At 67.2% G+C, this 111,540-nt stretch carries 108 protein-coding genes and 3 pseudogenes; 46 read left to right on the plus strand and 65 right to left on the minus strand.

The annotated features are described in order from the left end of the window. The 6 genes and pseudogenes from EVS83_RS01755 to EVS83_RS01780 all read right to left on the minus strand — a co-directional run. Positions 1 to 1,891 (minus strand): annotated as a pseudogene (locus EVS83_RS01755) (PD40 domain-containing protein); the annotation flags it as partial. A 92-nt stretch (positions 1,892 to 1,983) separates the two neighbouring features. Beyond that, the gene (locus tag EVS83_RS01760; RefSeq protein WP_133498986.1) at positions 1,984 to 2,928 is read right to left on the minus strand and encodes a DegV family protein; all 945 of its coding nucleotides are present in this window, start codon (positions 2,926 to 2,928) and stop codon (positions 1,984 to 1,986) included. A gap of 90 nt (positions 2,929 to 3,018) precedes the next feature. Beyond that, complete coding sequence (locus tag EVS83_RS01765; RefSeq protein ID WP_133498988.1) at positions 3,019 to 3,678, minus strand: hypothetical protein; 660 nt, start codon at positions 3,676 to 3,678, stop codon at positions 3,019 to 3,021. Continuing rightward, on the minus strand, positions 3,669 to 4,070 hold the full coding sequence (locus EVS83_RS01770) for a DUF1761 domain-containing protein (RefSeq protein ID WP_133498990.1): 402 nt from the start codon (positions 4,068 to 4,070) through the stop codon (positions 3,669 to 3,671). The genes EVS83_RS01765 and EVS83_RS01770 overlap by 10 nt, the downstream gene beginning before the upstream one ends. A gap of 144 nt (positions 4,071 to 4,214) precedes the next feature. Continuing rightward, positions 4,215 to 5,510, minus strand: coding sequence for an amidohydrolase family protein (locus EVS83_RS01775; RefSeq protein WP_133498992.1), 1,296 nt, complete (start codon positions 5,508 to 5,510; stop codon positions 4,215 to 4,217). After that, positions 5,507 to 6,934, minus strand: a complete 1,428-nt coding sequence (locus EVS83_RS01780; RefSeq protein WP_166636754.1) for an amidohydrolase — start codon at positions 6,932 to 6,934, stop codon at positions 5,507 to 5,509. Before EVS83_RS01780 ends, EVS83_RS01775 begins: the two co-directional genes overlap by 4 nt. A 177-nt stretch (positions 6,935 to 7,111) precedes the next feature. On the opposite strand from EVS83_RS01780, the gene EVS83_RS01785 reads away from it, so the two are divergent. The 3 genes from EVS83_RS01785 to EVS83_RS01795 all read left to right on the plus strand — a co-directional run bounded on the left by EVS83_RS01785 (position 7,112) and on the right by EVS83_RS01795 (position 9,189). After that, positions 7,112 to 7,888 carry an AMP nucleosidase gene (locus EVS83_RS01785; RefSeq protein ID WP_133498996.1) on the plus strand — a complete coding sequence of 259 codons (777 nt, stop codon included), beginning with the start codon at positions 7,112 to 7,114 and terminating at the stop codon, positions 7,886 to 7,888. Between the two features lie 88 nt (positions 7,889 to 7,976). Then, positions 7,977 to 8,558: a lysozyme inhibitor LprI family protein gene (locus EVS83_RS01790; RefSeq protein WP_133498998.1), complete on the plus strand. Its 582-nt coding sequence runs from the start codon at positions 7,977 to 7,979 to the stop codon at positions 8,556 to 8,558. Positions 8,559 to 8,637: 79 nt separating this feature from the next. Then, the gene (locus tag EVS83_RS01795) at positions 8,638 to 9,189 is read left to right on the plus strand and encodes a DUF924 family protein (protein WP_133499467.1); all 552 of its coding nucleotides are present in this window, start codon (positions 8,638 to 8,640) and stop codon (positions 9,187 to 9,189) included. 52 nt (positions 9,190 to 9,241) lie between these two features. Here the strand turns inward: EVS83_RS01795 and grxD are convergent, their stop codons facing one another. Then, complete coding sequence (grxD, locus tag EVS83_RS01800; RefSeq protein ID WP_133499000.1) at positions 9,242 to 10,168, minus strand: Grx4 family monothiol glutaredoxin; 927 nt, start codon at positions 10,166 to 10,168, stop codon at positions 9,242 to 9,244. Positions 10,169 to 10,336: 168 nt separating this feature from the next. On the opposite strand from grxD, the gene EVS83_RS01805 reads away from it, so the two are divergent. Further along, complete coding sequence (locus EVS83_RS01805; protein WP_133499002.1) at positions 10,337 to 13,342, plus strand: TonB-dependent receptor domain-containing protein; 3,006 nt, start codon at positions 10,337 to 10,339, stop codon at positions 13,340 to 13,342. A gap of 88 nt (positions 13,343 to 13,430) precedes the next feature. Next, positions 13,431 to 14,279, plus strand: coding sequence for a polysaccharide deacetylase family protein (locus EVS83_RS01810; protein WP_133499004.1), 849 nt, complete (start codon positions 13,431 to 13,433; stop codon positions 14,277 to 14,279). 7 nt (positions 14,280 to 14,286) lie between these two features. Here EVS83_RS01810 and EVS83_RS01815 read toward each other — a convergent pair whose 3' ends face one another. Genes EVS83_RS01815 through EVS83_RS01825 form a run of 3 tightly spaced genes read right to left on the minus strand, consistent with a single transcriptional unit; the run spans position 14,287 to position 16,837 of the window. After that, the gene (locus EVS83_RS01815; RefSeq protein ID WP_246022739.1) at positions 14,287 to 14,985 is read right to left on the minus strand and encodes a methyltransferase domain-containing protein; all 699 of its coding nucleotides are present in this window, start codon (positions 14,983 to 14,985) and stop codon (positions 14,287 to 14,289) included. After that, the gene (locus tag EVS83_RS01820; protein WP_133499006.1) at positions 14,982 to 15,596 is read right to left on the minus strand and encodes an SGNH/GDSL hydrolase family protein; all 615 of its coding nucleotides are present in this window, start codon (positions 15,594 to 15,596) and stop codon (positions 14,982 to 14,984) included. The genes EVS83_RS01815 and EVS83_RS01820 overlap by 4 nt, the downstream gene beginning before the upstream one ends. Beyond that, a complete protein-coding gene (locus EVS83_RS01825) occupies positions 15,596 to 16,837 on the minus strand; it encodes an aminotransferase class I/II-fold pyridoxal phosphate-dependent enzyme (RefSeq protein WP_133499009.1) in 1,242 nt (413 codons plus the stop codon). Before EVS83_RS01825 ends, EVS83_RS01820 begins: the two co-directional genes overlap by 1 nt. Positions 16,838 to 16,932: 95 nt before the next feature. Here EVS83_RS01825 and rsgA point away from each other — a divergent pair, with 95 nt between their 5' ends. The 4 genes from rsgA (at position 16,933) to EVS83_RS01845 (ending at position 22,762) form a co-directional block, all read left to right on the plus strand. Next, complete coding sequence (gene rsgA, locus EVS83_RS01830; RefSeq protein ID WP_133499011.1) at positions 16,933 to 18,066, plus strand: ribosome small subunit-dependent GTPase A; 1,134 nt, start codon at positions 16,933 to 16,935, stop codon at positions 18,064 to 18,066. Beyond that, the gene (locus tag EVS83_RS01835; protein ID WP_133499013.1) at positions 18,066 to 19,337 is read left to right on the plus strand and encodes a flavohemoglobin expression-modulating QEGLA motif protein; all 1,272 of its coding nucleotides are present in this window, start codon (positions 18,066 to 18,068) and stop codon (positions 19,335 to 19,337) included. Before rsgA ends, EVS83_RS01835 begins: the two co-directional genes overlap by 1 nt. Positions 19,338 to 19,423: 86 nt before the next feature. Beyond that, on the plus strand, positions 19,424 to 21,721 hold the full coding sequence (locus EVS83_RS01840) for an NADP-dependent malic enzyme (protein WP_133499015.1): 2,298 nt from the start codon (positions 19,424 to 19,426) through the stop codon (positions 21,719 to 21,721). Between the two features lie 3 nt (positions 21,722 to 21,724). Beyond that, positions 21,725 to 22,762: a glycosyltransferase gene (locus EVS83_RS01845; protein ID WP_246022740.1), complete on the plus strand. Its 1,038-nt coding sequence runs from the start codon at positions 21,725 to 21,727 to the stop codon at positions 22,760 to 22,762. A 36-nt stretch (positions 22,763 to 22,798) separates the two neighbouring features. On the opposite strand, the gene EVS83_RS01850 is transcribed toward EVS83_RS01845, so the two are convergent. The 3 genes from EVS83_RS01850 to EVS83_RS01860 form a co-directional block, all read right to left on the minus strand. Beyond that, on the minus strand, positions 22,799 to 23,890 hold the full coding sequence (locus tag EVS83_RS01850; protein WP_133499017.1) for a S41 family peptidase: 1,092 nt from the start codon (positions 23,888 to 23,890) through the stop codon (positions 22,799 to 22,801). 73 nt (positions 23,891 to 23,963) lie between these two features. Next, positions 23,964 to 25,733, minus strand: a complete 1,770-nt coding sequence (locus tag EVS83_RS01855; protein ID WP_133499019.1) for a cytochrome c oxidase assembly factor Coa1 family protein — start codon at positions 25,731 to 25,733, stop codon at positions 23,964 to 23,966. Positions 25,734 to 25,738: 5 nt separating this feature from the next. Further along, positions 25,739 to 26,128, minus strand: a complete 390-nt coding sequence (locus EVS83_RS01860; RefSeq protein WP_133499021.1) for a BlaI/MecI/CopY family transcriptional regulator — start codon at positions 26,126 to 26,128, stop codon at positions 25,739 to 25,741. 271 nt (positions 26,129 to 26,399) lie between these two features. On the opposite strand from EVS83_RS01860, the gene aceE reads away from it, so the two are divergent. From aceE to EVS83_RS01885, 5 genes are all read left to right on the plus strand, one after another. Beyond that, positions 26,400 to 29,069, plus strand: a complete 2,670-nt coding sequence (gene aceE, locus EVS83_RS01865) for a pyruvate dehydrogenase (acetyl-transferring), homodimeric type (RefSeq protein ID WP_425456053.1) — start codon at positions 26,400 to 26,402, stop codon at positions 29,067 to 29,069. 95 nt (positions 29,070 to 29,164) lie between these two features. Then, the gene (locus EVS83_RS01870) at positions 29,165 to 30,361 is read left to right on the plus strand and encodes a DNA cytosine methyltransferase (protein WP_133499025.1); all 1,197 of its coding nucleotides are present in this window, start codon (positions 29,165 to 29,167) and stop codon (positions 30,359 to 30,361) included. Then, complete coding sequence (locus EVS83_RS01875) at positions 30,348 to 31,334, plus strand: phosphoribosyltransferase-like protein (protein WP_133499027.1); 987 nt, start codon at positions 30,348 to 30,350, stop codon at positions 31,332 to 31,334. The genes EVS83_RS01870 and EVS83_RS01875 overlap by 14 nt, the downstream gene beginning before the upstream one ends. A 4-nt stretch (positions 31,335 to 31,338) precedes the next feature. After that, positions 31,339 to 33,381 carry an ORC-CDC6 family AAA ATPase gene (locus EVS83_RS01880; protein ID WP_133499029.1) on the plus strand — a complete coding sequence of 681 codons (2,043 nt, stop codon included), beginning with the start codon at positions 31,339 to 31,341 and terminating at the stop codon, positions 33,379 to 33,381. A gap of 1,177 nt (positions 33,382 to 34,558) precedes the next feature. Next, on the plus strand, positions 34,559 to 35,656 hold the full coding sequence (locus tag EVS83_RS01885; RefSeq protein WP_208108664.1) for an alpha/beta fold hydrolase: 1,098 nt from the start codon (positions 34,559 to 34,561) through the stop codon (positions 35,654 to 35,656). 257 nt (positions 35,657 to 35,913) lie between these two features. Here EVS83_RS01885 and EVS83_RS15840 read toward each other — a convergent pair whose 3' ends face one another. Beyond that, on the minus strand, positions 35,914 to 36,627 hold the full coding sequence (locus EVS83_RS15840) for an RDD family protein (protein WP_208108665.1): 714 nt from the start codon (positions 36,625 to 36,627) through the stop codon (positions 35,914 to 35,916). Between the two features lie 42 nt (positions 36,628 to 36,669). Between EVS83_RS15840 and EVS83_RS01895 the strand changes: the two are divergent. Further along, a pseudogene (locus EVS83_RS01895) lies at positions 36,670 to 36,918 on the plus strand (LLM class flavin-dependent oxidoreductase); the annotation flags it as partial. A gap of 223 nt (positions 36,919 to 37,141) precedes the next feature. On the opposite strand, the gene EVS83_RS15550 reads toward EVS83_RS01895, so the two are convergent. After that, on the minus strand, positions 37,142 to 38,263 hold the full coding sequence (locus EVS83_RS15550; protein ID WP_166636756.1) for a S1 family peptidase: 1,122 nt from the start codon (positions 38,261 to 38,263) through the stop codon (positions 37,142 to 37,144). Beyond that, positions 38,260 to 38,646 (minus strand): hypothetical protein, encoded by a 387-nt coding sequence (locus EVS83_RS01910; RefSeq protein WP_166636757.1) that lies wholly within the window; start codon positions 38,644 to 38,646, stop codon positions 38,260 to 38,262. The genes EVS83_RS15550 and EVS83_RS01910 overlap by 4 nt, the downstream gene beginning before the upstream one ends. Positions 38,647 to 38,856: 210 nt before the next feature. Between EVS83_RS01910 and EVS83_RS01915 the strand changes: the two genes are divergently transcribed. From EVS83_RS01915 to EVS83_RS01925, 3 genes are all read left to right on the plus strand, one after another. Beyond that, complete coding sequence (locus EVS83_RS01915; protein ID WP_133499039.1) at positions 38,857 to 39,849, plus strand: LLM class flavin-dependent oxidoreductase; 993 nt, start codon at positions 38,857 to 38,859, stop codon at positions 39,847 to 39,849. A 203-nt stretch (positions 39,850 to 40,052) separates the two neighbouring features. After that, the gene (locus tag EVS83_RS01920; protein WP_133499041.1) at positions 40,053 to 40,502 is read left to right on the plus strand and encodes a lysozyme inhibitor LprI family protein; all 450 of its coding nucleotides are present in this window, start codon (positions 40,053 to 40,055) and stop codon (positions 40,500 to 40,502) included. Between the two features lie 24 nt (positions 40,503 to 40,526). Further along, the gene (locus EVS83_RS01925) at positions 40,527 to 41,843 is read left to right on the plus strand and encodes a VgrG-related protein (RefSeq protein ID WP_133499043.1); all 1,317 of its coding nucleotides are present in this window, start codon (positions 40,527 to 40,529) and stop codon (positions 41,841 to 41,843) included. A 194-nt stretch (positions 41,844 to 42,037) separates the two neighbouring features. Here EVS83_RS01925 and EVS83_RS01930 read toward each other — a convergent pair whose 3' ends face one another. The 4 genes from EVS83_RS01930 to EVS83_RS01945 all read right to left on the minus strand — a co-directional run bounded on the left by EVS83_RS01930 (position 42,038) and on the right by EVS83_RS01945 (position 46,779). Beyond that, the gene (locus tag EVS83_RS01930; protein WP_133499045.1) at positions 42,038 to 43,951 is read right to left on the minus strand and encodes a M14 family metallopeptidase; all 1,914 of its coding nucleotides are present in this window, start codon (positions 43,949 to 43,951) and stop codon (positions 42,038 to 42,040) included. Between the two features lie 424 nt (positions 43,952 to 44,375). After that, complete coding sequence (locus EVS83_RS16205; RefSeq protein WP_425456051.1) at positions 44,376 to 44,639, minus strand: YdeI/OmpD-associated family protein; 264 nt, start codon at positions 44,637 to 44,639, stop codon at positions 44,376 to 44,378. Between the two features lie 30 nt (positions 44,640 to 44,669). After that, a complete protein-coding gene (gene arr / locus EVS83_RS01940; RefSeq protein WP_133499049.1) occupies positions 44,670 to 45,101 on the minus strand; it encodes an NAD(+)--rifampin ADP-ribosyltransferase in 432 nt (143 codons plus the stop codon). Between the two features lie 349 nt (positions 45,102 to 45,450). Then, the gene (locus tag EVS83_RS01945; protein WP_133499051.1) at positions 45,451 to 46,779 is read right to left on the minus strand and encodes an NAD(P)/FAD-dependent oxidoreductase; all 1,329 of its coding nucleotides are present in this window, start codon (positions 46,777 to 46,779) and stop codon (positions 45,451 to 45,453) included. 239 nt (positions 46,780 to 47,018) lie between these two features. Between EVS83_RS01945 and EVS83_RS01950 the strand changes: the two genes are divergently transcribed. The 4 genes and pseudogenes from EVS83_RS01950 (at position 47,019) to EVS83_RS16135 (ending at position 49,701) form a co-directional block, all read left to right on the plus strand. Next, a complete protein-coding gene (locus tag EVS83_RS01950) occupies positions 47,019 to 47,360 on the plus strand; it encodes a hypothetical protein (protein ID WP_133499053.1) in 342 nt (113 codons plus the stop codon). Between the two features lie 142 nt (positions 47,361 to 47,502). Continuing rightward, the gene (locus EVS83_RS01955; RefSeq protein ID WP_133499055.1) at positions 47,503 to 48,789 is read left to right on the plus strand and encodes a histidine kinase; all 1,287 of its coding nucleotides are present in this window, start codon (positions 47,503 to 47,505) and stop codon (positions 48,787 to 48,789) included. A gap of 211 nt (positions 48,790 to 49,000) precedes the next feature. Beyond that, positions 49,001 to 49,351, plus strand: a pseudogene (locus tag EVS83_RS16210) (carbonic anhydrase family protein); the annotation flags it as partial. 68 nt (positions 49,352 to 49,419) lie between these two features. Next, the gene (locus tag EVS83_RS16135) at positions 49,420 to 49,701 is read left to right on the plus strand and encodes a carbonic anhydrase family protein (protein WP_133499057.1); all 282 of its coding nucleotides are present in this window, start codon (positions 49,420 to 49,422) and stop codon (positions 49,699 to 49,701) included. A gap of 154 nt (positions 49,702 to 49,855) precedes the next feature. On the opposite strand, the gene EVS83_RS01970 is transcribed toward EVS83_RS16135, so the two are convergent. The 8 genes from EVS83_RS01970 to EVS83_RS02005 all read right to left on the minus strand — a co-directional run bounded on the left by EVS83_RS01970 (position 49,856) and on the right by EVS83_RS02005 (position 57,622). Then, positions 49,856 to 50,065, minus strand: a complete 210-nt coding sequence (locus tag EVS83_RS01970; protein WP_133499059.1) for a hypothetical protein — start codon at positions 50,063 to 50,065, stop codon at positions 49,856 to 49,858. Between the two features lie 228 nt (positions 50,066 to 50,293). Next, positions 50,294 to 50,665 carry a GNAT family N-acetyltransferase gene (locus EVS83_RS01975; protein WP_133499061.1) on the minus strand — a complete coding sequence of 124 codons (372 nt, stop codon included), beginning with the start codon at positions 50,663 to 50,665 and terminating at the stop codon, positions 50,294 to 50,296. A 225-nt stretch (positions 50,666 to 50,890) separates the two neighbouring features. Beyond that, complete coding sequence (locus tag EVS83_RS01980; protein ID WP_133499063.1) at positions 50,891 to 51,919, minus strand: YncE family protein; 1,029 nt, start codon at positions 51,917 to 51,919, stop codon at positions 50,891 to 50,893. Then, complete coding sequence (locus tag EVS83_RS01985) at positions 51,889 to 53,412, minus strand: ArnT family glycosyltransferase (RefSeq protein WP_166636759.1); 1,524 nt, start codon at positions 53,410 to 53,412, stop codon at positions 51,889 to 51,891. The genes EVS83_RS01980 and EVS83_RS01985 overlap by 31 nt, the downstream gene beginning before the upstream one ends. Continuing rightward, complete coding sequence (locus EVS83_RS01990) at positions 53,402 to 54,130, minus strand: hypothetical protein (RefSeq protein ID WP_133499067.1); 729 nt, start codon at positions 54,128 to 54,130, stop codon at positions 53,402 to 53,404. Before EVS83_RS01990 ends, EVS83_RS01985 begins: the two co-directional genes overlap by 11 nt. Further along, positions 54,130 to 54,927 (minus strand): COG4705 family protein, encoded by a 798-nt coding sequence (locus EVS83_RS01995; protein WP_133499069.1) that lies wholly within the window; start codon positions 54,925 to 54,927, stop codon positions 54,130 to 54,132. Before EVS83_RS01995 ends, EVS83_RS01990 begins: the two co-directional genes overlap by 1 nt. Next, entirely contained in the window at positions 54,924 to 55,697 is a 774-nt protein-coding gene (locus EVS83_RS02000; protein ID WP_133499071.1) for a phosphatase PAP2 family protein, read from the minus strand. Before EVS83_RS02000 ends, EVS83_RS01995 begins: the two co-directional genes overlap by 4 nt. Continuing rightward, complete coding sequence (locus EVS83_RS02005) at positions 55,697 to 57,622, minus strand: LTA synthase family protein (RefSeq protein WP_133499073.1); 1,926 nt, start codon at positions 57,620 to 57,622, stop codon at positions 55,697 to 55,699. Before EVS83_RS02005 ends, EVS83_RS02000 begins: the two co-directional genes overlap by 1 nt. Positions 57,623 to 57,736: 114 nt before the next feature. Between EVS83_RS02005 and EVS83_RS02010 the strand changes: the two genes are divergently transcribed. Together EVS83_RS02010 and EVS83_RS02015 are read left to right on the plus strand one after the other, a co-directional pair. After that, on the plus strand, positions 57,737 to 58,426 hold the full coding sequence (locus tag EVS83_RS02010; RefSeq protein WP_133499075.1) for a response regulator transcription factor: 690 nt from the start codon (positions 57,737 to 57,739) through the stop codon (positions 58,424 to 58,426). Further along, entirely contained in the window at positions 58,423 to 59,571 is a 1,149-nt protein-coding gene (locus EVS83_RS02015; protein WP_133499077.1) for a sensor histidine kinase, read from the plus strand. The genes EVS83_RS02010 and EVS83_RS02015 overlap by 4 nt, the downstream gene beginning before the upstream one ends. Positions 59,572 to 59,635: 64 nt before the next feature. Here the strand turns inward: EVS83_RS02015 and EVS83_RS02020 are convergent, their stop codons facing one another. Beyond that, positions 59,636 to 59,911 carry a hypothetical protein gene (locus tag EVS83_RS02020; protein WP_133499079.1) on the minus strand — a complete coding sequence of 92 codons (276 nt, stop codon included), beginning with the start codon at positions 59,909 to 59,911 and terminating at the stop codon, positions 59,636 to 59,638. Positions 59,912 to 60,220: 309 nt separating this feature from the next. Here EVS83_RS02020 and EVS83_RS02025 point away from each other — a divergent pair, with 309 nt between their 5' ends. The 6 genes from EVS83_RS02025 (at position 60,221) to EVS83_RS02050 (ending at position 64,478) form a co-directional block, all read left to right on the plus strand. Then, complete coding sequence (locus EVS83_RS02025) at positions 60,221 to 60,514, plus strand: hypothetical protein (protein WP_133499081.1); 294 nt, start codon at positions 60,221 to 60,223, stop codon at positions 60,512 to 60,514. Positions 60,515 to 60,634: 120 nt separating this feature from the next. Next, complete coding sequence (locus tag EVS83_RS02030; protein ID WP_133499083.1) at positions 60,635 to 61,834, plus strand: MFS transporter; 1,200 nt, start codon at positions 60,635 to 60,637, stop codon at positions 61,832 to 61,834. A gap of 64 nt (positions 61,835 to 61,898) precedes the next feature. Next, on the plus strand, positions 61,899 to 62,537 hold the full coding sequence (locus EVS83_RS02035) for a dihydrofolate reductase family protein (RefSeq protein ID WP_133499085.1): 639 nt from the start codon (positions 61,899 to 61,901) through the stop codon (positions 62,535 to 62,537). 177 nt (positions 62,538 to 62,714) lie between these two features. After that, a complete protein-coding gene (locus EVS83_RS02040) occupies positions 62,715 to 63,005 on the plus strand; it encodes a hypothetical protein (RefSeq protein ID WP_133499087.1) in 291 nt (96 codons plus the stop codon). Positions 63,006 to 63,185: 180 nt separating this feature from the next. Next, complete coding sequence (locus EVS83_RS02045) at positions 63,186 to 63,851, plus strand: DsbA family oxidoreductase (RefSeq protein WP_133499089.1); 666 nt, start codon at positions 63,186 to 63,188, stop codon at positions 63,849 to 63,851. A gap of 75 nt (positions 63,852 to 63,926) precedes the next feature. Beyond that, positions 63,927 to 64,478, plus strand: a complete 552-nt coding sequence (locus EVS83_RS02050) for a YaeQ family protein (RefSeq protein ID WP_133499091.1) — start codon at positions 63,927 to 63,929, stop codon at positions 64,476 to 64,478. Positions 64,479 to 64,490: 12 nt separating this feature from the next. On the opposite strand, the gene EVS83_RS02055 is transcribed toward EVS83_RS02050, so the two are convergent. Further along, positions 64,491 to 65,048, minus strand: coding sequence for a DUF1579 family protein (locus tag EVS83_RS02055; protein ID WP_166636760.1), 558 nt, complete (start codon positions 65,046 to 65,048; stop codon positions 64,491 to 64,493). 208 nt (positions 65,049 to 65,256) lie between these two features. On the opposite strand from EVS83_RS02055, the gene EVS83_RS02060 reads away from it, so the two are divergent. After that, positions 65,257 to 66,048: a helix-turn-helix domain-containing protein gene (locus EVS83_RS02060; protein ID WP_246022742.1), complete on the plus strand. Its 792-nt coding sequence runs from the start codon at positions 65,257 to 65,259 to the stop codon at positions 66,046 to 66,048. 28 nt (positions 66,049 to 66,076) lie between these two features. On the opposite strand, the gene EVS83_RS02065 is transcribed toward EVS83_RS02060, so the two are convergent. From EVS83_RS02065 to EVS83_RS02075, 3 genes are all read right to left on the minus strand, one after another. Then, on the minus strand, positions 66,077 to 67,345 hold the full coding sequence (locus tag EVS83_RS02065; RefSeq protein ID WP_246022743.1) for an amino acid permease: 1,269 nt from the start codon (positions 67,343 to 67,345) through the stop codon (positions 66,077 to 66,079). Next, positions 67,342 to 68,418, minus strand: coding sequence for an aromatic ring-hydroxylating oxygenase subunit alpha (locus EVS83_RS02070; RefSeq protein WP_133499097.1), 1,077 nt, complete (start codon positions 68,416 to 68,418; stop codon positions 67,342 to 67,344). The genes EVS83_RS02065 and EVS83_RS02070 overlap by 4 nt, the downstream gene beginning before the upstream one ends. A gap of 151 nt (positions 68,419 to 68,569) precedes the next feature. Continuing rightward, on the minus strand, positions 68,570 to 69,367 hold the full coding sequence (locus tag EVS83_RS02075) for a M48 family metallopeptidase (protein WP_133499099.1): 798 nt from the start codon (positions 69,365 to 69,367) through the stop codon (positions 68,570 to 68,572). Between the two features lie 242 nt (positions 69,368 to 69,609). On the opposite strand from EVS83_RS02075, the gene EVS83_RS02080 reads away from it, so the two are divergent. The 4 genes from EVS83_RS02080 (at position 69,610) to EVS83_RS02095 (ending at position 72,429) form a co-directional block, all read left to right on the plus strand. Further along, positions 69,610 to 70,221 (plus strand): TetR/AcrR family transcriptional regulator, encoded by a 612-nt coding sequence (locus EVS83_RS02080; protein WP_133499101.1) that lies wholly within the window; start codon positions 69,610 to 69,612, stop codon positions 70,219 to 70,221. A gap of 18 nt (positions 70,222 to 70,239) precedes the next feature. Beyond that, positions 70,240 to 71,160, plus strand: a complete 921-nt coding sequence (locus tag EVS83_RS02085; RefSeq protein WP_246022744.1) for an alpha/beta hydrolase — start codon at positions 70,240 to 70,242, stop codon at positions 71,158 to 71,160. Positions 71,161 to 71,300: 140 nt separating this feature from the next. Further along, entirely contained in the window at positions 71,301 to 72,053 is a 753-nt protein-coding gene (locus EVS83_RS02090; protein ID WP_166636778.1) for a HipA family kinase, read from the plus strand. Further along, on the plus strand, positions 72,040 to 72,429 hold the full coding sequence (locus EVS83_RS02095; RefSeq protein ID WP_133499105.1) for a DUF3037 domain-containing protein: 390 nt from the start codon (positions 72,040 to 72,042) through the stop codon (positions 72,427 to 72,429). Before EVS83_RS02090 ends, EVS83_RS02095 begins: the two co-directional genes overlap by 14 nt. Positions 72,430 to 72,486: 57 nt before the next feature. Here the strand turns inward: EVS83_RS02095 and EVS83_RS02100 are convergent, their stop codons facing one another. From EVS83_RS02100 to EVS83_RS02115, 4 genes are all read right to left on the minus strand, one after another. After that, positions 72,487 to 73,044 (minus strand): hypothetical protein, encoded by a 558-nt coding sequence (locus EVS83_RS02100; RefSeq protein WP_133499107.1) that lies wholly within the window; start codon positions 73,042 to 73,044, stop codon positions 72,487 to 72,489. Between the two features lie 78 nt (positions 73,045 to 73,122). Then, positions 73,123 to 73,443: an excalibur calcium-binding domain-containing protein gene (locus EVS83_RS02105; RefSeq protein ID WP_133499109.1), complete on the minus strand. Its 321-nt coding sequence runs from the start codon at positions 73,441 to 73,443 to the stop codon at positions 73,123 to 73,125. A 91-nt stretch (positions 73,444 to 73,534) separates the two neighbouring features. Continuing rightward, positions 73,535 to 74,794, minus strand: coding sequence for an amidohydrolase family protein (locus EVS83_RS02110; protein ID WP_166636761.1), 1,260 nt, complete (start codon positions 74,792 to 74,794; stop codon positions 73,535 to 73,537). A gap of 112 nt (positions 74,795 to 74,906) precedes the next feature. Continuing rightward, positions 74,907 to 75,839, minus strand: a complete 933-nt coding sequence (locus EVS83_RS02115) for a DUF72 domain-containing protein (protein ID WP_133499113.1) — start codon at positions 75,837 to 75,839, stop codon at positions 74,907 to 74,909. Positions 75,840 to 76,088: 249 nt separating this feature from the next. On the opposite strand from EVS83_RS02115, the gene EVS83_RS02120 reads away from it, so the two are divergent. Then, positions 76,089 to 76,298 (plus strand): hypothetical protein, encoded by a 210-nt coding sequence (locus EVS83_RS02120; protein WP_133499115.1) that lies wholly within the window; start codon positions 76,089 to 76,091, stop codon positions 76,296 to 76,298. 110 nt (positions 76,299 to 76,408) lie between these two features. On the opposite strand, the gene EVS83_RS02125 is transcribed toward EVS83_RS02120, so the two are convergent. Next, the gene (locus tag EVS83_RS02125; RefSeq protein ID WP_133499117.1) at positions 76,409 to 77,002 is read right to left on the minus strand and encodes an acyl carrier protein phosphodiesterase; all 594 of its coding nucleotides are present in this window, start codon (positions 77,000 to 77,002) and stop codon (positions 76,409 to 76,411) included. A gap of 98 nt (positions 77,003 to 77,100) precedes the next feature. Further along, positions 77,101 to 77,784, minus strand: a complete 684-nt coding sequence (locus EVS83_RS02130; RefSeq protein WP_133499119.1) for a YbhB/YbcL family Raf kinase inhibitor-like protein — start codon at positions 77,782 to 77,784, stop codon at positions 77,101 to 77,103. Between the two features lie 159 nt (positions 77,785 to 77,943). On the opposite strand from EVS83_RS02130, the gene EVS83_RS02135 reads away from it, so the two are divergent. Then, positions 77,944 to 78,297, plus strand: coding sequence for a J domain-containing protein (locus tag EVS83_RS02135; RefSeq protein WP_166636762.1), 354 nt, complete (start codon positions 77,944 to 77,946; stop codon positions 78,295 to 78,297). 16 nt (positions 78,298 to 78,313) lie between these two features. On the opposite strand, the gene prpF is transcribed toward EVS83_RS02135, so the two are convergent. The 6 genes from prpF to EVS83_RS02165 form a co-directional block, all read right to left on the minus strand. Further along, complete coding sequence (prpF, locus tag EVS83_RS02140) at positions 78,314 to 79,507, minus strand: 2-methylaconitate cis-trans isomerase PrpF (RefSeq protein ID WP_133499123.1); 1,194 nt, start codon at positions 79,505 to 79,507, stop codon at positions 78,314 to 78,316. 34 nt (positions 79,508 to 79,541) lie between these two features. Then, positions 79,542 to 79,997, minus strand: a complete 456-nt coding sequence (locus EVS83_RS02145; protein WP_133499125.1) for an SRPBCC family protein — start codon at positions 79,995 to 79,997, stop codon at positions 79,542 to 79,544. A 24-nt stretch (positions 79,998 to 80,021) separates the two neighbouring features. Then, positions 80,022 to 80,564, minus strand: coding sequence for a 2'-5' RNA ligase family protein (locus EVS83_RS02150; RefSeq protein ID WP_133499127.1), 543 nt, complete (start codon positions 80,562 to 80,564; stop codon positions 80,022 to 80,024). 33 nt (positions 80,565 to 80,597) lie between these two features. After that, complete coding sequence (acnD, locus tag EVS83_RS02155) at positions 80,598 to 83,213, minus strand: Fe/S-dependent 2-methylisocitrate dehydratase AcnD (RefSeq protein WP_133499129.1); 2,616 nt, start codon at positions 83,211 to 83,213, stop codon at positions 80,598 to 80,600. 190 nt (positions 83,214 to 83,403) lie between these two features. Further along, positions 83,404 to 83,907, minus strand: coding sequence for a VOC family protein (locus tag EVS83_RS02160; protein WP_133499131.1), 504 nt, complete (start codon positions 83,905 to 83,907; stop codon positions 83,404 to 83,406). Positions 83,908 to 84,062: 155 nt separating this feature from the next. Then, positions 84,063 to 84,599, minus strand: a complete 537-nt coding sequence (locus EVS83_RS02165) for a fasciclin domain-containing protein (protein WP_246022751.1) — start codon at positions 84,597 to 84,599, stop codon at positions 84,063 to 84,065. Between the two features lie 268 nt (positions 84,600 to 84,867). On the opposite strand from EVS83_RS02165, the gene EVS83_RS02170 reads away from it, so the two are divergent. Next, complete coding sequence (locus EVS83_RS02170; RefSeq protein ID WP_133499133.1) at positions 84,868 to 85,476, plus strand: hypothetical protein; 609 nt, start codon at positions 84,868 to 84,870, stop codon at positions 85,474 to 85,476. Positions 85,477 to 85,488: 12 nt separating this feature from the next. On the opposite strand, the gene EVS83_RS02175 is transcribed toward EVS83_RS02170, so the two are convergent. The 3 genes from EVS83_RS02175 to EVS83_RS02185 are packed head-to-tail and all read right to left on the minus strand — an operon-like array spanning position 85,489 to position 88,724. Continuing rightward, positions 85,489 to 87,351, minus strand: coding sequence for an ABC transporter ATP-binding protein (locus tag EVS83_RS02175; protein WP_133499135.1), 1,863 nt, complete (start codon positions 87,349 to 87,351; stop codon positions 85,489 to 85,491). 40 nt (positions 87,352 to 87,391) lie between these two features. Beyond that, the gene (locus EVS83_RS02180; protein ID WP_133499137.1) at positions 87,392 to 87,904 is read right to left on the minus strand and encodes a hypothetical protein; all 513 of its coding nucleotides are present in this window, start codon (positions 87,902 to 87,904) and stop codon (positions 87,392 to 87,394) included. 28 nt (positions 87,905 to 87,932) lie between these two features. Then, positions 87,933 to 88,724 (minus strand): lytic transglycosylase domain-containing protein, encoded by a 792-nt coding sequence (locus EVS83_RS02185; RefSeq protein ID WP_133499139.1) that lies wholly within the window; start codon positions 88,722 to 88,724, stop codon positions 87,933 to 87,935. Positions 88,725 to 88,836: 112 nt separating this feature from the next. Here EVS83_RS02185 and EVS83_RS02190 point away from each other — a divergent pair, with 112 nt between their 5' ends. After that, complete coding sequence (locus EVS83_RS02190; RefSeq protein WP_133499141.1) at positions 88,837 to 90,135, plus strand: hypothetical protein; 1,299 nt, start codon at positions 88,837 to 88,839, stop codon at positions 90,133 to 90,135. Positions 90,136 to 90,191: 56 nt separating this feature from the next. After that, positions 90,192 to 91,538 (plus strand): metal-dependent hydrolase family protein, encoded by a 1,347-nt coding sequence (locus EVS83_RS02195; protein WP_133499143.1) that lies wholly within the window; start codon positions 90,192 to 90,194, stop codon positions 91,536 to 91,538. 23 nt (positions 91,539 to 91,561) lie between these two features. On the opposite strand, the gene EVS83_RS02200 is transcribed toward EVS83_RS02195, so the two are convergent. Next, a complete protein-coding gene (locus EVS83_RS02200; protein ID WP_133499145.1) occupies positions 91,562 to 91,813 on the minus strand; it encodes a hypothetical protein in 252 nt (83 codons plus the stop codon). Positions 91,814 to 92,020: 207 nt separating this feature from the next. Here EVS83_RS02200 and EVS83_RS02205 point away from each other — a divergent pair, with 207 nt between their 5' ends. Next, positions 92,021 to 92,416: an RcnB family protein gene (locus EVS83_RS02205; protein WP_133499147.1), complete on the plus strand. Its 396-nt coding sequence runs from the start codon at positions 92,021 to 92,023 to the stop codon at positions 92,414 to 92,416. Positions 92,417 to 92,492: 76 nt separating this feature from the next. Here EVS83_RS02205 and EVS83_RS02210 read toward each other — a convergent pair whose 3' ends face one another. The 6 genes from EVS83_RS02210 to EVS83_RS02235 all read right to left on the minus strand — a co-directional run bounded on the left by EVS83_RS02210 (position 92,493) and on the right by EVS83_RS02235 (position 97,382). Next, on the minus strand, positions 92,493 to 92,849 hold the full coding sequence (locus EVS83_RS02210; RefSeq protein ID WP_133499149.1) for a hypothetical protein: 357 nt from the start codon (positions 92,847 to 92,849) through the stop codon (positions 92,493 to 92,495). An 18-nt stretch (positions 92,850 to 92,867) separates the two neighbouring features. Continuing rightward, positions 92,868 to 93,647 (minus strand): LytR/AlgR family response regulator transcription factor, encoded by a 780-nt coding sequence (locus EVS83_RS02215; RefSeq protein WP_133499151.1) that lies wholly within the window; start codon positions 93,645 to 93,647, stop codon positions 92,868 to 92,870. After that, a complete protein-coding gene (locus EVS83_RS02220) occupies positions 93,640 to 94,890 on the minus strand; it encodes a histidine kinase (RefSeq protein WP_208108667.1) in 1,251 nt (416 codons plus the stop codon). Before EVS83_RS02220 ends, EVS83_RS02215 begins: the two co-directional genes overlap by 8 nt. Positions 94,891 to 95,023: 133 nt before the next feature. Continuing rightward, positions 95,024 to 95,554, minus strand: a complete 531-nt coding sequence (locus EVS83_RS02225; protein WP_133499156.1) for a GNAT family N-acetyltransferase — start codon at positions 95,552 to 95,554, stop codon at positions 95,024 to 95,026. 15 nt (positions 95,555 to 95,569) lie between these two features. Further along, a complete protein-coding gene (locus tag EVS83_RS02230; protein WP_133499158.1) occupies positions 95,570 to 95,869 on the minus strand; it encodes a hypothetical protein in 300 nt (99 codons plus the stop codon). A 211-nt stretch (positions 95,870 to 96,080) separates the two neighbouring features. Next, positions 96,081 to 97,382, minus strand: a complete 1,302-nt coding sequence (locus EVS83_RS02235) for a PQQ-dependent sugar dehydrogenase (RefSeq protein ID WP_133499160.1) — start codon at positions 97,380 to 97,382, stop codon at positions 96,081 to 96,083. Positions 97,383 to 97,522: 140 nt separating this feature from the next. On the opposite strand from EVS83_RS02235, the gene EVS83_RS02240 reads away from it, so the two are divergent. Beyond that, positions 97,523 to 97,801, plus strand: a complete 279-nt coding sequence (locus EVS83_RS02240; RefSeq protein WP_133499162.1) for a type II toxin-antitoxin system HicB family antitoxin — start codon at positions 97,523 to 97,525, stop codon at positions 97,799 to 97,801. Here the strand turns inward: EVS83_RS02240 and EVS83_RS02245 are convergent, their stop codons facing one another. The 5 genes from EVS83_RS02245 to EVS83_RS02265 form a co-directional block, all read right to left on the minus strand. Then, positions 97,802 to 98,545, minus strand: a complete 744-nt coding sequence (locus EVS83_RS02245) for a helix-turn-helix transcriptional regulator (RefSeq protein ID WP_133499164.1) — start codon at positions 98,543 to 98,545, stop codon at positions 97,802 to 97,804. A 35-nt stretch (positions 98,546 to 98,580) separates the two neighbouring features. Next, complete coding sequence (locus tag EVS83_RS02250; RefSeq protein WP_133499166.1) at positions 98,581 to 99,231, minus strand: glutathione S-transferase family protein; 651 nt, start codon at positions 99,229 to 99,231, stop codon at positions 98,581 to 98,583. 95 nt (positions 99,232 to 99,326) lie between these two features. Then, positions 99,327 to 99,713: a response regulator gene (locus EVS83_RS02255; RefSeq protein ID WP_133499168.1), complete on the minus strand. Its 387-nt coding sequence runs from the start codon at positions 99,711 to 99,713 to the stop codon at positions 99,327 to 99,329. Positions 99,714 to 99,820: 107 nt separating this feature from the next. Further along, entirely contained in the window at positions 99,821 to 100,213 is a 393-nt protein-coding gene (locus EVS83_RS02260) for a GFA family protein (protein WP_133499170.1), read from the minus strand. Beyond that, on the minus strand, positions 100,210 to 101,787 hold the full coding sequence (locus tag EVS83_RS02265; protein WP_133499172.1) for a tetratricopeptide repeat-containing sulfotransferase family protein: 1,578 nt from the start codon (positions 101,785 to 101,787) through the stop codon (positions 100,210 to 100,212). The genes EVS83_RS02260 and EVS83_RS02265 overlap by 4 nt, the downstream gene beginning before the upstream one ends. A gap of 131 nt (positions 101,788 to 101,918) precedes the next feature. Here EVS83_RS02265 and EVS83_RS02270 point away from each other — a divergent pair, with 131 nt between their 5' ends. From EVS83_RS02270 to EVS83_RS02280, 3 genes are all read left to right on the plus strand, one after another. After that, entirely contained in the window at positions 101,919 to 102,323 is a 405-nt protein-coding gene (locus tag EVS83_RS02270) for an ExbD/TolR family protein (RefSeq protein WP_166636764.1), read from the plus strand. Positions 102,324 to 102,450: 127 nt separating this feature from the next. After that, positions 102,451 to 103,944, plus strand: a complete 1,494-nt coding sequence (locus tag EVS83_RS02275) for an ATPase domain-containing protein (protein WP_133499176.1) — start codon at positions 102,451 to 102,453, stop codon at positions 103,942 to 103,944. Then, a complete protein-coding gene (locus EVS83_RS02280) occupies positions 103,941 to 105,569 on the plus strand; it encodes a hybrid sensor histidine kinase/response regulator (protein WP_133499179.1) in 1,629 nt (542 codons plus the stop codon). The genes EVS83_RS02275 and EVS83_RS02280 overlap by 4 nt, the downstream gene beginning before the upstream one ends. Here EVS83_RS02280 and EVS83_RS02285 read toward each other — a convergent pair whose 3' ends face one another. From EVS83_RS02285 to EVS83_RS02300, 4 genes are all read right to left on the minus strand, one after another. After that, complete coding sequence (locus EVS83_RS02285; protein WP_133499181.1) at positions 105,570 to 105,824, minus strand: hypothetical protein; 255 nt, start codon at positions 105,822 to 105,824, stop codon at positions 105,570 to 105,572. It lies immediately after the preceding gene. A 105-nt stretch (positions 105,825 to 105,929) separates the two neighbouring features. Further along, complete coding sequence (locus tag EVS83_RS02290; RefSeq protein ID WP_133499183.1) at positions 105,930 to 106,229, minus strand: hypothetical protein; 300 nt, start codon at positions 106,227 to 106,229, stop codon at positions 105,930 to 105,932. A gap of 207 nt (positions 106,230 to 106,436) precedes the next feature. Beyond that, positions 106,437 to 108,551 (minus strand): M13 family metallopeptidase, encoded by a 2,115-nt coding sequence (locus EVS83_RS02295; RefSeq protein WP_133499185.1) that lies wholly within the window; start codon positions 108,549 to 108,551, stop codon positions 106,437 to 106,439. Positions 108,552 to 108,618: 67 nt separating this feature from the next. Further along, on the minus strand, positions 108,619 to 109,044 hold the full coding sequence (locus tag EVS83_RS02300) for a hypothetical protein (RefSeq protein ID WP_133499187.1): 426 nt from the start codon (positions 109,042 to 109,044) through the stop codon (positions 108,619 to 108,621). 174 nt (positions 109,045 to 109,218) lie between these two features. Here EVS83_RS02300 and EVS83_RS02305 point away from each other — a divergent pair, with 174 nt between their 5' ends. Further along, entirely contained in the window at positions 109,219 to 111,135 is a 1,917-nt protein-coding gene (locus tag EVS83_RS02305) for a M61 family metallopeptidase (RefSeq protein WP_133499189.1), read from the plus strand. Positions 111,136 to 111,171: 36 nt separating this feature from the next. On the opposite strand, the gene EVS83_RS02310 is transcribed toward EVS83_RS02305, so the two are convergent. Continuing rightward, positions 111,172 to 111,525, minus strand: coding sequence for a hypothetical protein (locus EVS83_RS02310; protein WP_133499191.1), 354 nt, complete (start codon positions 111,523 to 111,525; stop codon positions 111,172 to 111,174). Between the last annotated feature and the right edge of the window lie 15 nt (positions 111,526 to 111,540).

The raw sequence follows: 111,540 nt of genomic DNA on the forward strand, positions 1-111,540 counted from the left end.
CCGCCTTGCTGTCCTTCGACAGTTCGACCGACTGACCCGTTTCCACCAGCGGCGTCACGTAGGCATTGAACAGCTCGGTGAACGCGACCCACTTGCCGTCGGGGCTGATGCTGACGGTGTCGGGATACTTCAGCGAATACACCTCGCGCGGCTCTTCGCTGTTCAGGCCGACCGACATCAGCTTCTTCTTGAGGCCGCCGCCGGTGAAGTAGTAGACGCGCGTGCCGTCGGCGCTGAACTGCGGCGCGTCGCCTTCGTCGGCGATGCGATGCGCGCCGCTGCCGTCGGCGTTCATGACGTAGATGCCCTGCTCCTGCGTCCACGCCGAACCGGTGAGCCCGCTGCCGCCGCTCTTGGAATAGACGATGCGACGACCGTCCGGCGAGAAGCGCGGCGCGTAGTAGTAGCCCTTCTCGGTGGTGAGCTTGCGACCTGCGCCCGTGCCGTTCGCATCGCGCAGCCAGATCGCCGACAGGCCTTCGTCCGACCACGTGGTGTAAAGCAACTTGCTGCCGTTCGCGCTGAAGCTCGGCTGGTACTCGTAGACGCCGGTGTTGCTGGTCAGGCGTTCGGGCGTGCCGTTCGGCAGCGTCTTGCGCCACAACTGGCCGACGGCATTGAAGATCAGCGTGCGACCGTCCGCACTCGTCGCGACGTCACGGATCATCTTGGGCGTGAACGTGCCCGTCTCAATGTCGTGCGTGAAGCGCAGCGGTTCGGCGACGGTCTGCTCGATGTCGGCGGTGAACGGAATGTTGCTCGCGTTGCCGCTCGCCATGTCGACGCGCCACAGCTTGCCCTGCGCCCAGATCACGACGTTCTTCGAATCCGGCGTCCAGTCGAAGTCGGTGTACGGGCCGAAGATCGCCCAGGCTTCCTGCTGGTCATGCGAGAGGCCGTCCCACACCGGGCGCACTTCGCCGCTTTTGAGGTCCATCACGTGCAGCACCGACTTCTCGCGGATGCGCTTCACGAATGCGAGCGACTTGCCGTCCGGCGATGGCTGCGGACGCACCGCGCCGCCGGGTGTGTCGATGATCGTCTCGACCTTGCCGGTCTTCCGGTCAAGGCGCTTGATCGCGTAGATGACGCCGTGCGGATCCTTGTTGTACTGGAACGTCGGGCCGGGGCTGACGTCCTCGCTGAAATAGACGTAGCGACCATCCGGCGACACCGCGGGCTCGCCGAGATCCTGCTGGTCGTTCTTCTGCTTCGTGAGTTGCAGGCCCGAGCCGCCGCCGGCGACGTGGTACATCCACAACTCGCCCGCGCCGAGCGAACGCTCGCCGGTGAAGTGCTTGCGGCCGATCAGGAACTGGCCGTCGGGCGTCCACGCCGGGTTGTTGAGCAGGCGGAAGTCCTCCTTCGTCACCTGCACCGTGTTGCTGCCATCCGTGCGCATGCGCCAGAGGTTGTTGCCGCCGCCGCGGTCGCTGGTGAACGCGATCTCCTTGCCGTCCGGCGAGAAGCGCGGCTGCACGTCCCATGCGGGGCCGCTGGTGATGCGCGTCGCCTTGCCGCCTGAAATCGGCAGCAGGTAGACGTCGCCCATCATCGAGAACACGAGCTGGCGACCGTCGGGCGAGACGTCGACGTCGAGCCACGTGCCCTCGTCGGTGCTGAAGCGAATCGTCTTGGTCGGGCCGTGCGGCGCGTTGACGTCCCACTTCTTGTCGTCGGCGTCCGCCTTGGACGGACCGCGCTGCGCCTGGCCCGGATCCTTGGCCTTCGGCACGCCGGCGGGATTGAGGGCGTCCTGCTCGAGCTGCGTATCGGGCGGCGTCGGCGGCGGCGTGTCGGCGGCCTTGGCGGCCTGCGCGAATGCACTGGAGGAGGCGAGCGAAAGCGCGCCGGCGAGCGCGACGTAGAGCAGCGTGCGGGTCGGAGTCATGGCGTCGAAGGGCGGGATAACCCGTCGACGGTAGCCCAGCCGCGCGATGCGCGACCGGGCCGGACGTCATGCGCGCGTGACGCGCGTCGCCATCATTCCCAGGCGGGTGCGTCGGACGCGAAGCCCAGCGTGAGCGAACCGCGGCCGACGTTGACCATGCCGGTGAGGCTCATGAGGCTTTCGAACACTTCGACGCGATGCGTGCGGCAGGTTTCAATGAGCTCGGAGTAGCCGGCCAGGCGACGCATTTCCTCGAGCGGGCCGCCGTAGCTCATCGCGAGCGTCGGCGTGAGCAGCTTGCCGTCGCGGATGCGGCGCGCGGCGAACGTGAACAGCTTTTCCGCAGCGGCTTCGAAGCCTTTAACCTTCGCGACCGGCCCGGTCTCGCCGCGGTTGCAGTGCAGGATCGGCTTGATGTCGAGCGCGGTGCCGAGCGTCGCGCTGAGGAAGCTGACGCTGCGGTCGCCGCGATGGCGCGTACGCGCACGCAGGTAGTTCAGGTCGCGCGGCACCATGTAGGCGTGCGTCGCGAGGGCGACCTGCTCGATGCGGGCACGCATCTTCGGTGCGCCTTCCTGCGAATCGCGCAGGCGCACGGCTTCGACCGCCGAGATCGCCTGGCCGGAGAACACGTTCTGCGTGTCGATCACGCGCAGCGCGAACGGCGTGGTGATGCCCGCGGCGGCGCGCGGTTCCTTGTATTCGTTGAGGATCGCGAAGCTCGCCTGCGACGTGTTGTCGAAGATCGGGCTGCGCGTCTTCGTGATCGTCATGCAGAACACGTAGTCGTATTCGACGACGAGCTTCTTCAGGAACAGGTCCTGGACCTGCTGCACGGTGAAGGGCTGCGTTTCGGCTTCCGCGATGCGTTCGGCCGACTGCGCGTCGAGGAACTGCAGCGTGGCCTGCTCGTTGCGCTGGTCCGCGAGGACGGCATTGCCGATCTTCACGGTGATCGGCAGCAGCGTGATTTCGTGCTGCGAGAAATACTCGAGCGGAAGATCGCAGGCCGAGTCGACGACGAGTCCGATACGCATGGGTCAGCCCCTGTGGCTTTTATTGTTTTTTGGCAGACAGGATTATCGGTCCCGTCTTCGGATTCTTTACCGCGCGGGCGGCGCGGCCGTTCAGCATCCCGTGCTGCGCTGCAACGCGACGCGACGGACCAGCGCCTTCGGTCCGGCGCCGGACGACAGGAACAGCGTCGGCTCGCTCGCGTTGTAGTGGTCGGTCATGTCGAGGATCAGGTCGAGGCGGCCGTCGTGATCGAGGTCGCCCGCGAACAGCAATGCGGGCGATGCGTCGTCGCCGAGCATCAATGTGCCGTCGTCGTAACGGCCCGCCGGAAACTCCCGCAGCACCTGCGTGCGCGCGCCGCCCGTGAGGACGAGCCGGCAGATGTCGCCCCGAGCGGCGCAGTCGAGCTGGAGCCGGTACGACGCGCCGCGCAGCTTGAGCGCGAGCGGTTTCGTCGGAAGGCGCAGCGGTTCGACGCCGGTCCACGCCGTATCCACCGGCCCGATACGGAGGCCCGGCCCGCGTACGAGGAACGCGGCATCGTTCACTGCGGTGCTGATTTCGAGGCCGGTGTCGGTGCCGTCGGCGTCGGCGACGACGTCGTGCACGCGGCGCACTTGCGCATCGGTCGCCACCAGCGCGCTGCGTGCCGGCGTGACCTGCAGCGCCAGCCAGTTCTCGCCGTTGCGCGCCGACGCTTCGCCGTCGTGGAAGACGCCGACGGGCTGCAGCGCGTATGCAGCGGCGAGGGCGAGGCCGATCAGTGCCATGCGCCGAGGATCGCGCCGTAAAGGAGGAACTGCACGACGTGGTAGCCGCCGTCGATGAGCCAGAGCGTCAGCGGCTTGCGCGCGAACGTGTAGTTGATGCCGAAGCTCGTGGCGACGAACAACAGGCCGATCAGCGCACCGAGGCCGGCGCCGTGCAGGGCGTTCACGTCCTTCGGGAGTGCGAGCGCCATCGCGAACGCGGCGACGAGGCTCAGCACGAAGGCGGTGCCGAACGTGCGGCCGGGGTGCTTCGGCGACTGGGTGACATCGATGCCGGCGGCGCGGCCCCAGGCCTTCAGGAACAGCGGGCCGTACCAGAGGCCGCCGAGCATGAAGGCGGAGGCGGCCGCGACGAGGACGGCCCAGGGATTGATGGCGGAAAAGACGGGCATGCGGAGTTCCGGGGCAGGGCGGCGCTCCCCGGCGCCGAACCGTCGCGGAGCGTACGCGAAGTGACGCAGCGCACAATCACCACGTGTCGGCGGTCGCAGGCGGCACCGCCGGGGTCACCGGCGATGCCGCGGGTCGATCAGGCCTCAGCGCGCGCGATCGGGCACCGCGTAGGCGCGCGGCAGTGGGCCCTGCGGCGCAAGGTAGCGGTCGCGCAGGTCGGTCTGGCGACTGCGCATCACGATCGGGCGGCCGTCGAACCAGACCTGTTTCGCGACGTTCGCGACGTCCAGCGGATCGCCCGTCCACAGCACCAGATCGGCACGCTGGCCGACCGCGATCGTGCCGGTGTCACGCAGGCCGAACACCTCGGCCGGCACACGCGTGAGCGCGGCGAGGCCGTCTTCCCACGGCAGGCCGTTCGCGACGGCATTGCCCGCGAGCTGGCGCGTGTTGCGCGCGTTGTGCGTCGGGTTCTCGCCGCCCTGCACGATGCCGACGGTCACGCCGGACTGGCGCAGGATCGCCGCGTTGTCCATGCGCGCGCCGATCTCGTCGAAATTGGCGGGCAGGTTGGCGAGCGGATCGACAAACACCGGCACCTTGGCCGCCGCGATCTCGCGCGCGACGCGCCACGCTTCGGAGCCGCCGACGATGCCGATGCGCAGGTGCTGGCGCTGCGCGAACTTGAGCAGCTGACGGATGTCGGCGGCACGATCGACCTGGAACATCACCAGGCCTTCGCCGCGCGCGAACTTCGCGAGCACCGCACGACCGGCCGGCGTCAGCGACGCCGCGTTCGTGGTCGGGGCGATGCGGCCGCGCGCTTCGTCCAGCCACTGCTCGAGCAGCATCCACTGGCCCGCACGCGAATGGCCCGACTGGTCCTCCACCTGGTCGCCCAGCGCGATGAAGAGCACGCGCGGGCCGACCGGATCCGGCGTGCCGTCCATGCGCACCATGCCGCCCTGGCCGAGGATGATCGAGCCGCCTTCGCCGAGGCTCGGCATCAGGATCGACTCGCCGATGCCTTCGACGCGGCTGACCGGAATCGCCGTGGCGTCGGGATTGAAGGCGAGGGTGACGTCGAATTCCGGACGCACGTTGATCGCGCGCCCGTTTTCGCCCATGCCGAGCGAGGCGTCGACCGTCGAATCCTCGCCCGACACTTCCTCGACACCGAGGTGCGTGAGGCCGCCGAACAGCGCAGGCGTCACCGGTGCGCCGTTCGCGTCGACCATGGTGACGCCGGCGGGTGCGGACAGATGCGAACCGACGGCCGCGATGCGCCCGCCGTGCACCAGCACGTCGGCGTTCTGCAGCGTGCCGCGCGAGGTCGCGGTGTGCACCGTGGCGTTGCGGATCAGCAGCTCCTGCGCGGACGCGGAGCCGGCGAGCGCGAGCAGCAGCGCGCCCGCGAGTGAGGTGACGCGGCGGCTCATCGCACACCTCCCGTCTGCGGCGCGGCCCGTTGGCCGAGCATGAAATCCGAGATCGGCTGACGCGACGGATCCTTGCGGTCGTAGACGCGCGCGCCGTCGATGTAGACCTGTTCGGCCTGCGCGTAGCTGCTGAACGGCGTGCCGTTCCAGACGACGACGTCGGCCATCTTTCCGGTCTCCAGCGTGCCGGTCTTGTCGAGGATGCCCAACGCCTTCGCCGGGTTCTGCGTGAGCCAGCGGATCGCGTGCTCCGGCGTGATGTCGATGCCCGCGAGCTTCGCGTGCGCCATCACCTTCGCCGCGTCCTGGTTCAAGCGCTGGATGCCTTCTTCCGAATCGGAATGCACGATCGCGCAGCTGTTCCGCGGGCGGTCGACCAACGCGATGTTTTCCTGGATGCCGTCGTAGGCCTCCATCTTGAAGCCCCACCAGTCGGCCCACATCGCGCCGCAGACGCCTTCGGCGGCGAGGCGATCAGACAGCTTGTAGGCCTCGACCGCGTGGTGGAACGCGGCGACCTTGAAGCCGAACTCCTTCGCGAGGTCGAGCATCACGGCCATTTCGTCCGCGCGGTAGCAGTGGATGTGCACGCGGATGTCGCCGTTGATCGCGCCGGCGAGCGTGTCCATCTTCAGGTCGCGCTTGCCGCCGGTGTCCTTCTCCGAATCCGGCTTCGGATCGGCGGACCACCAGTGCGCCTTCTTCGCCGGTTGCGGGCGGTTCTTCTTGAGGTATTCGGCGGCGTCGATGAACGCGGCGCGGTAGCCGGCTACGTTGCCCATGCGCGTCGACGGACCGCCCTTCTTGCCGTACACGCGCTTCGGGTTTTCGCCGCAGGCCATCTTCAGGCCCCACGGCGCGCCCGGGAATTTCATGCCCTGGTAGGTCGTCGACGGCACGTTCTTGAGCGTGACGCCTCGGCCGCCGATCAGGTTCGCCGAGCCCGGCAGGATCTGCAGCGTGGTGATGCCGCCGGCCATAGCGGTGAGGAAGCCAGGATCCTGCGGCCAGATCGAATGCTCGGCCCAGACGTTGGGCGTGGTCGGCGCGGTGGCTTCGTTGCCATCGCTCGCCGCACTGACGGCCGGGCTCGAATACACGCCGAGGTGCGAATGCACGTCGATGATGCCGGGCGTCACCCACTTGCCGGTGCCGTCGACGATGGTCGCGTCGGCGGGCGCTTCCAGGCTTTTGCCGACCGCCGCGATCGTGCCGTTGCGCATCAGCACGTCGGCGCCGTCGAGGCGTTCGCCCGTACCGGTGAGCACGGTCGCGTTGCGGATCAGCACGGCGCCCGACGGAATGCGGGTGTAGGTGCTGGGGTAGGGGTCCTGCACGAAGCGCGAGGGCGAACTCGCGGCGCCGGCCGCGAGGGGCAACGCCAACGCGACGGTGCAGGCGAAGGAAGCGAGGATCCGGAGCATGGACGTTCCGCGGACGAGGTAGCCGACGACCGTAGCGTCGCGCCGCCGATCGTCACCGTGCCCTTCGTCATGCCGCGATCGACGCAGGTGGCGCTTCGGCCAACGCATCGTCGCGCGCGCACGGCTGGGTCGACGGCCTGCCTCGTGCGACCATGCAAAGAAAAAAGGACGGAATCGATGAAAGACAAAGACCAGATCGTCGCCAACTGGCTGCCGCGCTACACCGGCGTCGCATTGGAAGACTTCGGCCAGCACGTGCTCCTGACCAACTTCGGCGGCTACCTGCAGACGTTCGCCCGCCTGATGGGCGCACCGATCGTGGGCCTCGACAAGCCGATGCCGAGCGCCACCGCCGACGGCATCACCATGATCAACTTCGGCATGGGCAGCCCGAACGCGGCCACGCTCATGGACCTGCTGTCGGCGATCTCGCCGAAGGCCGTGCTGTTCCTCGGCAAGTGCGGTGGCCTCAAGCGCAAGACCGTGCTTGGCGACCTCGTGCTGCCGATCGCCGCCATCCGCGGCGAAGGTACGTCGAACGACTACATGCCGCCGGAAGTGCCGGCGCTGCCCGCGTTCGCGCTGCAACGCGCCGTGTCGACCATGATCCGCGACCTCGGCCACGACTACTGGACCGGCACCGTCTACACGACCAACCGCCGCGTCTGGGAACACGATGAAGCGTTCAAGGACTACCTGCGCAAGCTGCGCTGCATGGCGATCGACATGGAGACCGCGACGGTGTTCGCCGCCGGCTTCGCCAATCGCATTCCGTGCGGCGCGCTGTTGCTCGTGTCCGACGCGCCGATGACGCCGGAAGGCGTGAAAACCGCGGAATCCGACGCGCGCGTCACCGCGGACTTCGTCGACAACCACATCCAGGTTGGCATCGAAGCGCTGCGTCTCATCCGGCGACACGGCAAGTCCGTCAAACACCTGCGTTTCGACGAATAGCGCACGAAAACCGCCGACCGGCGGCGTTCGACGTCGCGACCCCTGAGATGTCCCGCTCGCAGACTGTCACACCAGACAGGAGCGGGACATGGAACAGGCCTTCCTGGTGGTCCTCGGCGCGGCGCTGACGTGGGCCTTCTATTTCATCCAGCGCCGCGTGGAACGCCGGCGCACGACGGAAACTATCGAGCGCAACCAGAAGTTGTTGACGCTCAAGCAGGGGCTCGAAGGCGCGAAGACGAGCCTCGGGGACTTGCAGCGATTCGAAGCGGGGCTCGTCGGCAAGGCGCAGACCGCAGTGGAACTCGCCGACGGCTATCTCGCACGCGCCGAGGAAGTGATCGAACGCGGTGCGGTCGAAGTGCTGCAGGACGACGAGTTCACCGCGCAGGCGCGCGAGCGGTTGTTGTTCGCCGATGCGAAGTTGCATCGCGTGGTCGCACGCCTGCGCGAACAGCTCGATGGCGACGGCCAGGCGGCATTCGATCGCACGCACGCGTCATGGCTCGCATTCCGCGACCGCCATGCGCTGTTCATCGCGCAGTCCTATGCACGCGGCCCGATCCGCGCGTTGATCCAGGCGGTGACGCTGGAAAGCCTGACGGCAGCGTGGATCGCCGAGCTGGAAACGCAGCTGGGCGAGTCGATGGATGTCGATGGCGCGTGGTGAGGTCACCGATTCGCGCCAGCGACGTCATGTCGACCGCCCGGCGCTACCCTTCGGCGACCATCTCGCGGGCTCGCGCAACATGACCAGCACGATCAGCAACGCCGTCGACGTCGTCGCGTTCTGGCGCGACGCCGGCCCGTCGAAATGGTTCGCGCGCGATGCGGCGTTCGACGCCCGCTGCCGCGGCCTGCTCGACCTCCATTTCGCCGCCGCCCGCCGCGAACTCGATGCGTGGCGCGACGATGCGGTCGGCGCGCTCGCGCTGGTGCTCCTGCTCGACCAGATCCCGCGCAACGCCTTCCGCGGCAGCGCGCACGCGTTCGCGACCGACCCGCTCGCGAAGTCGATCGCCGAACATGCCATCGATGCCGACCTCGACCTCGCCACCGAGGAAGCGCTGCGCATCTTTTTCTACCTGCCGTTCGAGCATTCGGAATCGCTCGACGACCAGAAGCGCTCGCTCGCGTTGCATCGCGAACGCCTCGCCGCGCCCGACGCCGATCAGTGGGCGAAGCTGCATCTCGACATCATCGAACGCTTCGGGCGCTTCCCGCATCGCAATGCGGTACTCGGTCGTATTACGACACCGGAAGAACAGGCGTTCCTCGACGAGGGCGGATTCGCCGGCTGACGCGGATACAAAAACGGCCGCAGATGCGGCCGTTTTTTTGACCGGGCAGTACTCAGTAGCGCGGCACCGCCGCGTCGACCTGCTGCGACCACGCGTCGATACCGCCTTCCACGTTGTGCACGTTGGTGAAACCGAGGCGACGGAAATGATCGGCCGCCGCCGCGCTGCGCCGACCGTGGTGGCAGAGGAACGCGAGCGGCGTGTCCTTCGCGAGCGCCTCGACTTCCGACGCGGCATCGCCGTCGAGCACCGAGAACGGCACCCGCACCGAGGCGATCGCACGCTCTTCGGGCGCGCGCACGTCGACCAGCGTCAGCGCGCCGTCGCCGAGCATGCGCGCGGCGTCCGCGGCGCTGATCGACTTCACCGTTCGCGTCTTCGGATGCTCGACCACCAGGCCGCGGCCGCGTTCGTCGTCCACCCAGTCGATGCGCAGGCCCTGCGCACGCGGCGCGCTGGCGAGGTCGAACTGCGCGCGTACGCCGTCGACTTCGGCCGCAATCGCCTGCGGGTCGATCGGGCCGAGTTGCAGCTGCGCGCGGTAGTCGGCGTCGACCGACACCTGCAACGCGTAGCCGGCGCCCGCATCGGCGATCGCGCCGCGCAGCATCTCGGCGGCGGCGGGCGTGATCTCGATGGTCGGCGGCGTGCGGTCGGGCGCCGCGACGCCCAGCAGCGTGTGCAGCTCACCCGAGTTTGCCATCTGGATGACGATGTCGCTGCCGCCGACGAGCTCGCCGTCGACATAGAGCTGCGGAATCGTCGGCCAGTCGCCGTACGCCTTGATCCCCTCGCGGATCTCGGGATCGGCGAGCACGTTCACGTGCGCGTAGTCGATGCCCAGCCCGTTGAGGATGCCGGAGGCCTTGGCGGAGAAGCCGCACTGCGGCATCGACGGATCGCCTTTCATGAAGAGGACGACGCGGTTCGATTGCAGCAGTGCATCAATACGGGAGCGGAGGGCGGGGTCGACATTCATGCGGAAATTGTCCGCGCGCACAGTCTCACGGCCCCAGAGACACCGTTCGTCGGTTTTCTTTAACACACCTTTAATTTTTTTTAATGTGCATCTAGGATCGGGACGACACCGGGTTGTTAAACCCGCGTGACGACCACCTGCGTTATTTCACGATTGGGGAGAGACTCGATGTATCTGAAGCGTTCCAAGCTGCGCGATGCCATCGGCATCGCGCTGGGGGCGACTGCCGCCTTCACCGCCGCCTCGGCCGTCGCGCAGACCGCGCCAGCCGATGCCAATGCCACCCCGCAGACCCTCGACCGCGTTCAGGTCACGGGTTCGCGCATCCGCCAGGTCGACGTCGAAACCGCCCAGCCGGTCTTGATGATCAGCCGCAAGGACATCGAGCAGCAGGGCTTCCAGTCCGTCGGCGACATCCTCCAGAACATCAGCGCCGTCGGCACCCCGCCGATCAGCCGCGCTGCGCCCCTGTCGTCGGGCGAGAACGTGGGCGGCACGTACATCAGCCTGCGTAACCTCGGTGCCCAGCGCACGCTGGTCCTGGTCAACGGCAAGCGCCTCGGCATCACCACCAGCGGTCTGTCGGACGTCTCGCAGATCCCGGCGGTCGCCATCGAACGCATCGAAGTGCTGAAGGACGGCGCGTCGTCGATCTACGGCTCCGACGCGATCGCGGGCGTGATCAACATCATCACCCGCACGAACTACGAGGGCGCGGCGGGCTCGATCTACTACGGCCAGTACGACCAGGGCGATGGCGCCATCACCAAGGGCGACATGATCATGGGCTTCGGCAACGAGCGCGGCTCGTTGACCGTGGGCGCCGAGTGGGGCAAGGAAGAGGGCGTCAACGCGACCGATCGCGACTTCAGCGCGTACCCGCGCGGCAACTGGCATCCGACGGACCAGTGGACGACGGTTGGTCAGTACGGCGGTTTCGTGACCACTGCGACCACGCCGGTTCCGGGCGTCCCGACCGGTACGCGCGTGATCCTCCGTCCGGGTGGCGATCCGCGTAACCGCAACGACTACGTCGCGCAGAACACGAGCGTCGGCACCTGCAACGGTGCGACGGCTTCGACGGGCTGCACCCCGGGCTCGACGAAGGACAAGTCCAACACGCTTGAGCAGACCGACCTGCGTACCCCGCTGGAAACGAAGGCGGTCTACCTCGACGGCGTCCTGAACATCACCGACAACGTGCGTTTCCGCGGGAACCTCCTGTGGGGCGACCGTGAGAGCTCGCGGCACATCGCCGGCTATCCGATGCAGGCCGCGTCGTTCAACACCCCGATGTCGGCGCAGAGCTACTGGAACCCGGAAGGCGCGACGATCTCCAACTGGTGGCGTCGCGGCTGGGAAGTGCCGCGTGTCACGACGGCGGACTCCACCAACTACCGCCTGACCGCGGGCCTTGAAGGCAGCTTCGACATCGGCGACCACCTGTTCGACTGGGATGTCGGCTACGTCAACGTGGTCAACAAGCAGACGCAGGACACGTACGGCAACTTCAACCTTGCCAACGTCCGCAATGCGGTGGGTCCGTCGTTCCTGCAGAACGGCCAGGTCGTCTGCGGCACGCCCGGCAACGTGATCGCCGGCTGCGTCACCTGGAATCCCTTCGTCCCCTACGGCGTCGTGGGCAACGGCGGGTTGACGGGCAACACCGCCCTCCAGAACTACCTCTTCCAGAACGAGCACGCGACGGGCCGCACCGAGACGACCGTCATGTCGGCCAACCTCAGCGGCACGATCTTCACGCTGCCCGCGGGTGACCTCGGCTTCGCGGTCGGCTACGAGCACCGCAAGGAAGACGGCAAGTACGTTCCGGACGCGCTCGCGGTCACCGGCGGTTCGACCAACCTGTCGTCGGGTCCGACCCGCGGCGGTTACGACCTCGACGAGGTCTACCTCGAACTGCAGGTGCCGATCCTCGCCGACGTTGCGTTTGCGAAGGAGCTGACGCTCAACATCGCGTCGCGCTACTCGGACTACAACACCTTCGGCGATACGGTGAACAACAAGTTCGGCCTGAAGTGGCGTCCGATCGACCAGCTGCTGCTGCGTGCGACCTACGCCGACGGCTTCCGCGCGCCGACCATCGCCGACCTCTACGGTGGCGGTTCGCAGACCTTCGACTCGTTCACCGACCCCTGCGATACGAACTTCGGTGATTCGCGCAGCAACCCGACCACGCGTGCGAACTGCAAGAACGGCGTCGGTGGCCAGAACGCGATGGGCGCCATCGCCGATACGTATCGTCAGCTCGGCCAGGGCCTCGTGCCGGTCGGTTCGCCGAACTCGCAGACGCCGGTGGCGTTCAACCGTGGCTCGAACCCGACGCTGACGCCGGAACTGTCGAAGTCGCAGACGATCGGTGGCGTGTGGAGCCCGCCGTTCCTGAGCGGCTTCAACATGTCGGTGGACTGGTGGAAGATCCGCATCGCCGACACGATCGTCACGGACAGCCCGTCGCAGATCCTCGCCGACTGCTACGTGAGCGGCATCGCGAGCCGCTGCTCGCCGCAGCTGTTCACGCGTGATCCGGCGCTCGGATACATCAACTTCATGTCCTACGGCAACCGCAACGCCGGTTTCCGCAAGGTCGAAGGCTACGATGTCGACTTCTCCTACCGTCTGGCAACGGATGCGTGGGGCACGTTCAACGCGAACCTCAACTCCACGTACACGGCGAAGGACTACTTCGTCAGCACGAACGATCCGACCTACCCGACCTCGGGCGTGGGCTTCACCAGCACGTTCCGCATCCGCGCCAACTTCAACCTGGGTTGGCAGAAGGGTCCGTGGGGCGCGACGTGGACCTCGCGCTACTACTCGTCGATGAAGGAAGGCTGCACGTACGTCGTGCCGGGCTCGACCACGCCGAACCTCGAGTGCGAGGAGATCACGTACGCCCCGACCGGTGCTTACGTCGGCACGACGACCACGCCGGCCAGCTCGATCTCGCGTCGCCATGTCGTGGGTGCGAACACCTTCCACGACGTGCAGCTGCGTTGGGAAGCGCCGTGGAAGGCGACGGTCGCCGTCGGTGCGAACAACGTGTTCAACCACATCGGCCCGGTCATGTACACGCAGCCGAGCGCGAACGTGTCGTACTACGGTGGCTTCGATATCGGCCGCTTCTGGTACATGCGCTACACGCAGCGTTTCTGATCGACATAACCAAAACAATCGTCATTCACTTCTCTCACGGCCCCGCAAGGGGCCGTTTTTTTGGCGCGGCTTCCGCTACGCTGGCGCCATGGCTGCTCCACCCGTCGCCCTCCATCGCGTTCCGCGCCATCCCCACGTGTGGTGGATCGCGCAGCTGGCGGTGCATGCGGTCGCGCTCGGTCTGTGGTGGTACTACGGCTGGCATCGCGGCTGGCCCATCGCGGTGCCGCTGCTGGTGGCGGCGCATCTCGCGCTCGTGTGGGGCACGCTTCGGCCCGATTCGCGGCTGTTCGGGCCGGCACTGACGCGGCTCGACACATCGGAGCGCGTGCTCTGGCTGACCATCGACGACGGCCCGTCGGACGAAACGCCTGCCGTGCTCGACCTGCTCGACGCGCATCAGGCGCGCGCGACGTTCTTCCTCGTGGGCGACCGCGCTCGCCGGCATCCCGATCTCGTGCGCGAGATCGTGCGTCGCGGCCACGGCGTCGGCAACCACAGTGATTCGCACCCCACCGGACGTTTCTGGGCACTCGGTCCGCGCGAGATGCGCGACGAGATCGCCCGTGCGCAGGCGACGCTGACAGAGCTCGCCGGCACGCCGCCCGTGTGGTTCCGCGCGGTGGTGGGCATGGCGAATCCGTTCGTGTTCGCACCGCTGCAGAAGCTCGGGCTCGCGCGCGTCGCGTGGACGGCGCGCGGTTTCGATGGTGCGGTGTCGAATCCCAAGCGTGTCGTGCGCCGCGTGGAGCGCCTGCTCGCGCCGGGCGTGATCGTGCTTGCGCATGAAGGCGCATCGCACGGCCGCAACGTCGAGACGCTCGCGTTGATGCTGCAGCGCTTCGACGAACTCGGTTATCGCTGCGTGTTACCGGTGCCGTCCCCGTCGACGTCCGGCCCGAGCGTGCGCGGCATCGAGCCCTCCGTCGTCGACTGAGGTCGACTCACTCGCGCCAGGCGACGATCTGCCAGTTGTTGAACGGCGTGTTGCCGTTGAGCGGCGTGATCGCGTAGCGCAGGGCTGCGGCGTCGAGGCGATCGCGCAGCAGTGTTTCGCTTGGATAGCGTCGCGGCGCGGAATGCATCCAGCCTGCGAACGCGGCGAACGTATCGAAGGCCTTGCTCGTGCGCGCACGCCAGCCCGGCGTCTCGAGTCCGCTGCGGATGAACAGCTTGCCGCCGGGCACGATCATCGACGCCGCCGCATCGAGAATGCGGATCTGCGCCGGCGTGTCGACGTACTGCAGCACGTCGAGCAGCGCGACGCTGCCCGTGTGGTCCGGCATCACGCGACTGAGGTCGACGGCGTCGAACGTCACGTCGCGCAGTCCCACGCGCTCCGCAACGCGACGCGCGCTCGCGATCTTCCCCGCATCGATATCGACGCCGCGATACGGCAGGTGGACGCCGTCTTCGCGCAGCGTGTGGGCGAGCAGGCCGAGCCCGCAGCCGAGATCGAGCAGCGGCGCCGTCGTGCCGCGCAGTGCGTCGGCGACGGCCGGATAGAGCGGATCGCTGCCGAGCGTGGCGCGCGTATAGAAGTAGTTCCAGCGATTGCCGAGCACGCCGTCGGGCAGGAACGCACGGGCGATGTCGCGCGCGCGTGCGGCGTCGAGCGGGCGTGTCTCGATGACGGCCGTCACGCCGTATCGCCGAGCAGGCGATGCGCGACCGGCAGTGCGACGTCGACCCACTGCGCATACATCGCGTGCGAGGGATGCAGGCCGTCGGCGACGACCATCGCGTCCTGGTCGCCCTGTGCGCGGCTGACCGGCGTGATGTCGACGAACGCGATGCGTCGCGCTTCGCACATCTCGCGGGCGACCTCGTTGAACGCGTCGATCTCGCGCGCGATGGTCGCGCTGTCGCGGCCTTCATCGCGCGCGAACCGCGTGACGCCCCAGTCGGGAATGGACAGCATCAGCACGCGATCGATGCGTCCGCCTGCGAGCGACGTCACGGTGTCGAGCAACGGGCCGAGCTGCGCGCGGTATTCGGCGGTGCTGCGGCCGCGGTACTGGTCGTTGACGCCGATGCCCAGCGTCACGAAGTCGAACGTGCCCAGCGGTTGCGTGCTCGCGATAGCGGCGGCGAGTTCGTCGGTGGTCCAACCCGTGGTCGCGATGACGTGCGGTTCGCCGGTGTCGATGCCGTCCTCGCGCAACATGCGGGCCAGCTGCACCGGCCAGCGATGCTCGGGTTCGACGCCTTCGGCGCAGGTGTAGCTGTCGCCGAGGGCGAGGTAGCGCAGCATCACGCGACTTGCGCGCGGCTCGCGGCGTCGGCGCGACGATCGAGCACGCGTTCCACGCGCGCGAAGACTTCGCGCAGCTGCTCCGGCGGCGGCAGCAGCGTGACGCGGAAGTGGTCGCGATCGCGCATGTTGAAGCTGGTGCCCGGCACGATCAGCACGCCTTCGCTTTCGAGCATCTCGAGCGCGAACGCCTGGTCGTCGAAACCGACCGCCGCGTCGCCGACGACCTGCGGAAAGCCGTACAGCGCACCGGCCGGCGTGCTCATGCGCAGGTGGCGGCTCGCCGCGATGCTGTCGGCGACCGCGCGTCGCGCTTCGTACAGACGGCCGCCCGGTGCGGTGAGTTCGTGGATGGTGGCGGCGCCCGACAGGGCGGCCTCGATGGCGAACTGGCCCGGGACGTTCGCGCACAGGCGCAGCGCGCCGAGCAGGTCCATCGCGTGGTGCAGGTCGCCGATCGCGAGCGGATCGCCGCTCAGCACCGCCCAGCCCACGCGCCAGCCGCAGGCGCGATGCACCTTCGAGAGGCCGCCGAACGACAGGCAGGGGACGTCGCCCGCGAGTGGCGCGAGCGGCTGGAATTCGGCGCCGTCGTAGACGATTTCGTCGTAGATCTCGTCCGACATCAGCAGCAGCTTGTGCTTGGCCGCGATCGCGACGATGCGCTCGAGCAGCTCACGCGGATACACCGCGCCGGTCGGATTGTTCGGGTTGATCACGACGATCGCGCGCGTGCGCGGCGTGACCAGGCGCTCGATCTCGTCGGGATCGGGCAGGAAACCGTTTTCCGGCGCGCAGGTGTAATGCACCGCGCAGCCGTCGTTGAGGATGGTCGCGGCCGTCCACAGCGGATAGTCCGGCGACGGCACCAGCACTTCGTCGCCCGGATTCAGCAGCGCGCGCAGCGACAGGTCGATCAGCTCGCTGACGCCATTGCCGATGAACACGCGTTCCGGCGACGCATTGGGCGTGCCGCGTCGGCGATGGAACTCGGCCAGCACCTCGCGCGCGGCCGGCAGGCCCTGCTGGTGCGTGTACGGATCCGTGTCGTGGATGCGCTCGGTGATCGCCCGCTGCAGGTGGTCCGGCGCGCGGAAGCCGAACGCGCCGGGGTTGCCGATGTTCAGCTTGATCAGCTTGCGGCCCTGGGCCTCCAGCTCGCGAGCTCGCCGGGCGAGTTCACCACGGATTTCGTAGCGGACTTCGGAAAGGCGTTCGCGGGTCTTGAGGGCGTGGGACATGGAAGCGGCGGTACGACGCGGAAAATGGCGGCCAGCCTACCGGAAAACGTGCCGTACCCGGACGTCCGACGGCCCGGTCTGGCTAGAATCGCGACATGACCGAAACCCCGGCCGTCTTCACCTCCGACCCCGCTGCGCTGCGGGCCATCGGCTGGCCGGTCACCGACGATGCGGGGCCCGAGACCTGGCGCGCCGCCATCGCCGCCCGGCCCGACGCCCGGCCTGCCCGCGTCGTCGAACAGCACCGCACGGGCTACATCGTGGTCGACGGGCCCGACGAGCCGTTCAGCGTCGAATCGCTGGGCGACTGGCTGCGCCCGCCGGGCTACCGCGAGGGCCGCACCGATCCCACCGACCGCCCCGGCGTGGGCGACTGGCTGCTGGTCGAAGGCGATCGCCGCCACGCCAAGGCCGTCGTGCTGCTGCCGCGCACGTCCGCGATCAAGCGCGGCGCGGCCGGCGAGCATTACCGGCAGCAGCTGATCGCCGCGAACATCGACGTCGCGTTCGTGGTCTGCGGGCTCGACGGCGACTTCAATCCGCGCCGCATCGAGCGCTACCTGCTGCTCGTGCAGGGCGGCGGCGTCGAGCCGGTCGTCGTGCTCACGAAGGCAGACAAGGGCGATCCCGACGAGGCAACGACCATCCTGCGCGCAGCCGTCGGTGCGCAGCTCGCGGTGGTCGCGGTGAACGCGAAGGACGCGGCGAGCGTCGCGCAACTCGATCCCTGGCTCGGCGCCGGCCGCACCGCGGTGCTGGTCGGAAGTTCGGGCGCGGGCAAGTCGACGCTCACCAACACGCTGCTCGGCCTCGAGAAGATGAAGACGAGCGCGGTGCGCGAACACGATTCGCGCGGCCGGCACACCACGACGCATCGCACGCTCATTCCGTTGCCGCAGGGCGGCTGCCTGATCGACACGCCCGGCATGCGCGAACTCAAGCCGACCGGCGAGGAAGACGTCACCGACACCTTCGCCGACATCGAGGCGCTCGCTGCCGAATGCCGCTTCCGCGACTGCAAGCACGAGAAGGAGCCCGGTTGCGCGGTGCGCGCGGCGGTCCAGGCGGGCACCCTCGATCCGCAACGGCTCGCGAATTTCCGCAAGCTGTCGGAGGAAGTCGCAGGCGCGGCGAACCGCCTTGCGACGCGTCGCCAGCAGAAGGCCGAGTCGAAAGTGCAGGTGAAATCGCTCAACAAGCGGCTCGACGAGAAGTACGGCAAGCATTGATGGCGACGGTCGAACTGCCTGCGGACGTCGCGCACCACGCCGCACTCGATGCCCGCATGGTGCGCGTCGCCCGCGACATCCGCGTGCTCGCGCTGGTGAGCTGGCCGGCCGACGAGGAAGCGAAATTCCTCGCGGATTTCGCTGCAGGCACCGCGAAGCCACCGGTCATCGCGTACCCCAAGTGCGACTTCCGCGAAGCGCGCACCGAACTCGAAGCGATCGTGCGCGAGGCCGATCCGCAGCATCCGCTCGGGCAATACCTGATCGACTCCGCACGCAGCTGGGGCACTGCCGCGTTGCTCTGCGAATCCCTCGGCACGCCGCGCGTGCTCGCGCATTCGATGGAGTTGTACGGCGCGCCGAACGAAGCGCTACCGGGCAATGGACCGACCACGCGCGAAGCCGCGCAGCATTTCATCTCGATCGCCGATGAACTCGACAGCGGCCTGCTGTCGCCGTCCGAAACCATCCGCATTTCCGCGACCGCGCTTCGTCTGCAGCTGCAGAACGACCTCGACGACTTCTTCAACAAGCGCGTCATCGAAGTCGAACTCGACCCCGACCTGATCGCGAAAGCCGCGGCCGGCGCGACGCGCATCCGCCTGCGCGCGTCGGCGAACTTCAGCCAGTACGACCGCGACCAGCTGCTCAACCACGAAGCGTTCGTTCATTCGATCACCGCGCTCAACGGCCGCGAGCAGCCGGTGCTGCCGAGCCTGTCGCTGTCGTCGCCGCGCACCACGGCCACGCAGGAAGGCCTCGCGACCTTCGCCGAGCAGATCACCGGCAGCATCGACATCGGCCGCATGAAGCGCATTTCGCTGCGCATCGAAGCGGTGGCGCGTGCGCTCGACGGCGCGGACTTCATCGACGTCTTCCGCTATTTCGTCGACTCCGGACAGACGCCGCAGGAAAGCTTCTCGTCGGCGCAGCGCATCTTCCGCGGCGTGCCGACCACCGGCCGCTACGCGTTCACCAAGGACACCGTCTACGTGCGCGGCCTGGTCGGCGTGCACACGTTCTTCCGCTGGGCGCTGCGCAACCGCAAGCTGGCGCTGTGCCGCTACCTGTTCGCCGGCAAGATGACCCTGGCCGACGTCCAGCGCTTCGAGCCGCTGTTCGAATCCGGGGCGCTGCTGCCGCCCCGCTGGATGCCGCCGTGGCTGACCCGCATCAACGGGCTGGCCGGCATGCTCGCGTTCTCGCTCTTCGCCAACCGCATCCGGCTGGACAGCATCGCCGACGAAGGCGGCTTCATGCTCGATTTCTGACGCCGGAGCGCCCGAACCGTGCGCGTGCGTCCGAAGCGGCCGGTGGCGGCGGGTAGAATCGAGGGCCCGCCCGGTTTCGCGTCCCGATGACCCAGAGCTCCAGCGACGATCTCAAGCAGGCCGCCCTCGAGTACCACCGGCTCGACCCGCCCGGAAAGATCAAGGTCTCGCCGACCAAGCCGCTGGTGACCCAGCGCGACCTGGCCCTGGCGTACTCGCCGGGCGTCGCCTACGCCTGCGAAGCGATCGTCGCCGACCCGAACACCGCGTCCGAGCTCACCGCCCGCGGCAACCTGGTCGCCGTGATCTCCAACGGCACCGCCGTGCTCGGCCTCGGCGACATCGGGCCGCTCGCCGGCAAGCCGGTGATGGAAGGGAAGGGCGTGCTGTTCCAGAAGTTCGCCGGCATCGATGTGTTCGACATCGAAGTCGACGAGCGCGACCCGGACAAGCTGGTCGACATCATCGCGTCACTCGAGCCCACCTTCGGCGGCATCAACCTCGAGGACATCAAGGCGCCGGAGTGCTTCATCGTCGAGCGCAAGCTGCGCGAGCGGATGAACATCCCGGTGTTCCACGACGACCAGCACGGCACGGCGATCATCGTCGGCGCCGCGGTGCTCAACGCGCTGGAAGTCGTCGGCAAGAACATCGCGGACGTGAAGCTCGCGACCGCCGGCGCGGGTGCGGCGGGCATTGCCTGCCTCGACATGCTGGTCGCGCTGGGCATGAAGCCTGAGAACATCCTCGCGGTCGATCGCGACGGCGTGCTCTACACCGGCCGCGATCACATGGATCCGGACAAGCAGCGGTACGCGCGCGACACCGACAAGCGCACGCTGGCCGACATCGTCGTCGGCGCGGACATCTTCCTCGGCCTGTCCGCAGGCGGCGTGCTGAAGCCGGAGATGGTCGCGACGATGGGCGAGAAGCCGATCATCCTCGCGCTCGCCAATCCGTATCCGGAAATCCTGCCGGAAGACGCAAAGAAGGTCCGCCCGGACTGCATCATCGCGACCGGTCGCTCCGACTATCCGAACCAGGTCAACAACGCGCTCTGCTTCCCGTACATCTTCCGCGGCGCGCTCGACGTCGGCGCCACGGAGATCAACGAGGCGATGAAGCTCGCTTGCGTGCGCGCCATCGCCAAGCTCGCGCGCATGGAAGCCGGCGACCTCGCCAGCGCGTACGGCGGTGACATCCCGAAGTTCGGCGCCGACTACCTGATTCCGCGCCCGTTCGATCCGCGCCTGCTCGTGCTGCTCGCGCCGGCCGTTGCGCAGGCGGCGATGGATTCCGGCATGGCGACGCGTCCGATCACGGACATGCGCGCCTACGAGGAAAAGCTCGGCCAGTTCATCTATCGCACCGGCCTGATCATGAAGCCCGTGTACGACCGCGCACGCAGCGATCTCAAGCGCGTGGTCTATGCAGAAGGCGAAGAGGAAACCGTGCTGCGTGCGGTGCAGACGGTGGTCGACGAGCAACTCGCCAAGCCGATCCTCATCGGCCGCCCGGACGTCATCGCCACGCGCATCGAGCGCCTCGGCCTGCGCATGCGCCCGGGCGTCGACTTCGAGCTGACCAACATCAATTCGGATCCGCGCTTCGACAGCTACTGGCAGCAGTACCACGCGCTGACCGAGCGTCGCGGCGTCACGCCCGCGGCGGCGAAGAACCTGCTGCGCTCGCGGCCGACGCTGATCGCGTCACTGATGGTCGAACGCGGTGAAGCGGACGCCATGATTTGCGGCCTCGTCGGGCGCTTCCACAAGAAGCTCGGCTACCTGCGCAGCGTGTTCAACTTCGACCGCGGCGTCACCGGCACCGCGGCGATGACGGCGGTCATCAACAACCTCGGCACGTGGTTCTTCCTCGACACGCACGTGCAGCTCGATCCGTGCGCCGAGCAGATCGCCGAAGCGACGCTGCAGGCGACGTATCGCCTCAAGCTGTTCGGCATCGAGCCGAAGGTCGCATTGCTCTCGCACAGCAACTTCGGCAGCCACGACAACGCGTCGGCGCACAAGATGGCGAAGGTGCGCGAGATCCTGCTCGAGCGCGCACCCAAGCTCGAGGTCGAAGGCGAAATGCAGGCCGACACCGCGTGGGACGAGGACATGCGTTTTCGCATGTTCCCCAACTCGCGCCTCAAGGGTCGCGCCAACCTGTTCGTGATGCCGAACCTCGACGCCGCGAACATCGTGTACAACATGGTCCGCGTGATGACCGACGGCGTCGCGATCGGCCCGATCCTGATGGGCCTCGACAAGCCGGCGCACATCCTGACGCCGGCGTCCACGCCGCGCCGCGTCGTCAACATGACCGCGATCGCCGCGGTCGATGCACAGATCCGCGCGGCGCAGGGCGCGAAACGGAGCTAGGGAATGCTGCCGCGGCTGAACCTGATTGCATGGAACAACGGGGTTGGCCTGACTCGCGATCTCGCGCTCCTCGCCAATGCGTTGCGTTCGCGTGGATATCCGGTGCACGTGACGGCGATCGGTCGCGGCAAGTTGCGCAAGTGGTTCCGCCCGACGGTGATGACGTGGCGTGGACGTCTGCGCAAGCTGGTGATGCGCCGCCCTGCGCACGACATCAACATCATGCTCGAGCACATCCGCCGCGAGGATCTCGGCAGCGCGGCAGCGACGCTGTTCATTCCGAATCCCGAGTGGTGCATGCCGGTCGATGTCGAACGCCTGTCGCAGGTGCAGGGCGTGCTCGCGAAGACGCGCCACGCCGAGCAACTTTTCTCTGCGCGCGGCGTGTGGACGCGCTACATCGGTTTCACGAGCGAAGACCGTTTCGATGGTGCGGTGCCTCGCGAACGGACCTTCTTCCATCTGGCGGGCCGCAGCACGAACAAGGGCACGCAGGTGCTGATCGACGTGTGGAAGCGTCATCCCGAGTGGCCGCGTCTCGTGATCGTGCAGAGCCCGCGCACCGCGACGCCGATCGAGCCCGCCGCCGCGAACATCGAGCACCGCATCGACTACATCGATGATGCCGAGCTTCGCCGCCTGCAGAACGCAAGCCGCGTGCACGTTTGCTGTTCGGAAACCGAAGGCTTCGGCCACTACCTCGTCGAAGCGATGAGCGTGGGCGCGACGGTGTTGACCACCGACGGTGCACCGATGAACGAACTCGTCGATGGAAGCCGCGGAATCTGCGTGCCGTGCAGTCGCACGGGCACGCAGCAGCTGGCGACGACCTATTTCGTCGACGAAGCGGCGCTCGAAGCCGCTGTCGAACGCATCCTTGCGATGAGCGACGCGGAGCTCGACGTGACGGGCGCCGCCGCGCGCGCCTGGTTCCTGCAGAACGACGCCGCCTTCCCCGATCGCCTGCATTCCGCGCTCGACGCATTCACGACGCAGGCGGCGCGGCACGCGCCAACGCAACCGCAGCCCGTCGCTTCCTGAGTCACGGCGGCGCCCGCAACGGACGCCGCACGCGCATCACCGCCGCAACGCGTACACAGGCGCGTCGGCTTTCCCGCTCTGCACGTTCGACAGCGCCTCCTGCAACTCCGCCTTCCGTTCCGGATCCGTCGCCTTCTCGACGAGATCCCTGAGGATCGCCACCTGCGCGACCTTCTTCGCATCCGCGGCCGGCACGGCGATATCCGGTTTGACGCCGACATGCTCCCAGTTCGTATGCGTCACCGGATTGATCGATCGGCTGTGCGGAATGAACGCGCCGAAGCCATGGCCGAGGGGATAGACGTCGCCGGGGTTGGAGCCGCCGCCGGTGGTTTCGCCGACGAGCGTCGCGCGCTTCTGTGTCTGCATGTCGTACGCGAACTCTTCGCCGCCGGAGAACGTGCCCGATGAGGTGAGCACATAGACCGGCTTGCCGTAGCGCGGCTGCACGTTCGGGTTCGTCCAGAACTGCTGCGTGCTGTCGTCGGCGCGGCTGTAGATGTCGTTGAGATGACGCTGGTCGCCGACCGGGAAGAAGTGGCTCATCAGATGCGCCACCGTGTTCGGCTCGCCGCCGTGGTTGCGGCGCAGATCGATGATGAGCGCGTCCGTGCCCTGCAGCAGCGTCATCGCGTCGGACATCGCCTCCGCAACGAGTTCCGTCGGGCCGAAGCCGCGTACTTCGATGTAGCCCACGTTGCCCGGCAGCCGCGCGATGCTGTCGATGCCGTAGCCGCGCTCCGCGACTTCCTCTCGACCGCGCGCGACCTCCGCGGCATCCGGGAACGGCGGGCGCTCGTCGCTCGGCGGATTGAAGTTCGGGTCGTAGTGGATGTTGAAGTGCCCGTCGTCGCCGAGCGTGCGCAGGTCGTTCGCCAGGTGTTTGCCGAAGGCCGCGATCGTCGCGTCCTTGGTATACACGCCGCTCGCGTCGCGTTCGCGCATCGTGGCTGCGAGCTTCGTGCCGGCATCCGGAAAGCCGTAGCGCTTCTGCAATTGCGTCGCGAGATTTTCGATCACGTCGTGCCGATCCGCGGCGGTGATCGGCACGTTGTCGTCGACGTGTTGCGCCCGCGCGAGCGGTGCGAGCGCGAACAACATTGCGAAGCAAAGAATCCGTCTGTGCATGGTGGAACTCTCCTTGTTGGCGGCGAATCCGCCGTTCGACTACTAACGGTTTAGTACTCGCGGGCAAAAAAACTCATCGCGCAGGGCCTTCGACATTGACCGTCTGCGTCGCCCACGCACCGCCACTGCGGCTCGCGACGACGTGCACGAGCCGCTCGCCCTTCGGACCGCGCAGCGTCATGCGCATGTCGGCATGGCCGCGACCGTCGTCGACATTCATTTCGCCGTGCAGTTCGCGACCGCTGACGGTGATCGGCACGCCGAGTGCAGCTTGCACGCCGCGATCGGCGCTGACCTTCTGCAGCAGCGACTTGAACTCGGCGCTGTCGGTGATCGCCGGCGGTGCGGGCGGCGCAGGTGGGGGCGGCGGGACGTCGGCCGGCGGCGCAGGCAGGGCGGGACGTGCCGCACGCGCGGGCTTGGGCGGTGGCAGCGGTGCGTCGCTCACGTTCGGCGCTGCGGGCGCGGCGCTCGCGACGGGCGCAGGCAGCGTCATCGGCGACGCCGGCGCTGCAGGTGCGGCCGGTGCGGCAGCCGTCGCGTGGTGTGCAGGGTCGTACACGGGCGGCGCGGGCGGCGCAGGCACTGCGGGCACGCCGAGGCGCGGCGGCGGCGGTGGCGGTGCGGGGGGCGCCGGAGGCAGGGGCGGCGGCGCGATGTGCGAGACATCTGCAAGCCACTGACGCGTGGCCGGCGTGATCGGCTTGGCGACACCGTTCTCCGTGTACGTCTCGACGAGCCGTCCGTCCTTGTTGAGCTGGCCGCGGTACTGGCGCGTCACCGTGCCGTTGTTGTCGGTGATGACGCGGACGTCGGGCACGTTGCCGTTCTTGCCGCTGGACTCGACCTGGATGTGCACGCCCTTCGGGCCCGCGCCCACCTGCCAGGCCGTGAGTGCGCCGCCGACGAGCAACAACAGGCCGGCGATGCGCGCGCCGCGGCGTGCCGGCGGTGGAAGTGGAGCGATCAAACGGGTGATGCGTTGCATGAGGGAACCTCCCGTTGCTGCAAGCGCGAAGCGGAGCGTCGGATGCCGGTGGTGCTCGAGATGCGCGAGCGCTTCGGCGAGAGCGATGGCGTCTCCGCAGGCCGCCACCGCAAGGTCGTCGCAGGCGTGTTCGCGTTCGAGCCGGATACGCCGGCCGAGCCACCACGCCGCGGGATGGAAGAACAGCAGAGCTTCGACGACGCACTGCACGCCGTTCCACAGCCAGTCGAGCCGCGCGACGTGTGCAAGTTCGTGTGCCAACAGTGCTTCGAGTTGCGCAGTCGGCAGGCGACGCAGCAATTCCGACGGCAGCCAGATCACCGGCTTCACCAATCGCGCGGTGAACGGCACCAGCACTTCGTCGGCGAGACGCGCGGATACGTCGCGCGTGATGCGCAACGCGATACACAACTGTTCGACGCGCGCCTGCAAAGGCTCCGGCAATGCGACCCACCGCACGCGATCCAGTCGATCGACATACCGCCAACCGCCAAGCCGCCACACGAGCACCGCGAACACACCGATCAACCAGATCGCGACGAGCATCGACGCGAGCGGCGTCGACTCCTGCACGACCAATCCCGCTGCCGCACGCACCGTCTGCACCGGCGCGAGCACGGGCAACGGCGTGCCGACGTCGGCGGCCGTCGCGACGCGCAATGCGAAACCTGCCGGCACCAGCACCATCGCGACCAGAAACGCCATCGCCACCGAATGCCGAGCCGCCGCCGATGCGCGCGCCATCGACGCCAGCACCAGCGCCGCGACGCCGGCGATCACCGCGTCCATCCACAACGAATGCAGCAGCGCCGACGACAGCGCCGACGCGACAAGCAGTTGCGTGCTGGCGGCCATGTCGATCACTTCGCCTGCCGACGCGCCTTCGCTTCCGCGATCATCCGTGCGATCTCGTCGAGCTCCTGTTCGCTCGCGACGCCGTCATCCAGCGCGCGCTGCACCAGCGTCGCGGCCGAGCCCGCGAACGCGCGGCGCATCAGGTCCTTGACCAGCGACCGCTGCACCACGGGCTCCGGATGCACCGGCGTATAGGCGTGGCTGCGCTCGCTCTCGTCGCGATGCACCAGGCCCTTGTCCGCCATGATCGTGAGCATCTTCAGCACGGTGGTGTAGGCCGTGTCCTTCGACTTCGAAAGATCGGCGTGCACCTCGCGCACGGTCATGGGCGCCTTGCGGGCCCAGAGAACGCGCAGCAGCGCGAGTTCGCCTTCGGTGGGTTGGGGGGTCGACATGCGGCTCTCCGGTGTACGCCGCATTTAGTACTAAACAGTTAGTAGACGTCAACGCCCGTCCGTCGGCAAAGCCGTGGCGATGCCGAACGCGCTCGCATCGCCCGCGAAAACATGCGCCGCCGTACGTGTTCAGGTAATCGATTGCAGTGCGTACGACTGCTGAGAGTCGCCTCAAACCCCACTGCTAGAATCGACCCTTCCCCTGCACACAACGCAACGGCCAAGGGGCCGTGGACGAATGATCGGCAATCTCTCCAGCGCAATCACCGAAATGCTGCACGACGATCCGGATCCGACCGAGAGCCGCGAATGGCTCGAGTCGATCTCCGCCGTCATCGATCGGGCGGGGCCTGAGCGGGCCCACCAGCTGCTGGAAGGGATGGTCGAGGTCACCCGCCGCGCCGGCGCGCACCTGCCGTTCTCGCCGACCACCGAATACGTCAACACCATCCCGCCGCATCTCGAGGCCAAGAGCCCCGGCGATTCCGCGATGGAATGGCGCATCCGCTCGATGCTGCGCTGGAACGCGATGGCGATGGTCGTGCGCGCCAACCGCAAGCCGGGCGAACTCGGTGGCCACATCGCGTCGTTCGCGTCGTCGGCCACGCTCTACGACGTCGGCTTCAACCATTTCTGGCGCGCGCCGAGCGCCGACCACCCGGGCGATCTCATCGGCTTCCAGGGCCACAGCTCGCCGGGCATGTACGCGCGCAGCTTCCTCGAAGGCCGCCTCACGCAGGACCAGCTCGACCACTTCCGCATGGAAGTCGACGGCCGCGGCGTCAGCTCGTATCCGCACCCGTGGCTGATGCCGGACTACTGGCAGCTGCCGACCGTGTCGATGGGTCTCGGCCCCATCGCCGCCATCTACCAGGCGCGCAACTGGAAGTACCTCGAAGGCCGCGGCCTGATGCCGAAGACCGACCGCAAGGTCTGGTGCTTCCTCGGCGACGGTGAAACCGACGAACCTGAAAGCCTCGGCGCGATCTCGGTCGCCGGCCGCGAAGGCCTCGACAACCTCGTCTTCGTCGTCAACTGCAACCTGCAGCGCCTCGACGGCCCGGTGCGCGGCAACGGCAAGATCATCCAGGAGCTCGAAGGACAGTTCCGCGGTGCCGGCTGGAACGTCATCAAGACGATCTGGGGCAGCTACTGGGATCCGCTGCTCGCGCGCGACACCACCGGCAAGCTGCGCCAGTTGATGATGGAAACCGTCGACGGCGAATACCAGAACTGCAAGGCGTTCGGCGGCAAGTACACACGCGACAACTTCTTCGGCAAGTACCCGGAAACCGCCGCGCTCGTCGCGTCGCTGTCGGACGAGGACATCTGGCGCCTCAACCGCGGCGGCCACGATCCGCACAAGGTCTACGCCGCGTACCACGAGGCCACCCAGACCAAGGGCATGCCCACCGTCATCCTCGCCAAGACGGTGAAGGGCTACGGCATGGGCGCCGCGGGCGAAGCGCTGAACCCCACGCACGGCACCAAGAAGATGGACGACGCGGACATCCGTGCGTTCCGCGACCGCTTCAACATCCCGGTCAGCGACAAGCAGCTCGAAGGCGGCGAGGTACCGTTCTTCCACCCCGGCGAGAAGTCGCCGGAAGTCGAGTACATGCTCGAGCGCCGTCGCGCGCTCGGTGGTGCGCTGCCGCAGCGTCGTCGCAAGGCCACGCAGTCGCTCGAGGCGCCCAAGCTCGAAGTGTTCGATCGTCTGCTGAAGGCCACGGGCGATCGCGAGATCAGCACCACCATGTCGTTCGTGCAGGCGCTCAACATCATCCTGCGCGACAAGCAGGTCGGCCCGCGCTGCGTGCCGATCGTCGCCGACGAAGCACGCACCTTCGGCATGGAAGGCCTGTTCCGCCAGCTCGGCATCTACGCGCCGCACGGCCAGAAGTACAAGCCGGTCGACCGCGACCAGCTCATGTACTACCGCGAAGACGCGGCGGGCCAGGTGCTCGAAGAAGGCATCACCGAAGCCGGCGCGTTCGCCAGCTGGATGGCCTCGGCCACCAGCTATTCGACGAACGACCTGCAGATGCTGCCGTTCTACATCTACTACTCGATGTTCGGCTTCCAGCGCATCGGCGACAGCGCCTGGCAGGCGGCGGACATGCGCGCACGCGGCTTCCTGCTCGGCGCGACCGCCGGCCGCACCACGCTCAACGGCGAAGGCCTGCAGCACGAAGACGGCCACAGCATGGTGCAGGCCGCCTTCATCCCGAACTGCCGCAGCTACGACCCCACGTTCTCGTACGAAGTCGCGGTGATCCTGCAGTACGGCATGCAGCGCATGCTCGCCGAGCAGCAGGACGAGTACTACTACATCACCCTGATGAACGAGAACTACGCCCACCCGGAAATGCCGGAAGGCGCGGCCGACGGCATCATCAAGGGCATGTACCTGCTGCAGGGCGGCGCTAAACCTAAAAAGGGCGAACTGCGCGTGCAGCTGATGGGCTCGGGCACGATCCTGCGTGAAGTCATCGCCGCCGCCGAACTGCTCGACAAGGACTTCGGCGTAACGGCGGACATCTGGTCCTGCCCCAGCTTCACCGAACTCGCGCGCGAAGCCGTCGACGTCGAACGCTGGAACCGCCTGCACCCCGAAGACACGCAGCGCGTCCCGTATGTGACGTCACTGCTGCAGGGCCGCACCGGCCCCGCCATCGCCGCCACCGACTACATCCGCACCTACGCCAACCAGGTCCGCGAATACGTGCCCATGCGCTACACCGTGCTCGGAACCGACGGCTTCGGCCGCAGCGATACGCGCGAGAACCTGCGCCGCCACTTCGAAGTCGACCGCTTCCACATCGCGCACGCGGCGATCGCCGCGCTGGCGGCGGAAGGGAAGATGACGGGGAAGGATGTGGCGAGGGCGATCAAGCAGTACAGGCTGGATGTGGATAAGCCGAATCCGCTGGGACTATAAGCCGTATTCTTGCCGACTGCCGGTAAATGTCCGGATCCGGTCGAGGTCGCGCACTGCGCTAGCGTTCGTGTGCCTGATGTCTTAGGGGAGGCAGTTTGGCGTACAAGTTCACCAGCCTGTTTGCCGGCGGCGGCGGCATGGATCTCGGATTTATCGAGGCCGGTTTCCAGCCAATTGCTGCATTCGACAACGATCCCGTCGCGGTTAGTTCGTACAAGCAAAACATCGGTCCCCACATACGGCAAATCGATCTTAGAGGCGACAGTGAAGCGCTGGCCGACTCTGTGAGCCGCGCAGACGTCCTTGTCGCCGGCCCGCCGTGCCAGGGCTTTTCAACGGTAGGGCTGAACGATCCCAACGACGCCCGGAATCAGCTCCTTCTCCGCACAGTAGAGATCGCTTGTCAGCACCGGCCTCGAGTGGTCGTGATCGAAAACGTTCGAGGCCTATTGGGGATTGGCTTCAGAAAATATCTGAACCGACTGCAGAGCGCGCTAGAAGAGGCCGGATACGCCGTAACCACGGCGACCCTCAACGCTAGTGAGCACTCTGTCGCTCAGCACCGCCGGCGGGTGTTTATTGTTGCCAGCCGGGTTGGGGTCGTATCGCTCGATCTTCGTCGCCAGCCTCCGGTGACTCTAAGGGGGGCGCTGCACGGGCTAGACAAGACGCACACCGCCTCCGCGCATGTATTTCCCAATGGCGGTCGTGAATTTGCCATTGCAACGGCAATCGGGCCAGGACAAAAGCTTACAAACGTCCGAGCCGGTCGAGGCTGCGTCCATACATGGGCCATCCCCGCAGTCTTCGGCAGAACAAACGCGATCGAGAGACGGGTTTTGGAGGGGTTGCTTGTTGCGCGGCGAACGCAGCGCGTCAGATCCAACGGAGACGCTGATCCCGTCAGCGCCGCCCGACTCACGAGAGAGTTGGGATTTCCCACCGCTGCGATCCTCGCTGCGTTAGTAAATAAGGGATTCGTTAGGAGAGTTGGCGCAGGTTACGACCTAACGCACTCCTTCAATGGGAAATACCGACGCCTGGTGTGGGATGAGCCGGCGCCAACCGTGGACACCAGATTCGGGCAGCCGCGGTACTTTCTCCATCCCGATGAGCATCGTGGCTTCTCGGTGCGGGAAACCGCTCGCATACAAGGCTTTCCCGACGACTATGTCTTTCCAAGCTCAGGCCAGCACGCATTTCGTCTCATCGGCAATGCGGTTCCCCCTCCACTCGCACGCGCCGTGGCTCAGCAGGTTCTCGTCACCCTGAATACGTATGACGCTCAGTGAACTTCAAGCCCTACTCGCGAAATGGATCCGCGACGACGTTGACGATGCCTTGAGGATGAGGGAGACCAAGTCACGAATCGATTTTCTCGGAGATCGCTTGTTCAACCAATACCGCGCCGGAACCGGAGCTGCACCCACGCCGTTTCGACACAAGCTGGCGGCATGGTTGGCATCGGAGAACGACGACGAGAATCGAAAGCTCATGTTTCGACTACTGAATCACATGAGCTTTTTCGGCGAACAAGAGTTAACGTCGATGTATCGGACGGTCTACAGTCGCAACGTTATGGACTGGATATTGTCGACGTCCGATATCGATCTGCTGCACCCTGACGCGCCCCGGATGATCTCGGAAGAGATCGCGGAAACCTGCTTCGTCGCGGTCACCGACAGCTTCAACTTAGGCGACTTTATCCGCGTCAACGCGATCGCTGGGGTGTCGAGGCGGATAACGTTCTCATCTATCAACCCTGCGCCGACGGCGGAGAATTTCAAAGCCGACTACCTACAGGGAAGGTCGCGGCTGGTACTGCTTGAAGACTTCGTCGGAAGCGCGTCGCAAGTCATGGACACCGTGCAATTTGCCGCTCAGCTTGGTGCACCGCAGCCAAAGGTGCTATTCAGTCCCCTGGTCATCTGCCCAGCCGGTGATCGCAGCGCGACGAGTCTCGCTGCGCAGTACTCTCACTTGTCGTACGAGCCCGTCCTTGCTCTACCATCCCGCGACTTCATCACGCCGCTGCTGGATCCGCGGTCGCCGGCGGTGTTTGAGGAATTCCGCCAGCTAGCTAGAACGGTGCACCCGAAAGTTCGCGGGAGCGGCTGGCCCCACGACTACGGCCCGCTCGGCTATCGGGACACCGGCGCATTGGTTGTGAAGTATGACAATTGCCCGGATAACACACTTCCGCTAATTCATCACGACTCCTCAACGCCTTGGTCGGCGCTGTTTCTCAGGGTTTCTCGGGAGTAGGAAAGTGACTATCGCTGCAAACCCGTTCACTGATCTGTACACAACCGAGAGCATCTCGGCTCAGCGGTTCGTGGATGTGTTTAGCCCCGTCCTATTGCGGGAGCCAGACGTCTTAGCTCTCTATCAACCTGGAAACGTCATCCTTTCCGGTCTACAGGGTTCAGGCAAGTCAGCTCTGCTGAACTTGCTCAAGCCGGAAGTACTGATTGCATACAAGCGATCCGGCGCCGAGTGGCCGCTTCCCCCCGGCTGCGCGAAGTTTTTGTCCGGCGGAATAAATCTCGCGAAAAGCGGTGCCATGGATTTTGGCCAGCGATCGATCGACGCGGGCACTGCGGGACACTCGATGCGCTTGGCGCTTCACTTCGCGGACTTTCTCAATGCGTGGATTGTTGATGACATATTCCGGTCTCTCGAGACCATCGCAGCCGCGTCAGATTGTGATGTCGCCGCGTTCCTCGGGGTGCAGTTCGACCAAGGGCGGCTTGACCAATTCGCGACCGCGTTTTCCGCCAACAAGTGCTGGCTCGGGGGCGTCGCTCCGCAAAGAACATTTAGTGGACTAAGGGCGTGCATTGAGCAACGAATTGTCGACTATCGAAATTTTCTGAACTTCAACAGCGCATCTTTGCCCGAATCAATCCTGCAGTCGAAGACCAGCGCGGGTGAGCCAATCAGCGTCGCTGTTGAGTTACTGAGGGAGTTTGGGATCATTCCGGACGACCTCCCTGTCCTCATTCGAATAGATCAGTTCGAGGATTTGATAGGACTTGAGCAATCCGCAGATCACGGCATGAGACTGGAATATCGCGCGACGATATTCAAAATGTTCGGCAGTCGCGACTCACGACTCTCATATCGAGTAGGTGCGCGACCTTATGCGATTGCTGACAGCTTTCAGATGCTAGGCAGCACCACTTCAATCGAAGAGCTAAGAAATTACACCGTTGTTGAGATTGATCAGATCCTGGAAAGGCGTGAACACAGAACAGGTTTGTTCCCGAGCTTTGCTGAAGACGTCTTCAAGCGGCGCCTGCGTGTTGGTGGCTATACTTTTCCGAGTACTCGTGAGGACTTGACAAGCTACGTCTTCGGCAAGAGACCCGAGCCTCGCTTGCGAGCGCGCCAATACGCAAAAGGTTCCGCGCACGCTGCCCCGCTCGCCGGCATACCTGACGATGTGTCGCGTTTTTTAGCTGAGGTGGCTGCAGACGATCCGCTTTCAGCAAAATTTGGCGAGGCATTCGTACGTCAGTTGCTAGCGCGTGGAAAGGCTATCGATTTGAACAAACTCCATGGCCGTCCATGGGAGGCGGATGGGAAGAAATGGTGGCGGAAAGAACGCACTGAGCAAGCCCTGTTGCAAATCGCTGCAGAACGGCGGCAACGCATGATTTGGCACGGTAGGCCGGACATCTTGAGTCTTTCTGGCGCGAATATTCTCGTCTTTCTCAGCATTTGCCAGTTGATCTGGGCGGAGTATCTCCGGTCGGAAGCAGCGCCTTCCACCGATGTGCCCGCCATTCGCAATGGTGTTGCACAGGACCTCGGCATCCAGCAGGCGAGTGAGTACTGGTATCGAAAACTCCGCGCCGACTCGAATGGCGGTGACGATAGGCAGAGGTTTGTCTCCGCAGTGGCGTTTGATCTGCGGCGCCGGATGCGTGAGGACAAGAGGATGTCGTATCCGGGAGCAAACGGTTTCTCTCTACCCGTAGAAGTTCTCAACGAGAATCCGTCGCTGAAGCGCTTCCTGGATAGATGTTGCTCGTTCGGAGCGTTGACGTCTTCTAGGCACACTTCAAAAAACACCGGGCAGGGTGAGAGTAAGAAGTGGTACATATTTCCAATTCACTGCCCTCACTTTCAGCTTCCGTCTCAGCACACCAAAGAACCGCTATACGCCGACATTTCTATTGTGGGTGAATGGTTGAGGAAGGCGGGCGTAGAGCTGGAGGGTTTCACCGCGCCGCGCGTTCTTGAGGCGGACGCCTCCACGCCAGATCGTGCGCAGCTCTCCCTGTTTGGTCAGGCAACGCGTGATTAGAAACGGGACGTACAGGCCGTGGGGCCTGCTTGGTAAAATTGCGCCGCGACTCGGCATTGAAGGCTTTGCTTTCCTAGGCGCCCTGTCAACCGAAGAGCGCAGCATCTCTGCCTTCTCTTACCTGCATTCCACGGGAATGGTTCGAGAGCGTCGCTTCTACAGTTTCGTTGACGCGCCTTCCCGATTTACGTCGGAAGTCAATGCGCGCATGGACGTTCGCAGGACAGAATTGACAGATCTGGGCGTAGACGCAGCCAATGTTGTCACCAAGCCATTGCTCGGTCTCTTCGGTGAGATCTCGGATGATCTATCGGCCTTTCTCGGTGTCGCTCAATCCAGAAGCATCTTGGTCGACATATCCGGGATGCCCAAGAAGCTCTTCTTTTATGCGATCAGAACGCTCCTGGGTCCTGGGTCGAGGTTCGACAACGTTGTAGTTACGTATACGGAGCCAGCGACGTATCACGAAGGAGTGCTAGCGGAAAACCCGGGGGCGTGGCACGCCCTACCTGGCTTTCTCGCTCCGCGACTCGAGCCACCCGATCGCGCCCTTATTGTTGGGTTGGGATTCGAACCTTTGGGCCTTCCGGACTTGTACAGCGCGGGTCATTTTTCGACGACTGAGACGCATCTGTTGCTCCCAGTAACCGCTGCGCAGCAGCACGTCTCGAGGAATTGGGATTTCGTTCGAATGCTTGAGTCAGAGGCTGGGGCATTAAAGACATCTATCCACCGGGTCGACGGCCGCAATGTCCCTGATCTTTTCGATTCATTGTCTGCGATCACTCGGCGTGGCGAGATCTACTCAGTCCTTGCGCCGTTCGGTCCTAAACCTATATCGCTGGCCATGTGCCTTTACGCCTGCGCAACCGGATCCTCGTCGAATCCCGCTAGCGTCTTTTACACACAACCCTCCGTGTATCACCCAAACTACTCAAGCGGGGTTGCAACGATAGGAACGTTTGCCGCTACGCACGCATACTGCATAAAGCTAAATGGCCAGGTGCTCTACCGGCTTTAGCAGCTACAAGCACAGGTTGGTCTTCTGTGCTCATGGACGCGCTATCCAGCGGGGTCAGATTCCATTTCCCAAATGACCACTAGGGGCTCGATCAAGCGTCAGCGCATCCGCCGCGAACGATCGCCCGCTATCGTGGCGACCTCACCGGAGGACGCCATGCAGAAGACCATGACACTTCTCGCCGCCTGCCTTGCGATCGGCACCGCAGCCGCCGCGCCAGCCGATCAGGATCGCTACGCGCCCGCACGCGAGGTCGTGGCCGACATCGGCCGCATCGTGACGCCGCACGGCGTGCAGGAGAGCTTCGAGGTGACGCTCGGCGGTGCGCGCCAGGTGGTGAACGTGCGCGGCGCCGATCGCGACAATCCCATCCTGCTCTTCATCCATGGCGGGCCCGGCGCGGTGGAGATGCCGGTGGCGTGGGCGTTCCAACGTCCGTGGGAAGACTTCTTCACCGTGGTGCAGTGGGATCAGCGCGGCGCGGGCCGCTCGTATCCGCTGAACGATCCCAAGCAACTCGCGCCGACGCTGCGGCCCGATCGCTACCGCGACGACGCCATCGAGCTCATCGAGCAGCTGCGCAAGCGCTACGGGAAGCGCAAGGTGTTCGTGCTCGGCCACAGCTGGGGGTCGATCGTCGGGCTGAAGGTGGCGATGGTGCGTCCCGACCTGCTGTACGCGTACATCGGCATGGGCCAGGTCATCGACTTCCGCGAGAACGAACGCCAGGGCTACGCGTGGGTGCTCGATCGCGCGCGGCAGGACGGCAATACGACGGCGGTGAAGGAACTCGAAGCGCTCGCGCCGTATCCGGGCGACGGCGCGTTCGACGTCGAGAAGACGGGCACGCAGCGCAAATGGTCGATCCATTACGGCGGCCTGGCCGCGGGCCGTGACAACGCCGACTTCTACTTCCACGCGCCGCGCCTTTCGCCCGAGTACACGCCGGCCGACATCCAGGCGTGGGACGAGGGCAGCGGCTACACGATCACGACCATGTTCCCGCAGCTCGCGGGCGTGACGTTCGCCGATGTCCATCGCATCGATACGCCGGTGGTGATGCTGCTCGGCCGCCAGGATCACACCACCCCATCCACCATCGCGGACGCGTGGATGCGCCAGCTGCACGCGCCGTCCAAAGCGGTGCTGTGGTTCGAGCATTCGGCGCACCTGCCGATGATCGAAGAGCCGGGGCGCGTGCTGCAGGCACTCGTGGAGCGCGTGCGTCCGTTGGCGAACGAGGCGGGCCGCTGACGGGCGGGGCGAAACATGGGGCAGGGTGGTGCTTGCCCCGTTGGATGCCACGTTTCCCCGCGCGCAAACCGGAAGTAGAAGCAGCGGTCAGAGTGGACGCTTTTGCGATGCGCGCGGCGCTACTGGCCCCGAACACCACAACATGCCGGGGATCGCCAGCGCGGTGCTCTAGCGCGACTGGCCTGTCGTAACCAAACGTCCCCTTTGAAAACGACGAAGCCCGCCGAAGCGGGCTTCGAAGCCAGCCGATGCGGTGCTCAACGCGTGCGCACGACCTTGGTCTTGGCGATGGAATCGTGCCAGCCGGTGGCGTCCTCGCTGAAGAGCACGGAGAACGCCTCGAACGGAATCATCCGCGACAAGGTGCGGCCGAGTGCCTGGCCGAACGACGGCGCAGTGCCCTGATTGGTGACGACCCGCGTGCCGCAGACGAACTTGCCCACCGTGCGCCCGAAGAACGCTTCGAACAGCGTCCAGTAGAGCAGAAAGACCGGGATGCTCACGGCGTACGACCGCGCGCCTTCGAGCGCCTGTGGCCCTGCGATGATCGCCACCACGATCGCGGCGACGAACACCAGCGCGAAGTAGACCGCGTAGTCGATCAGCATCGTCAGGAACCGCTGACCCTTGCCGGCGTTTGCGGCGGTGTAGACGTCCTGCGGCGGCGCGGCGATCACGGCGTCGCCCGTGCTGTACGGATTCTGCAATTCCATCGGTATCCCCTGTGTGGTGCGTGTTGGTGTGGACCGGCGCCGTCCCCACGGCGTCGGGCCAAGAGTACCGCGCGGCGAGGGAAACAGAAGTCGCAGTGTCTTCTTGGGCTTCGTCGCGAAAGCCGACCCCGCCCCCTGTTTCGCTGTTTCGACCACGTCCCTGTCGGTAACGAACGGATGGGCTCGACCGAAGCGGTTCCGTGGGCGCCGCCCGCCTATCGAACACAACACCCCACAGCCGTTGACCTGCGCGTCCATGCAGACGTGGACACTGTCCGCAGTCCAACTGATCGACCGCCCATGATTCCCCTTTCCGTTCTCGACCTCGCCCCCGTGGGGGAGGGTCGCGACGTCGCGCAGGCGTTCGCGCACATGCGCGATCTGGCGCGCCATGCCGAGCAGCTCGGCTACCGCCGCTACTGGCTCGCCGAACACCACAACATGCCCGGCATCGCCAGCGCGGCCACGGCGGTGCTGATCGGGCACGTGGCGGGCGCGACATCGACGATCCGCATGGGCGCCGGTGGCGTCATGTTGCCGAACCATGCGTCCGATTCGTCGCATGAGTAATCAGCGGATGCCACGGGTGTCAACAACGTGACCAACCCGGTTGATCCGCAGGGCGACGCGCTTGAGCCGCCCGTTCACAGGCGGGCGCCGAGCTTGGCCCCCTAAATCCCCATCGTCTTGCCAAAGGAGATTTACACCGCGGTAGCAATTCGCTACCCGAGGGCGGCATGACAGTTCGAACTGTCGTGCCGCCGTGCTTGGATCAGAACTGCTGGAGCATCACGCTTACACCTAGCGCACCAAGGGTCTCGATCGGTTCAAAGAAGAGGTCGTGCTCCGTTGGCTCGCCATCTGCGCCACGACCGTGAACGATTCCCGCCGCGTAGTTGCCGACGTACACCGGCCCGCCGCTGTCACCCTCGAGCGTCATCTGGTAGTTGTTGGGATGGTGCACCTGAACGTATGTGCCGACTGCGCCGTTGTAGTTGCTCTGCGAATACAGGTCGACAACCAGGCCGCAGGTGTTGCGGGTGGTCCAGCCGAATTTGCACACCTGCGCGCCAACGACCAGCATTGTTGAAGGGTAGGTACCCCGCACGTACAGGTTTGCCGAACCCGTATAGAACGTCGGCTGCGGCTGAATCCGAGAACTCCACAGCCATTGGACATCGTAGGAACCTGCGTTCTTCGAGTCCTGTTTGGCCAACGGGATGAGGTTGGTGGTCATGAGTCCGTCGCCGCAGTGCGCCGCGGTCGCTAGGCCACGACGGTCGCTTGCGGAAACCACGCTGAAGCCAGCTGTGCATCGACGCTCGTTGGACTTTATGTAGTCGCCACCCGCCGCATAGATAGTGGGCTGGATAAAGGCGTCCTGATGGTGGAACTCCACGATGCTGGGCGCAACCGAGCTGCGCTTCAGCGTGCTGACATCCGCTTTAACTCCGACCCGAACCTTCGAAGCATGCAAATCGATGCCGGACTGGAACGGAATATTCGTTGCAATAAGTTCCTTTCCAGTCGCTGCCTCGGCATCCCGAAGTTCGGAAAGACTGTACGGTGCCACTTCCGATTCAAACGTCTTGTCGCGCGTGTATCGGCGCAGTGTGACCTCTGCATCGCGAACGAACTTAACGACGATCCGATACCGCGGGCGATGCTCGATGTAAAGGCCCGCAAAATTATCGGCTTCGCGCTGCATCAGCGTCTGCTGAAGGCGCCCCGCCTCTTCCTGAATGGCTAGCTCACGCTTGGCTTCGCCAAGAGAAACTCCGTTGGTCGCTGCATAGTCGTGAACTAGAGCATCGGTCATGAAACGAGGTGCACCAGCAAAAGCCAGCGGCGACCAAACCGCGGCGGCGATCGCAAATCCTTTTGCAAACTTCATTTTTCGCTCCATGCGTTGTTGTTATTGCCGGCTAGGAAATAAGGCGGCTTGCAGCGTTCGATGTCACCAGCCACCTCGGTTGCCGGAACTACCTGTTCCGAGCCTTCCCAGCGGAGCCATTTGCCTGTAGGTACCGCCTCACCCGTCTTTTGATTGATCAACGTTCCGCCGCGCATGGCGTAGGCCCGTGTGGCTACGAGCGAGTACGATCGAACAGGGGTTTGAAGAACGAAACAACCGTCCTTGATCTCAAGCCTGCCTTTAACTTGGCTCTCCGTAACCAGAAGAGTGGTTCCGGGCTTGAGCTGGATCAGTTGAGGAGGCTGAGAGGCGCAGGCATTGAGGTTTGCTGCGCATAAGCCCAACACTGCGGGCGCAATCACCCGTCTAGACAACCTTGTCATAGCGTCCTTGTAGAGAGTGGTCCATGCATGCCGTCCGGCATGGCACCCTGGGGTGAGTGCACATGCAGTGTAGCCGTGTGCAGTGCACGCTGTTAGCGGCGGTCGCTCCAAACACACAAATCCACAGCCGTTGACCCGCATCTCCGCCCGCGCGTGGACACTGTCCTCAGTCCAACTGATCGACCGCCCATGATTCCCCTTTCCGTTCTCGACCTCGCCCCCGGGGGGGAGGGTCGCGACGTCGCGCAGGCGTTCGCGCACATGCGCGATCTGGCGCGCCATGCCGAGCAGCTCGGCTACCGCCGCTACTGGCTCGCCGAACACCACAACATGCCCGGCATCGCCAGCGCGGCCACGGCGGTGCTGATCGGGCACGTGGCGGGCGCGACATCGACGATCCGCGTGGGCGCCGGCGGCGTGATGCTGCCGAACCATGCGCCGCTGCAGGTCGCCGAACAGTTCGGCACGCTCGCCACACTCTACCCCGGCCGCATCGATCTCGGCCTCGGGCGCGCGCCGGGCACCGACGTCGCGGCGACGCGCGCGCTGCGCCGCTATTACGCGGGTGCGGACGAGTTCCCGCGCGACGTCATCGAGTTGCTCGGCTACTTCGAGCCCGTGCAACCCGGGCAGGCCGTGCAGGCGGTGCCGGGCGGCGGCGTCGAGGTCGAGCCGTGGATCCTTGGGTCGAGCCTGTTCGGCGCACAGCTCGCGGCCAAGCTCGGCCTGCGCTACGCCTTCGCCTCGCACTTCGCACCCGCCGCGCTCGAGGACGCGCTGCACGTCTACCGCGCGCGGTTCGAGCCGTCGGCAAAGCTCGCATCGCCGCACGTGATGCTGGCGATCAACATCGTCTGCGCCGACACCGACGACGAAGCGCGACGCCTGTTCACCACGCAGCAGCAGGCGTTCGTGAATTTGCGTCGTGGCCGTCCGGGACTCGTGCCACCCCCGCTCACGTCGGCGGACGACCTCGACACGTTCTGCAACCCGATGGAGAAGGCAGGCATCGACCAGGCGCTGTCGTGCTCGGCGGTGGGTTCGCCGTCAACGGTGACGGCGTGGGTGGATGCGTTCGTCAAACGCCATCGACCGGATGAGCTGATCGTCACCGCCAACATCTTCGATCCCGATGCACGGCTGCGGTCGTATGCGTTGGCGATGGAGGCGTTGCGGCAGTAAAGGGGAGCGATTCTCATGCGTCCTCGCTTGCTGTTCTGCGCAGCGGTGGCGGCGCAGTTTGCGGTGAACTGAAGTGGTCTGGAGTCAGTCGCGCATCGTTTGCGGCGCCCAGGTGTCACCGCTACCATCACCCGCCACGGCACGGACGCCGCGTGGGTCCTGAGCACCAATCAGGCGCGAGCGCCGGTCGATCAGGAGATCCCATGAATCGCTTTGCGCTCGCGCTATGCCTCACGGTCGGTGCGTGTTCCGCTCCCCCATCTGTTCAACCCGCGACTAGCGTTGGCGCTGCGGCTCCGAACAAGCCAGCAGCCAGCACGAGTACCCCGGCGGTCGAGGCATTTACACACGGTCTGCGTGCCAGCTACTCGGCATGTATCGACCGCGCCGAGGCAGTGATCCCGGCGACACAGGCCTGCATCGAAGAAGAGGGCGCCTACCAGCGCGATCGGCTCGCGCGTGCGCTGGAAGCCGCCAAGCAAAAACACGCCGACCAGGCCGGCGCGATCCAGTTCCAGCAGACTGCGTGGCAGGCCGACGTGGACGCCAAGTGCAAGTGGGACGCGGGTACGGAGGGCCAGCAGCAGCGCATCGAAGCGAATATGTGTTCGCTCGAAGCCGTCGCGGCGCGTGCGGATGAACTGAACCGATAACATCATCGAAAGGAATCGATCAACATGGAACGCACGGAAGCGGAAGACCGAGTAAATCGCTGGCACCTCGGCCAGACGTCGCAGCGCTACGAGTCGTCGGGCCTCGGCGCGGGAACAATCTCCAGCGGCAAGAACGACCACGGCGGCGTGTCCTATGGCACGTATCAGCTGTCCAGCCGCGAAGGCACCGTGCAGGAGTACCTCGCGCAGTCCCGCTATGGCGCGGAGTTCAAAGGGCTCGCACCCGCGACGCCAGCGTTCGATGCCAAATGGCGTGAGGTTGCGCAGCGCGATGCCGCCTTCGGCAATGACCAGCATGATTTCATTGGTCGCTCGCACTACGGTCAACAGCTCCAGCGCTTGCACGATCGCGGGCTCGATATGACGCATCGCGGACGCGCCGTCCAAGACTGCGTGTGGAGCACGTCCGTGCAGTTTCGTAACCTCACATCGACGATCTTCACGAAGGGAATCCACGAGCGATTCGGTAAGGACGCCAACATCACGGCATTGACCGACGCGCAGATCGTGGGAGCAGTGCAGGACTACAAGATCACGCACAACGCCACGTTATTTGCGAGTTCTCCGAAGTGGCAGGCCAACCTGCTTCGCCGCGCGCAGCACGAACGCGACGATCTACTGAAGCTCGCGGAAGCCGAGCGGATCGCGCCGAAGCCAATGGACGTGCAACCACAACGCGCTCCCCCGCCGGCACCAGCCAAGCACCCAGCGCACCACCCGGCGACGCATGGCTCGGCGACGGTGCATGCGCAGCAGGAACTCGCACATCTCGGCTACACGGGTCTGGACGGCAAGTTGATCCATGCCGACGGGCGGGCGGGGCGGAATACGCACCACGCCGTCGAGCAGTACCAGCGCGACCGCGGATTGACGCCAACCGGCACACTCGATGGGACCACGCAGGCGCGTCTCGAGCGCGACGATCGGACGATGGCTAGCAGCACGCATCCCGCGCACAACCTCTACCGGGAGTCGCTGAATGCCGTGACCGACTTGGACCGACGCTTGAACGTGCGGGGCGGGGCGCACTCCATCGCACTCGCAGGTGTAGTGGCGGCGGAAGCAGCGCAGGCGGGAATGGCACACGTCGACCGAATCGAGCTGTCTCGCGATGGCCGATTGGTGCAAGCCGTCCAGTTCCGTGGCGGTACTGACGACTGGGCGACGAATCACACCTCGGCACCCATCGAGCTTTCGCATGCGGTAAACCAGCCGATCGACGTCAGCAGCGAGTATGCACGGCGCGCGATGGATGCCCGAGCACACGTTGAGCAGCATGCAGCACGTGAGCACGCGCCGATGCGGGCGCCGGTCCTGTAGAAATCCGGTGCGGCCGAAGTAGTCACCGCTGCATCTCGGACGACCTCGACACCTCGGCAGCCCGATGAAGAAGGCCGGCATCGATCAGACGCTCCGACCGATTACGAACGCCTTTCGCAGCGCAGTCTTATCCACCAAACAAAAGGCCCCGAGAACCGGGCCTTTTTGCTTTGACGATGACGCGCGCGATCACATCACGGCGGGCACGTCTTCAACATCGCGATCGCCGCCTTGACGTTCGTGTCGGCCACCGTGTCGCGGAGCGCGGCGGTTTGCGGGTTGAAGTCGTTCTGGATGGGGCCGGACGGGCAGCTGCGGCGCTCCGGCGACGAGAACTCCTCGATCAGTGTGCCGAACGTGTGGCCGTCCTTGTAGAACCAGTCGTTGGAATCGCCATAGACCATGTAATGCGGCGTTGCGCAGCCGTCGACCACGCCGACCGTGGCGTAATCGTCCTGCACGTCGGTGTAGCTGGCCGCGGTCGCCATCGCTTTGGTCAGTTTGTCGAACGGCGCGACGTCGGGTGGGTTGAGGTTGGTCGCCGGCGGCACTGCGACGTGGCCCATCGGATGCCCGACCACGCCGCCATAGCTGTGCCACGACAGCATGCAGACCAGGCCGTCGACCTCGCGCTTGTTACGCGTCAGGAACTGGCTGTGCGCGAGGCCACGCACGGCCTGCGTTTCCACTTCGGAGAACGGTGAAGGGCCGGGGTAGGTTTCGCTGTCGGGTACGAGGTTGCCGGCAGCATCGACGCCGCTCATGCCCATGTCGGGCAGCGACGCGCGCTGCGCCTGCGTAAACGTCGACGGATGCCCGAACGCGTAGTTGCGGTTGAGGTCGATGCCGCAGCGCTTCTGACCTTCGACCAGGCGCGTGTTCTTGCGCCAGTCGAACTGGTTGGCGACCGCACGGTCGTAGCCGTTGGGGTTGACCACCGGGATCACCCAGACCTCGCGTGAGTCCACCAGCTTGGTGATCGTGCTGTTGCTGCCGTACCCGTCGGTCAATGCGTGCAGCAGGCGCATCGTCTGGTACGCGGTGATCATCTCGCGCGCGTGGTGCACACCGAGGAACGCGACTTCGGGCTCGGGATCGTTCTGCTGCGGATTGCGGGATACCTTCACCGCGTAGATCGTGCGACCGGGACGTCGCTTGCCGTCGCAGCTCTCGATCGTCTGCCCGGTCCAGTGGAACAGCCGCACCAGCGACGGATACGACGTCGCGAGTTTCGAAAGCTCCTGCTCGATCTCGGTATAGGTCTTGTAGATGCCGGGCGAGTTGTGCGGGTTGTACAGCGCACGCTGCATCAACGCGGCGGAGGGCCGGATGCGTGGCGTGGTCGCCGTCACCAGCGGCGCAGTGACATCGGGATACGGCAACTGCTTCGCGAGCGCGGCGGGGAAGTCGCCGCCCTTGCGCATGCGACGGAGCGCCTCGCCCATCGCCGGGCTGTAGGTCGTCCCCATCAGGTCGGCGAGCGGGCCTTTCAGCGGCTTGCCTACCGGCGACTGGTCCGCCGAATACGCCTGGAAGTCGCTGACGCCGTCGCCGTTGCTGTCGACCTTGCGTGGCGACGAACCCAGTCGTTTTTCCAACGCATCGCCGAGGCCATCGAAGTCGGCGTCGACCGTCTTGTCGCGTGGATCGAAGCCGAAGTAGTCGTTGATGACTTCATCGAAATCGCTCCAGCCATCGCCGTCAGTGTCGGCCGAGGCGGGATCTGTGCCGAGTTCCGCTTCGCGCGCATCGGTGAGGCCGTCGTGGTCGCGATCGGTGTCGGGTTTCGTCGGATCGAAACCGAACTCGACCAGGCGATCCTCGACGCCGTCCGCGTACCCGTCCTGGTCGGTGTCCGCCTGTTCCGGGTTGCTGCCGAGCTCGCGTTCGCGATCATCGGGCACGCCATCTCCGTCGCGGTCGGTGCCGGGCAGCGGCTGTCCTTTGTCGGTCGGAATGACGCCCCATGCGGTCGAGCCCGGTGTATCAGCGGAGCGCGTCGGCACGGGTGCGCAACCGTTGACGGCGGCGAGCCCCAGCAAGGTGCACGCGGTGATCGCGAGGGCGCGCAGCGGCGGCGTGGGCAATGCGTGTGCATTCGGCTTCATCGTGCATCTCCATTTGCGGCGAACGAGCGAATCCAGGCGCTGCGTGGAGTGTTCTCCTGAACGCGACGCGCTGAGCGACCGCTCGGCGGCAAGGGAGCTCGGCAGTGACGTACGGCAAGCGGCAGGAGGGCGGTCGCTGCGACCGGCACGCCGAGCGACATGGCGACGGGGCCTGACGATGACGGGGCTGGTCGCGTCGCGTCGTAGCCCTCACTTGTGACGGCAAGCCGAGTGAGGTGTGTCAGGCCCCCGCCGCGGACCGATGGAAAGGTATCGAGCGGCCGCTCGCGCGCTCGGCCGCCGCTTCATTGCCGTGTCGCGACGTGGCAAAGACGCTTGCCGAGGGGCATCGGTCCAACGAACTAATTGCGCACTAACGGCCCGACGTGGCGAGTCCGGCTCTCAGACCGCCTCGGACATGACATCAGCGGTGCGGACATCCAGGCCAACAGCAGGGCCTGCGCGCGCCGTCTCGCATCTTGTCGATTCCTACGTCGATCCGACGCTTCCGGGTCGCCTCCTGCTTGGGCGAGGTGACCCAGCAGATCCATTCGTTTCGGGCTAACGGGGTGATGTCGGACCAGACGGCTGCGGCGACGCGATCCCGCTCGATGGCATCGCGGAAATCAGCGGGCAACTTGTGGACCGTGCCGTCGGCGAGCGTTTGGTGCTTCACGTACAGGTCCACTCCACGAAGCGGTCGTAGCCGAACTGTCTGCTAGTTGATGATGTCGCCGACGCCCGATGCGACAAATTTCTTCAACTCGTCGATGAACGCGGGGTCATACGGCTCCCAGCTTTCAAGCTCACCGACGATCTTCAGAGGCTGAGCACTTCTGAACGATCGTGTGGGGTTGCCCGGGAACTTCTTGTTCGTGACGTTTGGATCGTCTTCGAACCTCCCGGTCGGAACCACGACGTAAACCCGTGGCCGCCCATCGCCTCGGGCGACCTCTGCGGCAAGGCCGGCGCCCTTCGCAAGAGTCGTGAAGTAGATATGGTTCATCACGACATTGTCGCGATAGTTCGACTTGTACCCGGCGGTGAGTAGATCGCCGACCGAAAGAGCTGCTCGCGTCCCGTGGAAGAACGGACCGGCGACCGCATCGCAGTTTTCGAGAGTAACGGGTGTCCACTCGTCGGCAGTCATCGCGTCGCTACTTCCCGTGGCTCGCCTGATCGACAAGGCGCGATTCTAGTTTTGACGTGCAGTCTTGCCGCAAGCGGGTGCAGGCGATATAAATTGACAGTGGGAGGCGCAGCGCGCTTCCTTTTTTTGTTTGTGCCGCGGTGCTGAGCGCGCTTCATCGCGAATATCAGAGGCGCAGCTCCTGTCTGATCCGCGATGGGCTGCTTCGCAACACAGATGTCGGCTCTTCACCGGCTGCCGACAAGGTCAAGGTCGGCGACGGGAAAGCGACCGCTTTGAGCGCTACGCACGCAATGCGAAGCTGGCTGCGTAACGCGATTCGGTTACTCCGCTCAGGCGAGGACCGCCGTCACGCTGTGCCGTCTTCGGACTCGCCCCGCAAAATAATTCGCGCATGCCGCTGATAGCTCCAGTACGACCACGCCCAGTTGATCAGCACGATCAGGCGGTTGCGGAAGCCGATCAGGAAGAAGACGTGCGCAACGAGCCAGAACCACCACGCGACCAGGCCTGAGAGTTTCACGCCGTGCAGGTCGACGACGCCGGCCATGCGGCCGATGGTCGCGAGGTTGCCGTAGTCGCGATAGCGGAATGCGGGAACGGTTTCGCCGCGAAGGCGGGCGCGGATGACGCGGGCGACGTGTCGGCCCATCTGTTTGGCGGCGGGTGCGACGCCGGGCACTGGCCGGCCGTCCTGCTGCACACTCGCGAGATCGCCGGCGATGAAGACATCGGGATAGGCGGGCACGCTGAGGTCGGGCGCGACGGGCACGCGGCCGACGCGGTCGGTCTCGACGCCGAGCATGCGACCCAGCGGTGACGCGGCGACGCCCGCGGCCCACAGCACCGTGCGCGACGCGATGAACTCGTCGCCCAGTGCATAGCCCTCTTCGGTGATCGAAGTGACGGCGCGACCGGTGACGACGTCGACGCCCAGGCGTTCCAGCTGTTTGCGCGCTTTCGCAGATAGATCGTCAGGAAACGACGCGAGCACGCGTGGCCCGGCCTCGATCAGGCGCACGCGCGCACGCGCCGGATCGATATGGCGGAACTCGTTGCGCAGCGTATGCCGCGCGATCTCGGCGAGCGTGCCGGCGAGCTCCACGCCGGTCGGGCCGCCGCCGACGACCGCGAAGTCGAGCCACGCATCGCGCTCGGCATCGCTCGTCGCGGCTTCGGCGCGCTCGAACGCGGTGAGCACGCGACGGCGGATCGCAAGCGCGTCGTCGAGCGTTTTCAGACCCGGTGCGATGTCGGCCCAGTCGTCGTGACCGAAGTAGGCGTGCGTCGCGCCACTGGCGAGCACCAGCGTGTCGTAGGTCAGCATGCGGCCGTCGGCGAGCGTGATGTGGCGTGACGCCGCATCGATGTCCGTCACCTCGGCGAGCAGCACGTCGACATTCGCCTGCTCGCGCAGGATGTGGCGCAGCGGTGCGGCGATGTCGGGCGCGGAGAGGCCGGCGGTCGCGACCTGGTAGAGAAGGGGCTGGAAGAGATGGTGGTTGCGCCGGTCCACCAGCGTGATGCGCACCCGCTCGCGCGCCAGCGCACGCACCGTCCAAAGACCGCCAAACCCGCCACCGACCACCACCACATGGGGCTCGTGCACCGCGCGTCTCCTCAAGGGATAGGCATATGGTCGCGCATGCGGCGGGCAGGGCGAAGGTGGGCGGGTCATGCTCAACGCCGTCGGCGCTCGGTATGCAGCCCGGAATGCGTCGCTCGTCCGCGAGTCGCGGCCGCGGGCATCGGGGTTCGACGAGGCCATCCCGGCATTCGCTGGAGTACGTCCGATGCCTGCGGTCGCGCGCCGACCACCCGACCTGGGCGCCGGAAACATGAACACGCCGCGTTGACGGGACACTAACTCCGCCATCACTAAGTTGCGCGCGGTGGTGGTTCAGGCAGTCGCGTGAAATGGGTAAGAGGTATTGGGATCGTTCGGCGCTGCACGCCGAACTGGCGAACTTTTCGTCGGCCGCGATGAAGCATGCGCGCAGTCCGCGGACCGAAAGCTCGGATAGCGAGTTCCAGGCGATGTTCCATGAGGCAGCCAGGGATCTGCTCGCGCTCGCGGGACCCGGCGATCGCGAGTTCGTGCTGGACGCGCTCGAGCGGATCTGCCGCATCCATCCGCACTGCAATGGCGCGGAGATCTCGCGTCTGCGCGCCGACCACGACGCCGCCGATGCGGTCGATGTGCCGCGGGGTGCGTCGAGCGATTCGACCGGACGCGCGGCGAGTCCGGCCTCCGCCTGATCGACCCGCCTCGCCACGAGAAGCGGCGCGCGTGGTGCGGCCAGCCGGGGCCTCGCGGCCACACTCGTGCCCGCCTGCTGTCACCTTCGACTGAGGCCATTGTCTGCACCGTGCTGTCTTTCGATGGCAGCTGGAGGCCTGGATGGCGAGCGGTCACGCGGGACTTGCCGCGATCGCCGACGCGCTTGATGCGCGCCGCGGATCGATCCTCGCGCGTTGGGAGGACCGTGTTCATCGGGACCAGTCGCTGCGCACCACATCGGACTGGACGCGCAAGCAGTTCTACGATCATTTCCCGGACGTGCTGGAGGCCTATGGCCGCATGCTGCGCAGCCATCCCGAACCCGCGCGCACTGCGGAGAGCGACCAGTTCACGCACGCGCACGCGCATGCCAAGACGCGCTGGCTGCAGGGGTACGCGCTGCGCGACCTGATCCGCGAGTGGGGACACTTCAATACGTCGGTCGTGCTCGCCTTCGGCGAGCTGCGCGAGGCGAACACCGCGGAACAGCCGGATTGCAGCGTCGCGGAAACACTCTGGGCCGACCTGGCGAGCCGCCAGCTCACCGAGAGCGCGCACGAATACCAGCGCCTGCACCAGGCGGTCGCTGCGACACGAGCGGAGGAACTGAGTTCGATGCTCGAGCGGCTGCGGTCGATGCATCACGCCCGCGCGCAGACCCTCGCACGCACCGCGAGCACGCTGCGCAATCATCTGTCGGCCCTCATGACGTCCAACTCGCTGATGGCCGAAGGCATGTCCGGCGCGGACGCCGAGGAAGTGCATGCGATCGCCCGCGACAGCATTGGATCGCTCGACCGATCGCTGAGCGACATGACGCTACTCGCGCGACTCGAAGCCGGCCTCGAGAAGCGCGATATCCGGTCGTTCGACGTCGGCGCCGCACTGTCGGCGCTGGTGTCCGCGCTCGATCCGCAGGTGCGTGAATCGAACAGCCAGCTCACGTGCGCCGGCCCCGCGGAGTTACGGGTCGAGGGCGATGAACTCGCGATCCGCCAGATCGCACAACATCTGGTGCTGACGGGACTGTTGTCGGACACACCGGGGCCGGTCGACCTGGAGTGGGGCGACGACCCGCGCGAAGCCGCGCGCTGGCAGATGGTGGTGCGGCAACACCTGATGGCGCGATCGACGCCGTCGAGCCCGCCCATCACGCGGGTGATCGCGGACGCCAGCGACCGCGTCGGCCAGGCACGCGGCATCGCACCGACCGGATTCGAAGCCGCGTTGCAGGAAGGACTCATCCCCGTGGCCTCGCGCGACGGCTCGAACCTGCTGATCGCCAAGCACCTCTGCGAATTGCTGGATGCCAGCATCGAGTTGACGGCGGAGGAAGGCGTCGTCACGTTCCGTGTGAGCTTTCCGCGGCGGTATTCGGAAGCTGATGATGGTGGTGAAGTGGTTTGAGCCGGTGGGGCGTGTGAGCCCGTTCCCGATGCCGGTCGTCGGCGAAGCGAGTGGGAAGCATCGGCGCGACGCCCTTCCGCTGAATGTTTGACGTCGACTTAATGCGTCGAGGCGTGCAGTCGCGTCGCAAACGGGCGAACCGGTCGCCCGCGGAGTCGACGCCATGGCATGCCGAACGTGGTGGATGTTGCCGTTGCTCATGCTCGGCGCGATGCCCGGCATTGCGGGTGAGTCGAAGCACGCGCACTGGACGTACAGCGGCAAGGAGGGCCCGACGCACTGGTCGAGGCTCGAGCCCGCTTTCGCAACGTGCGGCACCGGCCACCAGCAATCGCCCGTCAACGTCACGCATGCCAGCGCGGCGAAGCTGCCGCGCATCGACTTCGACTACCGGCCCGACGGCTATCGCGTGATCAACAACGGGCACGCGATCCAGGTCGACTTCAAGCCTGGCAGCCACATCCGCCTCGACAACACCGACTTCCAATTGAAGCAGGTGCACTTCCACGTGCCGAGCGAACACACCGTCGAAGGCAGGCGCTTCCCGATGGAGGCGCATCTGGTGCACGCCGATACGCAGGGCCATCTCGCCGTCGTCGCCGTGCTGTTCAAGGACGGTGCCAACAACGCGTGGCCAAAAAAAATGTCGCGCCGAAGGTGTCGTCGAACGCCGGCAGCGCAGCCGACCTCGCCACATCCGTCAACGCCGCAACGCTGCTGCCCGCGAACCACGACTACTACCGCTACAGCGGTTCGCTCACGACACCGCCCTGTTCCGAACAGGTGCGCTGGATCGTGCTCAAGCAGCCGGTTGCCGCCAGCGCGAAGGAAGTCGCGCTCGTACATCGCGCCGTTGGGCAGGACAACAATCGACCGGTGCAGGCGTTGGGTGCGCGGAAGATCCAGGGCTAGCGGTGCCGGCTTCGTCTACGGGACGGCTTGGCGAGATATTCGCGCTGCCGGCGTCACTGCAGGGTCCTGTTGAATGCCGTGTTGCATCGGTTCCGGCGGTCCTCAACAACAAAAACGGGGCCGAAGCCCCGTTCCCGTCGGTCGACACGAAGACTCAGCGTCGAGAACTGCTGTCCGGGCTCGAACTGCCCCGCTGAGCGTCCTGGCTCTTCGCGCTGTTGTCGATCGCGGTGCCCTGCTGCGGTTCGCGGCTCGAGGACGACTTGCCGGACGACGCATCGTTCGACGATGCCTCGCTGTGGATGCTGGACACCGAAGTGCTCTGACGCTCGCCGTTGCGAGAGTTCTGTTCGTTGCGATTCATGATGATTCCCTGTGCGGGCGTGTTGCCCGATGTGGCCGAAGCCGGTGCTTCCGTAGGAAGCGCGTGGGCCCAAAGGCGGGAATGCAGATCGATGGGTGCCGCCGGGATCGTCGCTGGCGAATCGGTGCAGGCCCACCATGGGCGCGTCAGGGAGACGGCCGCGTGACGCCCATGATGATTCGTCCGCGCAGGGCGCGATTGACGCCGATTCGGATCAGCGCTATCCGCTTATGGCGGTGCGATCACGAACGTTACAAGCTGAGTCGAACTTGGCAGAGCGCGTGCACCCAGGCTTTCATAGAGGCGTATGGCGCGCGTGTTGTTCGCACGCACACCCTGGATGACGAACTCGCGGCATTCCTTCTCGCGCGCCTTTGCGCGGAGCTGTTCGATGACGCGCGTGCCATAGCCCTTGGACCGCTGGCCCTTGTCCATCTCGATCTTCTCGAGCACGAACCGTTCGCCGGGCTCGAACCAGCCGTAAGCCCGCCCGGCCAGCTTTCCATCGACTAATGCTTCGATGACGTAATGGCGGCGTGGCCCGCTTTCCTCGAAGCGCCAGTCGGCGGCGAGCTGGAGTTGAGCGTCTTTCAGGGTCATTCCTGGCCGGTCCTGCGCGACCCGGCCGCAGTGTCCAGCGGCGGCGCGGAGCAGAACGGATCTGTGGGGAGCAGAGCCTAGCAGGTCGATCAACTCCGACGCGTCCGCGCGGTGCCACGCTCTATGCGCGGGCGGCCTGTTGCGTTGCGGCGGTGCGAGCAGGATGGATCAGGACCGTTCGCGACCGCGTTTCAGCTGCGCCGACCGCTTTATCTGGCTGTCCGCTCAGTGGCCCACACCCACCACGACCACTTCGAAGCTGCCCGGAATCATCGGCGGGCGCGCATCTGCGTCGCCCGCCGGCTTCGGTCCGAATTGCGCGGTCGGCAGGTAGGCGCGATGCGACATGGGATCAAGAGCGATCGTCCGAGCGCCGGCGCGCGTCGGAATCGTCTGCCTGACGACGTAATGATCCGGCGCGTCCTCGTGGATCAGGGTGAGCGTGCCGCTCCGGCCGTTCGGCACCAGCACGTCGCCACGCGCGGCGTCGAAGGCGAGGCCATCGGGACCTTCGCCGATCGGCACGCGTGCGATCGCATGACCATCGCGCGCATCGGTCACGGCCATCACCCCGTTGGCGCAGGCGGAGAACAGACGCGCGTGTCTGACGTCGAGTCCGAGGCCGGTCGGCCCGTCGCAACCGTCGAGCGTCCATGTGTGTGCGATGCGCGAGGTGTTCGAGTCGATGTCGACCACTGCCCCACTGCTTTCGAGATTGACGAAGACGTGGCCCGCGCCGTCGCTCGCCGCCAGCTCGGGATTGCCGACGAATGCGAGGGTGGCGACTTCCTTGCCCGCGATCGGGTCAATGACCGACGCGTTATTGCTGCGCGCGTTGAACGCGTAGAGGTGACGCGAATGCGGGTCGAACAGCACGGCGTCGGGCGAATGGCCCGACACGGGGATCGTGCGCAACACGGCGAGCGTGCGGAGGTCGAATTCTGTGACGCGATCGCTACGGCCATCCGTCGCGAAGCCGCGGCCGAGCGACGACACCACCGCGATGCCGTGCACTCCGTCCGTCCCCGGCACTTCGCCGACGAGTTTGCCAGTGGTCGTATCGAGCACCTGCACGCGATCGCTCCGGCTGAGGTACAGGCGATGCGCGGCGGGATCGACGTCCAGCAGATCCCATCGCCCTTCGCCGGCGACCGGCCAGTGCGTCGTCACGGCGTAGGACGTCGCGGGCGTGTCGGCCGACGTGGCGCAGCTGCAGAGGGTGATCAGTGCGACGGTGAGCACGGCGACGCGCATGGAAGCTCCTGGGGCGTTGCGGAGGCGGAGGAGTGGAGGACGCGGAATACGATGCGGTCGTGCAGCGGGCTGCCGAACGGTTGCGCGACGAGACCGCGCGAGCGAACGCGCGACTGCACGGCCGGCCAACGCGATGTCGGCGTCAGCCAGACGGCACCGGCGACGTCCGGATCCGCAAGCTCGCGATCGATCGGTTCGTCGACATCGGGATTGACGGTTGCAAGCGAGCTGCGGTCCTCGATCGCGACGTTCTCGATCTCTGCACCGAGATGCAGGTGCAGGCCGTAGCGCGGCACGTCGTCGACGAAGATCACCTGGCTGATCGGGCCGGGCACGCGGGCGCGGATTTCGGCGGCCCATGCGCGCGCGTCCTGGTTCGACGGAATCCAGAGACCTGCCATGCGCAACGCGAAGAGCACCACGCACCACACCGCGACGGTGCGCTTGGGCACGGGATGCGCGTCGTCGAAGCCGAGCGTGACCAGCAGTGCGAGCGGCGCCATCAGCGGCAGCAGATAGAGCGGCAGACGCGAGCGCGCGATGCAGAAGATGAGGAGCGGAAGCACGATCCACGCCAGCAGCATGAAGCGCTTGTCGTCGGCCTGGCGCACAACGCGCGTATGCCAGCCGCGTGCAACGCGGCATGAGGCGACGATGCTCCGCGCCAACGGGACGATCCACGGCAATGTGCCCACGAGCAGCGTCGGCAGGTAGACGACGAGCCAGCCGTACCACTCGCCGTGTCGGCCAAACTCGTTGCTCGCCACGCGGTTCACGACTTCGTGGCCGAGGAAGTAGTGCAGCAGCCCGGGGACCTCGATGACGACTGCGACGAACCACGGCAGCGCGATCGCGAGGAACGCGAGCACACCCGTGAACGTCAGTACGCGGCGCGGCTGCGGCGCGGCGAGTTCGGTCGCGACGATCGCCAACGCGGGCAGCAGGCCCGGCGGACCCTTCGTCAGGAACGCGAGTCCGAAGCCCGCGAACATCAGCAGCGACCAGCGCAGGCGGCCGTCGCCCCAGCGGCGCTCGACATAGCCCCACATCGCGAGCAGCTCGCAGGTCGCGAGCAGCATGTCGGTGGTGACGAGTTGCGATGCGACGGCGGGCAACAGCATCGTCGCGAACACCAGCGCGCCGATGCTCGATCGTCCGGGCATCAGGCGGCCGGCGATGCGTCCCACCGTCCACGCGGAGACGAGATAGGCGAGTGCGGAGGCGAGTCGTGCGGCCCACGTGTTGACGCCAAGCGTCGCCAGGCTGGATGCGATCGCCCAGTAGGTGAGCGGCGGCTTCGTCCAGTGCGCCATTTCGAAACTTCGATGCGGGATCAGCCAGTCGCCACGCGCGAGCATGTTCAGCGCGACGTTTGTGTACCGGCCTTCATCGGGATCCCACAAGCCGCGGCTGCCGAGAAACGCGAACGCGAGCACCGCGACGATGACTGCGACGGCGCGGCCGTTGGTGGTCCAGTCGCGGTCAGCGGACATATTGCAGCCCCACATAGAACACCAGCGGCGCGCGGTCCGGCCCGCTCACCTCCGTGCCGAGCGACCCCATGAGCAACAGGCCTTCGCGTAGCGGATGTCGTGCGCCGACATTGGCGATGGTGCGCGTGGACTGCCCGTCGACGCGCGTCGCGTTGATCTCGGCGAGGCAATCGCCGCCGGCGCAGTCATGCGCGACGAACGTGCCCAGCTGCCAGGCATCCGCTTCCTTGGAGATGAAGTGACGCGCCACTTCGAGGCCACCGCTGAACGAGCCGAACGGTCGCGCGAGCTGAAGCGGCAGCACCCATTCCGGGTGCTCCGACGCAAGCCCGCGCCTGCGCGCTGCGGCCGACCATCCGCGCACGTACAACGGCTGCACCGCCAGCGAGACCCTGTCGCTTTCTGCATCGAGAAAGCGGTAGCGCATGCCGAACTCGACATCGCCCAGCCCGCTGCGCCACGCGCCGTCGTCGCGTGCATGCGCCCACGCCGCGTGCACCGACAGCTGGATGCGCTCGCCCACGCCGCGGTTGATGTCGAGGTCCGGCGCGTCCAGATCCCATCCGCCGCCGCGCAGACGGTCGCCCGTCGCCGCCACGTTGATCTCCCAGACGCCGGGCCCCGGCGTATCGGGATCGTTGGTGATCATCGGCGGGCCGGCCTGCGCGTGTGCCCGCGCGCACATCAGCAGGAACGCCAGGGCGACGCCGCCGCGCATCAGTGTGCTTTCGTCGCCGGTCGCTGCGGGAACAGCACGATGCATAGCGCAATGGCCACCAGCAACACGATGGAGCCCGTGTAGCGGCTGAGCTCGAGGCCACCCTTGGCGTGCGGCTTGTCGAGGAAGTCGCCGACTACCGCGCCCAGTGGACGCGTGAGGACGAAGGCCGCCCAGAACAACGCCGTGCGCGAGACCTTCGTCGTGAAGTAGAGGATGGCGACCAGAACCAGCAGGCCGCCGAAGATTTCGATGCCGCCCACGTAGCCCAGGCCCTGCGTGTCGGCCACCCAGTCGCCGAGCGCGGTGCCGAGCGTCTGCGAGAACGTGATCGTCAGCCAGTAGAACAGCTCGCTGCGTGCGTCGCGAACGCTGTCGACGGCGATGGTGCCAGTGGTGCGATACCAGGTGAACAACGACGCGAGCAGCAGCGCGAGCAGCAACGTCGAACCGCCCGTATAGCCGATGCCGAGCGAGCGGTCGGCGAAGTCGGCGAGCGTGGTGCCGACCGTGGTGCTCGCGACGATCGTCGTCCAGTACAGCCATGGATTGAACGTGCTCGCGCGGATCTGCACGGCCACGGCGATGGCAAAAATGGCCGCGAAGAGCGCGGTCCCGATCAGGTAACCCGAGTGCAGGATGCCCACCGCGGCATTGGGCGTGGTTTCGCCCAGCCACGACATCGTGACGGCGTCGCCACCGATCTCGCCGAGCGTGGTGGCGAGGATCTTGATGATCCAGAACGTGAGCGTGATCGCGGGGACTTTGCTGAGGGCGTGTTCGACGGTTCGATTCATCGGGGGCTGTCCGTGGAGGTCGTCGGGAGTGCCGTACCTGCTGTTCGCCTCGTACGGTGCGCAATGAAGGTGAGAACGCCGTTGACACCCGTCGCGACCAGCAGGCCAGCGCATGCCGCGGCGACGACATCGGTCGGCCAGTGCACGCCGAGCACCAGCCGCGACACGCCGACCAGTGCGACCCAGACGACCGCCAGCACCATCGCGGGAACGCGAATCGACGGCCTCAGGCGCGCGACGGCGAGGCAGGCGGCAGTCGCGACCGCGGCGGTGCTGAGCGTGTGGCCGCTGGGAAAGCTCGAACCCCAGAACCACTGTGTGCTCCAGAGGTCCGGGCGCGCGCGGCCCACCGCGGTTTTGGCGACGTAGACCACGACGCCGGCGACGGCAGTGACCGTCGCCAGCTGCAAGGCTTCGAAACGATGGCGTCGCCACAGCAACAGGAGCACGGCAACGGCGACCGCAGGCACGAGCACATGCGACGACCCGCTCTGTGTCGCTGCGTTGAACAGGGGAAGCAGGCCCGCGGGCACAGCGGCGTGGATGGCGAGCAGGATCGACCGGTCGATCGCCGTGCTCTCCTGACCGAGCACTTCTTCGCTCACCTGCACCAGCACGACCGCGGCCGCGATGATGAGCAGCACGCCCAGCCATCGCCGTCGGAACCCGGCCGCCCAGCGGTCGTGGCGATGCGCGAGCAGCGAAATCGCGGCGAAGAGCCCGAGCACGACGGCCGAAAGGTCCGCACTTTCCTCGACGAGGTTGTGCATCAGTGGCGTCCCGGTGTTGCAGCGGACAATGGAACCCGCATCGCACCCGACGTGAAGCGATGCGCCGCGTGCTCGTAGAACGCAACGGCGCGCAGCGTGCGCTTCGGATCGTCCGCCGCCGGTGGCTGCGGCTGGTCGGCATCCATTGCGGGAACGAGCGTGGACACCGCCCGATGCGGCGCGAGCTGCACGAGGCGATCGCGCTGGAGGAAGCCGAGCAGCTGGTACGTGCCGATGAACGCGCGATCGGGCTTCGACTGGAAGACGTCGACGCCGTAGAAGCGGCTCGGGTAGTCGAACCCGAGCAGGCCCAGCAGCGTCGGCGGAACGTCGATCTGGCTGACGAGGCCGTCGACATGACCCGGCGCGATCTGGCCCGGCGCATAGATCCACAACGGAATGTGGTAGCGGAACGCCGGCAATGCCGCCTTGCCTGCGCTCATCGCGCAGTGGTCCGCTGTGATGACGAACACGGTGTTCGCGAACCATGGATGCGTGCGCGCGCGCCGGATGAAGTCGCCGATCGCCCAGTCGGTGTAACGCACCGCGCTGACGCGCTTGTGCTGCTTCCACGGGCCGCGTCCCTCGGGGACCGTATAGGGGCGGTGGTTCGACGTCGTCATGACGTGCGCGAAGAACGGGCGGTGCGCGGCGTAATCGGCATCGAACCGGCGCATCGCCATCGTGTACAGATCCTCGTCGGCGACACCCCAGACGTTCTCGCTGTGGATCGCGTTGTCGGGGATCTCGGTCCGGTCGTGCACGGCATAGCCGTTGTGGCCAAAGTAGTAGTTCATGTTGTCGAACGCGCCGTAGCCGCCGTACAGGAACTCCGATGCGTAACCGTGCGCGTTGAACACGCTCGCGAGGCTGAAGAGCCCTTCGTTGTGCGGGCGCTTGACGATCGATTCGCCCGGCGTCGGTGGCACTGACAGCGACAACGCCTCCAGGCCGCGCACGGTGCGCGTGCCCGACGCATACAGGCGGTCGAACACCAGGCTCTGCGGCGTCAGTCGGTCGAGTTCGGGCGTGAGCGATTCGGCCCGTCCATAGGTGCCGGAGAACTCCGCGGAAAACGATTCGACGCTGATCAGCACCACGTTGAGCCGGCGCTCGGGCGCGGCGTTGTGGATGAGGCGGTCGATGCCGGTAGGGTGCAGGAACGTCGCATCGGGCGTCGCCAAAGCGCGACGCACTTCCGCGTCGGCGTCCGCGTCGGGAATGGTCCGGTAGAAGCGGTCGTAGTCGAGCGATGCGGCACGGTACGCAGCGAAAAACTCGTAGATGCCGTTGCCGGCGAGTTCGTCGGCATACGCGTTCCGTCCGCGATCCTTGAGGTCGCCGGTCAGGAATGCGGTCGCTACGACGGCGGCCACGATCCACGCAATCGGCACGGCGATACGTGCGAGGGCGTCACCACGAACGTCGGGCATTCGGCGGAAGCGTCGCGTCGCCCACAGGATCAGCGCCGTCGCAACGAGAATGCCGATCAGGATCGGCGTGACCGGATACGACTGCCGAATGTTGCCGATGACTTCGGTCGTGTAGACCAGGTAGTCGACGGCGATGAAGTTGAAGCGCGTCTGGAATTCCTGCCAGAACGTCCATTCCGACACGGCGACGAACAGCAGCCCGGCGAGCAGGATCGCGCAGAGCGCCTCGATGGCGAACCGCCCCGGACGCGCGAGCCGCCCATGGGTGGGCACCGCAGCGGTCAGCAGCACCAATGGAAGTGCGACATACGCGAGGGTCGCCAGGTCGAAGACGAAGCCGAGCGCGAAGACGCGCAGGTCCTCGACGCCCAGCGGGATATTCGCGCCGGTTTCGACCCGGAGGATGACGCGCACCAGCGTCTCAACAATCAGAAACACCAGTGCCCACCAGAGCACGGGGCGCCAGCGGCCGGATCGGGCGGTGTCGGGCATTCGATGCTTCGCGAGAGGATGACCCGTCACGCTGCTGCCACTGGCGTAAATCGGCCTCAGGCCAAACTCAGGCGAGTGTTAAGCGGCAGCGCGCCGTCGTGGCAGGCTATGCGCATGTCGTCGCGCGTCGCCGTATCGGGCCTGCGTGTCCTGCTGGTCGAAGACCAGCGCGACATCGCCGCCAACATCTGGGATTTCCTCGAGCGCCGGGGCTACGAGCTGGACCATTGTCCAGACGGCGCCACCGGCCTCGCGCGTGCGCGTCGGGGCGGCTTCGACGTCATCGTGCTCGACCTGGGGTTGCCGCGTCTGGACGGGCTCGACCTCTGCCGACAACTGCGCGCCGCAGGTGACGCCGTGCCCGTGCTCATGCTGACCGCGCGCGACACGCTGGACGACAAGTTGCGCGGCTTCGCCGAGGGCGCCGACGACTACATGGTCAAGCCGTTCGCGATGCACGAGCTGGAAGCGCGCATCCGCGCGCTGCATCGTGGGTTCAGCCCATCGGCATCGCGCAGCGACGACGCCGAGCTTCGCTACGACGCCGCCACGATGACGGCGATCCGCGGCGGTCGGTCGATTCCGGTTTCGCGTACGCAGAGCCGTTTGCTGACTGTCCTGCTTCGCCAGGCCCCCGCGATCGTGAGTCATGCAGAACTGCTGCGCGCCGGCTGGCCCGAAGGTGACGCCGATCTGCCCGCGCTGCATCAACAGATGTACGAATTGCGCAATCTCGTCGACCGGCCCTTCGACCGCGCACTGATTGCGTCGATCCGCGGCGTCGGCTACAGGATCGTTGCATGACGCGCCCGCCTGCCACGCTGCGCAGACGCGTCGCCCTCGCATTCGCGGCGCTCGGATTGGTGCTGTGCGGACTCTTCGTCGGCGCGGTGCTCGTGATCACCGAGGACTACGAAGCGGTGCTGGCGCGCGCCATCCTGAAAGGGCAGGCCGACGACTACGTGCTTCGTGCCGCGAGCGGATTGCCTGCGGCCCTTCCGCGCACGCAGCGCCTGGCCGGTTACCGCGACGATGCGCCGGAACGGCTCGCGTCGCTGGCGCCGGGCACGTACGAGGACGTCCGGTATGACGGGCAGTACGTCGGGGTCTTCGACAGCCGGGCCGGTCGTCTGTATTTCGTCGTCGACCTCGCGGATATCGAGCATCTCGAAACGCGCCTGGACGCCTGGATGGCCGCGTTCGTGATTCTCGGCGTGGCGCTCTCGGCGGGCCTGGGCTGGTGGCTTGCGGGTTACGCATTGCATCCACTGCGACGGCTCGCCGACGCGGTCGAGCGTCTCGATATCCTGCCTGCGCGCACGCGTCTCGCCGAAGGTCTGCCTGCCGACGAAGTCGGTCGCCTGGCGACGGCCATCGACGACTACCAGTCGCGGCTCATCGACAGCGAAGCCCGGCAACAGGCGTTCTTCGCGGACGCGAGCCACGAACTGCGAACGCCGATCGCGGTGGTGCGGGGCGTCACCGAAGTGGTGCTCGACGATCCGCCCGACGACATCCGGCACACACGTCGCCTGGAGCGGCTCGATCGTGGCGTTCGTGAGCTGAGTGACCTCACCGAAGCACTCCTGGCCGTCGCCCGGAAGCGACCGCTTCAGATCGCGGACGCCGACCTACTCGCCATCGCTCGGCAGACACTGGGCGAGATGCACGCGACGGGTTGGACAGTCGACGCGGGCAATGCCGCGGTGCACGTCGCGATCGCCGAGGAGTTCCCGATCCTGCTGCGCATGCTGGTGCGCCGAATCGTCAGCGTCGAGCCGGCGGGCATCGCGGAGGTGAGCGAAGGCGGCCTGCGGTTTACGCCTGCAGCGGATACATGGGACGCAACCGTAGTGCTGTCATCGCTGGTGCACCGGCTCGCCGAGCGCGTTGGTTGCCGAGTGGTCGTGGAACCGTCCGCAATCCGGCTGGAGCTTGGTGCGAAGTGATGGGCCGTTGCGCTGATCGGGCCGCCGGCGCATCGTTGCCGTGCTGAGTCCGACAGCCGCTCGCTCAGCGCCGCGGTCCCGGCATACGGTCCGCCGATGCGCTGTCGGTGTTCGGTTTGACGGGCGCATCCTCGATTTCCGACGCGGCCTTGATGAGCCTCTGCAGTTGACCCGCCCGATTGACGACGACCGGGTCGAGATCCCAGCCCGCCTCCTGAGCGGCGCGGACGAGCTCCTGCGCGGCCTCGGCCATTTCGCCGGCGACGTGCGAGGCGTGCTGCAGGAGAAGCCGGCGGCGCCGGGCCGGATTCGTGATGCCGCGAAAATGGTGTTCATCCATGGCGGAAGTGCGCTGAAGACGACGTGGCCATGATCCCGTGATGCAGCAGCCGCGACCACGTGCATCCGACACTCTGACTTTCGGCACCCGACCCGTTCCACCGACATGCCGATTCCCTGGCGGGGGAGCAGCTCGATGGCGACACGGCGCGACTGTTGAGGTTTCACGCCCCTGCCCGCAGTCCGCGGGAAACTCCGTTGCGGCAACATGCGTACGAAGTCGTCAAATCAGCACTGCGCGACGTAGCCGAACGCGCTTCGGTCCCGGACAATCGCGTCTTCGACATTCTTTTGCACGAGGAAGACCGCGATGCACGCATTCAAGCTCTCCATGACGGCCGGGGCCGCGTGCAGCGCCGCGCCTCCCGGCGCGACGATCAGCGGGATGTGCCTGGTCAACGACGATGATGCGTCGCTCGCACGCGATGCCGCGCTGCTCGCGCTGAACAGCTTGGGTTTCGAGTCATGCACGTTTCTCGACGTCGCCAAGCTACCGGCGTCGCCCGATCTGTCCCGCTACAACGATGCGATGCGGCAGGCGTACGAGGACGCGCGTCGAGAGGGCGTGGCCGTGATGCTCTACGGGCCCGACGCCGCCGGCTGACACGCGTTTCGCGTGCACCCGCCGCGGCCCAGCCCCCACCTGGAACATGTCGCCCGCGCAAGGCTGTGCGCATGGGCAATGCGCGACAGCGCAAGCAATGGTTGATTCACAACACGCCCCATGGCCGACTCGACAATCCGCACCACGCCCGCCCTCGCGCCACGCACCGTAACGCTCATCCTCGTCGCGCTCGCGTTGGGCGGGTTCGCCATCGGAACCAGCGAATTCGTGGTGATGGGGCTCATCAGCGAGATCGCGCGCAGCCTGCACGTCGACGAGCCGCACGTCGGGCATGTGGTGAGCGCCTACGCGCTCGGTGTCGTCGTCGGCGCGCCGACGCTCGCGATCCTCGGGACGCGCCTGTCGCGGCGTCGCATGCTGCTCGGGCTGATGGGCTTCTATGCGGTCGGCAATCTCGCGAGCGCGCTCGCGCCGGGTTACGCGACGTTGATGCTCGCGCGCTTCGTCGCCGGGCTTCCGCACGGTGCGTACTTCGGTATCGCCACGCTGGTGGCGGCCAGCATCACGCCGCCCGATCAACGCGGAAAGGCGGTGGGCCGGGTGATGCTGGGGCTCGCGGTTTCGCTGCTCGTCGGCAATCCCTTGGCGACGTGGCTGGGTCAGGTCGCGGGTTGGCGCTGGGCGTTCGTCCTCGTCGCGGCGATCGCGGTCGCGACGGTGCTGATGGTGTGGCGTGCGCTGCCGCGCGGCGTGCAGACGCCGGGCGCCGACGCCGCGCGCGAACTGCGCGACTTCAACCGCGCCCCGGTGTGGTTCGCACTCGCGATCGGCGCGATCGGATTCGCCGGTATGTTCTCGGTGTTCGCGTACCTCTCGCCGACGCTCGTGCACGTCACCGGCGTGGCGTCGTCGTTCATCCCCTACGGCTTAGCGGCATTCGGCATCGGCGGCATCCTCGGCACGGTGCTCGGCGGCTGGCTATTCGATCGCCTGCGCTTCCGTGCGGTGGCCGTGGTGCTCGTGTGGGCGACGGCCGTTCTCGCGCTGTATCCATTCGCCGCGCAGTCGCCGTGGACGGTGCTGCCCGCCGTGCTCTGCGTCGGCACCATGGGTGCGCTTGCGACCATCCTGCAGGCGCACCTCATGGATGTCGCGGCCGATGCGCAGACGCTCGCCGCGGCGTCGCACCATTCGGCGTTCAACATGGCGAACGCGCTCGGCCCGTGGCTGGGCGGCATGGCGATCACCGCCGGCTACGGCTGGACGTCAACGGGTTATGTCGGCGCGGCAATGGCGATCGCGGGCCTGCTCATCTATGCCGCTGCCGTTCCGAGCGCGCGTCGCGCAACAATGCGCTAACAGCGGGGTGCAGCGTCACGCCGTGCTCGGGTCAGGTTGACAGCCGGCATTGGAGAGAAATCGGATGAGCAAGGTCTTCGTCAACATCGGGTTGAGCCTGGACGGTTACATGGCGCCCGAGGGCATGACCATGGAGCACTGGACGACGCCCCAGTACTGCAACTGGGGTGCGAAGTGGGGCGCGCTGATGGGCTGGCTCATCCGGACGCAGTACTTCCGCGAGAACCTCGGCTTCGGGCCGGGCGGCGAGACCGGTGCCGTCAACGACATGGCGCGCCACACGATGGAGCGCACCGGCGCGAACATCATGGGCAAGCGCATGTTCGAACAGGGCGAGGCGTCGTGGCCCGAGAACGCGCCGTTCCACACGCCGGTCTACGTGCTGACGCATGAAAAGCGCGAGCCGTGGGTGCGGCCGGGCGGCACCACCTTCCACTTCGTCAACGGCGGGCCGGAGGTTGCGCTCGAACTGGCGCGAGCCGCGGCCAGCGACCGCGATGTGCGCATTTCGGGCGGCGCGGATGTGGTGCAGCAGTACTTGAACATGGGCGTCGTCGACGAACTCGAGATCGCGCTCGCGCCGGTCGTGTTCGGTAGCGGGCGGCGGCTCTTCGAACACCTTGCCGAACCCGCGCCGCGCTTCCGTGTCGACCGTGTGCTCGAAGGATCGTCAGCCACACACATACGCTACGTGCGTGCCTAGGCCGCTCGAACGCGTCATGTGAACGCGCCGGCATGACGATGTGGTGGAGATGTGATCGCACGTCGCGCGCACTGCATGAGCGCACGTCGGCATCGATCACGTGAAGAGCGCCGTTCCGCGAAGAGACAGGGACGATGCGTTACTCCTGCTTGCATCACCACCGAAGCAGGAGGTCGCATGTCCACCGACGCCAAGACGCCGTTCGATCATGTGAACGACACCGTGACGCAGCTCAAGGAGATGCGTCACTACTCCAAGGGCAACGTCGAGCGCCTGACGACGCAGTGGTTGCTGTTCGATGGCGACCTCAAGAAGCTCAAGCAGGCGGATCGCATCGAGGATCTGATGGTCCGGGCCGCCGAACTGCACGAGGCGATCGAAGCGGAGATTGCGGTACTCGAGGACTTGGCGGTTACGTTGCAGCCGGCGGCCGAGGACGCCAGCGGCGCGACCGGTACGCTGCACTGATCGATATCCATGTTCGACACGAGGCCCCGGAAACGGGGCCTCGTTGTTTGGCGGAGTTGCTGCGGAGCCCGCCTGCCCGTTGCCGCATCGATCGTCGTTCGCCCCGACAGCCGGCGCCTCATCCAGGCCCGACGCGATCCGTGGTCTGATTGCAGACCCCGCAAGCAGCCGACAACCGTCATGGCGACGCCGACTCCCGTTCCGATCCGTATCGACTTCGTGTCCGACGTCGTCTGCCCGTGGTGTGCGATCGGTCTGATGGCGTTGGAGCAGGCGATCGCGCGGGTCGGGGACGACATCGCGGTCGAAATGCACGTGCAGCCGTTCGAACTGAACCCCGACATGGCGCCCGCGGGCGAAGCGATCGACGAGCATCTCGGCCGCAAGTACGGTCTCTCGCCCGCGCAGCTCGAGCAGAACCGCGAACGGCTGCGCGAGCGCGGCGCGCAGGTCGGATTCGATTTCGCCATGGGCGCACGCACGCGCACCTACAACACGTTCGATGCGCATCGCCTGCTGCACTGGGCGGCGGAGGAGGGCAGGCAGCTTCCGCTGAAACACGCATTGCTGCGCGCCTACTTCACCGACGGCGAGGACGTCAGCGACCACGCGACGCTGGTGCCGCTCGCCGCGAGCGTCGGGCTCCCGGCGGAGCGGGCGAGCGAAATCCTCGCGTCCGACGCGTTCGTCGACGAAGTGCGTGCGGACGAGCAGACCTTCCTGCGCGCCGGCATCAATTCGGTTCCGGCGATCATCCTCGACCGCGAATACCTGATTTCCGGCGGTCAACCGGTCGAAGTATTCGAGCAGGCGTTGCGCCAGGTCGCAGGACAGCGACGCGGCTGACGTTCGAGCGCGCCCCGGCCCGTACGGCGGATCGGACGGCCGCCTAGAATGGCCGCCCTTTTCAAGCTGACCGCCATGGCCCCGAAAGCTACCGTCGTCAAGGTCGAGCTGCAGGTCAGCGACATGGACCGGCACTACTACGCCTCGCATGCGCTCACGCTCGCGCAGCATCCGTCCGAGACGGATCTGCGTCTGCTGGTGCGGCTCATCGCATTCGCGCTGTTCGCGGACGAGCGCCTCGAATTCGGTCGCGGCCTCAGCGACGAGGACGAGCCGGCGTTGTGGCGTCGCGACTACACCGATGCGATCGAGCAGTGGATCGAACTCGGCCAGCCGGACGAATCGCGCCTGCGCAAGGCGGCGGGTCGTTCGCGTGAGGTGATCGTCGTCGGCTACGGCGGCAACGCGGCGGAGATGTGGTGGACGCGCAATGCGGCGACGCTCGCGCGCCTGTCGAATCTCACCGTGCTCGACCTCGATACCGCCGAGCTCGAGGACGCGTTGCCGCTGCTGACGCGCGGCGCGCGCCTGACCGCGATGATCCAGGACGGCGAGCTGCAGCTCATGGACGCCGAACGCAGCGTGAGCCTGCATCCCCGCGTGCGCCAGACCGGCACGCCGCGGTAGACGCAGCGTTCGTCAGCGTCGCGAATAGGCGAGCTCCACGACCAGTGATTCGGACCCGCCGCGCGTTTCGAAATAGCGCACGACGAAGTGGTCGGCGTCGACGCGATGCAGTTCCTCGCGGGTCGGAACGGTTTGGCCGTCGTCGAACGTGGTGTCGCCGCTGAAGCGATACGTGGCATCGGCCGCGTCGTAACGGCCGCGCATCGTCAGGACGTTGGTGAGGTTGAGGTCGATCCACGTGGTGAAGTAGGCGTTCGTGCGCGGGTCGTAGGCGACCGTGCCCAAGGCCTGGAACGGTGGGCGCGAGCCGACGCGCAGGTCCTGCTGCAGGTGGCGGCCGCCGAACATCGTGAACACCGCAGTGCCGACATCGATCTGCGGCGGTTTGCCGCTTTCCAGCGACAGCCACTGCCGGACGGTCCACAGTCCGACAAACTCGGCGAGGCGGCGGTGGCCGTCGTCGGCAGCGACGTTCGGGGGTGATGCGTCTGCGACCGCTTCGCCCGCTGCGCGGACCGGAGCGACTGTCGCGAGAAGGACGGCGAGTAGCGCGGCGTACGGAGTCTTCATCGGTTGGGCCGTTGGTGCGATGCCCGCCATGCTGGTTCCCCCGTCCGTTCGCAGCGCGCACGATCGGCCGGTGGCGAGCACGAACGGATGACTTTCGGGACTACTTTGCGCAGGCCGGGCGGTCAACCCTGCCGTCATGACCGATCCCGGCCGACCCGCGTGTTATCCGGCTGTGCCTGCCGAGGCTCGTACGCCCGGCGCTTCGACGTTGCCGTCGCTCGACGTGCTCGCCTCCCCGGTGCCGATGGGGCGCTTCGACTCGCCCGTCGACCATCGGCACGTGCTGTGCCTGCACTTGGGCGCGCCGGTGCCGGTGACGTATCGCGCCGGGCGGGTCGAACGCTGCGGCACGCGCCTGCACGGCCAGTTCTGCGTGGTGCCCGCGGGCTCCAGCACGCGGTGGACGCTGTCGTCGCCGGCCACGTCACTGTTGCTGCGGCTCGCGCCGTCCGTGATGCAGGAGGCGGCGGAGTCACATGGCGTGGCATCGGGCGAACCGCTGCCGGCCATCCATATCCGCGACGCGCAGATCGAGCGGATCGGCTGGCTGATGCAGGCCGAAGCGGACGCCGGGTATCCGGCCAGGCGTCTGTTCGCGGACGGACTCGCGTGGTCGCTTGCGGCGCGTCTGCTCGCGCTGCAGTCGCGCGCGTCGACGGAAGCCAAGCGTGCACTTCCCGAATGGCGACTGCGGCGTGTCATCGAATACATCGACGCGCATCTCGACCAGGACCTCGCGCTGGACGAACTTGCGGGCGTCGCCGGTTTCGCCGTCTCGCACTTCAAGCCGCTGTTCAAGAACGCGACGGGCATGACGCCGCATCGCTTCGTCATGCAGCGTCGCGTCGAACATGCGCAGGCGCAGTTGCGCGACGGTCGTGCCCGCATCACCGAGGTCGCACACGCGACAGGTTTCGCGCATGCGAGCCACATGGCGCGGTGCATGCGTCAGGTTCTCGGCGTGACGCCTGCGCAGGTCGTGGCGTCGAGGCGTTCCTAGTACGCGTCCATACACAGCATCGCCGCCGCTATCCGCGCGCTGCGAATCTCCGCCATGTATACAGCGGCATACCGCACAGAATCAGGACGGCGCCCCAGGCGAGTGCTTCGCGGCCGGTACCGACCAGCGCATACAGCGCGTAAATCAGCGCCAACGCAGCGACGACTCGACCCGCGCACCCCCGCTGGCGTAGCCACGCGGCGCTGCTCACCACGTACGGCACCAGCGTCGCCGCGGTGGACAGCAGGATCGAGAACGTGAACAGCTGCACCAGCGAGTGGCTGTAGTTCGACATCACCAGCACGCTGGCGAGTGCCGAGCCGACGATCACGCCGCCCACCGGCGTTCCGCGCGCATCGCATCGCGCGAACAATGACGGAAACATGCCGTCCCGTGCGGCGGCCAGCGACACCTGCCCGCAGACCAGCACCCAGCCGTTCAATGCGCCGAAGCAGGACACCGCCATCACCGCCGCGAGCGCAATTCCCGCGGTTGGACCCCACAGCAGGCGTGCGGCGTCGGCCATGGGTGCGGATGACGTGGCGAGTTGTGCACCCGGCAGCAGCGCAACGACCGCTGTGCACGCGAGCACCGTGGCGATGCCGGCGAGCAGCGTTCCGATGAGCGTCGCGCGCGGCACCGTGCGTTCCGCGTCGTCGACGGCGCCCGCAGGCACGGTCGCGGCTTCCAGGCCCAGCAGCGCCCACAGTGTGAGGGCGACGGTCGATTGCATGACGGACGCCATCGAGCCGCCGCTGGGATTGAACGTCAGCGTCGATGGGTCGACGGCCCAGATCGCGACGAGCCCGAACAGCAGCAGCGGAACGAGCTTGAGCGCGGTGGTGACCACCTGCATGCGGCCGGCCTCGCGCACACCGGCGAGGTTGACGAGCGTGCAGGCCCACAGCGCGAAGAGGGCGCAGGCGGCGCCACGCGCGGGCGTCGCAGTGGCCGCAGGCATCAATGCGCCGACGCTGCCGGCGAACGCGACCGCGATTGCGGCATTCGCGCACCAGACCGACACCCAGTAGCTCCACGCGACGGTGAAACCGGCGAAGTCGCCGAACGCATTGCGCGCGTAGACGTACGGCCCGCCGCTCTGCGGCCACAGCGCCGACAGCCGCGCGAACGTCGACGCCAGCAGCAACGCGCCGCACAACGTCACGGCCCAACCCGCGAGGCTCGCGAGCCCGAACGGTGCGAGCGACGATGGCAACAGGAACGCGCCCGAGCCGATCATGCTGCCGACGACCAGCGCGGTCGCTGACCACAGGCCCAGCGGGCGCGCCGCACTCACGCGCGCGACCGGTAGGCGGCGCGCAGCAGTTCGTGGAAGTGGTGCACCGCGTTCTCGCGCAGCGGATTCAATCGGCCCGGCTCGTACGAGCCCGACGCCAGCCCGCGCTGCACGTCTTCGCAGATGGTGAGGTCTTCGAGCTGCACTTCGTCGCTGAAGGCCAGGTCGGCTTCGCGACGCGAACGCGCCTGCTCGCTCTCGTCGACCGTGTAATAGAAATCGAACTCGACGCGACAGCGATCCACACCGCGCGGCACGACGCGATTCGTCTGCAGTCGCCCCGGCAGGATGTTGAGCATCGTGTTCGGCCACATCCAGTAGTACAGCGCGTCGCCGTCGCCATACAGCGCGTCGCCGCTCTCCAGCGGGCTCCACTGGTACGAATACCACTCGGCGGTCTCGGTGATGTAGCTGCGATAGTCGAGCAACCGGTTCAGGCCCGGGTGGATGTGCGGAACGTGGTAGCCCTCGAGGTAGTTGTCGACGTAGACCTTCCAGTTGCAGGCGACGTCGTAGCCGACGCGACGATGGTGCCCGTAGCGTTCGAGTCCACGTGTCGGCCCGAGGCGCGCATCGATGCCGGCGACGAACGCGTCGAAGTCGGGTGCGTGCGCTTCGTCGACCGCCGCGAACACGAGGCCCTGCCAGACGCGCACCGCGAGTTGCGGCAAGCGCACGTCGCCGACGTTGAAATCCTCCGCACTGCCCATTTCCGGCGCCGAGCGCAGCACGCCGTCGAGTCCGTACGTCCATCCGTGATAGCGGCAGCGCAGCGACTTCGCGGCGAGTCCGTCGCAGGTGGCGATCGGCCCCGCGCGATGGCGGCAGACGTTGTGGAACACGCGGATGTCGCCATCCGCGCCGCGCACCGCGATCACCGGCAGGCCGGCGAAATCGGCGACCACGTGATCGCCCGCGTCGCGCAACTGGCAGACGTGGGCGAGGAGCTGCCAGGAGCGGTCGAAAATCAGCGCGCGATCGCGCGCGGGCATGTCGGCGTCGACATAGAACCGCGCCGGCAGCGCGGTGGCGTGGCTCAGCGATTGCGGGTCGAGCAGGGCGATCGGCGTCATGCGCCGAGTATGGCCCCGGCACTAGCGGCTGGCATGCGTCAGCGCAGCATGGCGGTCAAGGTAGAAAACGTATCGCGACGGTGTGGCGGTGTCGCTCGACGCGCCGGCGCGTCACCCGGCGGCTGTCGGCATTCGCAGGCGCGCGACCGCCTCAGAAGCACTTCGGATTTCGACCCGCGCGACGCGCCGACTGCGCAACCGGTTGGAGGCCCGGTGCACGCGCGGCCAGGTCGCGCAGCCGGTTCGCGGGGTTGGGATGCGTCGACAGGAACTGCGGCGGGCGGCTCTGCGATTCGGCGTCCATGTGCTGCCAGAGCGTGACGGCTTTGGCCGGGTCGAAGCCCGCCTGCGCCATGTAGCGCTGCCCGAGCTGGTCGGCCTCGGCCTCCTGCGTCCGCGAGTTCGGCAGCAGCAGGAACAGTTGCGCGCCGCCGCCCGCGGCGTTGACCAGGCCGCGCGTGGTCTGCGCCGACGCGTGCCGGCTCGCGACCGCGCCCAGCAGCTGCACACCGGTCTGCGCAAGCAGCTGGCGCGACACGCGCTCGTTCGTATGGCGCGCGACGATATGGCCCATCTCGTGACCGAGCACCGCAGCGAGTTCGTCCTGCGTCTTGGCGATGCGGAACATTCCGGTGTTCACGCCGACCTTGGCGCCCGGCAGCGCGAACGCGTTCGGCGTGTCGTCGACGAAGACGCGGGCTTCCCACGCCTGCGTGGAATACGGCGCGGGCAATACGGCACGCAGCGAATTGACGACGCAGTTGACGGCCGCCTGTTGGCGCGCGTCGGTCGACATCTTCTGCGTCGCCTTCATCTTGGCGAACTCCTCCTGGCCCATCTGCGCGAGCTGATCGTCCGAGATCAGGTGCAGCGGCTGGCGCGCGTCGCTGATGGTGGGAAGGCAGGCGATGGCCAGGGTGAGCGCGGTCGCAGCGAAGGCGTATTTCATGGGCAGGTCCGGCGATGTGTCGCGCCGATCCTTGAAGCGCGGCCATGAATGGCGCGCGAAGCGGCGGGAGGACGGTTCATGTACCGGCGAACCCAGGTCGCGAGCTCGGGCAGATCCGAATTTCGACGGGCGCTTCCGGGTTGTGGGCAGTCCGACGCGGCCGTGCCGGAGCGATCGACGCCGCAGACAGCACGTTCCAAACCTGCGATCACAAATAGCACGACCGTGCTAATCTCCGCGCCATGTCCGCCGTCCGCACCGCCACCAAGGGCGCCGCCACCCGGGAGCTGATCCTGGATCGCGCTTACGGCATCGCCTGCCGCGAGGGCCTAGAAGGCCTGTCGATCGGCGGCCTGGCGGGCGAGGTCGGCATGTCCAAGAGCGGCGTCTTCGCGCACTTCGGCTCCCGCGAGGACCTGCAGCTGGCGGTGCTCGACAACGCCGGCCGCCGTTTCGTCGAACACGTGATGGTGCCGGCGCTCGCCGCACCGCGCGGCATCGCGCGCCTGCGCGCACTGATGGATCGCTGGTTCGACTGGGCGCGCCATCGCGACGACGGCGGCTGCATCTTCCTCGCCGCCGCGAACGAATACGACGACCGCCCCGGCCCGTTGCGCGATCGCGTCATCGCGCAGATGGAGCGCTGGCGCAGCGAACTGGCGCGCGCCGCCACGCTCGCGATCCAGACGGGCGAACTCGCGCCCGGCACGGACGTCGAGCAACTCGCCTTCGAGCTCTATGCGCTCGCGCTCGTCGTCCATCACGACGCCGGCCTGCGCGGCTACGAGGTCGCCTACGAGCGCGGCATGCGCGCGTTCGACCGGCTCGTCGACGCCAATTCCCCCACCGACTGATCGCCTGAGGACTGCTGCATGGACACGCGCTCGCCCCGGATTAGCACGACCGTTCGAAACAACCTGATGCGGGCGTCGATCCGCTTGTATTTCGCGACGGCGCGACGGATCGCGCCGCGCGCGGCGGTGCGTCGCGCGGCCGCGTTGTTCTGCACGCCGCACCCCGGCGGTCATGCGCCGACACCGGTGGCCGACGACGCGGAGCGCTTCGACATCCACGCCTGCGGGCATCGACTCGTCGGCTATCGATGGGGCGACCCGGCGACGCAGCCGTACGTGCTGTTCTCACACGGTTGGGCGAGCAGCGGCGCGCGCATTGCGGCGTGGGTGCCGGCATTGCGCGACGCCGGCTTCGCCGTCATCGCGTTCGACCAGATCGCGCACGGCGCGAGCCCCGGTCGTCGCACGACGCTGCCGGAATTCGCCGACGTGCTCGTGAGCGTCGGTGATCGCTTCGGCCCGGCATACGCGGTGATCGGGCATTCGCTCGGCGGCGCGGCAGCGATGCTCGCACTCGCCCGCGGTCTGAAGGCGGGGCGCGCGATTCTCGTCGCGCCGGCGGCAGATCCCGTTGCGGCGGCGCATCGGTTCGCGCGCGCGGTCGGGCTCGGGCGCGCGCTGTGCGAACGCATGATGTCGGGCTTCCACGCGCGCCTGGGCATCACGTTCGACGAACAGCGCGCCGAACGCACCGCACCGTCGATCAGCCGCCCCGCGTTGATCGTGCATGACGTCGCCGATCCGGTCGTGCCCTGGGACGAAGGCGAGCGCTACGCACGCTATTGGCCGCGCGCACGACTGCTGAGCACCCAAGGCCTCGGCCATAGCCGCGTGCTCAGCGACCCGGACGTCATCGATGCCGGCATGCGCTTCCTGCGCGGCGAAGCCGTCGGCCAGCGCGTGGTGTCCACACACGAGTTGCCGATGGGCGTGGCGTGATGCATCCAGCACCCGAGGCACACGCGACGGTCTGATCGTTCGACACGTCCCGTCGCGCGAAGGGCTCGCCTGCGTCGCATGGCCCCCCGTACCCCGTTCTCCGCGATACTGCCCACGCCCCGCCACGACGCCGGACGATGCTGCGCCACATCACTGCGACCCGTTACGTCACGCCGCTGCGCGAAGGCGGCTCGATGCCCGCGATCGTCGAAGGCGACGACTTCGGCCTCTACGTGCTCAAGTTCCGCGGCGCGGGGCAGGGTGCGCGCGCGCTCGTCGCCGAGCTGATCGCCGGCCGCATCGCGCAGGCGCTCGGATTGCCGGTGCCCGAGCTGGTGTTCGCCGATCTCGATCCCGAACTCGCGCGCACCGAGCCCGACTCGGAAATCCAGCATCTGATCCGCGAGAGCGCGGGCCTCAATCTCGCGCTCGACTACCTGCCGGGCGCGGCGAACTTCGATCCGGTCGCCGGTTTGCCCGACGCCGATCTCGCCTCCCGCATCGTCTGGTTCGACAGTTTCGTCAGCAATGTCGATCGCACCGCGCGCAATCCCAACCTGATGGTTTGGCACCGCGCGCTGTGGATGATCGATCACGGCGCGGCGCTGTATTTCCACCACGGCTGGGACACGCAGGAGCCGGATCCCGCGAGCGCATTCCCGATGGTGCGCGAGCACGTGCTGCTGCCCGCCGCTTCGCGCATCGCCGAGGCCGACGCCACCCTCGCGCCGCAACTCGATCGCGACCTGTTCGAACGCGTGCTCGCCGATGTGCCCGATGCGTGGCTCGGCGATGACCCGGACGCCGTGCGCACGCGCTACGTCGATTACCTCACCGCGCGGCTCGAACGGCGCGCGGCGTTCGTCGAGGAGGCACGTCGTGCACACGGCTGATCTCTACGACTACGCGATCCTGCGCGCCGTGCCGCGCGTCGAGCGCGAGGAATTCATCAACGTCGGCGTGCTGCTGTCGTGCCCGACGCGGCGTCTGCTGCTCGCGCGTGTCGGCGTCGACGCGGCGCGCCTGCGTGCGCTGGATCCCAGCGTCGACGTCGAACTCGTCGAACGTCAGCTGCAGGCGATCGTCGCGATCTGCGAAGGCCGCCCCGGCAGCGGTCCGATCGGCGAACTGCCGATCCGCGCCCGCTTCCATTGGCTGACGGCGAAACGCAGCGCGCTCATCCAGCCTTCGCCCGTGCACACCGGGCGATGCGGCGATCCGCTGCACACCCTCGACCGTTTGTTCGACCGGATGGTGCGGACCGGCTGATCAGCGGCGCGGCGTCGGGCCACTGCCTGCCCGACGCGATCACATCGACCTGCGCGTTCAGGGCGTCGCGCACTTCCCCAGCGTCGCCATGTGCTTGCGGCTGCCGACCGTGTCGGACTGCATGATCTTCTTCTCGCCCTTGGCGTCCATGAGCATTACCTGGAAGCCGTTCGGAAACTTCTCGACCAGGTCCTTGATCGGCATCGGGACGACGTACGCGGGCACCATGCCTTTCGCCACGACCGCGACACCCTGATAGCCGCCGAACTGCGCGTCTTCCTTGTCGCGCATCGCCAGGACGACCGGAATCTGCGTGCCCGCCGCCCCCGGAATCGTGCCGTCGATCACCTGGAAGTGCATGCCGGTGGTCTCGGGATGGGCCGGATCGACCTGCAGCGCGAGCGGATCGTTGAAGCTGTACATGCGGCACACCCCCTTGTCCTGCGACAGAAGCCAGCCGTTGTCCTCTTCGCCCATGTTGGCCTGCGGCAGGCCATCGGAGCTGGTCATCATCTCGATCATCGCGCCGCGTTCGTCGTCGTCTTCCTGCGCGAACGACACGGCAGGCAGCACGAGTGCGACGGCGAGCGCCGTCATGATCAGCGGGTCACGCATGGGAAACCTCCGGTAGGCGTAACGGTTCGAAAGGTGGGTCTGAAGCGTGAATCGGTAGGCGGATTCGACGGAGGGCGCTCATTCGCAGCCGATGCCGTCACCGTCGCGATCCAGGTGCGAGGCATAGCCGGGATCACCACGCCGCACGGGCGCTGCGCCGGCCGCGCGCGCCGTCCGACAGTTGGGGTAGTAAACGCTTCCGCGCTCAGCGCGCGACGGAGCCAGACGCGCAGGCGCAAGGTCGTCCGACCGCGACGCGCGAGCGCCATGGCAGTGATAACCGCCGTGCTTGCGATCGTGGTGGCAGCCGTTGGCGTCGAGTCCGCCGGGATGCGCCATCACCGAACCGGCGAGCAGCGCGCCCGCCATCCCCATCAGCGCCACGCGCGGAATCGTCATCGTCGGACATCCCCCATGTCCTTGCGACGATGCGGACGGTAGCAAACCGGGGCGGCAACGACAGCGATGCGCGCCGTCGTGCCGCGAAACGTCAGTCCCCGGACGTGACGCCGTTCGCACCTGCGCGATGGATGATCCGGCCGGCGCGGACGGTCATCTGGACGCGGTCGAACGCAGTTGCATCAGTCGCGGGATCCCCCTCCAACACGACCAGATCCGCCTCCATGCCCGCCGCGACGCGACCCTTGCGTGACGCCTGCCCGAAGCGCGCGCTCGGCGCGGTCGTCAGGCTCGCAAGGATCGCGCGCCAGTCCAGGCCCGCCGCGGCCATGTGGCGGTACTCGAGCACCGGGTCGTACGCCTCGGTGTAGCCGCAGTCGGTGCCGAACAGCACCTGCCCGCCGGCATCGGCGAAGCTCTTCAACTGCTGCGAGGACGCGGCGAGCATCTTCGCCTTGAGCGCCGCCGGCAGTCGGTCCGCGCCTGCCTCGGTTTCGATCAGCGCCAGCGTCGGAATCAACGCCATGTTCCGCGACACCAACGACTGCGTGAGTTCGTTCGACCACGGGCCGGTGTTCGGCGTGGAATGCGCGAGGATGTCGACGCCGCTGTCCATCGCCACCTGCAGCCCGGCGATGTTGCTCGGATGCGCGAACGCCGGCTTGCCGCGCCGGTGCGCCTGCTCGACGACGGCGGTCGCGATCGGCGTCTTCATCGGCAGCACCCCGATCGCGCCGCCGACGATCGCGCCCGCGAACACCTTGACGCCATCGGCGCCCGCGTCGAGCTGCCGCGCCGCGCGCGCGGCGGCTTCGTCCGCGGTGCTGACCTCGAACGTCGGCACGTGCAGTTGCTCGAGCAGCCCTTTGACGTAGATCGGCGTGCCGCCTTCCGGGAAGAACGGTGCGTCGACGGTGAGGATGTTCGGCCCGATCACCTCGCCACGGTCGATGCGCTTGCGCAGCGCCAGCGCATCGCCGGGCAATGACGCGATGTCGAAGATCGTCGTAAAGCCCCATTGCGTGAAGTTCGACTCGAGCGCCTCGGACAGCGCCGCGGCCGGCTTCGTTGCCGCACCGCGATACGGCTCCGGCAGCAGGTGCACGTGGCTGTTCCAGAAGCCAGCGACGACGGTCCTGCCGTCGACACGCACGACCGTCGTGCCCTTGGGCACGCGCACGTCGCGGCCGACCGCCGTGATCACGCCGTCGCGGATCAGCACCGTGGCGCGCTCGAGCGGGGCGGCGTCGGGCGCCGGGTAGACCTTCGCGCCGACCAGCGCGAGGGTATCGGCATGCGCGACGCTCGATGCGGCGAGTGCGGTCAACAGAACCGGAACGAATGGGCGCATGTCGCCTCCACGGGATCGAGGCGTCGAGCTTAGCGCCGCGCACCGGGCACACCACCTGCCATTCGGCGGTGCCACCACAGGCGCGTCACGAGCCATCCGCGTCGACGAACCCCTACGCCTCGCGCGACTCTGCTCCGAACGCCTCGGCCCCCAGGATCGCCATCAGCGACCGCCCGTTGCGCTGGCCCTGGTCGCCGTTGTTGTTGTTGAACACGACGTGCAGTTCGGCGACGCGTTGCGCGAGCTCGCGGATCGGCGTCGCGACCTCCCGCAATTCATCGTCCGAATAGTCGTAGTCGAACCGATCGCTGGCGACGGTCGCGCCCTTGATGTCCCACGTCTCGTGGTTGCGGCCGTGCATGCGGACGATCGCCAGTTGCGGCGATGCCACGCCCCACACCTGCGGGATCGATTTCGCGCCCACCTGCGGTTCGTCGACGACCACGTGCGCGACGCCGAGATCGCGCTCCATCGCGAGCGTCACGTCGTCGTGGCGTCCGTCGTACCACGTGCGGTTGCGGAACTCGTACGCGAGCAGGTAGTCCGGAAGCCGGCCGACGCATTCCTCGAGGTGCCGCTTCCAGTCGGGCGACGGCGTGACCCAGGGTGCGAACTGGAAGTGCAGGGCGGTGAGCTTGCCGGCGTCGCGCAGCGGGCGCACCGCGCGTTCGAAGCGCGCCCACATCTCGTCGCGCAGGCTGTCGGGCAGGTCCTTGTAGTAGACGTTGCGCTTCGTCTCGAACAGTGGGGCAAGTTCGGCGGCGATATCGGGCGGCAACGCCTTCGCCGGCGTCTGGTGGCCGGTGAATAGGCGGAAGGCCTTGAGGTTGAAGGTGAAGTCGTCCGGCGTTCGTTCGGCCCAGAGCTGCGCGTTGCGTTCGCTCGGCATCGCGTAATAGCTCGAGTCGACTTCCACCATCGGGAAGCGACTCGCGTAGAAGCGCAGCCGCTCCTCGGCCGAGCTGCAGCCGCGCGGATAGAACGCCTTCGATTGGATCAGCGTGGGATCGGTCCAGCTCGCAGTGCCGACACGGATGAGACTCATGCGGCGAGGTTAACGCGAACGTGCGCATCGATCGTGTGCAACGGGCGCGGCCGTGAACGCGATGCGATACGCCGTCTAGAAGGCCGCAAATGCACTGAATTCGGCGTCAGCTACATGGCGGCCTGCTGAATACGACCGCCGCCTAACGCAACGCTAATGTCGAGGTCACCTGCTTGGACGGGCCGCTTGCGTAACCTGATCACCGTCCGCAGTGCGGGCGATGTCGATAGATGTCGATCAGGAGGACGCATGAACCGCAACGATCAGAACACCTCGAATCGCAACAACAACCAGAATCTGGGCAGCAGTGATTCTTCGCGCCAGGCGTCCGGTAACGACCGTTCGCAGCAGTCGATGCAGGGCTCGTCGCGCCAGGGTTCGCAGCAGGGTCTCGGCAAGAGCGACGTCGGGTCGAGTAGCCGCGGCAGCTCGTCGCGCGGCGACAGCTCCCAGCACTGAGCAAGTGGAGTGAGTGCCCGTAATGGGCAACGGGAAGAGGGTTGAGTAACTTCGAGGGACGGCTTCGGCTGTCCCTCTTTTTTTGCTCGGCGGATGGACGTGGTGGGCGGCTACACGAGCGAAGCACGTTCCTTTACCGTGAACTCCTCGAGGTCGCGGAAGAAGCCGTCGAACATCGCCACAGCCTGCGGCTCGATCGCACGGAAGTCGTGCAACGTCGCGATCAGCCGATCGCCATTGCGCGAAAGGCGCTGCGCCATGCGGCCGAGTGCGCGATCGACCGTCGCGCGGTCGCGATAACCGCCGAGCCAGTCGTCTGCCGCCATGCGCGGCGCGATCGCCTGCAGGCGAGGCGGCAGATCATCGCAGCGCTCGCGAAGGATCCGGTAAGCGCGCGCGGTGAATGCATCGAGCGACACGTCGCTCCATCGCGACCAGTCGCGCGCGAGCAGATGGTCGAAGTAGACGTCGAGCACGATCCCCGCATAACGACGGCGGCCGTCCGCGAATGTCGAGCGCAACGCGACGACGTCAGGATGCGTATCCGTGAAGCGGTCGACACGTCGATGCAGCAGGATCTCGCGGCGTTCGACGTCGCCATAACGTTCCAGCCCGCTCGACCCGAACGCGAAGTCGCCCAGCAGCGCGCCCAGCATGGCCGCGTCGCTCTGCCGCGCGAGGTGCAGGTGGGCGAGCCAGTTCATGGGTGGTGCGATCCGGGCAACGAATGGCTACGTTCGCACGAATGCGCCAACAGATGGCTCCATGCTCGGCTCGTCGGGACGAAGTTCGGGGCTCGACGTCAATGCGTCTTCGGCGCCTGACTCGTCGCCACCAGTTCGCCTTCCGCCAGCACATGGCCGGCCATCGCCGCGACGACATCGTTGCGCGTCGCGCCGAGCGGAAGATCCAGCATGCGGTCGAGTGCGAAGAGCTGGAAGTGGTAGCGGTGCGGCGCGTCGCCCGCGGGCGGACGCGGGCCAAAGTAGCCGGTGCCGTCCCGATCGTTCCGGCCCTGGACCATGCCGCGAACGGCGGTGGGCGACGCGCGCGTCGGCAGGCCTTCCGGCAGTGCGTGCACGTTCGCCGGAATGTTCCAGGCGACCCAGTGCACGAACGGCTGGGCGCTCGGCGCGTCGGGATCCTCGAGCACAAGCACGTAGCTGCGTGCGCCGTCGACGGCACTCCACGCGAGCGCAGGCGAAACGTTGTCGCCGTAGGCCGTGTGGCGTGCGGGAATGGCCGAGCTCGCGCGGATCTGCGGCGACGTGACGGCCATGCGGTTCGTGCCCTTGGCCGTGGTGCGTTGGATCGCGACCGGCTTCGACGGCGCGGCTGCGACGGCTGCGCTGCTGAGCGACGTCGCCACGTGGGTCGCGGGCTGGGGTGCGCCCACCGGCGGCGACGGCTGCCCGCGCGCGGGCCCGACCGCGATCAGCAGGGCGGCGGCGAGCAACGCTGGAAGAAGGATGCGACGCGCATTCATGGCGGTCTCCGCGTACGGGCGTCCCCACGAGCGTGGACCCGTCACCGTCTAGAGCCAGTCACTCCGGGCTGAACCGTCGCCACACTGCCCCCGAGGACAATGCAGCGGCCGTCACGACGGCGCTATAAGACTGGACATCCCCACCGCCGCTTCGCCGTCGTGCCCACGCATTACGCCACGCTCAAAGTCGCCACCGACGCGCCGATCGACGTGATTCGCGCGGCGTATCGCGTGCTCGCCGCGCGACATCATCCGGATCGCTGCGATGGCGACACGGACGCGCTTCGTCAGATGCAATGCGTCAACGAGGCCTGGCGCGTGCTGTCGGACCCGGCGACCCGCGCGCGCTACGACCGCGAGCTTCGTCGTGAGCGCCGGCGTCGTGCGAATGATGGGGTCGACGTCGGCGCGCCACGCGTGACCGCGAGCGTGCGGTCATCCGCACCGATCGCCATCCGCCAGCGCGTCGCGGCGACGTACGCCGAGTTCGCCGGGCTCGGGCGTCGCCACTAGCGAACGCATTACGCGTTCAACTGTCGTATGACGGATCCGCGGGCACCCGAACCGTGCCTTCCATCAGCACGCGCGCACTTCGGCTCATCACGGCCTTGGTGACGATCCATGCGCCGCCCACCTGTGCGACATCCGCGCCGACACGCAACGTGCCCGACGGATGCCCGAAGCGCACGACATCGCGTTTGCCGCCACCGGCTGCTTCGTTCACCAGCGTGCCCGGGACCGCAGCGGCGGTGGCGATCGCCACGGACGCCGTGCCCATCATCGCGTGATGCAACTTGCCCATCGACATCGCGCGCGCGAGCACGTCGATGTCGGATGCGCGGACCGTCTTGCCGCTCGACGCGACGTAATCCCTAGGCGGTGCGACCCACGCGACCTTTGGCGTGTGCTGTCGCTTCGACGCCTCGTCCATGCTCGCGATCAGGCCCATGTGCACGGCGCCCGCCGCGCGGATCAGCTCGAGCTTGTCGAGTAGCGCCCGGTTGTCGTTGATCGCCGGCTGCAGTTCGGTGCCGTCGAAATCGAGGTCCGCCGCGCGCAGGAAGATGGTCGGGATGCCGGCGGTGATCATCGTCACCTGGAACTCGCCGACGCCGGGAACGTGCAGCGTGTCGACGAGGTTTCCCGTCGGGAACATCGCACCGGCATCGCCATCGTCGGACGGGTCGACGAACTCGAGCGGAATCTCGGCGGCGGGAAACGTCACGCCGTCGAGCTCGAAGTCGCCGGTTTCCTGCACCTGCCCGTTCGTGATCGGCACATGCGCGATGATCGTCTTGCCGATGTTCGCCTGCCAGATGCGCACGGTGCAGTGGCCGTTCTCCGGCATGCGCGATGGATCGATGAGCCCGTTCGCAATCGCGAACGGGCCCACCGCCGACGACAGGTTGCCGCAGTTCCCGCTCCAGTCGACGAAGGCTGTATCGATCGATACTTGCCCGTAGAGATAGTCGACGTCGTGATCCGGGACTTCCGACTTGGACAGGATCACGCACTTGCTAGTGCTCGACGTCGCGCCGCCCATGCCATCGGTGTGCTTGCCATACGGGTCGGGCGAGCCGATCACGCGCATCAGCAAGGCATCGCGCGCGGCACCGGGCACGCGCGCCGCGCGCGGCAGGTCATCGAGCTTGAAGAACACGCCCTTGCTGGTGCCACCGCGCATGTAGGTGGCCGGAATACGAAGCTGGGGCGCGTGCGTCATGAGCGGTCTCGTGGAATCGGAATCGAAAGCGGGATCAGGCGTCGGGAATGTTCGGCTCGACGAGGCGCGCGAGCTGCTCGAGCGATTCCTGCCAGCCGAGGTAGCAGAACTCGACCGGAATCGCTGCGGGGATGCCCGACTGCACGATCGACACGTCGGTGCCGCACATCACGGGCTTGAGCTCGACGGTCACCTCGATCGTGCCGGGCAGGTTCGGGTCGTCGAAGCGGTCGGTGTAGCGCAGGCGCTGGTCGGGTACGAGTTCGAGGTATTCGCCGCCGAAGGCCTCCACCTTGCCGGTGCCGAAGTTGGTGAACGTCATGCGGAACGTGCCGCCGACGCGCGCGTCCATGTGCTCGACGTTGGCGACGAAGCCGTAAGGCGGCAACCACTTGCACATCGCGGCGGGCTCGAGGAAGGCGCGGTAGACCTTCGACGGCGGCGCGCGCAGGACGCGGTGGAGGCGGACGGTGCCGGTGGTGTCGGTCATGGCAGGCTCCTCATGCGGACGAATTCAGAACGGCAGGGCGAGTTGCGTCGCCCAGCGCGCTTGCGGTGGCGATAGACGTGAAGAGGCAACAATCTCGTAGCGGAACGTTTCGTGATGTGTCGCGACGAGGTGGATCTCATCGATCAGCCAGTCTATTGGCGCGATGGGCGTCGAGTGCAACGCGCGGGGCGCTCGGTAGCTGGCTGTGACATGCGCTGTGGGCATTACGTCTTGAAACACGCCGTGGTTGGCCATGGCGCGGCCGATGGTCCGCACGAGCGCCGCGAATTCGTCGGCGCTACCGCGCCGTCGAAACGCCCAATGCAGCTTAGGGACTTGGCCTGAGCCGACAATGCGACTGAAGGTCAGCGGTACTTCTACGGCGGCGACATCCCGAAGAGCGGCCAGAAAGCGTGCACGGTGATCCGGCGTATCGTCGATGCCGAGTGATAGGCATTGGTGCCAAAAGCGGGGGGCGAACAACGCCCGACCGAGTTCGCGATCCAGTCGCCGTGCCACGAGCGACCCGAGCAGCGCGGAACGCTGCTCCGGGCCGGGAAAGGCCATGACGCGTAGCACGGGCCCGTGTCCAACCACGCGTCACGCCGCGCTCTGCGCGCCCTCCAGGAAATCGTTCGCAAATCGCTGCAGCACGCCGCCGGCTTCGTAAATCGACACCTCTTCCGCCGTATCGAGTCGGCACGTCACCGGCACTTCGATGATGTTGCCGTCCTTGCGATGGATGACCAGCGTCAGCGTCGCGCGCGGGGTGCGCTCGCCGACGACGTCGAACGTCTCCGTGCCATCGATGCCCAGCGTGTTGCGATTCGTGCCGGCCTCGAACTCCAGCGGCAGGACGCCCATGCCGATGAGGTTCGTGCGATGGATACGTTCGAAGCCCTCGGCGACGATCGCTTCGACGCCCGCAAGGCGCACGCCCTTCGCAGCCCAGTCGCGCGACGAACCCTGTCCGTAGTCCGCACCCGCGATGATGATCAGCGGCTGGCGGCGCTCCATGTAGGTCTCGATCGCTTCCCACATGCGCGTGACCGTGCCCTCCGGCTCGATGCGCGCGAGCGAGCCCTGGCGCACGTTGCCGTTCTCGTCGACCACCATCTCGTTGAGCAGCTTGGGATTCGCGAACGTCGCGCGCTGCGCGGTGAGGTGGTCACCGCGATGCGTGGCGTAGGAATTGAAGTCCTCTTCCGGCACGCCCATCTTCGCGAGGTATTCGCCCGCCGCGGAGTCGAGCAGGATCGCGTTCGACGGCGAGAGATGGTCGGTGGTGATGTTGTCGCCGAGCACCGCGAGCGGGCGCATGCCGTGCAGCGTGCGCTCGCCGGCCAGCGCGCCTTCCCAGTACGACGGGCGGCGGATGTAGGTCGACATCGGACGCCAGTCGTAGAGCGGCTTGACGGGGCCGGTGTTGTCGGCGCGCACCGCGAACATCGGGCCGTAGACGCGACGGAACTGCTCCGGCTTCACGTGCTCGCGGACGATCGCATCGATCTCCGCATCACTCGGCCACAGATCCTTCAACGTGACGGCGCGGCCGTTGGCGTCGGTGCCGAGCACGTCCTTCTCGATGTCGAAGCGGATGGTGCCCGCGAGTGCGTACGCCACCACCAGCGGCGGCGAGGCGAGGAAGGCCTGCTTCGCATACGGATGGATGCGGCCGTCGAAGTTGCGGTTGCCGCTCAGCACGGCGACGGCGTACAGATCGCGCTCGATGATTTCCTGCTGGATCTTGGGATCCAGCGCGCCGCTCATGCCGTTGCAGGTGGTGCAGGCGAAACCAACGATGCCGAAGCCGAGCTGCTCGAGATGCGGAAGCAGGCTGGATTCCTGCAGGTACAGCTCGACCGCCTTGGAGCCCGGCGCGAGCGACGACTTCACCCACGGCTTGCGCACGAGACCCAGCTCGTTCGCCTTCTTCGCGAGCAGGCCGGCGGCGATGACGTTGCGCGGGTTCGACGTGTTCGTGCAGCTGGTGATCGCGGCGATGATGACCGCGCCGTCGGGCATCAGGCCGGCCGCTTCCTGCGCGCGCGCGGCGTCGAGGTTCTGCGCGATGCCGCGCTCGGCGAGGTCGCTCGTCGGCAAACGCTTGTGCGGGTTCGACGGGCCGGCCATGTTGCGCGTCACGGTCGAGAGGTCGAACGTAAGCGTGCGCTCGTACTGCGCGTCGGCGAGATCGTCGGCCCACAGGCCCGCGGTCTTCGCATAGGTTTCGACCAGCGACACCTGCTGTTCCTCGCGACCGGTCAGGCGCAGGTAGTCAAGCGTGTTGTCGTCGATGAAGAACATCGCCGCGGTCGCGCCGTATTCGGGCGCCATGTTGGAGATGGTCGCGCGGTCGCCGAGCGTCAGCGCACGCGCGCCCTCACCGCGGAATTCGAGGTAGGCGCCGACGACCTTCGCCTGGCGCAGAAATTCCGTGAGCGCGAGCACGATGTCGGTCGCGGTGATGCCTTCGTGCGGACGACCGGTCAGTTCGACGCCGACGATCTCCGGCAGGCGCATCCACGACGCGCGGCCGAGCATCACGCTCTCGGCCTCCAGGCCGCCGACGCCGACCGCGATCACGCCCAGCGCATCGACATGCGGCGTATGCGAGTCGGTGCCCACGCAGGTATCCGGAAACGCCACGCCGTCCTTGACGTAGATCACCGGCGACATCTTCTCCAGATTGATCTGATGCATGATCCCGTTGCCCGGCGGGATCACGTCGACGTTGCGGAACGCGTGCTTCGTCCACTCGATAAAGTGGAAGCGGTCTTCGTTGCGGCGCTCTTCGATCGCGCGGTTCTTCGCGAACGCATCGGGATCGAAACCGCCGCATTCGACGGCGAGCGAGTGGTCGACGATCAGCTGCGTCGGCACCACCGGATTGATCATCGCGGGATCGCCGCCGCGCTCCGCGATCGCGTCGCGCAGGCCGGCGAGGTCGACCAGTGCGGTCTGGCCGAGGATGTCGTGGCAGACGACGCGCGCGGGGAACCACGGGAAGTCGAGGTCGCGACGGCGTTCGATCAGCTGCTCGAGGTAGGCGCCGATCATCGACGGATCCGCGCGGCGGACGATGTTTTCGGCGTGCACGCGCGAGGTGTAGGGCAGGGTCGCCCAAGCGCCGGGCTTCAGTGCATCGACCGCCTCGCGGGCGTCGAACCAGTGCAGCGGCGTGCCGGGAAGGGGCTTGCGGTGGGCGGTGTTCATCGGGCGCGGAATCCGTGGAGGACGCCGGCGGTGGACGCATCGAGACGTCGCCGCATGGCAGTCGGATCAGAGGACGGGCCGGTCGGGCCGGCAGACCGCCATTATCCCGCAGACGCGCGCGCCCTTCGGAAACCGGAATGGAACGGGGCGCCGTCGCGATGGGACGCCACGGTCGAGCCCGCCAGCCGGCTCAATCCTCGCCGTCGTACGCCGCCTGCAGCGGGGCCACATCGAGCTTGCGCATCGCGAGCATGGCGCGCATGACACGCGCGGCGCGTGCCGGGTCGGCATCGCTCAGCCAGTCCGGCAGCGACGCCGGCACGACCTGCCACGACACGCCGAAGCGGTCCTTGAGCCAGCCGCACTGCTGCGCCATCGGGTCGCCGCCGCGCGTCAGGGCATCCCAGTAGTGATCGATCTCCGCCTGCGTGTCGCAGCGCACGACGAACGAGATCGATTCGTTGAAGCGGAACAGCGGCCCGCCGTTGAGCGCGGTGAAGCTCTGGTCGTCGAGTTCGAATTCGACGGTGAGCACGCTGCCTTTCGGACGATTCGCCGCGCGCGCCGACGCGGCGTCGTAGCGCAGCACGCGCGTGATGCGCGAGTTCGGGAAGATGTCGCAGTACGCCGTCGCCGCGTCCTCCGCGGCGTCCGCGAACCAGAGGCAGGGCGTGATGCGGTGGACGAGTCCCATGCAGTCGTTCTCCTGACGGCCGGTGGGAAGTGTCGCACCTGGGCGTTAGGTGTGCGTGGGTCGCATCGCAACCGCATGCGAGGAGCGGGGACGAAGCACATGCTCCGTCCCCGCGGGACCGCCGGCGACGAGGGGAACCGGCGGCGGAGCGCGTGTTACGGCATCAGCACGGTGTCGACGACGTGGATCACGCCGTTCTTCTGCATGACATCGGCGATGGTGACGTGCGACTGGCCGCCCTTGGCGTCGGTGAGCACGATGCCGCCGGCGCCGTCGTCCTTGGCGGTCAGCGTTTCGCCCTGGACAGTCTTGAGCGACGCGGTGCCGTTGCCTGCGGCGATCTGTTGCCGAAGCGCGGCGGCGTCCACCTTGCCGGGCACCACGTGGTAGGTCAGCACCTTGGTCAGGTCGGCCTTCTTATCGGGCTTGAGCAGCGTGTCGACGGTGCCCTTCGGCAGCTTGTCGAATGCGGCGTTCGTCGGCGCGAATACCGTGAACGGACCAGCGCCCTTGAGCGTGTCGACGAGACCTGCAGCCTTCACCGCGGCGACCAGCGTGGTGTGATCCTTCGAGTTGACCGCGTTGTCGACGATGTCCTTTTCGGCATACATCGGCGCGCCGCCGACCATCGGGTTCTGCATCGGCATCGCGTCGGCCGCGGTTTCGGCGGGCGCAGCGGCCGGTGCGGGCATGGCGTCGGCCGGAGCCGTCGTGCTCGCGGTCGTGGCGTCCGGGGCCGGCGTGGACTCGGCGGCCGGGCGGCTGCACGCGGCGAGCGGCATTGCGGCGATCAGGGCAAGCGTGAGGATGCGGTAATTCATTGGGACGCTCCTGGACTGAGGTGGCGTGCCTCGTCGGGCACCTCCACCCTTACGGGGCGACTGCGCGGATGGATGCATCACCCGGCGTCGACGCCGCCACGCCGCACGGTTAGGCTCGGCGCAATCGCAGGGAGGCCGCATGGACTGGCTCGAATTCATCGCGTCGATGACGAAGGCACTGGCGTGGCCGATCGCGCTGATCGTGGTGTTCCTGCTCGTGCGGCGACAGCTGGTCGCGCGGCTTCCGGATCTCGAAAGCCTGGAGTGGAAGGACTTCCGTTTTCGCTTCGGCAAGCGGGTGCATGAACTCGCACACGAAGCGCGCGAGGCGCGGGTGCAGGCCGAAGCCGCGAACGCGCCGCCATTGGACGGCGAGGCGCATCGCCTCCAGCTGGCCGACATCTCCCCGCGCGCCGCGATCCTGGAAGCGTGGATCGAGCTGGAGGGTGCCGCCGCCGTCGCACTCAAGCGCAAGGGCGCCGCTGTGACGCGCCAGGAACTCCAGCAGCCGTCGCGGCTCGCGGATGCGTTGATCACGTCCGGGCTGCTGAGCCCGAGTCAGGCGGGCGTGCTGTCGGAACTTCGACGTCTGCGCAACGCGGCCGCGCATGCGCGCGATCCGAAGATCACCGCCGATACCGCGCGCGAATTCGTCGCGGTCGCTGCCGCATTCGAACGCCTCATCCGCGCGCGCACGCCCGAGGTCGACACCACGCCACCGCAACGGAAGGCGCGCACCGCGGACTGACGCGCTGACGCGTCAGCGATACCCCGCCGCCTGCAGTTCGAACAGCTCGGCATAGCGGCCGCGCTGCGCCATCAACTCGTCGTGCGTGCCCGAGGCTTCGACCTTGCCGCCGCCGAGCACGAGGATGCGGTCGGCCATGCGCACGCTGCTGAAGCGGTGGGAGATCAAGACCGCGGTGCGTCCTTCGCTCAGTTCCTTGAACCGCTGGAAGACTTCGTACTCGGCGCGAGCGTCGAGCGCTGCAGTCGGCTCGTCCAGAATCATGACCTGCGCATCGCGCATGTAGGCGCGCGCGATCGCGATCTTCTGCCACTGGCCGCCCGACAGGTCGACGCCCGTGTTGAAGCGTCGGCCGATCATCTGGTCGTACTGCTGCGGCAGCGCTTCGATCACCTCGTCGGCCAGGCCACGCCGCGCGGCTTCTCGGATGCGCTGCTCGTCGCCCATCGCTTCGAGGCGGCCGACGCCGATGTTCTCGCGCGCCGTCAGGTGATAGCGCACGAAGTCCTGGAAGATCACGCCGACGTTGCTGCGCAGGTCGTCGAGGTCGTAGTCGCGAAGATCGCGGCCGTCCAGCAGGATGCGGCCTTCGTCGGGGTCGTAGAGGCGCGCGAGCAGTTTCACCAGCGTGGTCTTGCCGGCGCCGTTCTCGCCGACCAGCGCGAGCACTTCCCCGGCCCGCAGTTCGAATTCGAGCCCGCGCAACGCCCAGCGCTCGGCATCCGGGTAACGGAAGCCGACATTGTCGAACACGAAACCGCGTTCGATCGGGCGCGGCACGGGCAGTGCGTCGGGTTTCGAAGTGATTTCCGGCTCGATCTCGAAGAACGAGAACAGGTCGTCGAGATAGAGCGCCTGACCTGCCACCTGCGAGAAGCCGATCAGCAGCCCTTCGAGCAACTGGCGCAGGCGACGGAAACTGCCGGCGAGGAAGGTGAGATCGCCGATGGTGAAATCGCCCTTCACCGTGCGCCAGACGATGTACGCATACGCGACGTAGTAGCCGAGCGTGCCCAGCGCGGCGAGCACCGTGCCCCAGATCGCGCGACGTCGCGCCAGCGCGCGATTCGCACCGTAGAACTTGTCCGCGAGCACGCGGAAGCGATCGATCAGGAAGCGGTGCAGCCCGAAGATCTTGATCTCTTTCGCCGTGTCGACGCTCGCGCCGGTCTGGCGCAGGTATTCGAGCTGACGACGTTCGGGCGTCCACTGGAAATTGAGCGAATAGCCGAGCGCGTTGAAGTGCGATTCGCCGACGAACGCGGGGATGAGCGCGATCGCGAGCAGCACCATCAGCCACGGCGCGTACGCGAGCAGGCCGATCGCGAAGCTGATCACCGTGATCGCGTCCTGCGCCTGCCCGAAGAGCTGCGAGAGCAGGTTCATGCGGCCCATCGTCTGGCGACGCGCGCGATCGAGGCGGTCCTGCAGGTCGGGGTCTTCGAAGTCCTCCAGATCCAGCGTCGCCGCGTGTTCCATCAGGCGGATGCTGGTGGCGTTGGTGAAGAGCTCGGACAGCAGGCCGTCGACGTAACTCGCCGCGCGCGCCATGAGGTCGGAGACCACCGCGAGCGCGAATTCGCTGACGACCAGCAGCGCCAGGTGGTCCAGCGCGCCGCTCGCCCACAGCGAACGCAGGTCGGCGTGGCCGCCACCGACGGCGACGAGATGGATCGCCTCGTCGATGATCAGTTTGCCGATGTAGAGCAGCGCCACCGGCGTGAGCGCCTGCGTGAGCCGCAGCAGCAGGCTCGCGAGCGTCAGGCTGCGGCTCGTCGCCCAGATCTGCCGGAGGAAGGGACGCAGGTTGCGCAGGGCGTCGACGCGTTCGCGGAACGGCATCGACGTGCGACGGGGTTCGATCGGCGACGGCATCGGGCCATTGTCGACACGCGCCGTGAAGCGCGCGGCAGGCTCAGCGGGCGACGTGCAGCGCGAGGGCGGCGACCGCTACGAAGGCGACCAGCACGAGCGTCGGCGCCGCAATGCGCAGATCCGCCCGGGACGGCATCGCCGCACCGAGCAACGTGCCGGCGATCCATGCATGCAGCGCGATCATCACGCCGCGCGCATCGGCGAGGAACACGACGATCCAAGCCAGCGCGCCCGGCAACAGCAACAGCGGTGCGAGCGCGATCGGCCCGGCACGCCACCACGGCGCGCGGAAGGCGACGGAACCGAGTCGCCAGCCCGTCGCGGTGCGTTCGGGCCACAGGCGCGGCAGTTGCGGACGCGCTGCGAGCAACAGCGCGACGACGTAATGCGAGAGCTCGTGCGCGAGCGTGCCGGGCACGGCGAACGCGGCATAGAGCCACAGGCCCAGTCGTCGCGCGAAGCGTTGCAGCACGAGTACGACGCCGACCGCACACCACGCGCCGATCGGCACGTTGGACAGCGCGCTGCGCAGGGTGTCGAGATCGGGGATCACGCGGTGAGTATGCCGGCGCGGCGTGACGTCATTCCGCCGCGCGCAGGATCTCGTTGCCGTCGAGCGTCTTCGGCGTCTTGCCGAGCGCGGCGCGATAGCGCGTGTACAGCGCTTCCACCTTCGCAAGGTACTGCTGCGTTTCGCGATACGGCGGCACGCCGCCATAGCGCGCGACGACACCCGCGCCCGCGTTGTACGCCGCGGCCACGAGGCGCAGGTCGCCGCGATAGCGCGTGGCGAGCTGGCGGATCATGCGCGCCGCGGCATCGATCGACTGGTCCGGCGACGTCGGATCCGCGCCGAACTCGCGCGCGGTCTCCGGCATCAGCTGCATCACCCCGACCGCGCCCTTCGGCGACACCGCGACCGCGTTGAAACCACTTTCGGCATGCGCGATCGCCCGCAAATAAGCGTCGTCCACACCCGTCTTCTTCGACGCCGCCTTGAACTGCTCGGCGAAGCGGTCGATCTGCGGCTTGCCGACCTGGCCGAGGCCCGTGTGCGCGGGTTCGCCCGGCGGCGTTTCGACGGTGAACGACAGCACCTTCGTCGACCCGGGCAGCTTGCGCGTGCTGTAGACGGTCTTGCCGTCCTGCTGGCGTTCGTAGAGGTTGCCCTTCACCACGCCAAGCGCGCCCCAGAGGTTCGGCACCTTCACGGCGTCGTCGGCGATCGTCTTGGCTTCGCACTTCGAGCCCGGCTCGGGCGCGGTCGCCAGGCTCACCGTGCCCGCGCGCACGCAGCGATACACCGTGCGCGCCTGCACCTGCGGCGCGAGCAGCAGGCAGGCGAGAGCGGCAGTGGCGGCGAGGCGACGCATGGCGCGCATCCTAGTGATCGCGCATGAACCCGGGATGTGCCCCAGGTCAGGGGGCCGTTAGTCGGCGGCCGCGCGATACTGCACCGACACGAAGGCCGGGGAGGGCCGACGCATGACGCCCATCCGTACCACTGCGCTCTGCGCGGGGCTTTTCACGCTGCTCGCAGGCGCCGCGCTCGCGGCCACGCCCGCCCGCTTCAACGCGGACAGCCCGTCGATGCCCGACGCGCTCACGCCCGCCGACGTCGCGGCTATCGTCGCCGAGGCCGACGCCGTCGACTCGAACGCCCGCACGTTCGTGAAGCCGCTGCCGCCGACCTGGCGCACGCTCGACCGCGAACGCCTGCTCGCGCTGCTGCACATGCCCGCGTTCGTCGAGATCGATACCGGCCCGCGCGGCGTGCTGCTCGATCAGGCGGCGACATGGGACCTGCTCGGCTGGCAGCGGCCGTCGGACGCCGCGCGGCTGTGGGAGCGCGTCTGGCCGCGACGCGCCGGCGCCGATCCCGCGAACCCGCCGAACGGTTCCGACGGCATCGGCTATACGCCCGATCCGACGTGGTCGATACAGGCGAAGGCGATGTCGACGGTATTCGCGTGCTTTCCGCGCAGCGCATGGTCGACGCGCGATCCGATGGTCGAAGCACTGCGCGAGCCGGTCGCGTTCCAGTTCCAGAACTACATGGGCTGGGACGCGTTCGCACGCTGCGTGCCGGAGGGCGCGTTCTTCGAGGACACGCGGCCCGATGCGAAGGGCGTGGCCGATCTGCGCGCCTTCCTCGCCGATCGCCTCAGCGGTCAGCTGTATGCGGACGGCTGTACGCGCACCGGTCCCGATGACTGCCTGCTCCTCCTGCATGCGCTGGTCACGCTCGCGCCGCACGATGCGCGCCTGCCCGCGCTGGCGAAACGTCTCGAGCCCGCGTTCGCACTCGACGCGACCATCGACATTCCGGAACTCGGGTCGCCCGGTTTCGAAGGCCGCACCGACACCGAGCTCGCACGCCTGCAGCCGCTGCGCGACATCGCGGCGCGGCGCAGCATCTTCGTCGGCCACAAGATCCGCGTGATCGTGGACCGGCCGAACGCATGGCCGGCGGACGCGCTCGACCGCGCCGTCGCGCAGGCGACCGATCTCGCGATCGTGCGTTCGCGTCTCTACCGGCTCGCGGGCTGGCGCGGGCACGGCTTCGATCGCTACTACGACGCGCCGTGGTCCGCGCTCGACGCGGCGACGCGCCGTCGCCTCGCGGCCGACCAGCACGCGCGCGGCGTCGCCTACGCACGCACCGCGGGCTGTGCGCTGCAGGACATGCCCGACGACGACATCGACGTGCTGCCCGCCTTCCTGCAGGGCCTGCGCGACGGCATCGACGCACTGCACTGCGCGCCGATCAGTGACATCGGCTAAGGCACGCCGCGGCCGCTTCTGCCTATAGTCGGGCTTTCCGCCCGACAGGTTCCCGCATGAAGCTCCGCATCGCGCCGCTCACCGCCGGTCTCCTTTCCACCGGACTCCTCGCCTCTGGCCTGTTCGCCACGTTCAGCGGTCATGCGCAGGTGCCGACCGGCGCCGGAACGATCGCGGCTCGCCCGGTCGTGCTGAAGGCCGCGCACCTGTTCGACGGCCGCAGCGGCCGGATGGTCGAGCCGGGGATGGTGCTGGTGCAGGGCGAGCGCATCGTCGCGGCGGGGACGAGCGTGCCCGCGCCCGATGGCGCGCGTGTGATCGACCTCGGCGACGCGACGCTGCTGCCGGGCTTCATCGACGCGCACACACACATCGCCGACGACCACGACGACGACTGGGCGGCCGGCATCTACAACGGGATGATGCGGTTCCCCGCCGAGCAGGCCTTTCACGCGCAGCGCAATGCGAAGGTCACGCTGGATGCGGGCTTCACCACGATCCGCGTTCTCGGTGCCGGCGACTTCATCGACGTCGCCCTGCGCAACGCCATCAACAGCGGGTATGCGACCGGCCCACGGATGATCGTCGCCGGCCACGCCATCGGTTCGACCGGTGGCCACTGCGACAGCGCGCCGTATCCAGTGACGCGCGTGGTGCCGTCGACGCCGATGGAAGGCGTCTGCAACGGCGCCGAGCAGTGCCGCGAGGCGACGCGCCTGCAGATGAAGTACGGCGCCGACGTCATCAAGATCTGCGCATCCGGCGGCGTGCTCAGCGAATCGGATCCGGTCGACGTGCCGCAGCTCACGCCGGACGAGCTGAAGGCGATCATTTCCGAGGCGCACAACTGGGGCCGCAAGGTCGCGGCGCATGCGCATGGCGATACGGCCGCGCGGCTCGCGATCGAGGCGGGCGTCGATTCGATCGAGCACGGCAGTTTCCTCAAGCCCGAGACGCTGCAGCTGATGAAGCAGAAAGGCGTCTACCTGGTGCCAACGCGCACCACGCTGCTGTGGACGGAGTCCAAGCTCGCGGGCTATCCGCCGAAGATCGCGGGCAAGGCGCATGCGGCCTACACCTCGCACGAGCAGATGCTGCGCAACGCGATCCGCATCGGCACGCCGATCGCGCTCGGCACCGACGCCGCGGTGTTCCCGCATGGCCTCAATGGCCGCGAGTTCGGCGATTACGTCGATGTCGGCATGGCGCCCGCCGCGGCGCTCATGACCAGCAGCATCGGCGCGGCCAAGCTGCTGGGCGTCGACAAGGAGGTGGGCACGCTGGAAGCCGGCAAGTACGCCGACGTCGTTGCGGTGCCGGGCAATGTGCTCACCGACATCCGCGCGACGGAACGCCCGGTGTTCGTGATGAAGAACGGGCAGGTGGTGCGCGGCGCCGAGTGACGCCGCGCGAGGCGCTCACGCGGTCAATCGCCGCGTGAGACGCCGAGGCGATCGCGATCGTCTTCGCCTTTGCGCCGGCCGACGGAATCGTTGTAACCGTCTGCAACGCCGCGGCTCGCGCGATCGCGCTGGTGGTCGTCGAGTGATTCGCCGCCGTCGCGCGCATCGATCTCGTTCAGGCGGTTGTCGGTGGTGCGGCCGTCGCTGGGCCCGCTGTACGGCTCGCGGCTTCCGCTGGCTTCGCCGCGTCGGGCGTCGTCGTTGCGTGCGGTCATGGTGAGTCTCCATCGTGTCGGGCTTGGAACGTCGCAATCGCTGTGTAAGCGCCTCGCGACCGGCATGTCGTCGCGATGTTCAAGCGACCCTGCGTCTCCACGCGCGCGTCACGATGCTGAGCCGCTACCCCTGATGTCGAAGAATTTGCATGAAACGTTCAGCCGTCTGTCGCTAGCTTGCACGCACACCTACGAGGAGAACCCACGATGCGCATGCTCCCGCTCATCCTCATCAGTACGCTCGCCCTGTCCGGCACCGCGATCGCCGGCGATCATGGCCACGGCAAGGGTCATGGCAAGGGCCACCACGAGCACGATCGCCCCGTTGGCGTCCAGGGCATCCGCATCGGTGAGCCGAACCCGTACGGCCCGGTCGTCCGCCACGACAACGGTCGCCATCTGGGCCAGTACAAGAAGTGGGCGCGCGGCGAGCGTCTGCCGAATACCTACCTGGTGCCGCGCTACTACGTGACGAACTACACCGTGTATCACCTCGCGCCGCCGCCGCAGGGCATGGTCTGGGTGCGCCCGTACCCGGCGTCGAACGAGGTCTATCTGGTGCAGGCGGCGACCGGCATCATCTCGCGCATCCTCGGCATCTAAGCCAAGCGCGAACGCCTGAACCGACGAGCCCCGCAATTGCGGGGCTCGTTTCGTTTCCAATGGTGCGATTGCCGGATCAGTCGCCCAGCGAATCGCTCGCGCTGCACGACGCATCGTTCGTCGTCGTGCTGACGCAGAGACGGAACGCGTGCAGTCCCGTGACCTGGCGCGAATCGCCGGCGGCGACGTCGTAGCGGTTCGCCTTCGATGCACACGGTTGACCGGTCGTGCAGCCGCGCGGAAGCACCAGGTAATGGCAGCTACCGCTCGCGCTGCGCACGCAGTCGAAACGCGCCACGCCGTCCTGCACGGTGGCACGGCTGAAGAGCACGTCGCTGCCGGCGCCCGCGATGCGGTGCACCACGGTGTCGCGGCCGCCATCGCAGCCGATCAGCGAAGCGAGGAACGCGAACAGGGCGAAGAGCTTGTCCATGGCGACATCTCCAGTGAGTCAGGTCGGACGGAACAGCGCCATGAAGGGCGCGCTGACCGTGAGCGTTTCCGGGCGGCCGCGCAGACGCAGCGTGCCGCGGCCGGTGTCGTCGCGGGTGATGCCGGCGACGGCCTTCATGTTCACGACGGTGGAGCGGTGGATCTGCTTGAACGTGTTCGCGTCGAGGCGCGCGAGCAGTTCGCGCAACGACGTGCGCAGCAACGCTTCGCCATCCGCGGTGACCACCGTTGTGTACTTGTGGTCGGCGTGGAAGTAGGCGACTTCGTCGACGAGGATCAGCCGCGTTTCGCGGCCGGCGCTCGCGGTCAGCCACGTCAGCGGTTCGACCGCACCGGCTTCGCGCGGAAGCACGGGGCCGAGGCGTGCGAGCAGCGCGGCCAGCGCTTCGTCGCGGCTTTCGCCCATGCGCGCCTGCAGGCGCTGCACGGTGGCGTCGAGACGTTCGGCGCTGACGGGCTTGAGCAGGTAGTCGATCGCGCCGCGTTCGAACGCGGCGATCGCGTGCTGGTCGTACGCGGTGACGAAGACGATCTGCGTCTGCGGGCTGGCCTCCGCCGATGCGGCGGCGACTTCCAGGCCCGTGAGCCCCGGCATGCGAATGTCGAGGAACGCGACGTCGGGCTTGTGCTCGGCGATGGCTTCCAACGCACTCGCGCCGTCTTCGCATTCCGCGACGATCTGCAGCGCCGGCCACGCGCTCCGCAGCTGCGAGACGATCGCGTCGCGAAGCAGCGTTTCGTCTTCGGCGACGATGCAGGTGGGCGAGGTATCAGCCATGACGCACGGCCTCGCGCTCGGCCGGGACCGTCAGCGTCGCGGCGACGCCGGCCGGGAAGTTCGCGACGACTGCAAGGGACGCATCGCCGTCGTATGCCAGCTTCAACCGTTCGCGCACGTTCTTCAGGCCGATGCCGGTGCCGTTGGTCTTGCCGCCCAGGCCTTCGCCGTCGTCGGCGACGGTGATCGCCACGTGGCCGTCGCTGCGACGCGCGCGGATCCAGACCGTGCCGCCGCCGGTGCGCGGCTCGAGGCCGTGCTTGATCGCGTTCTCGATCAGCGTCTGCAGCATCATCGCGGGCAGCTTGGTGGCGCGCAGCGATTCCGGCACATCGACCTGCACGTCGAGACGGCTGCCCATGCGCACTTTCATGATCTCGAGGTAGGCGAGGGCGCGTTCGAGTTCGGCGCCGAGCGTCGACGGCGTGTCTTCCGCACGTGGCAGCGAGTGGCGCAGGTACTGGATGAGATGACCGAGCATCTCTTCGGCGCGCGCCGGATCGCTGCGCGTCAGAAGCTGTGCGCTGGCCAGCGTGTTGTAGAGGAAGTGCGGCTCGACCTGCGCATGCAGCAGGTTGAGCTTGGCGACGGTGAGTTCCTTCTCAGTCGCGGTGCGCGCAGCGGCCATCTGCTCGCCGCGGCGCACCTCGGCAACACGCCGGGAAATCGCACGGATGATCGCTTCAGCGTTCTCGAGGTTGGTGCCGTCGTCGACGAGGAACCAGTCGCTCCATGCACCGATCTGCGGTTCGCAGACAAAGGTGACGCTGCCGGTGTCGTGCGTGGGCGTGACCGTTGCGAGGATCTGGTTGTGCTGCGTGCCGAAGCCCGAGAGTGGATTCCATCGGCCCAGCGCGCTGCGGCTGTACGTATCGGGGCGTCGCACCTGCGCACGGATCTGCAGGCTGTCGCGCGCGCTCAGCACGGTTTCGATGCCGGGCAGTTCGCGGATCGCGGCGTCGAGCAGGTCGAACGCCTGGCCGGCCTCGAACGGAATTTCGACCTGACGACGATGGCGGTTGCCGAGCGCACCGCGATCGACGTGGCCGGCGATCAGGCGCACGCGTCGAAGGTGCGAGAACGCACCGGCGACGACGAAGGCCATCGTCGTCATGCCGGCGGCGACCGCCGGGAACTCCCATTGGCCGATCAGCGGGATGCTGGAGTACAGGCCTGCGGCCAGGCCGACGACCAGCGCCCAGGCGATGGCGATGCGGACAACGAAGAAGAGGCTCTTGAACACGGGGCGCGGTCCGATCAGGCGATGCCGCGAGGATAGTGACGCCCCGCGGGCCGTCGAGCGCGATGCGACGAAGCGCGGAATCCGGGGATCGAAGCGGGCCGTGCGCGCACCCGGCATGGCCGGGCCTGCTGTGTCAGGCGGCGTCGCTGCGCCGCTGCATGATCCAGTCGACCAGCGGATCGTCGCCGACCGGGAAGGTCGCCGTGCCGACGATGCGGAAGCCGGCACGCTGATAGAACGCGATCGGTGCGGGCGCTTCCTGCCAGACGCTGAGCCACAGGCCGTCGGCGCCGTGCTCTCGCGTGGTGTCGATCGCGGTGTCGAGCAGGCGCTTTCCGAGGCCGCCGCCGATCGCATGCGTCGTCAGGTAAATGCGGTGCAACTGCGCCGGCCGCGACAGGTCGACGGCGGACGGTGCAGTCGACGGCAGGCGCACCTGCAGCACGCCGAGCCAGCCATCGCCGTCGTCGACCACCCAGGTGCGATGCGCGGGGTCGACGAGTTCGGCGTGCTGTTGCGTCGCGCCGAAGGCGTGGTCGAGATAGGTGTCGACGTTCGCAGGCGTGCTGCAGTCGGCGTAGGCCTCGACGAACAGGCGACGCAGGAAGCCGGCGAGCCGCGCGGCTTCAGCGGGTTCGACGCGACGGATCGCGGGCGCCGTCATGCGCGCCGCCGCAACTCAGGCGGCCCGGACCTCGTCGGCCTCGGCCGACGGCACGACGCGATAGGCCGGATCGCCGCGGTCCTCGGGGCGCACCGTCAGGCTGCGCACCGCGACCACGCGGCCCTCGCGGCTGATCATCGCGTAGCCCTTGTGGTCATGCGCCACGAACACGCAGGCAGGCTCGCCGCGCACGAACAACAGGCGCCAACCCAGGTACTCCAGCCAGCTCAACTTGGCGCGTTGCGCGAGAGCGAGGCGACGGCGCACCTCGAGGCCCGGAACGGGTCGGCAACGTCGACGGTCGTAAATGAGCATGGCGGCTCCCGGCGCGGAGTCGTAACGGTAGGTGGGGAACGTTTCGGCCACGTGAACGGGCCGTCGGCCGTTATGCCAGAGCGGCGGTGGGGCGCGAAGCCCGTACGGCGGTCCACGCGCCCGACGGCGGCGGACGGCAGCGATAAGGCGATGGGCGGTCGCGGACGCGGCTCGACGACCCTCCGCGTGCTGCAGTCGCAGCGCAACACGCTCAGCGCGTGGGCATCACCCGCCAGACCGCGTTGCCGACATCGTCGGCGACGAGCAATGCGCCATCGCGTGCGATCGCCACGCCGACCGGTCGTCCGCGCGCGTCGCCCTGGGCGTCGAGGAAGCCGCCCAGCACCTCGCGGGGTGCACCCGACGGTCGCCCGTCGACGAAGGGCACGAACACCACGCGATAGCCCGACAGCGGCGTGCGGTTCCACGAGCCGTGCAGGCCGACGAACGCGCCGTCGCCGAACACCGTACGCAACGCGTCGGATGTGCCGAACGCGAGGCCCAGTGGTGCGACGTGGTTGCCGAGCCCGTAGTCCGGCACGCGCGCCGCGGCGACGCGTTCCGGATCCTGCGGCGACACGCGCGGATCGACGTGCGCGCCCCAGTAGCTGTACGGCCAGCCGTAGAACCCGCCGCGCTCGACGTGGGTGAGGTAGTCGGGCACGAGGTCACCGCCGAGTTCGTCGCGTTCGTTTACGACGGCGAACAGCGTCGACGTGCCGGGCGCGAACGCGAGCCCGACCGGATTGCGCAGGCCGTCGGCATACACCGTCGACGTGCGCGCTGTCGGATCGATCTCGAGGATCGCGGCACGCGACGCCTCGACCGCCATGCCGTTCTCGCCCGCGTTGCTGTTCGACCCGACGCCGACATAAAGACGCGTGCCGTCGGGCGATGCGACGAGGCTCTTCGTCCAGTGGTGATTGAACTTTCCTGTCGCGCCGGGCAGGTCGACCACGCGTTCCGGCGTCGCATCGATGCGCGTCGCCCCGTTCGTGTAGTGCACGCGCAGCAACGCATCGGTATCGGCGATGTACAGGGTGTCGCCGACGAGCGCCATGCCGAACGGCGAGTGCAGGCCGGTCAGGAAGTCGCTACGCGTTTCGGCGCGGCCGTCGCCGTCGGCGTCGCGCAGCAGCACGATTCGGTCGGGGCTCGGCACGCCGGCGCCGGCCTTCGCCATCACCTTCTTCAACACCCAGCCCTTGAGGCCGCGGATACCGCTCTTGCCCGGCGGCCCGTTGCTCTCGGCGACGAGCACATCGCCATTGGGCAGGACGTGCAGCCAACGCGGATGGTCGAGCCCCGTTGCGAACGGCACGACCGCAAGCCCCGGCGCAGGAGTCGGTGTCGCACTGTCAGGCCAATGGACCGCCGGCGCGATATCGACGTGCGGGATCAGCGCGTGCTGCGGTGTGGGAAGCGAAGGCGAGGGACCGACGCCCGGGTCCTGCGCGGAGGCCGCGCCCGTCGCTAGGACGCACGCCAGTGCGATGCAGGATCGAAGGGTCATGGAGGCGCTCCGCAGGGCTTGCGCACAGGCTCCGGGCGCGGGCGTCGCGGTGCCGCGAAGTCGACGCAAGGTGAAGTTGAGAACGCCGTCTCACCGGTCCATCACGGCCGCTTCGCAGCGGCCGATCGATAGTGCGGCGCATGCAATATTTCGCCTTCGTCGAACGCGACGCGAACCGCCACTACTCGGTGACGCTGCCGGATTTCCCGGGCTGCGTGACCGCGGCGGATACGCTGGTCGGCATCACCGAAGCCGCGCAGCAGGCCGCGTCGGTCCACCTTGCAAGCTGCGTCACGCCGCTGGGCAAACCGCTGCGTGCGGAGATGCTGCCGCCGTCCTTCGATACGCGCGAAGGCTACTGGATGCTGGTCGATCTCTCGCCGGTCATCGCCGCGTACCCGCCCGGCGTGGGCTGGTAATTAGGCCAGCGCGTTCCGAGGGCTGACGCGCGCTTCCGGCCTCGCCGCGAACGCCGGGTTCGTACGCACTTCACGCAGCAGCGCAGCGAGATTGCGCGACGGATCGTCGGCAGCGATTTCGCCCGTCGCGTCCATCGCATCGATGCGATTGAGGCGGAACTGGCGGAACGCGCCTCGCAGCCGGCACCACGCACCGAGCGTCCACGAACCGCCCCAGAACACGATGCACAGCGGCTCGACTTCGCGCGTCGAGGCATCGCCGCTTTCGTCGCGATAGTCGAGGCGCAGCACGCGACGCGCGGCGATCGCTTCGTTGAGGCGATCGAGCAACGCACCGAACTCGCGACTCAGCTCGCCGCGCCATTCCGGCGCCATGATCGCCGCGCGCTCCGCGCAGGCGCGGATACGCTCGGGAATCGCGGCTTCGATCTTGACCAGTGCGCGCGCGGCGCTTTCGCTCAGGCGATTGCCCGCGAACGCACGCGCGAAGCGGATGCCGACGACGACAGCCTCGATCTCGTCCTCGTCGAACATGAGCGGTGGAATGTCGGCGCCATGGCGGAGCACGTAGCCGACGCCCGCTTCGCCTTCGATCGGCACGCCCGAACGCTGCAGGTCAGCGACGTCGCGATACACGGTGCGCATCGAGACGCCGAGCGTGTCCGCGAGTTCCCGCGCGAGCACTGCACGGCGGCGGCCGCGCAGGGCGTTCACGAGCAGGAACAGGCGGTCGGCGCGGCGCATCGCCGGATTGTAGCGATGCGCCGCCATCGCACGGCTCAGGCCGGTGTCGCCGCCTCGCGACGCGCGGCCTGCTCCGCCGCGTAGCGCTCGTCCAATGCCGTTGCGCGCGCGATGCCGGGGTGCGCGGTTACGCGTTCGACGTAGTCGCGGAACACCGGCGCGTCCGGCACCAGCTTGAACGCCATCGCCCAGCGCAGCGCGGTGCCCCAAAGCACGTCGACCGCAGTGAAGCGCTCGCCGAGCATGTACGGGCCGGTCGACAGCTGCGCCTTCAGTGCGTCGACCACGGCGTCGTAATCGCCGTAGGGCGAGCTCATGGCCGGACCGACCGCCACGCCCCGCGCGCGGTCGCCGATCGCAGGCTCGAAGCACGCGGCATAGAAGACTGCCCAGCGCAGGTACGGGCCGCGCAACGCGTCGTCGACTGCGGGCGTGATGCCCTTGTCCGCGTAGAGGTCGGCGAGGTAGATCAGGATCGCGACCTGTTCGGTCACCAGGGCATCGCCGTGGCGGATCGCGGGGACTTTGCCGAGCGGATTCACCGCCAGGTAATCGGCGCGACGCTGCGTGCCTTCGACCAGGTCGAGCATGTGCAGGTCGTAGTCCGCGCCTAGCGTTTCGAGCAGGGCGAGCGTGCAGGACGCCCGCGAATGCGGGGCGTAATAGAACGTGATCCGTCGCGACATGGCGGCTCCTTCGTGGGTGGCGGACGCACAGCGCGCCCTGCACCCAGTCTCGGCCCGGCCTGCTGACAGCGTGGTGTCAGCAGTGTCGCGAGCCGCTACGCCACGCGTCGCGGCGGCGGGGCCTCGCGCAGGTGCAGCACGGCGTCGCGGAACTGGCGCACGTCGAACGGCTTGCGGCATACCGGGACGCGGGCGAAGCGCTCCGGCAGCTTTGACGGCTCGTTCGCGGTCGCGAACAGGAACGGAATTCCACGCGCGAGCAGGGCGTCGGCGACGGGATAGACGACCTGGTGGCCGAGATTGACGTCCAGCACCGCGGCATCGATCTCCGGCACGCGCTCGACCAGCGCGAGCGCGTCCTCGACCGTCGTCACCGGCCCGACCACCACCGCGCCGAGATCGCCCAACGCGTCGGCCAAGCCGATCGCGAGGACGTATTCGTCCTCCACGAGCAGCAGCCGCAAACCTTCAATGCCGTCCATTCGCCTGTCGATGCTTTCGCCCCACCCGGGCGTGGTCGCAAGCATGCGCCGTCCCGTGTTGCGCGGATGCGAAAGCGCAGTCGTGCGGCCGCCCGAACGGAACCCGTTCAGAGACCGTGACGGGCGAGCGCAGCCATCGACGCCTTGCGGTCACCATCGTCGAACGGCGTGACGCGAAGCGCGTCGAGCGACACGCCGTCGAGGCAGCGCGCGTTGACGCTGTAGCCGTCCGGATGGCTACGGGGCACGTAGAAGCTCTTGATGCCGCAGTGACCACAGAACAGATGACGCGCCGCGCCCGTGTTGAAACGGTAGTCGACGAGCGCGTCGTTGCCGCGCAGCAAACGGAACTGGTCCGCGCTGACGATCAGATGCAGGAAACCGGTCATGCGGCAGATCGAGCAGTTGCAAGCGAGCACGTGCAACGGCGTCGACGCATCGACTTCGAAACGCACGCGGCCGCAATGGCAGCCGCCGGAATACGCAGTGAGTTCCGTCATGGCGTGGCCGTCCAGGTTTCGGGGTCGATGCCACCTTCTCGCAGCAGTTCGCGCAACGGATCCAGGGCGCTGCCGTAGCGCTTCCAGCGGTCGACGTAGCGGCGGTCCAGGCCGGATCGCACCTGCGCGGCGCTGGCCGTGGCCACCGGAGCGCTGTTGTCGGTGAATTCGAGGCAGCGCGGCGACCATTCGAGGCCGCAGAACTCGAGCAGCCGGCGCAGCGTCGGTTCGGGCATATCGACGAGGGCTTCGTAAGGCAGCTCGAAGACGCGCCCGGGCAGTGCATCACGCCACGCGGCGACGAGCCGCTCGAACTCCAGCACGTAGTGACCCGTATCCATCAGGTCGAACGAGTAGTCGTGGTAGGGCGACTCGAGCGCGAACAGCTGTCGGAAGTTGCTGAGGCTCGTGTCCATCGGATGACGACGCAGGCAGACGATGCGCGCATTCGGCAATGCGCGCGCGATGAAGCCGGCGTACAGAAAGTTGTGCGGCATCTTGTCGACGAAGCGCGGACGCCCATTGGCGAGGTGACGCGTCGACGCGAGATAGTCGCGGCCCACGCTTGCCCAGTCGCGGATGCGCGCGGCGTTGCGGAGAAGATCGACCAGAGAGTGGCCCGGCCCGGCGGCGCGCTGGAGTGCCGTCGCGAAATCGCCGAGTTCCCCGGCCGACGCGACATCCGGATGCGAGGAGAGCATCCGGTCGAGAAGCGTGGTGCCGGTGCGCGGCATTCCGAGCACGAAGATCGGCGATTCGTCGGGATCCCCGGTTTCGGCTGCGTCCATCGCGAGGCTTGCATGCACGGCCTCGAACGCCGCCCGGTCGGCCGCCTGCGATGAACCGCGTCGCGACGACACGGCGCGCTTGCCCTGCACGAGGTGCTCGAAGGCCGCCGGGAACTCGCCGAGGTCTTCAAGCTCCTTCGCCATGGCGAGATTTACGTGCAGCACCGCATCAGGCTCATCGCGTCGCGCATCGAGCGCGGCCTGGAGGCGCGGCAGATGATTGCGTTCTGGCGTCTGCGTGCGCAGCTGCGCGAGCGCGAGGTGCGCGCGCGCGTAGGCGGGATCGGCGGCGAGGCACGCGTCGTACTGGGCTTCGGCCTCGTCGAGGTGCCCGAAGTACATGAGTGATGTCGCGTAATTGAAGCGTGCGTTCGCGTCGTAGGGGTCGAGCGCGACGGCGCGTCCGAACACCTCGGCGGCGCGGGTGTGGTCGCTGGCCTTGCTGTAGACCGTGCCGAGCGTCGACAGCAGCGCGGCATCGCCTGCATGTGGCAAGACATCATCGGCAACGCGGACCGCGTCGGCCGTCCGATGGCTTTCGATGAGTGCACGGGCGAGTTGTCCCCGGAGATCGAGGCGATGCGGCCAGGCGCGGCAGCTTCGCTCGAGGTGCGCGACGGCCAGCGCGGCGTGGCCCAAGTCCAACGCGGCGATGCCGGCGACCATGTGCAGTGCCGGGTCCTCGGGCGCCGAACGCGCGGCCATTCCCGCGAGTTGGTACGCGGTCGGCCAGTCGCCGGCGTCGAACGCGCGCGCGAGTTGCTGGGCGAGGGGCGGGGACTGCATCGGCGGGACTCCTGCGGACGCGGAAGGCTACGCGAAACGTCGCGCGTCCGTCGGCGATGAACGGGCCTTGCGCACGCGCCGGACGCTGGCGTACGGTCGAGTCGGGCATACCGCCCGATGGAGGATCGACGATGGCCGCATCCACCTACGCTCCCCGCCACCGCGATGGCGCGATGGCCGACATGAACGTGACGCCGCTGGTCGACGTGATGCTCGTGATGCTGGTGATCTTCATGATCACGGCGCCGGCCCTGACGCGGACGTTGCCGATGAACCTCCCGAACAGCGTCGACACGCGGCCTCCGTCGCCGCCCCCGCGCGCCGACCTGCGGGTGGACGCCTCCGGCAACTACACGCTGGACGGCCGCGTGCTCGACGCGAAGTCGCTGCGTGCAGCGTTCGACAGCATTGCCAAGGTCGCCCCCGACACCGTCGTCCACGTCAGCGCCGCCGCGGACAGCGAGTACCAGGGGTTCGCGACCGCACTGTCCGCCGCGCAGGACAGCGGGCTCGCGAACGTCGCCCTCGACGACTGATCCGGCCCGCGCGGCCCTGACTCAACCGTTCAGCGATTTGACGCGCGCTTAACCCCGGCATGGTCCCATTGACGCTGTCCTTGGGACCGTGCCGCGGTCCCGTCGTTTTTCGGGGCCATATCGTTCCATGTCATCAAATGACCACGTCGATCCGGCGCAGCTGCGCACGGGCATCGCAGGGCTCGACACCATTCTCGTCGGCGGGTTCACCCCCGACCGCCTCTATCTGATCGAAGGCGCACCCGGCGCCGGCAAAACCACACTCGCGCTGCAGTTCCTGCTCGAAGGCGTCAAGCAGGGCGAGCCGGTGCTCTACGTCACGTTGTCGGAAACGGAGCAGGAGCTGCGCGAGATCGCGGCGTCGCACGGGTGGTCGCTCGACGGCGTGCACGTGCACGAGCTCGCGCCGCAGCACGACACGCTCGATCCCGATTCGCACTACACGATGGTCCATCCCTCCGAGGTGGAACTCGGCGACACGACCAAGCGGATCCTCGATACCGTCCAGGCCTTGCGTCCGCGACGCATGGTGTTCGACTCGCTGGCCGAGCTTCGCCTGCTGGCGGGTTCGCCGCTGCGCTATCGACGCCAGGTGCTCGCGCTCAAGCAGTACTTCGTGGGCCAGCACTGCACCGTGCTGCTCCTGGACGACTGCGCCCTGGCCGAACACGGCCTGCACGTGCACACGCTCGTGCACGGCATTGTTTCGCTCGCGCAACTGCATCCGGAATACGGCGGCGATCGCCGGCGCCTGCGCGTCAGCAAGTTCCGTGGCCGCCGCTTCATCAGCGGCTACCACGACTACCAGATCATCACCGGCGGGCTGCAGGTGTATCCGCGGCTCGTGGCCGCGACCTACCGGCGAGACATCGACCAGACGCCGGTGTCGACCCGCTCGGCCGAACTCGACATGCTGCTCGGCGACGGCCTGCATCGCGGCACCAGCACGTTGCTCATCGGCGCAGCCGGCACGGGCAAGTCGACGCTCGCGACCACCTGCTGCATCGCTGCCGCCGAGCGCGGCGAGCGCGCCGCGATCTTCACCTTCGACGAAACGGTGAAGTCGCTGATCACGCGCTCGCGCGGCATCGGGTTGCCCGTCGACCGTTTTATGGAGTCCGGCGACATCCTCGTCGAGTCCATCGACCCGGCCGAGCTGTCGCCCGGCGAATTCGCGCATCGCATCCGTCATGCGGTGGAGCGCGAAGGCATCCGGACCGTCGTCATCGACAGCCTCAACGGCTACCTCAGTGCGATGCCGGAAGAGCGCTTCGTGCTGGTGCAGTTGCATGAGCTGCTCGCGTTCCTCGCGCATCACGGCGTGGTGACGTTGCTGATCAGCGCCCAGCAGGGCCTGATCGGCCAGATGCAGAACGCGATCGACGTGAGCTACCTCGCCGACTCGGTCGTTCTGCTGCGCTACTTCGAATTCGAGGGCGAGGTCCGCCAGGCGATTTCGGTGCTCAAGAAGCGCACCGGCGGCCACGAACGCACGATCCGCCCCATGACGATCAGCGCAACCGGCGTCTCCATCGGCGAGCCGCTGCGACAGTTCCGCGGCGTGCTGACGGGCGTGCCCTACGATCGGGATAGCGGGCCGGCGCGGTCGGAGCCGCGATGACCGCAGCCTCGACCGGCGTCGGCATCGACGAAAGCCGCGTTCTGCTGCTGCTCCCGACGCAGCGCGATTGCATGGTCACGTCCGACGTGCTCGGGCGTGATGCGATCACGACGTTTGCATGCAAGTCGCCGTTGGAACTGGAGCGTGAGCTCGAACGCGGCGCGGGTGCGGTCTTCGTCTGCGAGGAACTGCTCGCGATGGGCGCGCATGCCGTGCTGGCGCGCGCGATCGCGCGGCAACCGCGATGGTCCGACCTTCCCGTCCTGATCCTCGCCCGCGAAGGCAGCGATTCGCGACAGGTGTCCGACGCGCTCGCGCAGCTCGGCAACGTCATGCTGATGGAGCGCCCGCTGCGCGTGGCCGCGCTGTCGAGCAACGTGCGCATGGCGCTGCGTGCGCGCGAGCGCCAGTACCAGATCCGTCGCCACCTCGACGACCTTGCGCGTGCGAGCGAGGAACTCGCGGAAACGGCGCGTCGCAAGGACGAATTCCTTGCCATGCTCGGCCACGAGCTGCGCAACCCGCTCGCGCCGGTGCGCAATGCGCTGCACCTGCTGATGTCCGACACGCGGATGCCGCAGGACGACCACGCGCTCTGCGACATGATGAAGCGTCAGGTCGACCACATGGTGCGACTGGTCGACGACCTCATCGACGTCTCGCGCATCTCGCGCGGCACCATCGCTCTCAAGCGCGAGCGCGTGGACCTTGCGACGGTGGTGCGTCACGCCATTGACCAGAGCCGTCCGCTCGTCGACGCCGGCGGGCATCGCCTCGAGGCGTCGCTGGGCGACGCGCCCATCGAGATCGACGCCGACCCCGTGCGCATGACGCAGGTATTCGGCAATCTCCTCAACAACGCGGCGAAGTACGCCGAGCCCGGCGGCCACATCGTGGTCAGCGTCGAGCGCGCGGGCGACGAAGTTCGCGTGCATGTGCGTGATGAAGGCATCGGTATCGAGCCGGAGATGCTGCCGCACGTGTTCGAGCTGTTCACGCAGGGGCGCCGCGAGCGCCATCGTGCGCACGACGGCCTCGGCATCGGCCTGACGCTGGTGCGCAACCTCGTCGAAATGCACGGCGGTACCGTGGCCGCGGCCAGCGAAGGGCGCGGCCGTGGCGCGGAATTCGTGGTGACGCTGCCGATGGCGGCGCCGCTGCCGACGCATATCGCCGCGCCGAAGCGCGTGCTCGAGCGCGCGGCGGCGACCGGGCCGGCGCGCGTGCTCGTGGTCGACGACAACGTCGATGCCGCCGAGTCGATGGGCATGGTCCTCGAGTTGCTCGGGATCGATCATCGCGTCGTGTTCGACGGTGTATCCGCGCTCGACACGATCGCGGAATTCCATCCGAGCGTGGTGTTGCTCGACATCGGCATGCCCGGCATGGACGGCTGCGAAGTCGCGCAGCGCGTGCGTGCCGATCATCGCTACGACGACATCCGCCTCGTCGCGCTCACCGGCTGGAGCCAGGTACAGGATCGCGAGCGCACGCGCGCGGCCGGTTTCGACCAGCACCTGAGCAAGCCCGTCGATATCGGAGCGCTGCAGGAGCTCGTCGGTGCGGCGTCGGCCGCCACGATGCAGGCGGCGACGCCCGCGATGCAGGCGTCGCCCGCGCGCTGATCAGCCGGCGGCTTTCGCGTCGCGCAATGCGGCGCCGACCGCTTCGCGCACGACGTCGACCACATTGCGGGCCGCGCCGTCGACGTCGGGCAGGTTGCCGAGCATGTCTTCGAACAGCCGCACGCGATCGATGTTCGTCTGCTTGGATACCGCGTCCGTCGCGGCGAGGATCGCCACCGCGACACCGACCGACATCTCGCCCAGCGCCTGTCCCACCGCCTGCGCGACCGCGCTGGCCAGCTCGTTCTGCTCCATCGTCGTCTCCCCGCGGACCATCCGCGTCAAGCGGTCATACACGACCGCGGCGCGAGCGCCCGTGACGGGGCGTCGCGCCGCGATGGCATTCGGCGGTGGAAGCGATCAGCCGCCGCTGGAATCGGCGAGCGTGGCCTTTGCCGCCGCATGCGGCGGAGCCGGGAGCGTCGGTGCGGATGCGCTCGACGTCGCGGCGGTCGGCTTGTGCGCGGCTGCGGCCTGGTCCTGCGCCGCGCGCGTGAGTTCGGCGATCACCGCACCGAACGCGCTCTTGGGCTTGGCTTTTGCGGGCGTCACTGCGGCGGTGGACGCCGCCGTTGCCGACGTGCCGACCGGTGCGGACTGGGCGAAAACACAGGTGGGCACGGCAAGCGCCATGAGAGCGAAGGGCAGGAAGCGGCGCATGGCAGACCTCGGTACGGCGGCGGTTTCGACGGACGCAAGCGTAGGCAGCGAGCTGTTGCGCGATCCGTGAAATGCAACGTTGCATCGCGCGCTTTCAGCGCGGCCGTATCGGAAGCGCTCAGCGACGTGCACGTGCGGTGAGCGTCCAACGAAAAACGCCCGGCTTTCGCCGGGCGTTTCGATATCGCTACTGCTACTGCGTCGTGATCACCACACCTTGACCCGCTTGTCGGGCGCCAGGTACAGCGCCTGGCCGGGCTTGATGTCGAACGCCGTGTACCAGGCATCGACGTTGCGCACCGTCTGCGCGCGATAACGGCCCGGCGAATGCACGTCGGTCTTGACTGCGTTGCGCAGCGCCTCGTCGCGGTACTTGCCACGCCAGGCCTGCGCGAAGCCGAGGAAAAAGCGCTGGTCGGGGGTGAAGCCTTCGAGGTTCTGCGGCGTCTTGCCCTGCTGCGAGAGGTGGTACGCGTCGAGCGCGGTCGACAGGCCGGCGACGTCGGCGATGTTCTCGCCGAGGTTGAGCTTGCCGTTGATGGCGAGATCCGGGAACGGCTTGTACGTGCTGAATTGCGCGGCCAGCGCCTCGCCCGCGGCGTTGAACTGCTTGAAGTCCGCCGGCGTCCACCAGTTGTGCAGCTTGCCCTGCGCATCGAACAGCGCGCCGGAGTTGTCGAACGAGTGGCTGATCTCGTGGCCGATGACCGAACCGATCGCGCCGTAGTTCACCGCGTCGTCGGCGTTCGGGTCGAAGAACGGCGGCTGCAGGATCGCCGCCGGGAAGATCAGGCGGTTCTCCAGCGGGATGTTCACCGCGTTGATCGTCTGCGGCGTCATGTACCACTCGTCGTGCTTCACCGGTCCGCCGAGCTTGGCGAGCTGGCGCTGGTATTCGGCCATCTCCGCGCGTTCCGCGTTGCCGAGCGCGTCGTCCGGCTTGATCTCCAGCGCGCTGTAGTCGCGCCAGGTGTCGGGATAGGCGACGGCGACCTGCAGACCGTCGACCTTCGCCTTCGCGGCGGCCTTGGTCTCCGGGCTCATCCACGTGAGTGCGTCGATGCGCTTGCCGAACGCGGCGATGATGTTCTTCACCATCTCCTCGGCGCGCGCCTTGGTCTTCGGATCGACGTAGCGCTTCACGTATTCGTGGCCGACGGCCTCGCCGAGCACGTTGCTCGTCGCCGACACCGCGCGCTTCCAGCGATCACGCTGCTGCGGCGTGCCGTTGAGCGTGTGGCCGTAGAACGCGAACTGCTCGTCGGCGAACGCCTTCGGCAGCAGGCCGCCGGCGCGATCGAGCGCATGGAACGTCAGGTAATCCTTCCAGGTATCGAGCGGTTCGCTGACGGCGAGCTTGGAGATGCCGGTGACGGCTTCGGGCTGCCACACCACGAAGTCCTTCTGCGAACCGAGCTTCGCCGCGCCCATGAAGGTCGCCCAGTCGAGGCCCGGCGCCTTCTTCGCGAAGTCCTCCTGCGTCCACACGTTCTTCGAACCGCGGTCGACGTCGTTGGTCTGCTCCTGCGTGGCGTGCACCTTCGCGATGGCGGTTTCCAGCGCGACGATGCGCGCGGCCTTCGCCGCGGCATCGGCGATGCCGGCGAGTTCGAGCACCTTCTGCACGTGCGCCTGGTAGGCGGTCTTGATGGCCGCGCTGCTGGCGTCGAGGTAGTAGCTGCGATCCGGCAGGCCCAGGCCGCCCTGCACGAAGTACGGGATGTTGCGCGTCGGGTCGTGGATGTCCTGCGTGATCCACACGCCGAACGGGCGATCGGTGTAGTAGTCGGTGTTGTTGAGCAGGTCGACGTCCGCACGCAGCTGGGCGCCGAACTCGTTGGACAGCGACTTGACGTCGGTGATCGCGTTGATCGCGTCGAGCGTCGGCTTCAGCGGCGCCGTGCCCTTCGCCTCGATGCCCGCTTCGTCCATGTACGCGGTGTAGTAGTCGCCGATGCGGCGCAGGTCGCCGCTCGCGTTCTTGTCCTTGGCCGCGCCCTCGATGAGGTCGCGCACCTGCTTTTCGGTGTCGAGCGAGATGCGGGTGAAGCTGTTGAAGCTCGAGCGGTCGGCCGGGATCTCGGTGGTCTTGGTCCAGTTGCCGTTGGCGTACTGGTAGAAGTCGTCGCCCGGCGCGACCGAACGATCCATGCCGGCGGTATCGAAGCCGAACGTGCCGAGCACGGGCTTCGTGGCGGCGGGCGCGGCCTTGGGCGCGGCGGCTTCGGGCTGCGGCGTGGGCTGGCGGTTGCAGGCCGCGAGGCCCGCGACCAGCGCGGCGGAAACGGTGACGGCAAGCAGGCGGCGGGGCAGCGGTCGCATGGCGGTGTCCGTGTGGGGAAACCGCCGAGCCTACTCGCTTGCCGCCGCCGGCTGCGTGTACCGGAAGTCAGCGCTCGCTGATGATGAAACTGCCGAACGACACGCCGAGTTCGACGCCCTGGCCGACGCCCGACAGCGCGAGCGAGATCGGCCCCTTCGTCACCACCTGCGCCTTGCCGGCCTTGCCCGCAGCCGCGTTCGCCTCGCCCGTGGCGTAACCGCCGAGCACGTCGCGGATGTTGTGCACGCCGGCGAACTTGCCCTTGCCGGTGACCTTGGACTTGCCGACGGTCAGGCCGCCGCCCTTGGCTTCGATCTTCACGGGCAGCGACTTGCCGTTGCTGCACGACACGGTGCCGGTGCCTTCGGAGTGCTTGTAGAACGCGCTCCAGCCCGTCATCGAGAAGGTGAGCGTGCACGAGAGATCGGCCGCGGAGGCCGGTAACGCGGCGAGCGAGAGCGCGGCGGCGACGAGCAGGGAACGGGTGTTCATAGGTCGAAGCTCCGTGGAAGGGGCGGCAGTATTGCGCGCGCGGTGTCGAGAACGGTTCAGTTCGTGCTGCACTGCACGATGTGACGCACTGCCGATCGTTGCGCATGGCACACGCTACGCAGCCGCTTGCCCACGTACGATCCGGCGATTTCCCCGTCATCGGATACGCATCGAATGTCCCGACCCGCCCGTCGCCTGCTTCCGCTGCTCTGCGCCGCTGCACTCGCCGCATCGCCCGTCTTCGCCCAGACCATTCCGCTGACCAGCGCGCAGGTGCCGGTGCCTGTCGATACCGCGTATCCCGGCACCGTGTCCGTGTTCGTCGACGCCACCGACCTCGCACGTCGCATCGTGCGGGTGCGCGAAGAGATTCCGGCGCAGACCGGACGTCTCACGCTGCTCTATCCGCAGTGGCTGCCGGGCAACCACAGCCCGTCGGGTCCGCTCGACAAGATCGCCGGCCTCGCGTTCACCGCGAACGGCCAGAAGCTCGCGTGGACGCGTGATCCGCTCAACGTCTACGCATTCCATATCGACGTGCCGCAGGGCGCGACGTCGGTGACGGCCGAATACCAGTACCTGACGCCGACGGACCCGGCGCAGGGCCGCATCGTGATGACGCCGAACATGATGAACCTGCAGTGGAACGCGCTCGTGCTGTATCCCGCGGGTCATTACGCGAGCCGCATCGACACGTCGGCGAGCGTGAAGTATCCGACCGGCTTCACCGCGGCCACGGCGCTCGACGTCGCGAGCACGAATGGCGATACCGTGGTGTATCGCAACGTGTCGCTGGACATACTCATCGACTCGCCGATCTACGCGGGCCGCTACGGCAAGGTCATCGACCTCGCGCCGGGCGCGAAGGTGCCGGTGCGCCTCAACGTGTTCGCCGATGCGCCGAAGTACCTCGAAGCCAAGCCCGAGCAGATCGACGCGCATCGTCGCCTCTACCAGCAGGCGATGAAGCTCTACGGTGCGCAGCACTACGACCACTACGACTTCCTGTTCTCGCTGTCCGACCAGCTCAGCGGCAACGGCTTGGAACACCAGCGTTCGAGCGAGGACGGCGAGGACACCGGCTACTTCACCGACTACGACCCGAAGGCGGGCTTCAGCGACCTGCTCGCGCACGAGTACACGCACTCGTGGGACGGCAAGTACCGGCGCCCGGCCGACCTGTGGACGCCGAACTACAACGTGCCGATGCAGGACTCGCTGCTGTGGGTCTATGAAGGGCAGACGCAGTACTGGGGCAACGTGCTGACGGGTCGCTCGGGCATGCGCAGCAAGCAGGCTGCGTTCGATGCGCTCGCGCTCACTGCGGCGACGTACGCGGACAACCGTCCGGGCCTGGCGTGGCGCGCGGTGCAGGACACGACGAACGATCCGATCATCGCGCAGCGTCGTCCGAAGTCGTATCGCAGCTATCAGCTGTCCGAGGACTACTACTCCGCCGGCCAGATGATCTGGCTCGAAGCCGACGCGCGCATCCGCAGCAAGACCAACGGCAAGAAGTCGCTCGACGATTTCGCGCGCGCGTTCTTCGGCGTGAACGACGGCGAGTGGAAGGTGCAGAACACCTACACCTTCGACGACGTGGTGAAGACGCTCGACGGCGTGGTGCACGACGACTGGGCGACGTTCCTGCGCGACCGCCTCGACGGCAAGGTGCCGCTCACCGGCGGCCTCGCGGCGGCCGGCTGGCAGCTCGTCTACAAGGACGAACCCAACGGCGTCGCCAAGGCCGCGGCTAAGGGCGGCGGCGCGGACTTCGTGTATTCGCTGGGCCTGTCGATCGGCAAGGACGGCAAGGTGTCCGACGTGCGCTGGGACAGCCCGGCGTTCAACGCCGGCATCGGCAGCGGCATGACGATCGTGGCGGTGAACGACCGCGAGTACAGCAAGGACGCGCTGAGCGACGCCGTCAAGGCGGCGAAGGACGACAAGGCGCCGATCCGCCTGATGGTGAAGTCGTTCGATCGCTTCCAGACGATCCCGGTCGACTACCACGGCGGCCTGCGCTATCCGCACCTGGAGCGCATCGCCGGCAAGCCGGACTACCTTACGTCGATCTACGCACCGCGCTGACGCGACACCCGGCCGCGTGCGGTGCGCCGCACGCGGTCAGAGTTTCTGGATCGAATAGTCCGCATCGCTGCAGGCGTCGACCGTACCGTCGTCGCCTGCACGGCCCACCACGCGCACCCGGTCGCCGACCTTGAGGTCGCCCGCCGTGTCGAGGCCGCGGCCCTTGCACAGGTTCCAACGCGCCGGCAGGGACACCCGCACGCTGCGCGTTCCGGCGTCGACCGTCAGCACGCCGCTGCCGTCGTACGCCCACGGCAAGGTATCGATCGCGGTGACGCGGCCTTCGATCGCGTTCGATGCGGCGGCATCGACCGGCGCATGCGAACACGCGGCCAGCGTGAGGGCGGAAGCGGCGACTGCGAAACGGACGGCGGAGGCGAGGCTCGACATGGGGTTCTCCTGAGC

It is taken from the genome of Cognatilysobacter terrigena (assembly GCF_004361065.1).
In the GTDB taxonomy this organism is placed as follows: Bacteria; Pseudomonadota; Gammaproteobacteria; order Xanthomonadales; family Xanthomonadaceae; genus Cognatilysobacter; species Cognatilysobacter terrigena.

Excerpts from the sequence above, each read along its gene's own strand:
- EVS83_RS01760 (WP_133498986.1), bottom strand. The coding sequence starts at position 2,928 with ATGCGTATCGGACTCGTCGTCGACTCGGCCTGCGATCTTCCGCTCGAG.
- EVS83_RS01765 (WP_133498988.1), bottom strand. The coding sequence starts at position 3,678 with ATGGCACTGATCGGCCTCGCCCTCGCCGCTGCATACGCGCTGCAGCCC.
- EVS83_RS01770 (WP_133498990.1), bottom strand. The coding sequence starts at position 4,070 with ATGCCCGTCTTTTCCGCCATCAATCCCTGGGCCGTCCTCGTCGCGGCC.
- EVS83_RS01775 (WP_133498992.1), bottom strand. The coding sequence starts at position 5,510 with ATGAGCCGCCGCGTCACCTCACTCGCGGGCGCGCTGCTGCTCGCGCTC.
- EVS83_RS01780 (WP_166636754.1), bottom strand. The coding sequence starts at position 6,934 with ATGCTCCGGATCCTCGCTTCCTTCGCCTGCACCGTCGCGTTGGCGTTG.
- EVS83_RS01785 (WP_133498996.1), top strand. The coding sequence starts at position 7,112 with ATGAAAGACAAAGACCAGATCGTCGCCAACTGGCTGCCGCGCTACACC.
- EVS83_RS01790 (WP_133498998.1), top strand. The coding sequence starts at position 7,977 with ATGGAACAGGCCTTCCTGGTGGTCCTCGGCGCGGCGCTGACGTGGGCC.
- EVS83_RS01795 (WP_133499467.1), top strand. The coding sequence starts at position 8,638 with ATGACCAGCACGATCAGCAACGCCGTCGACGTCGTCGCGTTCTGGCGC.
- grxD (WP_133499000.1), bottom strand. The coding sequence starts at position 10,168 with ATGAATGTCGACCCCGCCCTCCGCTCCCGTATTGATGCACTGCTGCAA.
- EVS83_RS01805 (WP_133499002.1), top strand. The coding sequence starts at position 10,337 with ATGTATCTGAAGCGTTCCAAGCTGCGCGATGCCATCGGCATCGCGCTG.
- EVS83_RS01810 (WP_133499004.1), top strand. The coding sequence starts at position 13,431 with ATGGCTGCTCCACCCGTCGCCCTCCATCGCGTTCCGCGCCATCCCCAC.
- EVS83_RS01820 (WP_133499006.1), bottom strand. The coding sequence starts at position 15,596 with ATGCTGCGCTACCTCGCCCTCGGCGACAGCTACACCTGCGCCGAAGGC.
- EVS83_RS01825 (WP_133499009.1), bottom strand. The coding sequence starts at position 16,837 with ATGTCCCACGCCCTCAAGACCCGCGAACGCCTTTCCGAAGTCCGCTAC.
- rsgA (WP_133499011.1), top strand. The coding sequence starts at position 16,933 with ATGACCGAAACCCCGGCCGTCTTCACCTCCGACCCCGCTGCGCTGCGG.
- EVS83_RS01835 (WP_133499013.1), top strand. The coding sequence starts at position 18,066 with ATGGCGACGGTCGAACTGCCTGCGGACGTCGCGCACCACGCCGCACTC.
- EVS83_RS01840 (WP_133499015.1), top strand. The coding sequence starts at position 19,424 with ATGACCCAGAGCTCCAGCGACGATCTCAAGCAGGCCGCCCTCGAGTAC.
- EVS83_RS01845 (WP_246022740.1), top strand. The coding sequence starts at position 21,725 with ATGCTGCCGCGGCTGAACCTGATTGCATGGAACAACGGGGTTGGCCTG.
- EVS83_RS01850 (WP_133499017.1), bottom strand. The coding sequence starts at position 23,890 with ATGCACAGACGGATTCTTTGCTTCGCAATGTTGTTCGCGCTCGCACCG.
- EVS83_RS01855 (WP_133499019.1), bottom strand. The coding sequence starts at position 25,733 with ATGGCCGCCAGCACGCAACTGCTTGTCGCGTCGGCGCTGTCGTCGGCG.
- EVS83_RS01860 (WP_133499021.1), bottom strand. The coding sequence starts at position 26,128 with ATGTCGACCCCCCAACCCACCGAAGGCGAACTCGCGCTGCTGCGCGTT.
- aceE (WP_425456053.1), top strand. The coding sequence starts at position 26,400 with ATGCTGCACGACGATCCGGATCCGACCGAGAGCCGCGAATGGCTCGAG.
- EVS83_RS01875 (WP_133499027.1), top strand. The coding sequence starts at position 30,348 with ATGACGCTCAGTGAACTTCAAGCCCTACTCGCGAAATGGATCCGCGAC.
- EVS83_RS01885 (WP_208108664.1), top strand. The coding sequence starts at position 34,559 with ATGCAGAAGACCATGACACTTCTCGCCGCCTGCCTTGCGATCGGCACC.
- EVS83_RS15840 (WP_208108665.1), bottom strand. The coding sequence starts at position 36,627 with ATGGACGCGCAGGTCAACGGCTGTGGGGTGTTGTGTTCGATAGGCGGG.
- EVS83_RS15550 (WP_166636756.1), bottom strand. The coding sequence starts at position 38,263 with ATGAAGTTTGCAAAAGGATTTGCGATCGCCGCCGCGGTTTGGTCGCCG.
- EVS83_RS01915 (WP_133499039.1), top strand. The coding sequence starts at position 38,857 with ATGATTCCCCTTTCCGTTCTCGACCTCGCCCCCGGGGGGGAGGGTCGC.
- EVS83_RS01920 (WP_133499041.1), top strand. The coding sequence starts at position 40,053 with ATGAATCGCTTTGCGCTCGCGCTATGCCTCACGGTCGGTGCGTGTTCC.
- EVS83_RS01925 (WP_133499043.1), top strand. The coding sequence starts at position 40,527 with ATGGAACGCACGGAAGCGGAAGACCGAGTAAATCGCTGGCACCTCGGC.
- EVS83_RS01930 (WP_133499045.1), bottom strand. The coding sequence starts at position 43,951 with ATGAAGCCGAATGCACACGCATTGCCCACGCCGCCGCTGCGCGCCCTC.
- arr (WP_133499049.1), bottom strand. The coding sequence starts at position 45,101 with ATGACTGCCGACGAGTGGACACCCGTTACTCTCGAAAACTGCGATGCG.
- EVS83_RS01945 (WP_133499051.1), bottom strand. The coding sequence starts at position 46,779 with ATGACCCGCCCACCTTCGCCCTGCCCGCCGCATGCGCGACCATATGCC.
- EVS83_RS01950 (WP_133499053.1), top strand. The coding sequence starts at position 47,019 with ATGGGTAAGAGGTATTGGGATCGTTCGGCGCTGCACGCCGAACTGGCG.
- EVS83_RS01955 (WP_133499055.1), top strand. The coding sequence starts at position 47,503 with ATGGCGAGCGGTCACGCGGGACTTGCCGCGATCGCCGACGCGCTTGAT.
- EVS83_RS01970 (WP_133499059.1), bottom strand. The coding sequence starts at position 50,065 with ATGAATCGCAACGAACAGAACTCTCGCAACGGCGAGCGTCAGAGCACT.
- EVS83_RS01975 (WP_133499061.1), bottom strand. The coding sequence starts at position 50,665 with ATGACCCTGAAAGACGCTCAACTCCAGCTCGCCGCCGACTGGCGCTTC.
- EVS83_RS01980 (WP_133499063.1), bottom strand. The coding sequence starts at position 51,919 with ATGCGCGTCGCCGTGCTCACCGTCGCACTGATCACCCTCTGCAGCTGC.
- EVS83_RS01985 (WP_166636759.1), bottom strand. The coding sequence starts at position 53,412 with ATGTCCGCTGACCGCGACTGGACCACCAACGGCCGCGCCGTCGCAGTC.
- EVS83_RS01990 (WP_133499067.1), bottom strand. The coding sequence starts at position 54,130 with ATGCGCGGCGGCGTCGCCCTGGCGTTCCTGCTGATGTGCGCGCGGGCA.
- EVS83_RS01995 (WP_133499069.1), bottom strand. The coding sequence starts at position 54,927 with ATGAATCGAACCGTCGAACACGCCCTCAGCAAAGTCCCCGCGATCACG.
- EVS83_RS02000 (WP_133499071.1), bottom strand. The coding sequence starts at position 55,697 with ATGCACAACCTCGTCGAGGAAAGTGCGGACCTTTCGGCCGTCGTGCTC.
- EVS83_RS02005 (WP_133499073.1), bottom strand. The coding sequence starts at position 57,622 with ATGCCCGACACCGCCCGATCCGGCCGCTGGCGCCCCGTGCTCTGGTGG.
- EVS83_RS02010 (WP_133499075.1), top strand. The coding sequence starts at position 57,737 with ATGTCGTCGCGCGTCGCCGTATCGGGCCTGCGTGTCCTGCTGGTCGAA.
- EVS83_RS02015 (WP_133499077.1), top strand. The coding sequence starts at position 58,423 with ATGACGCGCCCGCCTGCCACGCTGCGCAGACGCGTCGCCCTCGCATTC.
- EVS83_RS02020 (WP_133499079.1), bottom strand. The coding sequence starts at position 59,911 with ATGGATGAACACCATTTTCGCGGCATCACGAATCCGGCCCGGCGCCGC.
- EVS83_RS02025 (WP_133499081.1), top strand. The coding sequence starts at position 60,221 with ATGCACGCATTCAAGCTCTCCATGACGGCCGGGGCCGCGTGCAGCGCC.
- EVS83_RS02030 (WP_133499083.1), top strand. The coding sequence starts at position 60,635 with ATGGCCGACTCGACAATCCGCACCACGCCCGCCCTCGCGCCACGCACC.
- EVS83_RS02035 (WP_133499085.1), top strand. The coding sequence starts at position 61,899 with ATGAGCAAGGTCTTCGTCAACATCGGGTTGAGCCTGGACGGTTACATG.
- EVS83_RS02040 (WP_133499087.1), top strand. The coding sequence starts at position 62,715 with ATGTCCACCGACGCCAAGACGCCGTTCGATCATGTGAACGACACCGTG.
- EVS83_RS02045 (WP_133499089.1), top strand. The coding sequence starts at position 63,186 with ATGGCGACGCCGACTCCCGTTCCGATCCGTATCGACTTCGTGTCCGAC.
- EVS83_RS02050 (WP_133499091.1), top strand. The coding sequence starts at position 63,927 with ATGGCCCCGAAAGCTACCGTCGTCAAGGTCGAGCTGCAGGTCAGCGAC.
- EVS83_RS02055 (WP_166636760.1), bottom strand. The coding sequence starts at position 65,048 with ATGAAGACTCCGTACGCCGCGCTACTCGCCGTCCTTCTCGCGACAGTC.
- EVS83_RS02070 (WP_133499097.1), bottom strand. The coding sequence starts at position 68,418 with ATGACGCCGATCGCCCTGCTCGACCCGCAATCGCTGAGCCACGCCACC.
- EVS83_RS02075 (WP_133499099.1), bottom strand. The coding sequence starts at position 69,367 with ATGAAATACGCCTTCGCTGCGACCGCGCTCACCCTGGCCATCGCCTGC.
- EVS83_RS02080 (WP_133499101.1), top strand. The coding sequence starts at position 69,610 with ATGTCCGCCGTCCGCACCGCCACCAAGGGCGCCGCCACCCGGGAGCTG.
- EVS83_RS02085 (WP_246022744.1), top strand. The coding sequence starts at position 70,240 with ATGGACACGCGCTCGCCCCGGATTAGCACGACCGTTCGAAACAACCTG.
- EVS83_RS02100 (WP_133499107.1), bottom strand. The coding sequence starts at position 73,044 with ATGCGTGACCCGCTGATCATGACGGCGCTCGCCGTCGCACTCGTGCTG.
- EVS83_RS02105 (WP_133499109.1), bottom strand. The coding sequence starts at position 73,443 with ATGACGATTCCGCGCGTGGCGCTGATGGGGATGGCGGGCGCGCTGCTC.
- EVS83_RS02110 (WP_166636761.1), bottom strand. The coding sequence starts at position 74,794 with ATGCGCCCATTCGTTCCGGTTCTGTTGACCGCACTCGCCGCATCGAGC.
- EVS83_RS02115 (WP_133499113.1), bottom strand. The coding sequence starts at position 75,839 with ATGAGTCTCATCCGTGTCGGCACTGCGAGCTGGACCGATCCCACGCTG.
- EVS83_RS02120 (WP_133499115.1), top strand. The coding sequence starts at position 76,089 with ATGAACCGCAACGATCAGAACACCTCGAATCGCAACAACAACCAGAAT.
- EVS83_RS02125 (WP_133499117.1), bottom strand. The coding sequence starts at position 77,002 with ATGAACTGGCTCGCCCACCTGCACCTCGCGCGGCAGAGCGACGCGGCC.
- EVS83_RS02130 (WP_133499119.1), bottom strand. The coding sequence starts at position 77,784 with ATGAATGCGCGTCGCATCCTTCTTCCAGCGTTGCTCGCCGCCGCCCTG.
- prpF (WP_133499123.1), bottom strand. The coding sequence starts at position 79,507 with ATGACGCACGCGCCCCAGCTTCGTATTCCGGCCACCTACATGCGCGGT.
- EVS83_RS02145 (WP_133499125.1), bottom strand. The coding sequence starts at position 79,997 with ATGACCGACACCACCGGCACCGTCCGCCTCCACCGCGTCCTGCGCGCG.
- EVS83_RS02150 (WP_133499127.1), bottom strand. The coding sequence starts at position 80,564 with ATGGCCTTTCCCGGCCCGGAGCAGCGTTCCGCGCTGCTCGGGTCGCTC.
- acnD (WP_133499129.1), bottom strand. The coding sequence starts at position 83,213 with ATGAACACCGCCCACCGCAAGCCCCTTCCCGGCACGCCGCTGCACTGG.
- EVS83_RS02160 (WP_133499131.1), bottom strand. The coding sequence starts at position 83,907 with ATGGGACTCGTCCACCGCATCACGCCCTGCCTCTGGTTCGCGGACGCC.
- EVS83_RS02165 (WP_246022751.1), bottom strand. The coding sequence starts at position 84,599 with ATGCCCGCACCGGCCGCTGCGCCCGCCGAAACCGCGGCCGACGCGATG.
- EVS83_RS02170 (WP_133499133.1), top strand. The coding sequence starts at position 84,868 with ATGGACTGGCTCGAATTCATCGCGTCGATGACGAAGGCACTGGCGTGG.
- EVS83_RS02175 (WP_133499135.1), bottom strand. The coding sequence starts at position 87,351 with ATGCCGTCGCCGATCGAACCCCGTCGCACGTCGATGCCGTTCCGCGAA.
- EVS83_RS02185 (WP_133499139.1), bottom strand. The coding sequence starts at position 88,724 with ATGCGTCGCCTCGCCGCCACTGCCGCTCTCGCCTGCCTGCTGCTCGCG.
- EVS83_RS02190 (WP_133499141.1), top strand. The coding sequence starts at position 88,837 with ATGACGCCCATCCGTACCACTGCGCTCTGCGCGGGGCTTTTCACGCTG.
- EVS83_RS02195 (WP_133499143.1), top strand. The coding sequence starts at position 90,192 with ATGAAGCTCCGCATCGCGCCGCTCACCGCCGGTCTCCTTTCCACCGGA.
- EVS83_RS02200 (WP_133499145.1), bottom strand. The coding sequence starts at position 91,813 with ATGACCGCACGCAACGACGACGCCCGACGCGGCGAAGCCAGCGGAAGC.
- EVS83_RS02205 (WP_133499147.1), top strand. The coding sequence starts at position 92,021 with ATGCGCATGCTCCCGCTCATCCTCATCAGTACGCTCGCCCTGTCCGGC.
- EVS83_RS02210 (WP_133499149.1), bottom strand. The coding sequence starts at position 92,849 with ATGGACAAGCTCTTCGCCCTGTTCGCGTTCCTCGCTTCGCTGATCGGC.
- EVS83_RS02215 (WP_133499151.1), bottom strand. The coding sequence starts at position 93,647 with ATGGCTGATACCTCGCCCACCTGCATCGTCGCCGAAGACGAAACGCTG.
- EVS83_RS02225 (WP_133499156.1), bottom strand. The coding sequence starts at position 95,554 with ATGACGGCGCCCGCGATCCGTCGCGTCGAACCCGCTGAAGCCGCGCGG.
- EVS83_RS02230 (WP_133499158.1), bottom strand. The coding sequence starts at position 95,869 with ATGCTCATTTACGACCGTCGACGTTGCCGACCCGTTCCGGGCCTCGAG.
- EVS83_RS02235 (WP_133499160.1), bottom strand. The coding sequence starts at position 97,382 with ATGACCCTTCGATCCTGCATCGCACTGGCGTGCGTCCTAGCGACGGGC.
- EVS83_RS02240 (WP_133499162.1), top strand. The coding sequence starts at position 97,523 with ATGCAATATTTCGCCTTCGTCGAACGCGACGCGAACCGCCACTACTCG.
- EVS83_RS02245 (WP_133499164.1), bottom strand. The coding sequence starts at position 98,545 with ATGCGCCGCGCCGACCGCCTGTTCCTGCTCGTGAACGCCCTGCGCGGC.
- EVS83_RS02250 (WP_133499166.1), bottom strand. The coding sequence starts at position 99,231 with ATGTCGCGACGGATCACGTTCTATTACGCCCCGCATTCGCGGGCGTCC.
- EVS83_RS02255 (WP_133499168.1), bottom strand. The coding sequence starts at position 99,713 with ATGGACGGCATTGAAGGTTTGCGGCTGCTGCTCGTGGAGGACGAATAC.
- EVS83_RS02260 (WP_133499170.1), bottom strand. The coding sequence starts at position 100,213 with ATGACGGAACTCACTGCGTATTCCGGCGGCTGCCATTGCGGCCGCGTG.
- EVS83_RS02265 (WP_133499172.1), bottom strand. The coding sequence starts at position 101,787 with ATGCAGTCCCCGCCCCTCGCCCAGCAACTCGCGCGCGCGTTCGACGCC.
- EVS83_RS02270 (WP_166636764.1), top strand. The coding sequence starts at position 101,919 with ATGGCCGCATCCACCTACGCTCCCCGCCACCGCGATGGCGCGATGGCC.
- EVS83_RS02275 (WP_133499176.1), top strand. The coding sequence starts at position 102,451 with ATGTCATCAAATGACCACGTCGATCCGGCGCAGCTGCGCACGGGCATC.
- EVS83_RS02280 (WP_133499179.1), top strand. The coding sequence starts at position 103,941 with ATGACCGCAGCCTCGACCGGCGTCGGCATCGACGAAAGCCGCGTTCTG.
- EVS83_RS02285 (WP_133499181.1), bottom strand. The coding sequence starts at position 105,824 with ATGGAGCAGAACGAGCTGGCCAGCGCGGTCGCGCAGGCGGTGGGACAG.
- EVS83_RS02290 (WP_133499183.1), bottom strand. The coding sequence starts at position 106,229 with ATGCGCCGCTTCCTGCCCTTCGCTCTCATGGCGCTTGCCGTGCCCACC.
- EVS83_RS02295 (WP_133499185.1), bottom strand. The coding sequence starts at position 108,551 with ATGCGACCGCTGCCCCGCCGCCTGCTTGCCGTCACCGTTTCCGCCGCG.
- EVS83_RS02300 (WP_133499187.1), bottom strand. The coding sequence starts at position 109,044 with ATGAACACCCGTTCCCTGCTCGTCGCCGCCGCGCTCTCGCTCGCCGCG.
- EVS83_RS02305 (WP_133499189.1), top strand. The coding sequence starts at position 109,219 with ATGTCCCGACCCGCCCGTCGCCTGCTTCCGCTGCTCTGCGCCGCTGCA.
- EVS83_RS02310 (WP_133499191.1), bottom strand. The coding sequence starts at position 111,525 with ATGTCGAGCCTCGCCTCCGCCGTCCGTTTCGCAGTCGCCGCTTCCGCC.